We start from the raw sequence: 115,343 nt of genomic DNA on the forward strand, positions 1-115,343 counted from the left end.
AGACGCCAGATATGGCCGTCAAAGAGTTATGGATTTACCTGCTGGCGCACAACCTGATACGGATGCTCATGATGCAATCAGCTCTGTTAGCCGACTGCCTGCCTCGCGAGCTGAGCTTCAAACATAGCCTTCAGCTGTGCCTTGCGTGGAGGCAGTACGAGGCTCAAGAGCAAGAGGACAAAATGCTGAATCTGCTTGAGCTGATTGCCCAGAAGCGTGTCGGTAAGCGTCCAGGCAGGATTGAACCGCGCGCCATAAAACGAAGACCCAAGCCTTACCCCATGCTGATGAAAACACGTCGATCAGCAAGGGCCGAGGTCAGGAAGAATGGACACCCGAAGAAGGTTAAGTAAGTGCCATTCAGGACAGATTTATTTGTCCTCTATGTCTGTCCCGTCCTGAATAAGGTTTACACCATCTGATCTATTTTCAGGAGGGCGTAATGGAGACAGAAGCGAAAAGGGGACGAAGCGAAAAGGGGACAGATTCTGAGGAATCCCCGAACTTTCTTACGAAAAATCAAGAAGTTGGAATATTGAAGATACCTGCATGAGTCGGCAGCTTGTGTTGCACCACACAAAACAAGATCCCGCCCCATGCAGGCCATCCGATTCTTACACAGCGCGCTCGCTCAAGCACTTCCCGGTGTTCACTCTCGTCGCCTGAAAACGTTGATGTGTTGTGTCAGCGCATTGCTACGAGGACGTCGGCTCACTCTGACGGGGCTTGGTCGATTTTTACCGAGCAAAGCCTATCCCAAACACACCATCAAACGAGTGGATCGGCTGCTGGGTAATCGGCATCTGTAAACCGAGCGCCCGCTGTTTTACTGGGTCATGCTGCGAGCCCTGTTGGGCTCGCTCAAGCATCCATTGATCCTGGTTGATTGGTCACCCATTGATGCGGCTGGAGAGTTCTTTTTGTTGCGCGCAGCCATCCCTTTGGCGGGACGCTCATTCCCGATCTACGAGAGCGTTCATGAACGTGAGGGTTGTCCGAAATATCAAAAACGATTGCTACAAACGCTGGCCGAAATGCTTCCCGAAGATTGCGTCCCGGTCCTTGTGGCTGATGCAGGTTTTCGCCGGCCATGGATCAAAGCCGTCGAGGCGCAAGGCTGGTATTACGTGGGACGCGTGCGTAACCGGGATCTCTACCGAGCCGACGCAGACACTTGGCTACCCGTTAAAAACCTCTACGCTCTGGCATCGTCCTCACCGAAGTCATTGGGGCGGATCGAGATGACCCAAAGCGCTCCGCACATCATTCATCTGTACTGCGTTAGGCATTCGGCAAAAGGTCGCAAACACCAGCGTGTCACCGGATCAATCGCCAAAAACAAACTCAGCAGGCAATCGGCCAATCGTGAACGAGAGCCCTGGTTATTGGCTAGCAACCTGCCGGAAGATCAATGGAATCCATCGAAAATCGTGGCCATTTACAAACAGTGCATGCAGATAGAAGAAGGCTTCAGAGATGTAAAAAGTGAGTATTTTGGCGTAGGCGTCACTCGCCATCGGAGTCACTGCCCACGCCGAATCGAAGTACTTTTGCTGATCTCGGCTCTGGCTAATTACATCATTTGTTTAACGGGGTTGCAGGCCCGCGAGGCGGGCATGAGCGCCGTTTTCAAAGCAATAGCCTTAAACGCCGACGAGTGTTATCGCTATGGCGGCTGGGCCTGGAATACTGGCGTAGCGGACGCGGCTCAAACTCTCGAAAAACTTTGGAGAGACTTGAGCACGCGTTGCGAGCAGAGGTACATCAAGAGGCGCAGGCATTGGAATAGATTTGTGGGGATCCCTCAGGGGCAGATTTATTTTATGAGGTCAGAGGGAGTGGGTTTGTTGGCTTACTCGGTGTTTTAAAATAAATCTGTCCCCTTTCTCACTTTCTCGTCCCTTTCTCTACTGAACCGTTGCGATGACGTCACCGATGATGGCCTTCTCGGGCTGTCAAACCTCAGATTGCGATCACTCACGCTGGAACGCGTCGGCGAGCTGACGTCCCGTGGGATGGCGCACTTAAGCAGTCACCCCCTTGAGCAACTGTCCCTCGGCTGGAGCAGCGCAATCCTGAAGGACCCTGCATGGCTCTCCCACTTGAGCGCGTTGCGCTCCCTGAGCCTGGATCAATGTTACGCAACAGACGCCACGCTGCACGCCCTTGCGGGTCTGCCCATCGAACGGCTTTCGCTTCCCTCTTCGTATGTTTGCGAGGACGACCTTGAGATATTGGAAGGCATGCCACTCGCCGACCTGAATCTCAAATCTTCACGTCAAACAATTGAGCGGCTCGATGTGCTGCACGGATTTCCACTCAAGCGCCTGGGGCTCTCCGATGTGCAAGGCATTGATGCAGATACGTTGAGCGATCTGCATGGTTTGGAGTTGGAGTCCCTTGACCTGTCATTGAACGACCTAACTTGGAAGGAACTGAAACAACTCGCCGGCCTGCCACTGAAACGGTTGAATCTCAGCTTCTGTCGCGGTGTCGATGGCAAGCTTCTGCGCAAGCTCGTCGAGTTGGGTTTGCCGTTGGAGCAACTTGAAATAAGCGGCCTGGACCTGCTCGATGCTGACCTGGCCTGCTTGCGTGATCTGCCGCTGCGGCGCCTGGGTTTGTATGACAGCCCTTGGCTCACCGACGCCGGAGTGGCCCACCTTGTTCGGCTGCCGTTGAGTGATCTGACGATCTCGGCAGATCCCGGGGAATCGCGGATTACCTCAGCCGCAGTGCCGGTGTTGGAGCAATTGTCGTTGCAGACACTGTGGTTGCTGAACTGTTCCGGGATCAGTGTCGAGGGTTGGGATCGGTTGGCCAGGTTGCCGGCTCGCGTCAGCGGCCCGGGTATTTGATGCTCGCCGCAGTCTGGCTCTGTAGGTTCAAACCTGTGGGAGCAAGTTGTGCTCCCACAGGTTTACGCCGTTCAATGACTGACCCACATCAGGCCGAGCCCCAATCATGAACGGCCAGCTTTTACCAGTTGTAACTCAACTTCGCGGTCACTTCTCGACCCGGGTTGTAGTAGTTCGCAGTCCCCGAACCAACCACATGTTGCTCATCCAGCAGGTTACTGACGTTAACCGCCAGGTCAGTGCCTTTGAAGAGTTTGTAGTTAAAGGCCGCATCGAAGAGTGTCGTGCCATCGCTGGTGCCGGTGTTGGCCGCGTCGAAGTAGTAAGAGCCCACATAACGCGCGCCCAGGCCAACGCTGACATCGGTGTCGGGGATGTTGTAATAGCTCCACAGTGACGCGGAGTGTTTGGGGGCGGTGGCGAACTCATTTCCTTTGAGTGAACTGCCGTCGTACAAAGTACCGCGTAACACTTCGGACTCCATGTAGGAGTAGCCACCCACCAGGCTCAGATTTGGAGTCAGCTCAGCCTTGGCTTCCAGGTCCAGGCCGCGTACCCGTGATTCGCCAACGGTTTGCTGCTCGATGACACCGCTGGGCAGTACGACGGCGATGCTGACATTTTCCTGGGTCAGGTCGTAGACGGCCGCCGAGAACAGCGCGTCCATACCGATGGGCGCATATTTCACGCCCACTTCGTATTGCGTGCCCGTCTTCGGCACTACACCCACCGTTGGTGGTGAGACCGATTCGACCATGCTGACGTAGGTGGACACTTCGTCGTTGACGATATAGGTCAGCGCGCCGCGATAAGAGGTTTCCGAGAAATCATCCGACTCTTTTACGTTGTTGATATCGGTACTGGACAGATCCAACGAGTCGTTGCGTACACCGGCGGTGACGATAAAGCGCTCATAGAAGGACAGGTTCTGCTGCAGGAACACGGCCTTGGTTTTAGTATCCAGCTTGTTGTTGCTGTAGGGCGCTACTCCGCTGGGTACACCGGTGAACACGGGGTTGGCCAGGTCGATGGAGCCTGTTGTGGCATAGACGGAGCGTTCCTCGGTCGAAGAGTCGCCGTACTCCACGCCCACCAATGTACTGCTGTCGATGTTTTCGAAGCGGGCATCGTATTGCAGCATCAAGTTGCCGTTCAGTTGCTCGGCTTCGCTGTCAGTGCCAAAGATGTAACGCGGGACCGTGGTGCCGGTGCGGGTAGGGGAGTCGCTGAGGAACACATAGCCGAAATCATCGGTCAGTTCGCTGTAGCGCAGGTTGCTGCGCAGCACGAAGCCATTGTCGAAATCATGGCTGAAGGTGCCGCTGATGTTGGTACGTTCGACGTCGTGGAAGTTGTAGCTGGGCTCGCCGTAGAACTTGTCGCGGTCGTATTCCTTGTCCAGCGGGTAACCGCCGCTGTTGGGCGAGCTTTGGGTCTTCAGGTAGTCCACGATCACCGAGGCCGAGGTGAAGTCCGTGGGTGACCAGGTCAGGCCGCCCATCAGGAACTTGTTGTCGTCCCGTGAATGGTCGTATTCGCGATCACTGTCTTGCATCTTTGCCGTGAAGCGACCGGCCACGGTTTTTTCTTCGTTCAGAGAGTCCCCGACATCGATGCCGGTTTCGACATGGTCGAACGAACCGTAGGTGACGTAGCCCTGGCCGAACTTGTCGAAGCGCGGCTTTTTGCTGACAAAGTTCACCGAGCCGCCCGGGTCGGCCGGGCCGAACAGCGTCGAGTTGGCCCCGCGTATTACTTCAACTCGCTCATAGGCGAAAGGCTCTTCGCGCACACCGCGCATCGACCCCAGGGTCAGGCCGTCCCGATAGGTCGTGGCCTGGAAGCCGCGGATCTGGAAATAATCGTTGCGGTCGTCAGTGCCGTAATAGTCGGTAATGACTCCTGGCGTGTATTGCAGCAGCTCTTCGGTGGTGCTCACGCTGCGTTGTTTCATTTCCTTGTCGGTCACCACGGAAACCGAGGCGGGCGTATTGAGGATGCTGGTGGCCACCTTGCCGCCGACCCAGAGTTCCTGGGCCACCACCGAGTTGCTGTCCTCGGTGCCGTCGACCCTGGCCTTGGCGTTGACGAGGATGGGCGCGAGGCGATAGTCCTCAAGGTCGGCGTCCGCCTTGGGTTGCGGCGTCAGCAAGTAAGCGTTCGGGCCTTGCTGCTGTATCGCGATGTCGCTCCCCTGCAACAACGACGACAGGGCATCGGGCGTATCGAGTGTGCCGCTCACGCCCCGGGTATTGCGGTTCGCGACGCTTGAAGCGTCGAAGGAAAGACTGATACCCGCCTCCCGGGCAAAGCGGTCAAGCGCCGGTGCCAGGGGACCGGCGGGAATGTTCCACTGGTGCACCGGGTGGGTCTGCTCAACGGTCGAGGACTGCGCCAGGGTGGGTAGCGCATAGCTGCTGACGAGGACGCCGAAGATCGCACCGTGGATGGCACGATTCAGTAGATGACGCTGGGGAACCGGGGACGCACTCATTAACTCGCTCCGTGGAAAGGGGATCGGCAGATCGGCCTGTAGGTCGGCCTTTCTTACATGCCGAACGAGAATGAGAAATCACCTCATTTTTATTTGATGTTGATATGCGACGAAGAAAACACTTAGCTGGCGGCGTTCAACGTCACCCAATATTGGGTCCGATAATCGATCCGCAGGTGCAGTGACTGCGCAACCAATGCCAATACCTGGTCGGTGTCGGCGAGTTGAAAGGTGCCGGAAACACGTAGGTCCGAGACCTCTTCGGTGCAGCGCAACAGGCCCGGGCGATAACGCGACAAGGCCCCGATGAAATCACCGAGGCGCATGTTGCGTGCGCTGATCACCCCGTCACTCCAGCTCCAGACATCCAGGCCGTTATCCTTGAACTCACGAACGCCATCCGAGGTGAACAGCCGCTGATTGCCGGCCTGGACGGTGTCGTTGACCGCAAGGGTTTGACTGGATCCAGGAAACACCGTGACGGCGCCGCCCTGCACCGCGATGAGCGTCCCGTCGTCACGCTCGTATGCCAGGAACCGGGCATTCAGGGTGCGTATGAGGCCGTCGCGGGTTTGTACCCAGAACGGACGCGGTTGAGCCGAGCCTGCGTCCGGGCCGGTATTGACGATGATTTCGCCGCGCCGCAGAACGATCAGGCGCCGCTGTGCATTGAAATAGCTGTCGACTGCACTGTCGCTGTTGAGCTGGATAAGGCTGCCATCATCGAGTTGGAAGCGCTTCTGCTCGCCGGTCTTGCTGTGCTGCTGGGCCAGCATGGCCGGTAGTGGCGTGTAGTCGCGGCCCAGCCAGGCCGCGCCACCCAAGGTGGCCAATGCACCCAGTAGCTTGAGGCTTTGGCGCCGATGCAGGCCTGAGCGGGCGCCCTTGAGGGTGTGCCGGGCCAAATCAGGTGGCACGCCCGCGAAGTCATCGCCAAGCGCTTCCACGCGCTGCCACGCTAATCGATGTTCCGCACGCTGCTGCAGCCAGTGCTCGAAACTGAGCTGGGTTTGCTCATCGGCAGGATTGAAGCGCAGGCGTACCAGCCAGTGGATCGCCTGGTCGACCACCGCGGGATCCAGCGCTTGCGCTTCACTGTTCGGCATAACGCAAGCGATAGCAGTGTTGCAGGGCCTTGGCCAGGTCGCGTTCAACCGTAGAGCGGGAAACGCAGAGTTTTTCGGCTATTTGCAGGCAGGTCAGGCCGTCGAGCTGGGCGAGTAGAAAAGCCTCGCGAACCCTCGGTTTGAGCAGGTCCAGCAGGCGGTCGATCCGCTCGAGGCTATCAAGAATCAGCAAGCGTTCTTCTTCAGAGGGGGCCGCTTGTGGAGGGAGCAGCGCGAGGCTCTCGAAGTAAGCGCGTTCGAGCTCGCGACGGCGATACCGATCGATCATCAGTCCACGGGCGATACTGCTCAGATAAGCCCGGGGTTCGCGCAAGGGGCTCAATTGACGCGATTTGAGCAGACGTACAAATGTGTCCTGCGCCAGGTCCGCCGCGCTTTCGTGACAGCCGATGCGCCGGCTCAGCCAGCTGTGCAACCAGGAATGGTGGCTGCGATAGAGCAGGGTGAGGTCGGCATTGCCCAGTGTGTCGTTGCTGCGCATCAGCATCCCGGAAACATACATAATTGATAATGACTCGCATTATATTCAGGCGGCTGACGTCAGTGCAAATGTGTGGGAGCCGATGCGCCAGACGGGTCCTGGTATCCGAGCCCTGATAGGAATAGGCAAGGCTGCAAGGCAAACCGGCATAGGTGTCGAGGTTCTGCGTCGCTAGCATGGCCTCGTTCCCACTTTATTGGAGGCTCGCCATGAGCAGCAGAAAAACCCTATTCATCACCGGCGTCAGCAGCGGCCTGGGCAATGCCCTGGCGCGGGAAGCGCTTGCGGCGGGCCATCGGGTGATCGGCACCGTGCGCAGTGAAGCGGCGTTGCAGGCCTTCGAGGCACTGTCCCCGGATCAGGCCCATGGCGTGCTCCTGGATGTCACTGACTTCGAGCGGATCGACAGCGTGGTCGCCGCCACACAAGCCAGCCACGGCCCGGTCGACGTGCTGGTCAACAATGCCGGCTATGGCCATGAGGGCATCTTCGAAGAGTCACCGTTGCAAGAGATGCGTCGCCAGTTCGACGTCAACGTGTTCGGCGCGGTGGCGGTGACCAAGGCCTTCGTGCCTTATTTCCGCGAGCGCCGCGCCGGGCATATCCTCAACATCACCTCCATGGGCGGCACCATCACCATGCCGGGCATTTCCTTCTACTGCGCGAGCAAGTTTGCGCTGGAAGGTATCTCCGATACGCTGAGCAAGGAATTGCTGCCGTTCAACATCTTCGTGACCGCCGTGGCACCGGGCTCGTTTCGCACCGACTGGGCGGGACGTTCGATGCAACGCACTCCGCGAAGCATTGCCGACTACGACGCCAGTTTCGACCCGATACGCAAGGCGCGAGAAGAGAAAAGCGGCAAGCAGCCGGGTAATCCACAGAAGGCGGCCCAAGCGATGTTGCAACTGATCGACAGCCCGACACCGCCGGCCCACTTGCTGCTGGGCAGTGATGCCCTCAGCCTGGTGCGCGACAAGCTGAGCCGCGCGGCCAGGGAGATCGATCAATGGGAAGCGCTGAGCCGTTCGACGGACGATTGAATGGCAAGCAAGAGGCACGTCAATGACCCAGGTTGATGCCTGCACCGCGCGCATGGTGCGGTTGATGGAGAAGCTCGCACCGGTAGAGGGCTACAACCTCAGCGCGCTGGAAGACATCCGTTTTCTGCGTTCGAACCGACCGCTGACGCGCACGCCGGTGTTGTATGAGCCCGGCATCGTGATCCTGTGCCAGGGGCGCAAGCGGGGCTATCTGGGCGACGACGTTTATGTCTATGACGCCCAGCATTACCTGGTGGTGTCTGTCCCGGTTCCCTTCACCATGGAGACCGACGCCAGCGCCGCGGAGCCCATGCTGGCGGTTTACATGCGCCTGGATCTGCAACTGGCCAGCGAGTTGATGTTGCAAGTGGACGAAACCCTGGGCCCCAGCGACGAGCAACCCAAAGGCATGTACGCCTCGCCCATGGACGACTTGCTGCGCACCTCGACGCTGCGTTTTCTGGAAGCCATGAGTCGCCCGGGCGAAGGGCAAATCCTGGGACCTTCGCTGATACGGGAAATCTACTATCGAATCCTGACCGGCGAGCAGGGCGGTTCGATGCGCGCCGCGCTCAGTCGCCAGGGACACTTCGGCAAGATCACCCGGGCGATACGCAAGATCCACAGCTGCTACCACGAGCATCTGGACGTCGAAACACTCGCCCACGAAGCCAACATGAGCATCCCCAATTTTCACCTGCACTTTCGCAGCGTGACGGACTCCACGCCCATGCAGTACTTGAAATCGACACGCCTGCACCAGGCGCGATTATTGATGCTGCGCAACACCATGAGCGCCTCGACGGCGGCGTTCAACGTCGGCTACGAAAGCGCCTCGCAGTTCAGCCGCGAGTTCAAGCGCCTGTTTGGGCGAACGCCTCAGGCAGAGATTGAATGGATGAAGGCGACTTATGCGTTGCCGGCGCCGGTGGGGCCGTCGGTTTATGTGTCGTCGCATTAGGCATCAAAACGGCAACCTCTGTTCGGTGAATCCTCTCGCAGGTCGGACAAGAGCTGGTGGTTTTCAGAAGATTTGTATCAAAAGTTTACTCCGTGCCTGAGACTGCGGTTGCGTCACTTTTCCGGGAACTTTTCTTTCTTGAAAAGTCGGAGTCCTCGGTTATATTGGCTCGCGACAGGACGCCATTACGCCTTGGCGTACCTGGAAACAGCTAGACAAGGAGCAAGTCATGAGCCAGAAGATCCAGCAGGGTGCGACCGCACCCAACCATCAAGACAGCGAAAAAGTACTTTTCAGCAAGGAAGAGTTACAGGTCTTGAGCGACGCCATTCAGAAGTCCAAGACCCGTGTATCCGAAACCAAGGCTGCAAGCTGCGCGTACCACCGTTGAGCTGACCCCGAAAAAGCAAGAAAGTCCTTTCTTGCTTTTTCGCTTTTCGGGTAGTGAGTATCCAGTTGTCATCCAGGGAGGAGGTGGACATGCGGGCGATCTTTATCGGCCATCAAACGTGGCTCGTGGAGCATGGAAGCACCAGAATCCTGATTGACCCGCTATTGTGTGAAGACTTCGGTCTGGTCGACGAGCACCGGATCGAGATCTATCCTCCGCGCACTGTCGATGCCACGGCACTGTCCGATGTAGACCTGATTTTCCTCAGTCACGAACATTCCGATCATTTCGATATCCAGTCGCTGAACCTGTTGCCACGTTCCGCCCGGTTTGTGGTGGGGGCGACCATTGTCGAACCGGTCAAGCAATGCATCCGCGACCTCGGGTTCACCCTTACGCAAGTCAACGACACCGAGCCGATGCGGGTTGGCGACCTGAACCTGCGCTTCTACCCGGCGGATCCGAAGACCGCCTTCTGGGAAAGCCGGGTCACCCAGGTGCATATCGAGGAGGCCGAACAGCCTGGCACTGGCATCTTCATTGCCGTGGACGCGTTGGTGTCCGAAGTGTTCAAGACCGATATCGTCGAAGGACGATTGACACCGCCTAAGCTGGTGATCGTCTCGAACAACTCCAGGGTATCGCCCCCGGGAGCTTTTCAGTCCCTGGAAAACTGGGGTAAGAACGCGAGTGACAGCAACCGTAAGGTCGGTCCGCTGGGGATCGGTGTGCTGAGCGCCGTGCTGACCAGTTACATGGACGATTTTCCGGTGCAGCCCGAGAACATAGCCCTTTGCGGCGGCGGGTTCATCAAACGCCTGGGCGGGTTCGCCGCTTTCCCGTTTTCCGACCAGCCGACATTGAGCCGGTTGGCCAATCGACTCAGCCTGGACACCAATATTGTCGGCCTGCTGCCAGGCGAAGCTTTTGCCCTGGATCCTTATTCCGGGCCGCAGGCGGTTATCGACTGGGTCCAGGTGGACAAGGTGCAGCACAACTTGCTGATCGAGGAGCTGGACCAGTTCATCAAGGCGCGCAAGACCGTCGAGGTGGTCGCTTCGGTGCGCCCGGACGTGCAGGACGCCGAGTCGTATGACGAGCTGCTGCGGCGCGCGGAAGCCGAGCTGCAGCGCCTGGCGAAAAGCCTGATGCTGTTCATCACCGGGCGCAAGGTATTGGCGATGTCTCATTACAAGGGACGCAAGCTCGGGCCGAAAAGAATCGTTTTCAGTTTTGCCTCGCATGCCCTGGGGCGTCAGGACAGCTATGCGCTGAACCTCATCAGCGGCCAGTTCGAGGCTGAGGCGCACAACCAGCTTGAATCGCTGGTGGCGCAGTATCCCTTCGGCGTATGCCTGCCCCTGGTGGACTTCATCGGCATGGTCGAGGGGGATCTGCAGATCTGGGACATCGTGGGCGTTTCGGTCCAATCATGGTTCGAGAACGGCATCTTCGACGGCCTGATCCCGTTCTTCTACAGCTATTACGGCGAGAACGGCAGCCCTGAGCTATTGGCGAAAATCATCGGGCGCAGCATGCGTAACCTGGAGGTGTGCCCATGAAGCTGACGATGATCGGCCACGAAAGCTGGTCGCTGCGGGCTGGCGATAGCCATGTATTGATCGACCCGGTGCTGGGTGGTGGCTTCGGTTCCGATGCCGACCGGCAGTTCACGATAGTCCCGGCGCGCAACGTCGATTTGCAGCGCATGCCGGCGGTGGACGGCATTGTCTTGACCACCGAGCACCTGCAGCATTTTCACCCGGCCTCATTGCGCCGCTTATCATCGGACTACGGATACTTGCTCAAACACAAAGTGGTCTATGTCCCGGAACTGTTTCCCGGCGCGGCCGAGGCGATTGTCCGCGCCTGCGGTTACGAGGTGCGGCGGGTTGATACTCAGGCCGAGTTCTTTATCGGCTCGCTGAGCCTGCGCTTCTACATGCCCTGCACAGAGGTACTGTTTTGGGACAGCCGGGTAGCATCGCTGCATGTCGAGCATCGGGGGCGCGAGGCGGTGTTCATCCAGTCCGATACCCGCATCGCCGACGCTTACTTTGCCGATGTCAATAGTGGAGCCATTGCCTGGCCTCAGGTCATGGTGATGACCAATAATTTTCAGGGCAGTGGGGCGCAAGGGCCGATCGGCCTGGACAACCTATTGCCGGTGCCCGACCAACGCTACACCCGGGTGTCCGGCTTGCGTCTGCTGGACGAAATCGTACACAAGCCGATGCGCCGACTGAACCAGGTGCCGACCTTGATCCTCGCGGGCAATGGTTATCGCGATCCCTTTGGTAAAATGCATCACCCCTGGTCGAACCTCGAACTGGCGCAGATCTGCAGTGAACTGTCGTTGTTGCGGGCGGTGCACTCACTGATGCCCGGCGAAAGCTTCGACGTGGCGGCGGCACGGCCTGGCGAACCGGCGGACTGGATCTGCGCATCCGAGGAACAGGCAGGGTTCCGTCCGGCGAAAGGGCGACGCCGGACGGTCTCGCTCGACACACAGCGGATCAAGGCCCATCTCGATGAAATGGCCAGGACCTGGCTGATTACCCGCTACGGTCAGGTGCTGATGACCCAGAGCAACTACTTGGGGCGCCCCGTTGGCCCGTGCCGTGCGGTGCTGCAATTGACCCGGGACGACGGCATCGGCCAACAATGGCTGCTGGACGTGTCCAGGGTCGAGTTCGTCGAGGTGCCGGACGAAGGCGCGGGGGCGATCAAGCGTTATCCCTACGGCATCCGTGTCGACCATGACGATTTCTGCCAGTTGCTTCTCGGCGAATTGCAGATATGGGAGCTGCTCAATCTGTCGGCATCGCAGTGGTATGTCTGCGATCGCTATGACAGCCCGCTTGCGTTCTGGCTCGAGTATTACAACGAGCAAGTGGACTATGGACGTGCCTTGCGCAGTTATGAAATGTCCCTGGCGACTGCGCCATGAGCGGGCAAATAGCCTTTGACCATGTGCATCTGGAGCTCCTCGGCTCCGCCCAGCTGCAGTTGCAGCAACAGGCGCTCGCCGAGTTGTTGGCCGAGAGTTATCAGGTTCTGCAGGTACTCGGCCAGTCGGTGAAGTCGCTGGTCTGCTCGGGCCTGTGCATGGCCTCGGGCGAGCAGGTGGTGATAAAGCGTTACTTCGACGAGGAGGCCTATGCCGCTGAAGCCAGCGGTTATTTGCTCTTCCGCTCGGGGCCGATCGCAGGCGTGCGATATCAGGATGCGCGGCATCAGGTACTGGTGCTGGAGTTTCTCCAGGGCCGTTTGCCCGGTCCGGCCGATCTACCTGAAGTGATTGCGGCCTACGCAGCGATGCATGCCACGGCCCTGGCGAATATCCAGCGCGTCATGGGGCACCGCAGTACCCCTGAGTTTATCGATCCCTGCCTGTCGTCCCGCTGTCGTTTCCCCTCGTTCGACTTGCAGGGCATCAGCGTCGGTGACTGCAAGCCGGAGCATCTGCTTGTTACCGTGGAGGGCGTGCGTGTCCTCGACCTGGAGACTCATTCCCTGCAACGCAGCGTTTGGTTCGACATCTTGTCCTTGAGCCGTTTCCTGGGGGCGAGCTCGGCATTTTCATGGACTCTGGAGGAATGGGTGGCCCATTACTGCGAATGCCGGGAGATTCCCGCCCACTATTACGATCTGCAGAAAATCCGAGACTGCCTGCAGCGCGTACAGGCCCTGGAGTCGGGTCGGGTGTACTGCGAGGAGGCGCGGCCGTGAACTGGATGTATTGTTTTACCCCGGCATTGCGCTATCGGACGGTCGCTCGTTCCGAAGGGCGAGCCTTCGTCGATGGTTTTTTCGGCCTGGCCTTCAGCCTTGCGCCCTGGGCGGTCAGCGCTTATGTACTTGTGTCGTTGTTGCAATACAGCGTGCCGCTGTTGTTCATCTACAAGCTGAGCACCCTGGTGGCGGCCCAAGGCGCTGCCGATGTCGTGCTGGCGGATACAGCGCTCCTGGCGTTCCTGGCCATCAGTGGGTTCTTGCTGGTGGTGAGCGAGCTCAATCTGGAACGCTACATCTCCCTGAGGTTATGCCGCGAGTTCGAGCGCCTTCTGGTGCGCAAGATGCAGCCCGGGGTAGAGGTGTCGGTGCTGGAACGGGTGGTGTCGCGGGATTTCAGCGTCATTCTCGATGGTATCGGTGCTAGCGTTAACCTGTTGGCTATTCCGGTTTTCCTGCTGCTTTCAATCCTGCTGGCGTTGCTGGTCTTCGGCACGGCAGGGTTCTGGGCGGTTGCGGTGATCGGTATGTTCCTGCCGCTTTCCTATCTGCTGTCCAGGCTCGCGGACCGCAACTACGAGCGAATCATGGATATGACGGCGCAGCGTATCGAACAATGTTCGGCATGGTTGCGCCAAGGACCGTGGCTCAAACAGTTCGCCGACCATACGGCCTTGCAGAGCATCGAGCGGACACTGGTGGACGAACGCTCCCTGCGCAACCTAGATACGCTGCTACGCGGCGCCGACAGCTACATCATCGGTTTCGGCCGCTTGATTCCTTTTGTCTTGCTGGGGCTGTTGGGTACCTCGGAATCGGCCATGGTCTGGGACGGGGCGATTTTCTGGCTAAGCATTCCGTTGCTGGCGGCGGTGCTCGCGCTGCCCCGCTCCTATGTGAGTTACAAGGCCGTCGGCCGCTCCCTGGAAGCACTCAATGGCCTGTATCAGAATTCCTCCAGGCATCCGGTATTGCTACCCGATGTTGCCGATCAGGCGCGCGGCGTGATCGAGTTCGACGCCGACTGGCCGATCTGGCCCGCGACGCTGGTCGAACTGATTCCTGGTCCACTGGAGAGCCAGCGCGAGGACCTGCATGCGTTGCTGGGCGCTTTCCGGCTGGTACCCGAGCTGGGACAGGACCCACAGCAGGTTCTGCAACTGCCTATCGAGCTGGACGCGAGCAACCTATCTGCCGGACAGCGCCTGCGCCTGCAGCTGCTGCGCGGTGTGTTTCTGGCCCGTATCCAGGACGGGACCCTCAGTGTCGACCACGACTTTTCGGCGTTGGACGCCGCCGCCGCGCTGGCAGTGAAAGAGGCCTTGGAACGCCTGTCCTGGGTCAGCTTCAGCCCCTCGGCCGCAAGAGCGATAGCGCAGCGTGAGGCCCTGCCGGCGGAGATCGCTGAGCGGACGGCTTCGACGGTGCCGGCCGGCCCCCCGGCGCTGGACCGCTTCAGTCTCGGCGATCTGTTCAAATATTGTTGCTGGGGGGGACTGATGTTGTTGGTGCCGGCACTGATGATGAGCTATGCGGCCAACCTGACGCTGCCAGAGGCAGGTTTCTCGCCCTGGCAGGTTCTGTTGTATGCCGTGGTCGGGGTAGGGGCAGGAATAGCTGCCGGGCTGTTTATCGAAAATCTGTTGCGCAGCCGCTTTTCCCGCTTGTTCATCGATGGTCTGCGGGACATCCGGGTTACCGGCCTGGCCGATGCGCTGCAGGTGGTTTCTCGCGATGTCACCACGACATTCGAACGCATCGCCTGGTATGCCCACGACATTGCCTGGATTTTCGCGCTGTTGCTGTGCAATGGCGTGGCCTTGTGGATGGGGTTCGGCCTGTTCGGGGTCGCGGTGGCGCTGCTGTTCAGCGGCCTGCTGGCGGTGTTGTACCGGCTTTCGATCAACGAGCTGTATCGGACCCGGGTGGAGAGCGTCAAGGGATTCGACTCCCTACTACGCTCGGCCCATGTGGCATTTTCCATTTCCCGGGCCGGTGGCGTGGGTTTCGAACGCCTGGGTGAATGGCTGGCGCTCACCCAGCGGGGTGCGATAGCCGAGGGGCTGAAGAGTTTCTACACCACCCGCATGCGCAGCGTGATCACTCGCACAGTCACAGCGGCCAGTTGCACCTTGCTCAGTGACCTGGTGATTGTCCTGGTGGTCTTGATGGGCAGTCTCTACCGGACAAGCGATTCGGCTTTTGTGCTCGCGGTCACAGCTTTGCTGCTAGTTCGTTCCGACCTGGCCAATGTATTTCTGGCCATCACGGGGTTCAAATCTCAGTCGGTGTCGGTGGAGCGCCTGCAATATTTTGCCCGGCCCAAAAGTTCGGTAGCAGTGGCTATCGCCGGGCAGAGCCTGAGCATCGCGCCCTTTGTCGCTCAACGTGCCTATCGTGCCCTGACCCTGGAACGGGGCCGGTTGTATTCGCTATCGGGGCACTCCGGCTCCGGCAAGAGCGAGTACCTCAAGGGCGTGGCCGGTATCACCGACGTGACCATTGAAGACGCGGGCGTGACGCAGGCCATGACATCACCCCGTTATTACCTGGACAGCAATGCCCTGGCGCTGCTCGGCGATGAGCTCGGAGCAAGTGATTGGCTGGATACCTGGCTGAGCACCTTGCCAGAGGACCGCCACCATCTGGTGTTGCTGGATGAGCCGTTCAGGGGGTTGCGCGCCGAGCAACTGGCCGAGCGTGTGCAAGCGTTGCGCCGTTACGTCGAGCGTAGCGGCAACACCCTGGTACTGGTGGATCATCGTTGCCGGCTGGAGCATGACATTGAGCTCGGCGAGCTGGCTCGTTGATTATCCGGTGCAAGGAAAGACTCATGCGTGAGCCAGTGCTGTACCTGGGCGACCGGGGGTTTCTCAAGCGTTACGGCAGTCCCTACTCGACGCAACAGGTCGAGGGGATCGCGCGCTGGGTCCTGGCCAGTTCCGGCCTGGGCATGGCCAGTGGCGACTGGCCCACGGCTAAGGCCGTCAGCAGTGCCTTGGCGGGTGGCCTAGGAACACGGCATATCTATCATTCACGGTTTCTGCTGCGAGTGACTGAGCAGGCCACGGGGCAGAGCGTCAGTGTCCGTCAGGTCCAGGCCAACCCGACGTATTACTACACAGCCCCTGGCTATACCTTCGCCGCCGATGCGCAACAGATAGCCGAAGACCTCGATATCGTCCGCTGCTGCCAGCCTGGCTTGGTAACGCTGGGGGGCGACTGGCTGGACATTTTGCTCGCGCAACAGCAGTACGCGTTGCTCGAGGCGATCCTGCGGCAGATGGAGGCGGCCATTCCGGCGGCTTCCCGGATTCTCCTGGGGTTCCATCCCAGTGCCGGCTTCTTGCAGGTGTTGAGAGAGCGATCGTTCGCTGGCGCTGCGGTGCCGGTCAACCTACTGAACATGCAATGCGCGACTTACGCCGATTACTTGCGCCAGATCAAGGCCCGATCGCGTCTTTACGCCGTGCATTGCCTGGCGGGCGGCGATATTCCCTTGGCGCCTGCGCTGGACTACGCCTTTCATCATCGGCAGGTCGACGCTTGTATCGTCGGCGCTACTCGTACTCGGCATATCGAGGCATTGGCGGCCTGCGAGGCTGGCTTCAGGAGTTCGACGAGATGAACGTGATTCTAATGCGTCGTGCGCGGCAGTCTGACGAGGCGTTATTGCAACACCATCTGCAGACGCTGCAGCGTGCGCATAGCGACCTGCTAGTGCTGTCCGGCCGCTCGGCCTGCTATGCCCCGGTCTTGGACCTGGCTGATAGCCTTGGGATCCAGACCCTCGTCCTCGAGCAGGAGTTCTACGATCCGCAGCAGGTTCATGGGGCCCACAAGGCGGAGTGGTTGTTCGATCCCTATTCTGATCGCTACGGCAGCCCGAGCCTCAACACGCTCTATCATGCATTTGCCATCGAACTGGAAGCGATTCTCCGTCGGCACAGCCAAAGAACACTGGTGATCTATCTCGACCAGTTGCTGTTGGAAATCGCTTACGCCGTGCTTGCCGGTCTACCCCTGCAGGCGTTGCAGGGTTTTTCGCTGTACCTCGAAGAACTGAGTATCGCGATCCTCGCCAGGATTCCGTTCAAGGGCGGATTCCAGACCCTGCTGCTGAAATCAAATGTAACGCCGGCGCAAGCGTTCATCGGCAGGCCCGAATTGAAACTGGTGAGGTGACGCCACGAGACTGTTGGCGTGATCGCCGAACCTACGCTGAGTGAAGAGAAAAGGAGTGCTTATGGATCCGCAACGCAAGGACTATCTGGCGACAGAGGCGGTTTACACCAGCGATTCGCTGCGCATCGGCGACGAGTACGTCATGCATGAATGGGAAAGGCCACTGATTCGCAGAATGGTCGAGGACCTCAAGATCGCACCGGACGACCGGCTGTTGGAAATCGGCTTCGGCATGGGCATCTCGGCCAGCATCCTGCAGGAATTCGGCCCGGCGTCCCATACCATTGTCGAGCCCCATCCACAGGTGCTGGACCGGGCCGAGCGCTGGAAGGGCGCGCGCACGAACATTCAGTTACTCCCCGGCTACTGGCAGCAGCTTGATACCGGCCCCCAGCGTTATTCGGCGATATTCTTCGATCCGTTCGCCGATGACATGGCGGCGGTTGACGATGAGAACCTCAGGTTCCTCAAGTTCGCCGCGCAGTCACTGCTCGACGATGGCGGGCGCCTGTCGCTGTTCTGCATCCGGCCCTTGCTGCCGCCGGAGTACCAGCGTGTGATGTTCGAACACTATCGCCGGGTGGAAATCAGCTCAGTGCGGGTTGATCCCAGGGATACCGCCAACCCGACGGCGGACCTGGAAGGACGAATGATTTCAGTTGTGTTGCACAAATAAGAAAAAGCCGAGTCTGCCATCCGGGCCTGCTCGCCGGACGTGTTTGGCTAGACATAAGAAATTAAGCCATCAGTAACAATAAAGGTGATAGCGATGAACAACCTTACGGCGCGTCTTGGCCTGGTCGGCCTCCTGTGGTTTTTTGGCAACCAGGCATGGGCTCAGACCCAGGCCCCGACAGCCCCGGCTCCGGCTCCGGCTGCAACCTCCACCAGCAAGGCCATGACCATCATTTTCGAGCCGCCCAAGGGCCAGGAAGAGGCGTTCCTGAATACCTTCGTCACCTCCCAGGCCAAGTACATGCAGACCTATGCTGGCAAGTCGAAGGAGGGGGTCAAGGTGATCAACCTGATCCCAACCGAGCTGGGCGAGCCGCTGATCCACCTGATGATCTACCGTGACTCGGCGACCTTCGAGCGGGCCAAGCAGATATTTGCTTCGCGCGAGGCCATGAGCGGCTATATCGACGGCCATGTGAAAGCCTATGGCGGTTACCAAATTCCCAAGGAGTACCTGCGTCACACCAAGGTGTACATGAGCAACGTACTCACTGAGTAATCGATGGGATGACTCGGCCGACGCGGTGCGGCGGCCGATACAAGGCACAGGGAGAGTCCAGGCTATGCGCGTGGTTATCGGGTCGTTGTTGATCGGCCTCGTTTTTGCGGTTCCCAGTCTGCAAGCCGGCAGTCGTGGCGACTCCTTCATGTTGAGCAACGGTTGCATCAATTGCCACGGTTTCGAGGGGCAGCGCACGCCGGGGGCGATTCCTTCGCTGGCCGGCCAGTCCGAGGCCTACCTGTACAAAACCCTGGCGGCTTATCGCGACGGTACCCTCAAAGGCACCATCATGAACCGGGCGATGAAAGGGTACGACGACCAGACGCTCAGACAGTTTGCCGAGTATTACAGCCGCCTGCCGAAAAACTCGCTGGGGGCGACCGTGCCCCAGGCACACGAGCAGGGTGAGCAGCTGTATGCGCAACACTGTTCCAGTTGCCATGAAAAGCAGGCGGATACGCCGTATGTGAAAGGCCAGAATGTGCAGTATATGCAAGGAGTGCTGAAGGATATGGCCACAGGCCAACGAACGATGCCAGAGGAAATGGCCAGCGCGATGTCCGCCCTCAAAAGCGAGGAATTGCAACAGCTTCTGGGGTTCCTGCAAGGTTGCGCGCAGGAGGCTCCATGTCGATGAACCCACAACGCAGGCTGTTGCTCAAGTGGCTGGCCACCGGTATCGGAGCTTCTTCGATCCAGGCCCTGGCCAGACCGGTGGTGCCTGTGGCAGCCCGCTCCTATGCCGTGGTGGTGATCGGCGGTGGTTTTGCCGGCGCAACTTTCGCTCGTACTCTCAGGCGTCTGGATGCGAACGTCGGTATCACTCTGGTCGAGCCCAGCCGGCAGTATCACTGCTGTCCGCTGGGGGTCGAGTACCTGGTGGGCAAGCGGGACGAAGAAACCCTGATTTTTGGTTACGAACAGCTACGTGCCGAGGGCATCGAGGTGGTGCATCAGAAGGGGAGCTTGATCGACGCCAAGCGCAAGCAGGTCAGGCTCGCCGACGGTTCGGTACTCGGCTACGACCGCTGCGTAGTGGCGACGGGCATTGGCTACAAGTACGACAGTATCGCTGGTTACAGCGAGGCGGTGGCCAGTCGTGTCCCCCATGCCTGGGGCGGCGGTGAGCAACTGCGTTTGCTTCGTCAGCAACTGGAGGCCATGCCCAACGGCGGCAATGTGCTGATTTCGGTACCGGTGGACGACTACCGCTGCCCGCCCGGGCCATATGAACGGGCCAGCCTGATTGCCGATTATCTCAAGACCCACAAACCCGATTCGCGGGTGATAGTCCTGGATGCCAAGCCGCGATTCGCCAAGCAGGCGCAATTCGAGCAGGCCTGGAAACGTTTATATGGCTATGGCAGCGAGCAGGCCAACATCCAGTGGATTGGTGCCTTGCAGGGTGGGACCGTGTACGGTTTCGACGAAGCCAAGGGGCAGTTGCTGACCGAGGGTGGTCCGGTCAGCGGCCAGGTGATCAACATCATAGCGCCCCAGCAGGCTGATGATTTTTCACGGCACAACGGCTTGGCCGCAGAACATGGCTGGTGTCCGGTCAACACCCAGACCCTGGAATCCCTGCTAGTACCGGATGTGCATGTGATTGGCGACGCGGCCTACGCCGAGAAACTGCCCAAGTCGGCCTTCGCCGCGACCTGCCAGGCCAGGGTCTGTGCCTTGGCCATCCATAGCCAGATGCACGGCCTGGCGCTGCTCAAACCGCAGTACATGAATGTCTGCTACAGCCTGTGTGGCGACAACTACGGTATCTCGGTGCTGCTCCACTACCAGCATGACGCGACCAGCAACGTCATCGAGATCCAGACCTTGCTAGTCACGCCTCTGGACGCCAGCGATGAGGATTACCGTCGTGAGGCACTGTCGGCCTACAGCATGTTCGACAGCCTCGTCAAGGAGGCATTTGGCTAGGCCCGCGGGCGTAAGGAGTGCTACGGGCTAGGGGCTGCATACACCAGATTTCTTCCCGTCGACGATCAGGGCGAAGCTAACGAAGCCGATAAAACATTGCGTTGAGTTTTTCGAAGATTTTCCAATGCGCTCATCACAGATTAGTGAGCGCGTCTCCGTCTCTTCGAGCATCCGGACGTCGAAACATTCGCCCAGAGGAGCGATGGTGGGTCGCGCCAGCGCTGGTGCTGCCCGGATACAAAAAAGGCACTGGCGATAGGCGCCTTCCAACAGGTCGTCTTTACCTATTTTCGCTGCTCCAGAGAAGGCCGGCTTTATCTGGAAGCATCGCCAAAATCCGCAGTCTTTAAAAAAGCCATGAACGCTCGTAATGCTGCCGATTGGTGGCGACGGCTTGGGAAGTAGAGGTAAACAGCCTCCTGAGGACAAGACCATGAGGGGAGGACCTGCGACAACCTTCTCGATTCGAGAAGGCCGGCCACATACGCGGCAGGCGCGTTAACGATCCCCAATCCCCGCAGAGCTAGCTCGATTTGCGATGCCAGATCGTGAACAATCATGCGTGTCGGCGGGACGATTTGTACCACCTCGCCCGCAGATTCCAAGGTCCAGGGGATGATCAAGCCATCGATTTGACTGCGACACATGATCGCGCGGTGATCGAGCAGATCGTCGGGATGCTTCGGTATCACGTGGTCGCGAAGATAAGCTGGGGATGAGACGAGCACGGCTTCCGACTTAGACGCAATGGGCACCGCCACCATATCCTTATCAATGCAATTGCCATAGCGTAAACCCGCGTCATAGCCTTGTTTGACGATGTCGATAAGCCGCGCCTCAACGGCAATTTCGAGCTCAGTATCGGGGTAGCTATTCTGAAACGCCTTCAACGCGGGTGCGATGAATGACTCAAACGGCGCGCGTGGCATCGTGAGCCGCAAAGGGCCGGTGGGTCGTCCTGCCCGACCCGATACCTCTTCCGCGGCTTGCCGCAACTGCGACCGCGCAGGGCCCGTCGCAAGCAAATAGTCGTTCCCAACTCCAACAAAAAAGCATGGTTTTCACTGTTTTCAGCGTCGCGCGGACAGCTGTTGTGGCGCCAAAAATGCATCGTGGAAATAGTTACGAAACGCCTGCATCGCCGGGCTGAATTCGCGCTCGCGATGCCACGCCAGTCCGACACTCATCGGCGTCACCTTATCGGTGACTGTCAGGGTTTCGATGCGTTTTCCTTCCAGTGACCAGGGGCGGTGCACCAGGTCCGAGAGGATTGCCACGCCGCTGCCATTGGCGACCATGCTGCGCACCGCTTCGACTGAACTGGTACGCACCCGCACGTTTGGCTGTTGATGCGCATGTTCCCAATAGCGCATGGCGCTTTGTTCGGCTTCGTCGACGGTCAGCAGGATGTAGGGTTCTTTCGCGACGTCGGCGAGGCTGACCGCCGAGCGTTCGCACAACGGATGGTGGCTGGGCAGCCATAACCGCCGTTCGGAGTTGAAGAGAATCTCTGAAACGATGTCCGGGTGCGTGAGGTTGGCGGTGAGCACCACGGCCATATCGAAACGACCTTCCAACAAGCCTTGCTCAATGGCTTGCCGTTCCTGTTCATGAACTTCAATCGCCACGTCCGGATGCCAGTGTTCCAGGCGCTGCAAATGGTGCGGGAGGAAATAACCGATCACTGTGTAGCTCGCCGCCAAGCGCAACACGCCGCTGGCGCGGATGTCCGGCAACGGGCTGTTCAACGCGTCATCGACGCTGCGCAAAATCACATAGGCTCGATTCAAAAAGTGCCGCCCGGCGTCGGTCAGGCTCATGCCCTGGGCCGAGCGCTGGAACAACAGCGTGCCAAGGATGCCTTCCAGTTCCTTGATCGCCGTGGTCACCGCCGACTGGGAAATATTCAGATGAATCGCGGCTTGAGAGATTTGCCCGATCTCGGCGGTGGCGACGAAATAGCGGACTTGGCGCAGGGTCAAGGACATGAGCACTCCGGGCGACGGTGTATCTGTTTTTCAGAAGATGGCCTATCTGATAATAGATCTTCCCAAGGGGGTAGGGAGGAATCTAACTTGGCCTTCACGAAGTCACAAGCGTCGGGAGCAAGCGTCATGCAGGCAGTAGACTTCAACTCGGACATGGGCGAAGGCTTTGGTCCCTGGACCATCGGCGATGGCGTCGACAATGAGCTGATGGGGTTTATCAGTTCGGCCAACATCGCCACCGGTTTTCATGCCGGCGACCCTGGCACCATGCGCCGCACCGTCGAGCAGGCCAAGCGCCTGGGCGTGGCTATCGGCGCGCATCCGGGGTTTCGCGACCTGGTTGGTTTTGGCCGTCGGCACATCAATGCGCCGGCCCAGGAACTGGTCGACGACATGCTCTATCAGTTGGGCGCCCTGCGTGAACTCGCCCGGGTTCAAGGCATGGCCCTGCAACACATCAAACCCCACGGCGCGCTCTACATGCACCTGGCCCGCGACGAAGAGGCCGCGCGTTTGCTGGTGGAAAACCTCCAGCGCCTGGAGCCGGAATTGCTGTTGTATTGCATGCCCGATTCGGTGATCTGGCGGGTCGCCACGGAACTTGGCCAACCGGTGATCCGCGAATTCTACGCCGATCGCGAATATGACCTCAGCGGCTCCATCGTCTTCACTCGCAACGTGCGGGCCTACGACCCGGCCCATGTCGCCGAGCGAGTGCTGCGTGCTTGCCAACAAGGCGTGGTGCGCACCGTCGAGGGCGAAGACCTGGCGATCGAATTCGATTCCATCTGTTTGCACAGCGACACACCGGGCGCCCTGGCGTTGGTCGAAGCCACCCGTCATGCGCTGGGTGGCGCGGGCATAGAGGTCCGAGCACCGCGCTGAGACCGAACGAAAACACCTGGCACATAGACGCCAGGGTTTGCCCACCGATTCACTTTTTGCCTGCCTTTCTATAACTATTCCAAGAGGAACAGACATGGCTGAACACACTGTAATCACCCCATTGCCGGGAACCTTCTACCGTAAAGCCTCTCCGGAATCGGCGAACTTCGTCGAGGTCGGCGCGCAGGTCAGCGCCGACACGGTCATTGGCCTGATTGAGGTCATGAAGCAGTTCTCCGAACTGACCGCCGGGACGGCTGGTCGCCTCAGTGCCTTCTTGGTGGAAGACGGTGATCCGGTGGAGCCGGGTCAAGTCGTCGCAACACTCGACGACGAGTGAGGGGGCGATCATGACCCAAGCCATTCGTAAACTGCTGGTCGCCAACCGTGGCGAGATTGCCGTGCGGATTATCCGCGCCGCCAAAGAACTGGGCATTCCCACCGTTGCGGCGTGCAGCGAGGCGGACGTCGATTCCCAGGCCGCGCGCATGGCCGATGAGGTGCACATTCTTGGCCCGGCCCGTGCCGACAAAAGTTACCTGAACGTCGAGGCCTTGCTCGGCGCCTTGAAAGCCACGGGCGCCAACGCGGTGCATCCCGGTTACGGCTTTCTGTCGGAGAACGCCGATTTCGCCGAAGCGGTGGTGGCTGCCGGCGCCATATTCGTCGGCCCGAGCGCGGAGACGATCCGGCGCATGGGCGATAAAGCCGAGGCACGGCGTACCGCACAAGCCAATGGCGTACCGGTGGTGCCGGGTTCGCCGGGTGAACTGTTCGACGTCGAGTCTGCGCTGAAGGCTGCTCAATCCGTTGGCTTCCCGTTGTTGATCAAAGCTTCGGCCGGTGGCGGCGGGCGCGGTATTCGGCTGGCGGAAAACGCCGAGCAACTGAGCGAAGAATTTCCCCGTTCCCAGCGCGAAGCCCAAGCGGCGTTTGGCAATGGCGCTGTGTACCTGGAGCGATTTATCAGCCGGGCTCGGCATATTGAAGTGCAGGTGTTGGGCGACGGTCAGCACGCGGTGCATTTGTTTGAGCGCGAGTGTTCGCTGCAACGACGCCGGCAGAAAATCTTTGAAGAAGCGCCGTCGCCAGTCCTCAGCCAGCAGCAACGGGAAATCCTCTGCGAAAGCGCCGTGCGCCTGACCGAATCGTTGGGCTACAAGGGGGCAGGCACCCTGGAATACCTGTATGACGACGCCACTGGCGAATTCTTCTTTATCGAGATGAACACGCGGATCCAGGTGGAGCATCCGGTCAGCGAACTGATCACCGGCATCGACCTGGTCCAGGCCATGTTGCGCATCGCTGGCGGCGAGCCGCTGGGCTTCAAGCAAAGTGACATCCGACTCAACGGCGCCGCCCTGCAAATGCGCCTGAACGCTGAGGACCCGGCGCGGGATTTCTTCCCGAGTCCAGGCCTGGTCGAGGAACTGATCTGGCCGAGCGGCGCGGGCATTCGTGTCGATACGCATCTGTATCAAGGCTACCGTGTGCCGCCGTACTATGACTCGCTGCTGGCCAAACTGATTATTCACGGTGCGGATCGCGCCGAAGCCCTGGCCCGAGCGCGAATGGCGGTGGCGCACACCACGCTCACCGGCATGGCCAACACCTTGGCGTTGCACGGTGAATTGCTGGAGCAACCGTGGCTGCACAGCGCCGACTTTCACACCGGCACTCTGGAAACCTGGTTGGCCGAGCGCCGCAGCGGAGGTGAAGCATGAGTACTCCCATCCGCTACAGCTTTGGCGCCGATGAGCATTTGTTTGCCGAAGTCAGCGACAGCATGTCCCTGGACGCATTCTTCAAAGGCTTGGCCGTCACCCGCGCCGTGGAACAGCAGGCGCTGGATGGCGTGCTCGATATCTGCCTGGCCAACGCGTCATTCCAGATTCGTTTCGACCCGGATCGCATCGCCCCTCACGCCTTGCTCGAAGCGGTAAAAATCGCCGAGGCCGGAGCCGTTGCCGAGCGCACGTTGCAGACACGAATTATCGAGATTCCAGTGCTCTACAACGATCCCTGGACCCACGAAACCCTGATGCGTTTTCGCGACCGCCATCAAGACCCGAGCGCCACGGACCTGGAATACGCCGCCCGAATCAACGGTCTGGCCGACGTCGATGCATTCATCGCGGCCCACAGTGGCGCGCCGTGGTTTGTCTCGATGGTTGGCTTCGTTGCCGGGCTGCCGTTCATGTTCCAGATGGTCGAGCGCGAGCGTCAGTTGCAGGTGCCCAAGTACCTGCGCCCGCGCACCGACACACCAAAATTGACCCTTGGTCACGGCGGTTGCTTTGGTTGCATTTACTCGGTGCGTGGCGCCGGCGGTTATCAGATGTTTGGCGTCACCCCCGCGCCGATCTACGACCCGCAACAGAACCTCGCGTACCTGAAAGAACACATGGTGTTTTTCCGCCCGGGCGACATCGTGCAGTTCAAACCGATGGACCGTGAAGCCTACGACCACGCGGTGGCCGAAGTGGAAGCCGGTTGCTTTGATCTGCGGATTCGGCCAGTGGAGTTTTCGCTGGACGCGTTCCTCGCCGATCCCGTTGGCTATCCCAAGTCGTTGCAGGAGGTGTTGGCATGATCAAGGTCCTCAAACCCGGCCTCGCCACTTCGGTACAAGACCTGGGCCGTGAAGGGTATTACCACTTGGGCATTCCGCCGTCCGGCGCGCTTGATCAATACGCCTTGAGCGCGGCCAATCAATTGGTCGGCAACCCGGCAGGTCTGGCGGCGCTGGAATGCACGCTGCTCGGGCCTGAGTTGGAGTTTCAGCAGGATGCATTGGTGGCGGTCAGCGGCGCGCACATGACGCCACGGGTCGATGGCGTGGAAATGCACCACGACACCGCGTTCACCGTGAAGGCCGGGCAAGTGCTGCGCTTTGACTTTCCCAAGGCGGGTGCCCGCGCTTATGTGGCGGTGGCCGGCGGCATTGATGTGCCGGTGGTGCTCGGCAGTCGCTCCACCTATGCGCTCGGCGCGCTGGGCGGTTTTCAGGGGCGACGCCTGATTGCAGGCGACGAATTGCCGATGGGCATCGCCAGTGGCAAGAGCCGCGCCGGGGTCAGTTTGCCCATGGCGTTACGGCAATCGTTGGGTGGCGAAATCACCCTGCGGGTGGTGCCCGGTTTGTACGACCACCGCTTGACCGAAGCGGCGGCGAAGAGCTTTTTCGCCGAGCCGTGGACGGTCGGTTCGGAGGCCGACCGCATCGGCTATCGCTTCAAGGGCGGCAGCGCGCTGAGCTTTCAGCCCCGGGAGCAGCCGTTTGGCGCCGGTTCCGATCCTTCGAACATCGTCGACAGTTGCTACCCGATCGGCTCGATCCAGGTGCCCGCCGGGCTCGAACCCATCGTGCTGCACCGTGATGCGGTGTCCGGTGGCGGCTACGCGATGATTGGCACGGTGATCAGCGCCGACCTCGATTTGATCGGCCAGATGCAACCCAACCAGAAGGCCCGCTTTGTCGCGGTAACCCTCGAAGAGGCGCTGCAAGCGCGACGTTCCTATAAGAAAAAGCTCAGCTGCCTGAGCAAGCGGTTCCCTTCCTGATTCTGCCCGCCGTCTAGCGCGGGCCATGCCAAACGGTACGCCAACGCCGCACTTCGGTGCGGTGACGGCTGCCCGCGCTTCAACCTTTGATCGGTTTTGGAGTTCACGCATATGGCTGCTTTATCGCAATCGAGTCAAACCGGGCAAGACCCGGCGCATCATCCTGTTCCCACCGAAGCGCGCATGGGTCGACTGTCCTTGACCATGGCCTGGTGGGCGGTGTGCAGTGCGATGTTTTACATCGTGGTGGGCGCTTCATTGGCGTTGTCGTTCGGTGCGCGAAATGCGCTGATCGGCATGGTCCTGTCGGTGATCAGTTATGGACTGGTCAACAGCGTGCTAAGCCGCTTTGCGGTTCGCAGCGGTTTGTCGGTGGCCTTGTTTTCACGGCTGTTGTTCGGCAGCACCGGGGCGTGCCTGGCGACGTTGATTTTCTTCTCGACCGCGATCTATTACGCGGTGTTCGAAGGTTCGGTGATCGCCGTCGCGCTCAATCACCTGTACCCGGAACTGGTCTATCCGCTGGCGGCGTTGGCGGTGGTGCTCTACAGCGTGCCAATGATCCTGGGTAGCGTGCAGCACTGGCTGGACAAGCTCAACGGCGTATTGCTGCCGGTGTACCTCGGTGGTTTGCTGGTGGCGGTGGGCCTATCGATCAGCCGTTATGGCTACCAGCCGCAATGGCTGGAGTTCGGCCCGGCAACGCCTGATGCATTCGGCTGGTGGGATTGTTTTGTCGCCTACATGGGCGTCTGGGTGTTGATGCTGTTCACCTTCGACTATGCGCGTTTCGGCAAACCTGAAGACGCCGAGTACCACGGTCGCTGGAACTTCGGCATGCCGTTCTACGCGGTGACGTTTCTGCTCAACGGCGCGGCGGGCATTTACCTGGTCAGCAGCATCCCCCACGAAGGCGCACTGAACGAAGTCTCGGTGGTGATGGCGATTTTGCAGTTGATGGGCCTGTGGGGATTGCTGTTTGTCTGGGCCACGCAAACCCGGATCAACACCGCCAACTATTACTTGGCGACCCTGAACATGCAGGCGTTCTTCGGTCGATTTGGCCTTCGCGGTTCCTACCTGATGTGGGCAGTGGCGGTGGGGGTGATCGTCTACGGTTTGATGCTCGCGGACGTGTTTGCCTACATCCTCAAGGCGTTGGCCTATCAGGGGATTTTCGTGGTGGCCTGGGTGGGTGTGGCGTTGGCGCAGATTGTCTACGGACGCAGTGACGTGGCAGCGCTCGAGCGGGTGGCCGCGTTTAACCCGGTGGGCTTGACGGCCTGGTTTGGCGCCACCGCATTGGGTCTTGCGTTGATGTTTTCCGGCGCCGGCCCGAGCAGCTTTTCCGCGCCATCTACCGTGATAGTTGCATTTGCCTTGCAAGCAGGCTTGTCCCATCGAAGCCGGTTGCGGATACGGTTGGCAGAGTAGAGTTTTGCGGTCACTCATCTCAGTGCTTGGAAATACGTCTTGGAATACATTTCAAAATGGATCAGCGTGAAGGGCTATGGAGCTTGATGGCGCTGAAACCCCCGTATTTACTGGATTTCAGGCACAAAAAAAGACGTCCTTGGACGTCTTTAGATGATGAGGCCGGGGTAATCTGAATTGATCGGGTATCTAGCTGATTTCACAAGATAAATTCAGTTGGATTGTTTTTGTTGGAATACTTTATGGAATACCTTTGCTCAAGGGGACATCTGTGTAACCAATGATGACTCGAATGGCATTCCTTGTGAAAAACTAGTTTTGTGTCTCCGTAGCCTGAATAGACCTGCGCAACGGCAATTGGGTAACAGAGGGTAAATGGCACAGTCGTCGACGTTCGACTTCGTCCGCTCACGGCCAGAAGCTGCCGGTGGGCAACGGCAGAACTCGGTTAGAGTCAACGCGGTGTAGGCAGCAAAACGAGTCGAACGTAGACAGCGAGCTGGCCAAATAGTAGCTTTCGAGCATAGCCTCGCCATATATGGAATCAAGCTGAGGTTTTTGATCGCTTTCCAATGAGCGGGTATTTTTCGCGTCTCACTTGGGGACTATTGATTGGGTGATGATGCCAAACGACTCGTAGCCACTTATCGGACCGCGCAACAGCAATACCCTAATAATATTGGTAGTGTGAAATATATATGAATTATGGCTAACCATTAGCAATATGAATGCGCGCTTCAAATGCCGCGAACCCTTGGGAACACGAGAAGGAAGTCATGAAAATAAATGCTAAAGATCCAGACATTTCAAGCATATATCAAAGGATCAAGCGAGGAAGCATAGACCTCCGTCCAGATTTTCAGCGCGACATGGTATGGAACAAGGCCAAGAAGCAAGGCCTTATTGATACCATACTTAGAGATTGGAAGTTCCCTCCAGTGTTTTTTGTGGTTACGGGAAATGATCAATTCATGGAGGTGCTCGATGGACAGCAAAGATTAAGCGCTATTGTTGAGTTTCTTGAAAGTGAATTTGCTATTGATGGCAATATTGAGCCTTACGACGAAGAAATCCGAAAGCTAAACGGGTTACGATTCGACCAACTTCCAGATCGCGTACGATTTCAGATTGAGCAGTATTCAATTCGAATACATGAGTTGTATGATTATCAGGAAGGAGAACCTTACGAGTTGTTTTTTAGGCTCAATCAAGGTGTAACATTAACACCTGCGGAAAAACGAAACACGTTCTTTGGGCCCGTTCGCGAACAGATTAAAAACTTCGTCTCCTATATGAGCAGCTTGAATATTGATGGGTCGCGAATAGGTTTCAATAATAATAGATTAGCCTATGATGATGTCATTGCTCGTTTTGTTTACGCAATTCATACCAGAATAATTAGCAAGAAAATCACTGATGTAAATCTTGTTGAGTTCTACAGGGCGGGGGCGCCTGTTTCAAGAGACACTGAGATGCAGGTGATGAGCGCTATCGACGCACTTGCTGCGGCATGTAGCGCTAACTTTCGCACCGGCAGTAAGCTTAAGCTAAATAAGTCTACTTTGCTAACATGGCTTATATATTTCGCGAATGACCGTTCCGATCAGAATATTTCACACCTGCCTAGCTTTGAGCGCATGAGAGAGTCTATCAAGAGCGATAGCGAGGATAATAGTAAACTTGTCTTCCTGTTAGGTATCTACCAAGAGCGCGCCGCATCAAGTGTAAACGACGCCATACCTGTTCAATTGAGACTACTAGTCATTTATCTGATTGGCTGGATGGAAGGCCAAGTCTACGATAGTCGCGTCGGAATAAGCGCGCTGGCGATACTAGATAAAATTTATCAATCGGACAGTTTGACCGAGGAAATGGTCATTTCATTTATGGAAGCTGAGAGCTGGGGCTTACAATGAAAAAGGCCGCTATTGCTGACTACTGGAACAGACTAAAAGATGTCCCTGTTGCTGCTAAAGGTATTATATCTTTGAAGCAATTTATTCCGGGCAGTGCCGACCGCGAATTCGCAACTGGAGGGATTTTTGCCGTCGTGGGCGCAAACGGTGCTGGAAAAAGTAGCTTTTTTTCTTATCTTACAGATCTAAGCTACAATAGAATTGAGTTCTATAGGCATGAAGTGTTGCTACATAACGGGGAGATCATTAACTTTCCTGGTGGCGCACTGCCAGCGATCGTCACGGAACCACTTTCCGACCTCCGTACAGCCAATGCTACCCTTGTAAATTTCAAAAGTACTTTTGGTCAAGGGGGTATAGCTGAGTTGCCAGATAAAGAACTCAGCTTGGTAAATTACGTGTTAGGTAGCAGTTACGACTCTATTTGTATTGAAGAAGTTGTGACAGGAGACGACGAAAGCTGCCCTCGTTTTGTCTTTATAAAAAATGGACATGAGCATGATAACTTCACAGCTTCAATGGGTGAGCAACTTGTATTGTTTATTTACTGGATATTATCAAAAAAATACAATCGTCCAGGGGTGTTTTTTTTAGAAGAGCCCGAAACAGGCCTTACTCCAGCAGCACAAGATCGCATAGTAGACTTATTGGCTTATCTCTCTTCGGATAGGAAAAAGCAACTTTTCCTAGCGACTCACTCACCTTTCATAGTTTCTAAGCTCGGAGCTGAGCGCGTAATAGTTATGAAGCGGCCTGAGGTTGCTCATTGGGGGGCAGCATTAAACGATAATTACCTTAACGAGCTAGGGGTGGCCCCAGTTAGAAAAGGCGTTTTTTTCCTTGAAGATAATAAAGCCAAAGTATTTTTTGAAAAGCTTCTGGATATGTACGGAAGTAATATCAGAAAAACTCATGAGATAATATTTTTAAATGGCGAATCACACGTATACGAAGTGGTTATTAGATATGCTAAGCAAAGTGAAAATTTCGCGATAAAAGGTATTATTGATGCGGATCAAAAAGGAGTGGTAAAATATACTGAAAATGTATTTGATTTTCTTCCTGGGAGCCTCGCCCCTGAAGAAGAGTTAATGTCTGCCGTTCAATCCGATATGAATGGATTCGCCAGAAAACTAGGTGTTCGACCAGACAAGGTCGCTGATGCTATTCGACTCTGTCAAGGATATGAGTTGCACGATAAATTCGAAGAAATTTCGAAAAAAATTTATGGGGTAGTAAAAACGATAGTATATGAAACCGCGTTCCTCCTCTGGTTTGAGCAGTATCAAGCCAAACAAGAAATTCACGATTTCATGAGGACTATTGACCCTGAACTTACCGCCGATGATATAGAGGTGGTGCGTAGCCAGTATCCATAGCTAAGGGCGACGACAGGGAGCCGTTCGTAGCTGAATGTACTTATTACCCAAACTCCTCAATGATAGTGGGCTTAAAGACGTGGGTTTTTGGCTGTTATTCGCGTGGTTCAGTAGGTGAGTCAGTCGATAATCTGTTTGACTGACTGCTGCTGGTTGGTACGGTCGCCTACTCGGAGAGCCCTCCCCTGCTCGTCATCGATTGCAGTGAGGCGTTTTCAGTTGGTCTTGACGACAGAAGTCGGCCGTTAGCGAACGAAAAGTTGAGTCCACAGCCGATAGCTGACACTACGAAGAAACGGCATGTGTCCGCATGGCGTGTTAAGCACAGATCACACGGCTTAACGGATCCTTCCGGGTAGGCGGTGCAGGTGGGAGGGGGACGATCCGCGATCTCGGAAACTGCGGCAAGCTGTCTAATACACCGTTGCTGAATCACCATGTGCTGATTGAATAGCCACAGGCCCTAAGCTCAGCAACTAATTTAAACTTCCATGCGCCGTGCTGGTCATGAATGACGTAGGCCATCCCGCTAATGTCATTCGGCGTCTCAATGTCGCCTTTCACCAAAGCGCAGACATTTTCTCTACCAAGCTTGGCCATGAGATAGCCATGCTCAAAGACAACATTCTGTCGCGCGCGGTCCTTTGGACGAGCGTTTCCTTCGTGATATCCACGGCCTTGATCGCAGGGCGTATAGAGGACAATTGCAAAATCGGCATCGTTGGTATATCGCTCTATTTTTTCGATGATCGTCATGCCTGCGTTAGCTTGCTCGTGCAGTATGATCGCTTCAAGACCGAGGCTTTCGATAAACCGACTAACCTCAACTCTCGCGAGATCATCTCTTCCGTGAACGATGAATACTTTCCGCTTGTTTCTGGCAACAACCGGCGCCGGATTGACAAGTGGAGCTGCAGTTGAAGGGCTACTACTGTTCGGTTGTATGAACTGGGGAGCGGGAGTCGGACGCGAGAGCGGAGGGAATTCCAACGAATCTAAGAGCGGGGTGAATTGCTCTGAAAGGTACGTTCTTCGCTCAGCGTACGTTTGGTGTTTCCCCTTTATCCAAGTCCAAAAAGTATCAAGGGAGCCATGTTGCCTCACGAATGCTGGGAGTAATGCGCTCATTGCAGGGTCACTCAGCAGCTCACGTCGAAGATAGAAATACTCATTCGGATCCGCAGCATTACCCGTAGCTCGGGCCACCAAGAGATTTTGTAGGTAGCTTACCTTGTCAAATGTGTTAACCAGGAATTCTATGGACACGGAGGAGTCCCTATATCTTACAGAGTGTCATGAGGTAACGCGGATTGAGGCTGAGATTGTTCAGCCCATAACCTTGTTCCAGTCGATTGCATAGCCCGCCTGTTTTAACTCACGTGCCAGCGCGGTTTTCCACTCGCCGGACATCTCTGTCCAAACTACCCCGGCAAAGTCGGTAGGTATTTCCACTTTTCCAGATCTCAGCGCGCAGACTTTGTCACGACCCAGCGCACCAATAAAGTAACCAAGCTCCAGTAGCACATTCTGCCTCACGCGAGGCTCCACCTGGCCCCCCGCTTTGCAGCCCACATCGTCGGGCGTTAGCAACACCACGGCCATTCCCACATCAGAATTGTGCTCGATTTTCTCAATGATCGTGCGCCCACTATTGGCCTGCTCGTGGAGGATTATCACCTGAAGGCCGAGCTTCTCTAGGAAGCGTGCGACGGTTTCACGGACAGCTTCATCGTGCCCATGGACGAGAAAAACTCGAGAGACGCCCGCTGATGAACTAGCTTTCACTGCTGGCGCAAGAAGGCTAGATCCAAGGTCTTCAAGGTCCGCTTTCAAGGCAAGTATCGCTTGGCCTAGCAGCGCTTTCGCCGCTTCTATATTTGTTTTCGTGAGTGCCTTGTAGTTGGGCTCTGGCATCCCAGATACCCAAACCATCTGATGGTAATGCAGATCTTGCGCCGCTTTATAACGATTGGCTGCGGTAGTGTTTACCCCGAAATAGCGTTCCAACGTATCTTCAATACTGCGCTCTAGAGCTTGAAGTTCGGGTGATGTCCCACTCTCCAATGTGTTGAGATCAAACGCATTAAGATCCGCGATTCTTTGCTCAAGCCGGTCAATTCCTTTCTGCAGCTGATCTGCCGTCAAGTGAACCTTTGGTTGAACAACCGGGGATGAGGCTGACTTCCGAGCCATAGCTACTCCTTGGTATGTGGCTATGTCCCATCATGCCACTTCACGGGGTGGAGCAAAACTGCAAAAGACTCAACAGCCTCGATACCGTTTTCGGCAGCGCGAATCTCAGCGTCTCCGGCGCCGGCATCTTGAAGTTGTAGTCCGGTTATTCAGTACCAGGCTATGTCCCATTCCGGAGATGGAGCGTGTCCGCTTCTGGCCGACTTCGGCCGGCCGAGAGCTGCTATTGCGAGAAATCATAAGGGCCGCTGGCGGCGACTCTAGCCTTTGTCCATCCGCGGCCCCCAGCGGCGGGGGCCAGGCCGACTTCCTTCCTTTAGCCTGGTCAATCCCTGGTTGATGCTGCCCGCCTTTTCACCACATGTACCCATATACCGCTGAAGAAGTCGCAAAAAAACCACCTATCGAATGACAGGTGGTTTTGATGGTTCCAGTAATCGCTGAGGAAAACTATAAGAAGACTTTCATCGCCCCGATCAAGATGCCAATTGTGACTGCGAGCATGGAAGCCATACGAATGGACAACTTGAGATCAGATTTAGCGATCTCTACAGTAAGCCGATGATTAGTATTAGCAATTTCAGCGGTCGCCTTGCCGATTTCAGCAGTTAACCGTTGGTCAAGACTTGTGAGATCACTTTTCGTAGCGAGTAATGTGAGCATGTCAGATTCCAATGCTTGGATAACGGCTTCAGCTTTGAGCTCAGGCACGTCGATTGCGCGCAGTGCCTGATACATCGCCAGTTCCATTTTCATTAAGGCCTCCTGAAACAAAAAAAGGCCTTCCCCACGACGGGAAAGGCCCGTCGTGGGTGGGAAAGTCATGCTTCCATCGACATCAAGTCGACTGTCCGCGCTGCCGGAAGCTATGCGGTCATATGATGGATCCTGCGGAGAACCGCAGCGCCGTCTTGAAGATCCTGGCGGCTGGTGCTGAGCGAATCAGCGAGATGCATAGCAAAAATGCCGCTGAGGGCGTTTGCTGTCAATCAGGAAACCGGTTAACGAGTGTTTCCTAATGTTGTGTGAGGCTTCTCGCTGCCTGGCGTCACCACCTTCAGATTCGGGTTGTTGAGGGACGAGTCGCTTATCAAGCCATAGTGCTTTTTCAAGAGATAGCCGTGTAAAAAACGTGTTCTGCGTGCACTGCTGAGCTCGCATGTCCAGATGCAACGACCGTTCGCTTGTATGCGGTGCAGTTTCATTTTTCCAAAGCGCTTTTGAACCCATTCCCAGTCAGGCTGCCCCTGTTTTTTCGAGATGGAGGCGGGATGAGGGAATGCTTTCGCGTAGCGTTGGAATATTCCAGGAGTGACTAAGAAGAGAGTGTCTTCGACGGAGTGCACCAGCGCTTGGTCTTCATTCATGATGATCTCGTGAGTGCGTACGCCTTCGATCAGCCACTCCATGAAGTGTTCGCCGCTTGGCTTCGCATGCTTGTCTGGCTCGGACGGTTCTTCTACTGAGAGGGCTGATTCGGTGATAGGTCCGGAGTCGGAATCTTCAGGCCACTTGGGAGGCTCGCCGATTCGATTCGTTAATGAGTCGAAATAGTCGGTTGATGGTGTATCTGGCAGTGACGGATCTGATTGTGTGGCGATGATTGCTGGCTTATCGCTCTCAGCTGCCGTGGTGGTCTGTGCAGGGGCTTTAGCTACTAAAGCTTGTTCGGCTTGAATAATGATCGCGCCGAGTGCGCCGGTATGTTCGCTATGGCCAGACCAACGGGCCATGAGCGAGGCCCAAAGTTCAGGGAAAGCGGAAAGCCAGTCCAGGATTTCGCTGCTTAATAGCTGGTGGATCATCAGGCTGGATGCGGGGCCGCGCAGTCGATAATCGAGGTCTTTTCGGTATCGTACTCGGTAAGGTCGAGTCAGCGGTCCGTGCCATGGGTGCCAGGCGCAGCCATCCAAATATTCGACCTGGAGATCAATCGCAATCTTGCCAAGGTTTTCACTCAGGATGGCGTATGCCAGTGCGGCATTCCACGCTTCGGTTTGGATGATCTGAACTTCTGGTGGAGCTCCTGGGGGCAGTAATCGTGATCGGCGAATTTTTAGAGCGTATGTAACTACTTCCAGGCCATGGTCCAGCATCCCACCGGAGTAAGCGTGGTGCTGATTTTCAGATGCTGGAAAAAGTTGAACCAGTTCGGCGTATCGTCTAATTGGGGCGAGATAAAGTTCATCGAATTGAGGGCGGGACATGGCGGTGCACTGCCAGATCTGCCTCAGCAATTTTTGTCTGCGGGGAGTGGCCAAGAGTGATTCCGCAGATTGGGGAGTGGTCAGGCCGGCGGGTGATGTTGGGCTAGCTGCAGCCGTGGGGTCGAGTGCACGCCGAAGCTTGCGATGGAACAGCGAGAACATAATTGCTCCTGTCGAGAGGGAAGGGAGGTATTCGCTTGGCGACGACATGAAGCAGCGCTCATGAATATGGATGAGTGCTTGGCTTCGAAGCGCCGATACAGACCTGTCAGCGGGCAAAGCATGAGGCGGGCGAGCCGGATAAGTTGGCATTCCCTAGGGGCAGCGGGCGGCTTCTTGCGACGCCCTCAGTTATCCAAGCTTGCAGGGTTGTTCAGGTGACCGAAGCCGGGAATGCTCGCCGAGCAGGCATTCGATGCCTCGTGTCCATAGGACACGCAACCGGCAAGCGTAGAAAGATTAAATGCGTCACTACGCATATCCGTATTGGCTGGAAATACGCTTGGTCAAGTCGAGGCGCCAACGAGGCGCGAAGCGGGCGCGCACTCTTACGGCTCATTGACGTCGAAAGCCTTGAGCTATCGTCCGAGGTAGGTCGCAGTAATTTGTGTTCTCTCATGCCCGAGTTCACGGCTGATAATTTGTCGAGCAATACGGTCTTGAGAACGCTGCACTGGGGTCAATTCCCTGGAAAAGATTCCCCCTGCCGCCGGAGCCTTCCACCCTGTCAAAGCTAAGTAACGGATTTGTGCATAATGATGACGTAGCCCATGCATGTGGCTCAGGCCTGCTGCCTTGCACTGACCATCGTAGGTGTTTCTCTGCTGGATATACGTTTTCTGAGCCGGGATTAGTGATCCGGCTCCCGCTAGCTGATGTGCCGCATTCAGCACCTCGCGCTGTAGCGAAGTAGTGATCGGCACAGAACGATCACGCCCACCCTTCGTCCATGAGCCCTTGAGGAGAATGTGATCTCCTTGATCCGCATACTTGGGCTGAAACTTGATCGCTTCCTCACGGCGTAGTCCAAACGCCGACTGAAGCTGGAGGCTCATGTGCACATGGGCATCGGTGATCTTGCCAAGGTCTGTTCCCAGTTCCTGGGCTTTGCTGACGTTAGTGACGAAGCGCCGGTCGGCCACACCCAGCTGCGTGTTGTCCGCGGGGAGAATGCCAGCCTTGCCGATTTTTTCAGCCCACCATCGAAGGTGCGCCAGCCGATTTTTGATGGTGCCAGGTGACAGGCCTTCCCCTTGCCAGCGATCCAGCAGTGCCAGTACGTGTTTGCCCTTGAGCGAGGGGGCTTTCATCTGCCGGAAACCAGACTCGCGCAGTTGGCGGGCGATCAGCCCCAGTGAGCGGATACGGTCGGCCTGAGTGTTGTGACTGCCATCGCGATTGCGTCGGCAAAGCTGCCGCAGGGTGTAGGTTAAATCGTCCATATACGATCCAAGCTCACAGGCTTCGAATTGTGTTGTTGTTCTGTCCTGAAAATCATTGGTAAGTGTTGGTGCCAACTCGCTAGGCGAGATCCCCGAAGGGCAGGGGCATGGTGTTCAGGAAACACCGATGTCTCGACTGAGACTTCCGTCTTGCTTCCTGCTGGAAGATCGGACGGAGATGTAGCGGGATGAGCTGGTTTTTAGTGTTGTTGAGTACTCCAAGGAAATGGATGGGATTGTTAAGTGGGAGCAGTCGGCATTGCTCAAAGACCCGCTGCCTGGTCGGTGCAGTAGTGGCACATGACGGAATAAATTCCGATAGACAAAGGCGGCTCCGCCCACGGGTATGGGTCGGTATGCTTTTGGAACCTTGCATACCTGGCTAACTCCATCCTGCTGGATCAGCGCTTGCAGGAGTCTTGCGCTGTTGGGATGACGACGTTCGAACCTGTCGTCTTAGGTTTTGCTTGGCCAATGTAAGGGGGCATCATCATGTATGCCACATTCTTTAGGGTTCAGGATTCGCCCGTGATGTTGGCGCGTCGGATGGGCCGTCACTGCGACTTGCAGTGACGGCCCAGTTCATGACTTGCGCGCTTCCGGGCAGAGATGTGTTCTGCGGCAGGTGCATATTTATCCATTGCCTTTGGCACTGACGCGGCCCTCGGCCTTGTCGGCTCCCTGCGCAGGTGCGGCATGGCCCCCATGCCACGCCTGCGCAGGGAGCTTGTGTAAAAAGCGGAGCAGGGAACTACATCGTCCATGCACGCCATGTGAGTGGCACAGTATGTCGCTCGTTACCGAGCCGTATCGACTATGTCGGGTCCAGTTGGTCCTGCGCGCGGTTCAGCGCCAACTCGCACAGCATGATGACCTGCGCAATACCCGGCAGGGTGTGCGATTGATGCCCTCCAACTGATCTACCAAGTCCAATGCATGATATTAGCCAATGCCAGCGGCTCGCAGGCATGGGCGAGCAGGTCGGCGACATTGGTATCTGGGGCGACCGAGAGCTTTCTGTCGGAGGTCCGAAGTGGCTGATAATTAGCACCGCAATGGGGCGGTTACGTTCCATTGCAACGAGCAGCAGTTGATCTGTATCTGACGTTTGCCAAAAGGCAAAAAACGGTAAGCGTCCAGCCAACACGCATTCCGAATTCGCACATTCGACCGGTGGCACCCACATAGGCACCTAACGGGCGATATGGCCGGGCAACGTTTCTGTTATCGATCAGGCTGCCATTGTGAGTGTCTGGGAAGATCTTCCCCATCCAGCCACGCTACATCCTGTTTCGTCCAGATGTGATACTTGGGCCTAGAGTTGGGCTCATCGTCCAATGTCGCTACGCGCACGATCATTGCAGCTGATCCGTGACGCTCAGCTGCAAGGTGAGATCCACAGTGAGAGCAGAAGTGTCGGAGTTTCCCTGGAGATGACTCGAAAGCTTTCAATGCGTCCAAGCCTTGAGTCCATTTGAAATGCTCTCTAAGCACCCCTGCTGTGGTGACATAAGCAGCGGCATGGGTTTTCCGGCAGGTACTACAATGGCAATGGCTAATTGGCAATCAATGCTGGCCATCTCATAACCTACAGCCCCACAAGCGCAGCTTCCTTTCATTTCATCCTCCGGTTTCGACACAGTGCGAAGATTATGGTCGCCATCGTAAACCGACTGTTCGAAAAGCCGTTGAGAGGCTAAGTACGACTCAAATGCTGATCATGCAAATTCCTGCCTATATCCTATAGTTCCTCTGGTCTCGTCCGTTCGATTGGCTTCCCTTGGCCAAGACGAAGTGTGCGGAGCGAACAACAGGAGGGTCATGGAATGAAACTGCTTCGAACGCCCGCAGATATTGGTGCTACGGATTTTTCTCAGGCACAGAACAACAGCTTAGAGCAGCTCGCCAATGGCTGGAGCACGGCCCGCGATGGGAATCTCAATGGCTATACAAGTTCATAAGGCGAACGGGTTTTGGGAGCTTGTGAAATCAGTCCCAACTATTTCGATCCGCGCAAAGTTAAGGCTGACGCTACGGCACCTATACCGTGGAATGGCTTTCCGCGTGCACTCGATCGCTGGCACAAGGTGTTGAGCAATCCTACGCCCGATAAGCAAGCGGAGGCTGAGGCGACTGCTGACGTAGTCATCGAGAATTTCTTCTGGTGGGAGAACGGCAAGGACGGAAAGCCAGCGCTGCGAACCGTCAAGGCACACCTCGCCCATCTCCTGGATCCGACGCGAAAGCGTCTCGCGCGCCGAGCGCGGCTCGGTTCGGGATCGGGTACGGAAGTGCCGATCTGCTATCGCCAACAGGACGAATATGTCGAGTGGCATGCAGACAGGGACGATACGGGTAAATTAATCCGCCTCTCATTTACTGCTGAGCCACCCGAGTATTGGACGTACATCGCCGAGAAAGAGCCCGAACTCGTGCTAAAACGTTACCAAGAGCTGGTTGGGCCCCAGGTGGAACGAGATGACTTGTTTTTCCCTGAACCCTTGATGGTCTACGGGGAAGACAAGAAGGGCGTCGGCTCGTGGCTTCAACTCTACAAGAAAGGCCGCTACAACGGCTTTAACAAGTGGAACTCGACCGATGGGGTGGTTCACCTCACCCACTGGGCGAATACGCTCGGCGCTGAGATCAATCTGGCCGCAGTTGCGTCACGGGTGTGTCAGGCCGATATAGATGGGCCGGATCCCGCCTATGACGATGATCCGGCGCTGACTAGAATCGCCTGCGCCGGCTATGGCGCAATCAATCGAAGCAGCGACCCAAGCATAGGCGAGCAGGTCGGTATCCAAATTTCCGCAGGCAATCGAGTATCACTCACGGATCCGATCGGGCTTTACATAGGGCGGGTCGATCTTTCGACACTTGAACGAGAAACCCCCGCTGGGAGAGTAAGTGTTGCGGAAAAAGAGGTGTTGACTCTTACCCGTGGCACCAACCAAGAGAACCAACCGCGCAAGCTCCATATAAAGCTCGAAGCCCCTGTCGGTGCCAACTGGGCCCTGGGCGACTGCTTCCTCGATAATCGTCCACTTAAGCGTGGCGGGCAGGTAGCACGTAAAATCACCATGGTGCTCTATGCCGATGTGAAGAACGGCGGCGCGGATCAGACTGTCACTGGCTGCCGCGAAGGCCTTATCTGTCGCAATCCGGATAGTCCGGGTTTCTTTGGCACGTTCGAGGGTGGTGATGGACGCGGTTGCTCCGATCTCACCAAAGATGACTGGTCGGACGAGATTCCGAATGTCGGGACTTCGATATTCTTGAAAGCGAAGCTCACGACCTTCGGTGTCAAGGTGGACAAGCTCAATGGCATTCTCGAGGAACTGCTTCCTGCTCAGACGGAAACCGCCCCTGTCGGAGATGATCTTCTGATCGCGCCGGATATTCCTTCGAATCGGGCCAAGATGCCATGAGTGTCGAAGAGCCGCTTCTTGAAGTCGACGACATTCAGGGCCACCTTCTGACAGGGTTCGGACGGGCATACGAAATGCTTCTCGGCATTCGTTTCAAACCCGAAGACGTGGTGAATGCGAAAGCTGCACTAAGGATAGTAGCCGCCGATGTCACGCCAGGAAGAGCGTCTGCTGCTGATAAAGCGCGTCGTCGCATGGTTGCGCTTGCTGGCGGCGTGCCGACGGCTGAAGCTCAGCTCAGCGTCGCGATGGCCTTCTCCAAGGCAGGCATTGCCAAGCTGGGAGAGGATCCGTCGAGGATAGTTGACCCAATCTTCCAAATGGGGGCCGCGCGCAGTGCCGCCGCAATCGGTGATGAAATTGATGCTAATGGAATGCCCGCAAGCTGGCAGTTTGGTAGTACGCCTGAAACTGAACCCGATGTTCTCCTGATCATTGCATCAGCAGACCAAGCGGAAGTGATTTCCACCACCGGCCATTACGTGGCGATGCTTGGAGAGAGTTGCACGATCGTGCTGCGAGAATGTGGACGCAGAATCGAACGCGATGCGGAGCACTTCGGTTTTGTCGACGGTGTTTCCCAGCCGGGTATTCGTGGTCGCGTGGATCCCGACACCTATCTAACGCCGCGTGCCTACCCGGCCGGCCATCCACAGGCGCGTATGTGGGCGCGGCCGGGGCAATTGTTGACTTGGCCCGGTCAGTTCATATTCGGTTATCCGGGGCTCGATCCGGACGCGCAGCAACAGCCCGGTGCCATTGTGGGTGAAGGTGAGTCGCTGCTCATGAATGGATCGTTGCTAGTGATTCGGCGCTTGAGCCAAGACGTGGGATTGTTCTGGCGTGCGATGGCGAACCTCGCCAATCAGCTGACCGCAAGCACCGGAACGGAGTGGACAAGTGAGCGGGCGGCGTCGCGCTGTGTAGGTCGATGGCGTGACGGCACACCTGTCTCCCTTTCGCCAGACAAGGAGGTTGATGAGATATCAGGAAAATTCTACAGGTTGAATGGATTCAGGTTCTTGACTCCAATTGCGGCAGTCACGCTGAACGACAAAAACGGAGATTATGAATTTCCGGGAGCTGGCGCGGATCCGACAGGGAAAAATTTGCCCGTTTTTTGGACACATCCGCAAGGTCAATCCGCGCGACCAGAGCCATGACTTCGGCGGCGTCGGAAGCACGCTCCGCAGCCAAATGCTGCGGCGGGGCATTCCATTCGGGCCGGATTGGCACGGCGTAGAAGACGGTGCCGATCGCGGGTTAATGTTCATGAGTTACCAGACATCTATTCAGCATGGATTCTTTCGGCTTATGAACGAGTGGGTAGGCGATCCGACGCGGCCTATTGCCGGAGGAATCGATCCGATCATCGGTCGCGCACCACCGGGTGGTCGGCAACTGCAGATGACAGTGGACGGCAAGCAAGTTTCGGTGACTCTAGCAGGCGACTTTGTGCTCGCGACCGGTGCGGGGTATTTCTTTACACCCGGCATTCGTTGCATAAGTAGATTACTCACTTGATGCCGAGCGAGCGGTGTCCACCAGCCTTTGGTGAAGAGGATTAGAACGACATTCCTTCCATTGCCTGAACAATAAGCGCCTCCACTTGGCGCAATCCAGACGTGGTTGAAAACATCTCAACGGGGCTCCTACCCGAGAGGCGAGACTTTGGTTTGGACAACCAGCGTATGGTCTTTTCAGTGTCCCCAAAAAAGTACTCGGCCAACGCAATCGTGTGTGCGATCCGAAAGAGGTAATCGCTTTCTCCAGCGGTCAAACGCTCGCCGATGGCTAGCTTGGACTTGAGTGCCTTAGCAGGGATAATTCTGTCCTGAGTTTCAAGGCTTAAAAGTCCCATATCGCGCAATGCCGAAATAGTGCTTGCCATCAGGCCGGAATCGATCATTTCGTGAATTTGCTGAACGGTGGCTTCCTCGGGTATACCGCAAGCGCGCGGCGTCTCGCATTGCACGATTAAACCGGATGCCATCTATGCGGCAGCAACTGATCGATTTCACTCGCCGGCTGCGTCGGCAGGCGCGTGAGAACATCCTTCAAATACACATATGGATCATGACCATTCAGTCGCGCAGACTGGATCAGACTCATGATCGCCGCTGCCCGTTTACCGCTGCGTAGCGACCCAGCGAAAAGCCAGTTTTTACGTCCAAGAGCCCAAGGGCGGATCTGGTTCTCACACCAGTTGTTATCTATGGGTAAGGCCCCGTCATCAAGGTAGCGCGACAGCGCTGCCCAGCGTTTCAGGCTGTAATCAAGTGCTCTGCTGATGGCCGAGCCTTCGTGCACGAGGTCACGCTGGGCGATCATCCAGGCATGCAGCATATTCATCACTGGGACTGCTTTTTCTTGCCGTATTCGGCGCCGTAAATCCGGCTCCAGGTCTCGGACTTCTCTTTCGATTTCGTACAACAACTGGATATAGCGCAGGGCTTGCTCGGCGAGCGTGCTTTTATTCGTAGCGTGCAGTTCGAAGAACTTGCGCCGTGCATGGGCCATGCAGCCGATCTCGGTCACGCCGAGTTCAAAGCTGGCCTTATAGCCGCCAAAGTCGTCGCAGACCAGCTTGCCCCTCCAGTCTTGCAGGAAGTTACGAGCATGCTCTCCGGCGCGGCTGGGGCTGAAGTCGTAAACCACCGCTGCCACGTCCGAGAACTGGCTGGTGGCATAGGCCCACACATAGGAACGGTGAGTCTTCTTCGTTCCCGGCATAAGCATTTGCACGGGTGTTTCATCGGCATGAATAACCTGCTGCCCGAGTACCACGTCGCGCAGCGCATCGACCAGCGGCTGTAACTGAACCCCAGTCACGCCAACCCATTGAGCCAGGGTTGAGCGTGGAATCGCCAGGCCCGCTCGATCGAAGATCGACTCTTGACGGTAAAGCGGCAGGTGGTCGGCAAACTTGGCGATCATCACGTGGGCCAGCAACCCGGCGGTTGGGATGCCCTTATCAATAATCTGTGCCGGAACCGGCGCCTGAATCAGCGTTTCGCAGTCATCGCAAACCCATTTGCCACGGACATGGCGTTCGACGGTGGACACGCCGGGCGTGTAGTCCAGCTTCTCGCTAACGTCCTCACCGATGCGCTTGAGGGCGCAGCCGCATGGGCAGTGTGTATTGTCCGGTTCGTGATGGATCAGTGTGCGTGGAAACTCGGCCGGTAATGCAGTGCGCTTGGGTTTCTGCTTTTTCTCGGTCGCCACTGGCACTGTCTGCAAGGCCAGAAGCTCTGCTTCAATCGCTGCGATATCGGTATCGATCAGGTCATCGAGCAAACTGGCCTGCTCCGGATTCATCTGCTCGCTGCGCTTGGCAAACTTCAAACGCTTGAGCTGGGCGATCTCGTGGGTCAGCTTCTCGATCACTGTCTGATCGCGGTTGATCTTCTTGCCCATCGTCGCAACGGTTTTACTCATCGTATCTACCGTCTTGCCCAGCGTGTCGACCTGGTGGTCGAGCGTTTCGACACGCTGCATCAACTGCGCCGCCAAGGCGCGCAGTTGTTCAGGGGGCAGGTGATCGAGATTGGGTAGTGATGTCATGGGGCCGATTTTGCCAGAGCAGACAATTCGCGACGATAGATCGATAGGCTAATGGTAGCCGTTAAAGCAGTGTGATCGAGCCTCCAGAACCTGCGCGTTGCCATGGCAGCCCCAGCACCAAGGCTAGAAGTTGCTCGGCATCCAGTTCCATCTCAGAACCATGGCGAATGCCAGGCCAGTGGAACTTGCCTTGGTTTAACCGGCGCGCCGCCAGCCATATTCCGAAGCCGTCATGCACCAGCACTTTCATGCGATTGGCGCGGCGGTTGGCGAACAGATAAGCGCAGTGCGGCTGCGCCGCACCGAACACCGCGATTACCTTGGCTAGCGCCGTTTCGGTGCCTGCGCGCATGTCCATCGGCTCGGTGGCGAGCCAGATGGAGTCGATGCGAATCATCGCAAAAGGTCTCGAAGAAAAGTCGCACAGGCGGCAGCACTTTCAGTTGGCCAGTTCACTTTGATGGTGCCGCGCGGGTGCTGTATTTCAACGCAGATATTCGATGATGCTGGATGGGAGTTTGCCCTGGCCAGCGGCATGGCTAACGGAATAAATGCAGGTGAGAGCGACGGGCTTTTTTGCGCTTGCAGCCGAATCCATTTGTGGACGAGGTTTGCGTTGATGCTATGGCCGAGCGCGACGCTGGCAATCGAAGCGCCGGGCTGTGCACACTCTTGAATGACCTGGGCCTTGAAGGACTTGGAATAGGAACGGCGTTTTGGCTGCATGAAATACCCGCTTAAAAGGCTAGAACTGGTGCCCACTTAATTTAAGTGCACACCATGTCTTGGCTTTGCGGGGCTGGGTAGATGACTTGGCCGGACGGTTACAAAAAACGGCCAAAGCAGCCTCTTAAACGTGTCTACGAAACCCGCGGCGATTCAAATGGTAGGCTCACGTTGGGGATAAGATCTGAAGCGGTTCTAAAGATTCGGCTTCGAGGTATAGGGGCTTAGGGATAATCTTTTGCATGACTACTTCAATAAGAGATATGGAGTTGGCTTGCGCCGCTACTGCTGGCCAGTATGTTGGCTGGCCAGGTAGGCTCGTTGGCTTAGGTAGGTTCCCCCAATTCTGCACATCGGGAGCGTCAAAGCTGGCGGCGAGCGCCCGCTGAAGCCAATAGCCTTCAAAGTAAGTGGCGTTGCTCTGAGTACCTGCAGCCCAAGTGAGCACTACTGCTTTTACGTCAACTTGTTCGCGCGCCGCCCACTGGAACAAGGCAAAAGAACCGCGTCCCTCCCGTTGCCGATGAAGGTGATCGCGAAACCGCTTGCGCAGATCGGCAGCCTGCCCCACATAACATGCTTTGCGTTCGCCATCATCGCTATGGGCGGTCAGAGCGTAAATCCAGAACCCTGTTGTTACCTTGCTAGGTCTGGGTCCCTTCGCTCTGTGTTCTTTTGGTGGGAGATCATTGAAATTGAAACGGACCCGCAGCCGCTTTCCGTTTTCACACTTGAAACCCGCGTAGTCGATGCCGTTCCTCGTGCCGATCAAACCATGGCAGGCTGCAACTTCCATCAATTGCTCGCGGCTCTTGATTTCTCCTGAGTCGATTGCTGCCTGCATTGAATTTTTCAACGTCAGTATGTTTTCGATTGCTTCCCGATTCATTCCAGCTCCTTGACCTACTCCAACTACGTAAGAGATCGCACTGACTTGAGCAGTCGTTGCATTGGATTTGACCGTCAGGCTTCGTTGTCCTGACCTGTCGAGATCGACCAAAAACAGATCATCAAGGCGATGACACCGAAGCGCACTGTGGTAGTTCGGCTTAGTCAATCAGTCCCTCGGTAGCCAATCTTTATGGTGTCGCCGTCCGATCTGCGCTTTGAAGGGACGAATCGCGCTCTCGGTATCTCCGATGATATGCACCATGGCTTGGGCAGCCACTTTGGAATTGAGCTCCAAGACAGTAGCAGGATGCTAGCCACACCGTGGAGTCAGGCCATCAGCCCACCTCTTGATAGTTCCTCCTTGATCTTATGAGCTCAGACTCATCAGGCTAGCAGCGGTATGGGGCCAACACCCTGATGGAGTTTTGCCGCATGGTTTTGGCTCGATATAGTTCGTCCGCTATGATTCGATACCTACGTGCCGGGTGGCATGACTACTACAGGGAACAAAAAAGTGGATGAGAGAGGGAAACTAGCGCTGAGTGCTCTGGGGCTCATGATGCTGTTTGGATCGATTTCATGCGCCAGCTCCACAGTCACCCTGATCTTGCACACCTGGGGTATGGCCGTTGAGTTCGGCGTGAGAGAAGTACTCGGCTACATAGTGGCCACTGGCATTGTGGGCATCCTGTCCCTAGTAGCAGTGCCGGTGCTCTTTTCGATTGGTGCTGTTATCGCTGTCGGGCCATGGACGGAGGAACGGAGTAACTAACGTGGCTGCGTGGGTGCACACATTAGTTGTGCGCCCACGCCTACTGACAATCAGAGCAGTGCTTGTGGTTAAGCCCATAGGGCCAAGCAGTGCGCCCCCAGACAGATGCCACGGGCCTAGAATCGGGCGAATCTATCTGGAATAAACATCTGCAATGGTCCTATGACTGAGCCGTCCCGGAGCATACTCAGCCCACTGTAGACATCCCTGAGCGGTTCGATTTCTGGCAGGTCACCCAGCGGGCGGTTGTTGCGGGCCGCATCTACTAGACGCTTGAAGACTGACAGGTCTAACCCCACGAATGTTCCCGAGTGCACCCCTAGCCGGAACGGATCCGAACTGCGCCGGGAAATATGTCCATCTTTGAAGTCGATCAAAGGCTGCGCCGTATCGCGTGCGTAGTAGCCCCCTACGAACTCGTGCTCAAAGTCTCCGAATGCAAACCTCCAGATAGTCACTGGGATACCGAGCAGGTCATCCAAACGGATTGATCTCCGGATGGCATGAGCCAAAAGCGGCTGATCGAGCTTCACAAGTACATCCGCATAATGACTGGCTGCAACATGTCTGGAGAGAAGAGCTGCGGTGTCCATCGAGATCGGCTCTTGACCTTCCGTACTGGGGTCTTCCGCATACAGCTTGGTCTGAATAGCAGACTGATACTCGGTAGCAAATCTAGTGGCCACGATATGACCCTTTACCCTGACCGGTTTTTTCCGAGCGTCCAAAACCCTGACTCGAGTGAATTGCTGTCGCCAACTCGAGAACTCCTTGCTCTTGAAGCTCACCGACGTATAGCGACCTTTTGCCTCCGCGAGCACTACAGTACCCGCCCCGTCACTGCACAGGTAATCAGGCATATCTCCTGGTGCGGCACGCTCCACGGTATAGCCATGTAGATCCGAGCGGCTTGCTCCAACCATGCTATCCATGTGCGCGAAGTATTTGAGCCCTAGATGCTCATACAGAAACCAACGACAGAATGCTTGCCCCAACTCACTAGACCTGTTCCGCTTCGCGTTGGTCGAGGCACCCAGACCATTTGCCTGAAATCGAAACTCTACGCCCGGCATCAAAAAGCTCGTGTGTTCAAACAGAGCAGGATTAGGATCCGGTGGAGCGGTCTCGTAGGAGTCCTGATAGTAGTGATGGTAGAGGCTAGCGACGTCTAACTCGATGACCTGCTTTGCCTCTTCAGCGTTAGCTCCTTGGAGCGAAAGCGGAATGGGCTCGTATTGGCTTAGTGCCAAATGCAACGTTTTTTTCATGAAGTTCTCTCGAATCAGCTTTCGTGCTCTACCGCGCGAAGATGAGCGCTAAGCGCAGGCGGCCCACCCGGTAGTCGCACTGTCAAAAAACACAACGTCTATGTCGCCGAGGTGATCTCTGAGAGTACGGCACGCGGCCTCGCAGAACTGTTGGTTGCCCCGATAGACCGAACACGCAACCCGATCCACATCCGATTTCGAAAGCCGTTGAAGTAAATGCGCTTCCTGCTCGCCCATTCCCCAACCGAAGATGGTGAGAGTCCCCTCCAATGAGGGAATAACCTCCCGGTACACAGTGGATAGGTAGTAGCTGTTCTGGATCGCCGACAGCTTCTGTGCCGAAGTACCTTCGCTCACAAACAGGGGAATAAACTCGCCGGTGCTCCAAGCATGCAAAATTGCCCCTAGAAGCCCTTTGCCCTGGTCATGAATCTTGCCTTCGTTGTCCAGCAAGTCTCGACACAGAGCCAAGTTACCGTGGGGGTAAAAGACCAGTGTATTTGTCTGCTCCCGGGTACGCCGCCTAAAGCGCTTCCAGTCGTCATCGAAGTTCCCATCCAGGAAGCAGTCCTTGAACTGATGCCGGTCCTGCACGTCTAGCCCGTAGGTCATCGTCCAGTACACAAGCAGGTCGTAATTCAGCGACAGGACCGTACTGAACTGCTTCAGGAAGCGGTACATACGGGGAACGCGAGCAGCTACATCGGCGTGTGCAGGGTGCACAGCGCGTACGGTTTCAATAAGCGCACGGCGAATGTCCTGGTACACCTGACGAGTGAGGCCATCAGGAATCCGGAGCGCAGAGTTGACCATGGTCGCATGCCAAACCAGCCGCAGCGCCAACTCAAAATCATTCGTCTCGAATGACCTGAAAAGCTCTTCTACCTCAGCTGTAAGCAGGCCCCGCCTACGTGCTTCTTGCAAAAGCGCCTCATACCCGAAGCTCCTATCGACCGCGATACTTGCTCCGTTACCGATCAGAGCGGTACCCCGCTCGAAGTAACCGGCAATCTCTTCCCAACCAAGAATTTGGTGTGGCATAGGCCCTTCCCTGGCTTCTAAACACTCAGCCCTGATCTCAAGGCCAATCTTCACGCATAGCTTTAACACATACCTGCACACGCATAAATGGCATCTGGCTAGCACATGATTGGATGGCGCGATTGCCCTCGGTCAGAAGGCCGACTCTGACGCAAAAAATGTGAAGAAATCTGCAAATAAACATGCAGAATCCGCGTCAAAAAGCTCCGAAAGATAGCGCTACTGCTGGCGTAATGGCTGAAAAGATATGTGCAAAAAATGTGCAGAACAAGCCCTGGCTTTTGGCCCTCGGCTCGCGTTGGGGACCCTGTGATTCACGGAAGAGACGGCCCGGAGAGCATTCACCTCGTCTGCGCTACCAGTCCCGCCATGCCGCAACAAATAATCCTTGGCGGCAGCGCGCTCCTGCTTTGACGACGCAAGCTCCTGATCGAACAGCTCGGTCTGAATCGCCACATGCAGCCAATAGGGAACCGTATGTCGATAGTCGATTAAGTAGAAGGCGCCTGCCGGAAAGAAGGGCTACCGCAGGAACTGACACCTTATCTTCTCGTGAGCCTGCCGGTGGTGAATGTCCGCTATCGGCCGATTCTGTTGAAAAAGTCGGTCATGGTTTCCACGGCAGAAAAGTACGCGCTTGAAATTGAAATCTTTACTTTTGAACCGAGGGTTCCGGGCTCAGATTTCGCGTAGCGGCGCGCAAAAAGGCGTTTACAGCGGCCAGTATGCTGGCATTCTGGAAGGACCGATTTTTTCAACAAAATCGGCCCAAAGCGGCCATTGGTGACGTCCACTGTTAAGAATAACAAAGCACCCTAGGTCGAAGCAGCATCCTGCTAAGAGGGGTACTGGCCTATAGAAAATATACGCGCGGTGGCTTCATGTTGTGGACGCTGTCGCGCACTCCCGCAGAGGCTGACCATCAGTCATCGTAAAACACGATCAAAGGGTAGTGACAGGCTCTACCGGGTGATATTAAATTGCCACTCGCTGATAGAATCCAAGGATGAATCATGGAGCAAGCCAATTTCCAGGTCGATGCGCGCTTGGCGACATTGCTGGGGCAGGGGTATTCGTCGACAGAGAAAGCTCTCAAAGAACTAGTGGACAACGCGTGGGATGCCGATGCAGAAGAAGTTGTCATCGTTCTACCGGAGCCCTTGAGCGATCACCCCATCGTTGTCAGCGACAATGGCAATGGCATGACTGTGATCGAGCTGAAATCTCAGTACATGAAGATTGCATCCGACTGCCGCCTCAGGCGAGGAGAGCGGACTCTCGGAAAGCAGAGGGTCATTAAAGGTCGAAAGGGCATCGGCAAATTTGCGGGCCTGATGGCTGCGTCGGTAATGACCTTGAGTACTCGGGCTCGTGGCCAGTCCGCGTCATTTACGCTGAGTGTCGACAATCTCCAGCAGGCTGCTGACATTGAGCACCTTCCAATCGAGATAGCTTTGTCCAACTGCTGTGAAGGAGAGCACGGTACCTCGATTCAGCTCACACATCTCCGGCAAGATCTGAGCTACCCGAATCCTATCCAACTCCGGCAAGAGCTGATCAAGGAATATGGCCGGCAGTCTGGATTCACAATCATTATCAATGGAAAGCCACTGGGCATCGACGATCTCGAGGGCACCTATAAGGAAGAATCCGAGACGTTGCCATCCGCGGGCGACGTAGCGCTACGGTTTTCCATCAGCAACAAAAAGACTGGCTTACGACAGCCCGGCATTACGCTGCTCGTCGATGGTAAGGCCATTGGTAAACCTGGCTTCTTTGGGCTGGATGGGTGTGATGACGTTCCACCTAAGCTGCTGCGCAAACTTTATGGTGAGATCAGTGCTGATGGGTTGAGGGACTACATCACAGCTGGCTGGGATTCTGTGATCGAGAACAGTGAGAGCTACCAGCGGGTCGCCGAATACGTCCAGCAGACGGTGAAGGAGGCGCTCCATCAATCTCATGCCCAGGAAATGCAGCTCGCGCATGCCAGGTTGAAGAAGGCGTTGAACCTGAGTATGTCGAAACTCCCTGAGCACAAGCGTCAGTTTGCTGAGGAGGCCATTAAGAAGGTCTTGGACAAGTACTATGATGAGCCTGAGCATAAGGTCGAGGCAATCGCATTCGTGGTGCTCCAGGCCATTGAGCGCTCGGACTATGCAGCAGTCATCGAACATCTCGCTGAAGCCAAGAAAGCAGATGTCGCTGCGGTTGCTGAGGCGCTGGAGCAGTTTGGCCTGGCGGATATGGCAATCTTGGTGGAACAGGCAAAAGCTCGGCTAGCGTTCCTGGATTGGTTGGAGAACCTGGTAAAAAACAAGGCCTGCCTTGAGGCTACGGTTCACCGCGCTATCGAGAAGGCTCTCTGGGTCATTGGGGCTGAATACACCGCATTCAGCTCCAACGAAGGGCTTAAGAAACAGGTCGAGGAGTATTTGGGTGTGAAGTATCAGGGGAAGTCTGGGGCTGATCGACCAGACCTCCTGCTCAACGAGAATTTGAATGGTGAGTACTTGCTCATAGAGTTCAAGAGGCCTTCTCATGGCCTGAACCATGAGGATTACCAGCAAGCTACAAGGTATCGGCATGAGTTCGCAAAGTACACGGCAAAGCCGATAACTGTATTGGTGCTCGGGGGCCGTCGGTCCACTGATTTCCCCCTGCAATATATCGAACCGAATGTGAAGACTCTTTTATTCTTAGATATCATCGCGACAGCGCGCCGTCAGGTTAAGTGGCAGTTAGAAAAGGTGTAGCGCTGAATGTTAGCTTGATGAGTAAAGGATAGAACTTGGAAAAGAATACGCTTGAAATAATAAAGCCTGCAGTATTTGTAGATATGAATTCTTATTGGGCAATGCATTTTTGCTCAATTTTAGAGACTTTGTATGATCAGAAAACAATAGAGCATGGGTTTCAGAAAAGCTATATGGGCGATGTTTTTCCCTCTTTGCGGAATTTGACTTCGCGTGCAGGCTTTGCTTTCTTTAATAGTATTAAAATGTCTGTTCAGAACTTTGGGCTCCAAAGTCTGCTGTGTCACTATTTGACAAGCGCTGAAGGATGGCCTGTATTCAGCAATATAATGGTAAATATATCGAATAATTATAATTATGACTTTATGGGGTTGTCGACTCAGTACGGAGTCTTTATTAGTGGGAAGGACTTTCAAAGCGGCTCGAAATTCATTTCTGATAATAATCCGGAGCTTCTGGGGTATAACTCGATGACACATGCCGAAGCAGCTGAAAAGGTAGCTTATGCCGACCTGTGTTTTTTACTAAGGGGAGAGGAAAGAAATTTTGCTGTGTTGGGGGAGGTTGAGGGGAATCATGGGCAACAGCTTGTCAGTGGCGGGTACTGGGAAAAGAAAAATGGTCTATATTATTCATTTGGAATTGGTGTAAGAAGGAGAAACCAAGATCTCTCACAAGCCTTGAGTGGTCAACAAAAAAATCCACCAGTCATCACTGGTGGATGGGTAAATACCAGTGTCGGTAATAAATACGTTGTTATGATAGATAGCGATCACTCAGTGGTGCAGGATTTTTATAATGCAGTAGGAACCATCCAGCTATTCATGACTATGGGCGCCGATCAGCGAGCGAATTATGATCCTGTGCTTTATCCGATTTTAAACGTTATAAAGCAAAATTGGGATGGTCATATACTTGATCTTCTGCAATATCTTAGGGGTATGCTGAAGTCCAATGAGGCAGCCACGCTTGGTGTAAATCCTTTGCCGGCAAAAGTTGTTCCATCGATAATGGTCTAATTAAAATTAAAGGTGGGGTAATGTTCATTCTGGATACGTCGGTGCTTCGGGGTATTTCAAGGAGCGATCTCGTTTCGGTCTGCCAGAGATTTGATGTTGCTATCTCTACCTTAACCGTTTTGGAATTAGCTAGCCATTTGGGTGATGATTCTAGCGGTAGCGGGTACTTGCGAATGCGTGGAAATTTTCTCAAGTGTAAACACCCTCGGATCCTAGATGATCCCTTTTGGAGTCTAGCTTCCACGACAAATTTGAAACCAAATCCTACGCGTGGCGAGGATCGCTTAATCTTAGCTCAATTAATTGATGCTGTAGAGCAGTCAGAAACTTTAACTGAGCTTAGTTCTAGAAAAATTACTTATCCCGATGGGCAGGCAGTCTCGTGTAATGATTTGGGTGTGAGGGTGTCTGCCATCCTGCAAGATGAAGAAATGCGATATGTGGAGGGGATTGAATCGCTAGGCGCTAGAACTGATGGTCGCTTAATTACTGCTAATGTTCTTTGTGAAGAAATATTGTATGTGGCGAATAAGTTAGTGAGTCCTGACGATGCTGAGAGTAAAGGATATGCTTTTTTGGCTATGGCGCCATACATAGGGTATATGCTATCTCGTCTGAGTTATTATGAAAGCCTTCGCGCTTCAGATGATCAAATAATGCGAGTGGATCGTAACGATTGTGAGGACGCTTACATAGCTTTGCATCTTGATTTTGCAAAAAATAATACTCTTGTGACAAACGATAAGGGAACGATTAGGGCGTTAACTGAAGTTCGTGCGCTGTTGAGTGAGTACTTGTCTGTTGAAATCGGCCAGGGTTACATAATGACAGGGGATGAGTTCAAACAATATGTGGCATCGAACTGAAAGTCATTCCGTAATAGTGATTTGTTTTCAGGTTGTTTGGGGTTTTGTGGTCTGTGTTTAATGTGGGTTGGTATATGTATTGGCGAGCTGGAAAAGGGTTGCAAAAAGAAGTGCAGTAGGAAGGCTATACGAATTTAGCGCCAAGCAAGTACCCGAGATTGATGAGCTTTTTTGGCCGATTGTCACTCGTGTCACATTGGATCAATTGCGTGTTATTTGTCCAAGGTGACTGAGGCACTTTAATTGGCCAATCTTTTCAGTGTGATTTGAATCGCCTCGCATTTTACAGATGCTTTTGAAAGTCATTATTTTGCAGCTAACCTTCTCTAGACTGAGCGTCTGCTTCTGACCGATTCTGTTGAAAAAGTAGCTCCCCTGTCTGGCCTGCGGCAGAATCTTCGCATCGGTCAGCAGGGACGTACGCAGCATGATGGGACAGTTATCGAGTGGGCAGGAACGGCTGTTTTACTCGTTCAATCTCGAAGATCACATCCCTACCAATCACCTACTGCGCAGCATTGATCAGTGTCTCGATCTGAGCGACTTGCGCCATTACCTCGCCGATTTCTACAGCCCGATTGGGCGTCGGATCGATTGATCCCGAACTGATGATTCGCATGCTGATCGTGGGTTATTGCTACGGCATTCGCTCAGAGCGGCGGTTGTGCGAAGAAGCCCATTTGAACCTGGCGTATTGCTGGTTTTGCCGGTTGAGTCTTGAAGATGAAGTCCCTAATCACTCAATCTTTTCCAAGAGTCGACACGGACGTTTCCGGGACAGCGATCTGTTTCGCTGGTTGTTCAATGAAGTGCTGCGTCGCTGCATGGACGCCGGCCTGGTCAAGGGCGAAGGCTTTGTCGTGGACGCCAGCATCATCAAGGCGGATGCCAGCCGGTAGCGCGGTGCACCGGGTGATGAACAGGTCAACTGGAGCGATCCAGCCCTGAGCACTCGCGCTGTGCGCGAGTACCTTGAAGCCCTCGATGAAGAGGCTCTGGCCGAAACGCTACCGAAGCGCCTATCGCTGACTGATCCTCAAGTCCGCTGGACCGCAGCTCCAGGTGGCCCTGCGTTCTACGCTTACTCCACGAATTATCTGATCAATACCGAGCACGGCGTGATCATGGATGTGGAACCCACACCGGCTCATCGAACCGCAGAAGCCGAGAGCACCAAGACGATGATCGAACGGGTCGAAGCGCAGTTCGACATCAAGCCGGAACGCCTGATTGGCGACACCGCTTACGGTACCGCGCCGATGCTGGCCTGGATGGTGGAGGAAAAGAACATCGAGCCACATGTACCGGTGTGGGACAAAACCGAACGCAAGAACGACAATTTTTCGAGCAACGATTTCCGCTGGAACGAAGAGACTGAGGAATACTGCTGCCCGGCTGGCGATGCATTACGTAGCGAATGGCGAGCCTTCAAGAACGAGCGTTCGCACGTCACCAAAGTCAACACCATCATCTTCCGATCCAGGCAGACCGACTGCGTTGGCTGTCCGATGAAAGCCAAGTGCTGCCCAAACACTGCGTTCCGCAAGATCGCCCGCAGCGTCCATGAAGCCGCGCGCGATGTGGCGCGACGAATCGCAACGACACCTGCGTACCTGCGCTCTCGCCACGAACGTGAGAAGGTCGAAATGTTGTTTGCCCACCTTAAGCGCATCCTGAAATTGGATCGCTTGCGACTACGTGGCATGAGTGGCGGGACGGATGAATTCACGCTAGCCGCTACCGTACAGAACCTGCGACGGCGGGCTAAATTTGCCTCTCAAGGTCAACCTGCTACGGGATAGGTGCGCCTGCACTCCGCAAAAAACCTCAAATTAACCCACTAACTGAGCCGCAACGGCCAACGAAGGGCTGAGAAACCACTCAGTGTGGTGATTCGGTTCCTTAGGCGATGGTCGTGCCTGAGTTCAGGCGAGCGGTAAATCCGACTTTTTCAACAGAATCGGCCAAGAGCAGCCACTCACTGGCAGTAGAGTTAGTTTGGACTTCCCCGTCATCATCAATATCGTGGTCTACTCCGATTACTCCCGATCAACATCGCAGGGGCTGCAGCCTTTGCAGGGCCGGCGGCGCTTGTGTCCGCCTACAGTGCAGGATTCGATCGGTGCTTTGCTAAGCGATTGAGCCGTATCTTCACCACCAAGCCACGGGAGCGCACAATGCTCCAGCTCGATTGGGCAGGCTAAAATAACGAGCTACGGCTAAACGGGGTACGTTATTCGTGCATATTTCAAAGTTACAACTCGTCAACTACCGGAATTTCGAATGCGCGAATGTAGTCTTCAACAAGGGCGTTAACACGATCATAGGCGAGAACGGGTCAGGCAAGACAAACCTGTTCCGGGCGTTGCGTCTTTTGCTAGACGACACGCTGCTGCGCGCGGCCTATAGGCTCGACGAGAAGGACTTCCACCGGGGCCTTGGCGACTGGCGCGGTCACTGGATAGTCATTAGCCTCGAGTTCGACGAGGTATCCCAAGACGAGGCGATTCAGTCCCTCTTTCTTCATGGGACCGGTAACATCGCCGACGGTGCGATCGGCAAGGCGACCTACAACCTTATTTTCCGCCCCAAGGCGGCAGTCCGGCGGACCCTGGCGGACCTTGCCGCCGGTGATACGGTAGGACTCGCTGAGGCACGTTCGAAGATCACCATTTCGGATTATGAAACGATCTTTACCGGCAAGAGCACCGCAAACTTCCTCGATCCCGAAACCTATAGGCAACTGGCTGGCGACTTCGACGCGGTAATATTTCCCCAAGAACAGACGAACCCCGCTATCGGGGGCGTCATCCCGGGCATGCTCTCGATCTCGCGCGAAGTGTGCTTCACCTTCGTGCAAGCACTGCGCGATGTGGTCTCCGACTTTCAGAACAACCGCACCAACCCGCTCCTAACTCTGCTCAAGTGTCGAAGCGGTGAGATCGATCCGCAGAGCTTCGAGCCAATCACCGCGCTCGTCAAAGGGCTCAATGATGCAATCGAGGGCCTACCAGATGTAGGAACCATCCGCACCGATATCCGCGACACCATTACCGATGCGGCAGGCGAGACCTACTCCCCGCGATCACTTTCGATCCGCTCGGATCTGTCCGACGAGGCCGACCGCCTGTTCCAGTCGCTCAAGCTGTTTGTGGGCGAGAGCGAGGAAGAATATGAGGGCGCGATTCACGAGCTGAGCCTGGGCGGTGCAAACCTCATCTACCTGACGTTGAGGCTGCTCGAGTTCAAATATCAGAAGCAGAAAGAGTCCTTCGCCAATTTCCTCGTGATCGAGGAGCCGGAGGCGCACATCCACACCCATATCCAGAAAACGCTGTTCGACCGGCTGAACTTTGATGACACCCAGATCATCTATTCGACCCATTCGACCCACATATCCGAAGTGAACAACGTCGTGAACATCAACATCCTCGGCCGGCAGAACGGACGATGCGAGGTGTTTCAGCCATCTGCGGGACTTGACGCCGTCCAGATTGGCAATATCCAGCGCTACCTCGATGCGGTCCGCAGCAATTTGCTCTTCGCCAAGAGCGTGGTCTTGGTCGAGGGCGACGCCGAGGAGATCCTCATCCCGATCCTCGTTAAAAAAGTGTTCGGGCTCAGCCTGGACGAGCTGGGGATCAGCTTGATCAACATCCGTAGCACCGGCTTCGAGAATGTTGCGGTGCTTTTCCATAACGAGCGCATCCGCAAGCGCTGCGCGATCATCACCGACCTTGACCGAGCGTTTATCGATACGACCAAGGACATACTCGACAGTGACGATAAGGCGGCCGCAAAGAAGAAGGCACTGGGGTCACAGATCGCTGGACTCCAGCGCGAGGCAGTGCTCAAGGAGTTGTGTGACGGGAATCCTTGGCTGACGGCGCACTTCGCCGACCACACTTTCGAGGTCGATTTCGTTTCCGCCGGCAATGTCGGCACTGTCGTTTCGGTGCTGGGCGACGTCTATAAGGATAGCGGCACCATCGCGACGTCTAAAATGGAGCTGGAATCGGGCGACATCGCACGTTTCGGGACGCGCGTGCTGACGATGGCACGTTACGCAGGAAAGGGGTGGTTCGCCATCATCCTGGGGCGAATGATCACGCCAGAAACTGTCATTCCGGATTACATCCTCGACGCCATCTTCCAAGCACATCTCCCGGTATCCATCCAGACATGGGCGCGTGTGCTGGATTATCGGGTCTCGGTCCTTGCGGAGTCACAACTACACGCGGCAGTGGACATCGACGCGATGCGCGCGCAAATCAGACGCTACTATAGCGGCGAGATCGACTTTGCAGGGGTCCGCGCCGAAATGCTACAGGCCTTTCCGGCCGACGGGATCAACACGATCCTGGCGAGCTTCTAGATGTTTGTCTGGGACAGGAAAGATCTGAACGACGCCCAAGTCGCAGCCATCGAGCATCCAGGCAGCGTCTTCCTCGTTGCCTGCCCGGGGAGCGGTAAAACGAGAACCCTTACCTACAAGATCGCCCGCCTGTTGTCGGAGCTTAAGTCGGACAAAAAACGCGTCGTCGCGATCACCTACACGCACCGGGCTGCGGATGAGATTCACGAACGGATCGAGCAGCTTGGTGTTGATACGAGCCAGCTTTGGATTGGCACGATCCACTCCTTCTGTCTCGAATGGATCTTAAAGCCCTACGGAATCTATCACTCGGCGCTCGAGCACGGTTTCCGGGTGATCAATGCTCATGACACCGAACGAATGCACGAGGAACTCTGCAGCGCGGTGCAGGGCACTAAGCTCAGCAGCTTCGACTGCGCATATTATTTCAAGCCGGACGGCTATGTCCTGACATGCAACAAGACCGACAAACATGAAGCAATTAGGGAAGTTTTGCAGGCATATTGGAAGGCGCTTCGTACCGAGCGGCAGGTCGATTTTGAACTGATCCTTTTCTACGCCTATCAACTCATCGAGAATAATCCGTCGATCAGCGTGCTGCTGGGTTCGATCTTCGAATGCGTACTCCTCGATGAATTTCAGGATACGCGGGAAATCCAATATGCGATCCTCGCGTCGATCCTGAAAGCGTCGAAACGCGGTGCGTCCGCCTTCGTGGTAGGCGATCCTAATCAGGCAATCTATGGCTCGCTTGGCGGCTATGCGATTACGGCGGCGGACTTTGGGGCGCAGTGCGGTATCACCTTCAATGAAATGGAGCTGTCAGACAATTACCGGTCGTCATCGCGCATTGTGAGCTATTTCGGCAATTACAACGTCTGGCCTTCGAAGATCGAGGCGGTGGGGAGGGACAAAGACTACGCGAGCGTGGTGTCCTTCGATCACCAGACGCACCGCGACGCGCTGGAGGAAGAGCTTGTAAGGCTCATCAAATTCAACGTCGAAACGCTCGGGATCGCTCAGCATGAGGTCTGTATCGTTGCGCCTTGGTGGGTCCATCTCGCAAGCATGACACGCAGGCTGGTCGCGGCGCTTCCGGCTTATTCGTTCGACGGCCCGGGCATGGTGCCCTTTGCGCGCGACGTCGACAATTTCTGGTACAAGCTAGCTCGGATCATTCTGACGGAGGCGTCCCCACAGCTCTATGTACGCCGGATGCGATGGGCGGGAGAGATAATCGCTGACCTCAGCGAGGCCGGCGTCGAGGTTCCAGGTTTGGACCGCAAGACACTGCTGCGCGCCTGCAACGCCATCACCATCACCGAAACCGATGGCCTGGTCTTCCTCCGGGTGTTCTTCGACCAGCTATGTTCCACTTTTGGAATCGATCGCCACACCTGCGCGGCACTCCAGGAGCATCACGACGCTTTCTTTGAATGCTCGCAGAAGCGCATTGACAAGCTCATCAAGGAAGGCGCTGAGGCGATCGCTGAATTGGCGATGTTCAGGAAGGTCTTTGCGGACCGGACTGGAATCACCGTATCGACGATCCACGGGGTCAAGGGCGCTGAGTATGACGCAGTGATCGCCTATGGCCTGCTAGAAGGGATGGTTCCCCATTTCAGCGATCCGAACCAGGCCGAGACAGCTAAGAAGCTCATGTATGTGGTGTCGTCGCGGGCCAGAAAGAACCTACATCTGATCTCTGAGCGCGGTCGCAGTCGAGGCTGGAGCGGAGATTATCAACCAACCCACGTACTTACTGGATGTGCATTCCGGTACGACCAGCTTTCTTGACGGGTAAGAATCTGGTCGCAAATGACCGCTCCTGGCCGATAGGCGCCTTCAGCAAGATTATCCAGCCTGCTTGGATGTTATTTTCTGCGCCGATCTGGAGTACTCATGCATCAGCTCCAAGGCCTGGATGACGCTTCTCGCGCCAAAGTTACAAAGCTTTTGGGTGCGGGTGAGCTGGTTCCAGTGATGAATAACACCAAAGGGGTTGAGCTGATCAACTCGATGCTCAATTCCCCGGAGATGGAGCCTCAGTTTAGGCTACGGAGCGTGTTGGCTCCTCCAAGCCATGTTCTGGAATGGGACGCCGATTGGCACTTCCACATCCATCCGGTCGCTGAAATCGAGTGGCTGGAGCTCAAGGCGTTGTCGTCAGTGTGGTTGGAGACGACGCTTCGCAAGTGCGGTATCAGATATTCAATTAAGGAGGGTACGCTCCGTATATGGGGTTACATGAAGCGTGATTCCATAACCTGATTGGCGTTGAGAGGCCCTTCCCTCGGTATTCTGACAATGACAGCTATCGACCGATTCTGTTGAAAAAGTCGGACGTGATTCTCAGGGCAGAAAAGTAAGTGCATGAGATTGAAATCTTAAATGGCCGCACAGCCCTTCGGACACAGATTTCACGTAGCCGCGCGAAAAACAGGCTCCTTCACCGTTCAGCTTCCGGGCAATTCGAGAGAACCGACTTTTTCAACAGAATTGACCCAAAGCTGACATTCCCGTCTGCCGTAGTTTCGACTCGAAAGGCGATCTACCACCAGAGTTTCACTTGGCGTGAGCTATTCATTCCATCGATATCAGTCCAAAGAGGCGCTTCCGCTGGAAAGACATCAAACGAGAAAGACCGCACGGGCTCCATAACGACCCGCTGTGTGCTTTTGGCCATCGATTTGAACTACTCCTCTGTGGAAGGGGCTCGAATTCATGGTTGCTGACCATCAAATTAGTTTGGTCGGCACTAGATTGGATGATATCAATTAGCTATTATTGCTATTCGGGATCGAACATATGTTAAGCGCAAGCTCAATAAATACAGACTGTCATATGGAGGAAATAGAATGGCGAACATACCGGGCCAACAACCGGACATCCAGTTTTGTCCTATTTGCCGAGGTGGCCTCCGAAATATTCCAAGAAATGAAATGCGCTCACCCGGTCATGTTCGGGCTGACGGTACAGTGTCAGAACATACCCACACCTATGAGTGTACCGAGTGCCACACCCGATTTGAGATAAATCAAGCCAGGTAATTATAGTGAATTTTTATATTTTGACCCCCACAAAAGCTATCTGCCCTAGAGGCGAAGGATGTCAATTTAGACTTAACTAGCACTGCTGTTTTTAATGAGATATTCATGAGCACTTCTGCATACATGCCCTACAAAAGCATCTCCCCTAATATTCTTGTGTACAAAGGGCTTGAGTCGTACCCAGGGCTTAATGGCACCGGCTTTTTCGTAACCTTCCCACCATTCGATCCGGTATTTTACGTTACCGCAAGACATTGCATTAAAGATATTTTGCCAGATAACTCCGAAACCAGTTTGATGGTCCCAGTTATCCCTGGCGGGAACAAGTCCGTATTATTTAGCCATGTCTTACAGACAGCTGTTGACGATGGCTGTGATAACGACATCGAAGACGTCGCCATATACGTAGTTTCTGAAGAAAGTAGCGCTGAAGAATATGTAGCGTTACGTGAGCGCGCGTTGCCATTACAACACCAAGATGACGTGGATAATCTATTAAAGTTAGCGCTTGCTCGCGGTAGTAATTTGCGCACTGTCGGATACCCAATTCACAATCATCCGAACTGTGCAACAGAAGTTGACTATGATGCCGGGCAAATACGAATCCAACCAAGAGGGTTTTATGGAAAGCTCTCTGCCGATGGACTATTTCCGAATCAATACTGCCTGACCGAAGTGAATTGGAAGGAGCACGACTATCGAGGCTTCAGCGGATCACCTGTCGTTGAATTGGCCGAAAATATAAGCGTTAAGGGAGAGGTACATCCTCTAATTGTCGGTGTTGTGCTGATGGCGACCCAACATGTGGTTCGGTTCATTTCCATAAATGTCGTATGCAACACGATAGCCGCCTACCTAGTCTATAAAGGATATGGAGAGCACTAAGAAAGCGTTGCATAAACAGCCAGCCGCCCCCACCCTTGGCACACTGGTCCCCTTGAATCAGCCATCCTTTTCGTGAGCTTCGTTATGCGATATGCAGAACACTGAATCGCTCCGTATTTTGTAGTCAGCGTAGGACCGCTTCTGGCCGATTTCTGCCTGTCGCGAGGGGCAGAAAACGACCCGAAGGAGACTTTGATTGACCCAGCGGCGCCTCTAGGCACTATTCTTCGGTATATGAACTGCTAAATTTTGAACATGAATAGAGGGATATGAGGGATGGAGAACGGGGCATTTAGTATCTGGACGCCGTACGAGGCGTTCTACATTCAATCGATGCTCTTCAATACGACCTCTGCACTCCAGTCGTGCAGCATTGCAGAAAAAATCATCGAGAAGATCTCAATTCGGGAGATTGATCCGCAAGAAAAGAAGGACTTATTACTGGACTGCTTGCATAACGTCGTCAACCAGTCTGGAGCTATATCGCGATATTTCTTCCCGTCGCGTGATGGTGTAAAGGGAACGGACAAGAAGACCATTCACAGGGATCGCGGACAGTACCTGTCGAAGGTCTTTGGTGTAAAAGACGACAGCCCGCTGATGAATAGGGCGTTAAGAAACTCGATCGAGCACTTTGACGAGCGGCTTGATCTTTATCTTCAAGAGGGGATAGTCGGATACATTTTTCCTAGCCTTATTCTTTCTGAGCCTGAAGACTCGGACGTACCGCATCACATCTTCAGGGCTTACTACTTGAAGGAAGGTATATTTCAAGTTTTAGGTGAGCGATACGAGATTCAGCCAATTGTTGATGAGGTAGGCAGAATTCATGATCTCTTAGTCAAATTTGACGGCAGTGGCGGAGTCTTCCGCTCGTAAAAAATGGGCTTTATGCTTGTGCTGGCGCAAAGATCTTATCCAAGAAAAAGTTCGCGACCTTGACGGTCTATAGACCCTCTGACGAGTGCCACTTTTGGCCGATAGGTGCCCTTGGCCAAATGTCTTTACGGTCTGTGCAATCAAGTGACTTGCACCCAAGAAAAAACCACCTGTTCTAGAACAGGTGGCTCCTGATACCAGCGAAAAAGGTGGTCTCGTTAATGAGTAAACGCGACCGCGGCGAAGAGAATCGCCGTCGCGACGGAGAGCATCACGCCGATATTCATCAGGAGACTTACCCCAAACCGGGATAGCTCTGCCCGAAACTGCGCTGCGTCGGGATCGGATTTACCTGCAGAGGATAAATGCACATCAGAGTCCATGGCTTGGATAACTGCTTCGATTTGCTGCTCAGGCACGTTGATAGCCTTCAGGGCTCTATACATTGCCAGTCGATTTTTCATTAAGGCCTCCAAAAACAAAGAAAGGCCTGCCCCAGGACGGGGGAGGCCCGTCGTGGGTGGGATGGGATAGCTTGCTTCCTTCGACACTCAAGTCGACTGTCCGCGCTGCCGGAAGCGATGCGGTCATTGGGCGGATCCTGCGGAAAACCGCAGCGCCGTCTTGATGATCCTGACGGCTGATATGCACTCGTGAAAGTGCTCCCACGAACATTTGCTGTCAATCCAAAAACTGGCTATCGAGTGTTACCAGATATTGGGTAGTAGCACCGGGGATCATGAGTTTACAGGCGTTGAAGTCCGCCCTATGCAGGACACGCCTGCCACCCTTTGTCTTTCATCACCTGTGCCGCCAAGTCTCCAGCGCCCCTAGGACCGGCCAGGATTTCTCGCATGTTGGCAATGTGTGGCCGGCCAATTTCGCGCCATGCCGAGCGCTCTGGTGGCTTCTTGAGCGCTTCTGTGCGAACGCGGGGTGCGGGCGGCATTGCAACTGGGTCGCCAGCTTGATTCTGTTTTTTGCGGCCGGCCCACAAGTGAAACTCGCCGGCCAACACACGCTTCGCTAGGGCGAAGAAATAGGCGACGACATTGCGTACTGTGCCGCTTTGGCTGCGTGCCTGTAGTTCGTCCAGCACGTCCTGGCGATGGTGTGACGGCAACCGTTTCAAGGCCGCCAGCACGTCTCGTTGCTGGTCTGCTTTGGCGCTGGCCAGGCATGGCGGCAACGCCAAGAGCGCTGATGGTGAATCGCTTTCCTCACGCGTATGCGCGCGGTACGTACGTTCTTTTTTGTATAAATACGTCTTATACGTACGGTGTTGCTCTTGAGGTATCTGGCGGGTCTGTTTGGTCTGCTGTGTAACGGTCGATCTGTTTGCGGAAGCAGTAGGTGCGGATGTTCGGTTGAACCTAGAACGCTTTCGCGATGGCGCGGAGGGCGGTGGTTCATCGTCTTTGTTCCGTTGCTCCCGAATGGCAATGGGGGGATGTTCAGGCGTCTGCTCAGAAGTCGCCAGAACGTGCTCGGCAAGATGCTTGATTTGTTTGTTTTCATGGCCGATGCAGGTAGCCATAAGCTCCTCCAGGCTGTCGTCGAGAGCACAAGCTTCATGGAAGCTTAGGGCGCGCTCGTTGACTCGATACAGCACGCTTTGAACATTGCCAGTCAGGAGATCGCAATGTTGCCTTACGAAGCTGATCCATCCTGTAAGCCGCAGTACCGCTAAAGCGCGCCAAGCCGTGGCAGCGCCCGCTCGCTGCCCGCAGGGAGTACACGTGAGGTAGCGGCGCAGCTGCCCCATGTTCACGAGCGGACTGAGGCCATCAGCGGTGCGAAGCATGCGCAGGACCTGCCAGCCATTGCGCTCCAACGGGGTAAGGCGCTGATCGAGCATGAGCGCCGTCAAGGTAGCGCTCAGAGCATCTTGGTCTTGTGAGTTCTGGTGAGTGCGTAGGTCTGCCATGAGATGACTCCGAGGTATGGGCCACGACGGCCCGTTCCTCTGCATCTCATCGCGGATCAACCTTCGTGTAACTCGACAATACGATTTGCATCACCACCGGATTTATCGCTGTTCCATATCGCCGATGACAGTCCTTCATCAGCGTATGGCGACGACTTTCCGATCACTGCTTTCGATGGTTGCTGATACCGAGAGATTGCCGGTAGCTGCTCCCTGGATGTGTTCACTCCACCACTGCATCATCGGCCGTCTGCGCTCAATGTAGTCCGCTCGGTTATAGGCGCTACGTACCTCGTCCTTATCGACGTGGGCAAGCGCAACTTCGATTAGCTCTGGGTCCCAACCCTTTTCATTGAGGATGGTGCTCGCCATCGAGCGCATTCCATGACTGACCAGGCGCCCTTCGAAGCCCATCCGTTTCAACGCCATGTTCGCGGTCTGGCTGTTGCAATGGGTGCGAGGATTACGGTCGGCGGGAAACACGTACTCCCGGTGTCCGCTGTAGGGCTTGATGGCCTCCAGGAGCGCCAAAGATTGCTCCGTGAGCGGGATGATGTGTGTGCGACGTTTCTTCATGCGCTCCGCTGGGATCGTCCAGATCTTCTTCTTGAAGTCGATGTCAGCCCATCGGGTGGTCGCAGCTTCTGCTGGCCGAGTCATCGTGTGGAGTTGCCACTCGATGAGACACCGGGTGGTTCTTTTGATGCTGGCGTTGGCAATCGCCACCATGAGTTCATTGAGCTCATCGGGGGGCAATGCCGGCATGTTTTTCTTCTTTGGTTTTTTGAAGACTGATCGAATTCCGCTCAGGGGGTTGGCATGAATGAGTCCGTAGTTCACCCCGTAAGTCATGATTTCGTTGAGGCGTTGGGTCAGGCGCTTGACCGTTTCCAAGCTGCCTTTGGTCTCAAGTGGCTTAAGCAGCTTGATGACCTGGGGAGCGCTGATTTCGGAAATTGGGTTCGCGTGTAAATCCGGGAAGATGTGCAGCGTGAGCGAGCGCCAAATGTCTTCAGCGTAGGCGGTTGTTACGGAATCTTTCTTCAGTTCAAACCAGGCCGTCGCCACGTTTTGAAAGGTGTGCTCTGTCGCGGCTTTCTTCGCTTGGCGATCTGCATCGCGCTGCTCTTTCGGGTCCAATCCCTGGGCGACCAATTCCCTGGCTTCAACGGTGCGTTTTCGCGCTTGAGCCAGGCTGAGCTCAGGGAATGTTCCCAGTCCCATGTTGATCCGTTTTTTCGTCACGGGATGGACGTAGTTGAAATTCCATAGCCTCGAACCATTGGTACGGACTCGCAGTTGGAGGCCGTTGCCGTCGGTCAGTATGTAGTCCTTGGCTTTGGGTTTGGTGGCTCTGATTTTCAGGTCTGAAAGGCGTGTGGCTTGGGCGCCCATGGGTACTCCAACGCTGTTCGTGTATTCCAAAATTTACCAGCCATGGGCTTGGAATACGCCTTGGAATACATTTCAAAATGGATCAGCGTGAAGTGCTATGGAGCCCAGTGGCGCTGAAACCCCCGTATTTACTGGGTTTCAGGCACAAAAAAAGACGTCCGTGGACGTCTTTAGATGATGAAGTGGTGGAGCCGGGGGGATTTGAACCCCCGTCCGCCAGTACTCTGCTGTCGGTACTACATGCGTAGCCGTGTCTATTAAGTTAACCCTCAGCGACCCGACGGGCAGGGTGCTTTGGGCGAGTTGTGTAAGTTTTAGCCGCTTCGTCCACAACGTACTGCACGGCGATTCCGTTCTATATGACAATCACTTTGGGTTTACGGACATCCCCTAATGATTGCTGGACCCGAAGGTACCAGAAGCTCAGGATCTAAGGCTGCTTACGCAGCGATAGCGAATTCCTGGCCGTAGTTTTCGTCATTGGCAACTATAGAAGTTGCAACAGTGGATTTACGAGTTCTGTTACCAACTCGGCATGCACCTAAAGTTTCGCAACCGGCGTCGAATCCTAAACGGCCCCGAACCTGTCGCTCCATGAAGCTGTTGGAGCGGCAGGCATGTGCAGTGTACGCCAATCCGGGTCTTAGGCCAACCCGAAGGTTGGCCAACTGCGGTGTTACTGGCCGCCTTTGGTGTTGTTCTGTAGCTTCTGGATGGCCTGATTGGTCAACGAGATGCAATTTTCGGTGCCTTCTTTGGTGCCTTTGGCATGCTCAGCCTTGGCTTGTCCAACGGTGGCGTCGATGTCGGTCTTCAGACCTTCGCTCATTTGCTCGGTGCTGACTTTGGCGTCGCTGATCTTCTGCAGATTGATTTTGCAAAGGTCATCCTGGCTTCCTGCAAACACCGGAGAGGCCAACATCGCAGCGGAAATGAACAAGCCAGCAAGTGCGGTGCGCTTCATGTGTATCTCCTTAAACGTATGGTCTCGGTGCCGCTGGACAGTCGCGGCCGGGCCGAGTCGGTAGATGGCCCAGCGGAACCGGGCCTATTCAAGTGACTACAACGAAGCGCAGGAATTCGATTTTTTAACCTGATGCCGGAAGAGCCCCTTCCTTGGTGGCGGCTTTGGGGTGGGTCACCCGGTCCACCAGATACACCAATCCGTGGTAGTCGATTTTGCCATGACGCGCCAGACCGATCTCACACGTACGGCTGGTGGAAATGCCCTCGGTGCAGTATTGAACCGCGTCCTTGAGGGTTCGCAGTGAGTGGGCGTTGAGCTCCGGCGTGGTGAAGCCCTTGTCGCCGGCGAAACCGCAACAATGGATGCCTTCGGGGATGACCACGTTTTTACTGCACTTGCGCGCCAGGTCGATCAGCGCCTGGCTTTCGCCGAGGTGCTGCGTGCTGCAGGTGACGTGCACGGCGATGGGCGCCTCCTGGGGGATGAAGTCGAGACGCTCCATCAAATGGGTACGGATGAAGCGTACCGGGTCGTACAGATCCAGGCGCACGTCACCAAGGTCCTGGACCAACCGTAGTGTGCAGGGGCTGGTGTCGCAGTAGATGGGGTCGAGCCCGCCGCGACTGGCATGCAGCAAGGCACCGATCAGTTCCTGGCGCTTGTGCTCGGCCTGTTCTGTGTAGCCTTTGGAGGCAAAGGGCTGGCCGCAGCAGAGGCTGTCCACATTGTCTGGAAAAACCACCTGGTAGCCGGCCTTTTCCAGCAGGCCGCGGGTCTTGTCGTACAGCGACATCTGCTCCTTGTCCGCCGCCGTCGGGCCCATGACCCGCGACACGCAAGCCGCCAGGTACACCACTCTCGGGCGTTCGTCCGGCACGGTGGGGCTGAAACGGATGGCCTTTTCCGGCTGCGGCATGGCGCTGGTCCATTGCGGCACCTGGCCCATGGACAGGCGCGTCAACGAGGCCGACAGTTTTGCCAGGCGGGGGGCGCCCAGCAGCATGCGCGCACCGTTGGCGACGTGCAGGGCAAAGCGTGCGCCTTGCAGCGTGGTGGCGAAATTTCCCTCAATCCAGTTAGCGGTTTTCGTCTTCGTTGCGTCACGGCTGCGCAGTTTTTTCACCAGCTCGCCAGTATTGATGCCTACCGGGCAACGTTGCGCACACAGGCCCGTGGCGGCGCAGGTGTCGATGCCCTGGTATTGGTAGGCACGCTCCAGTTCGGTGGTGTTCGTGCCGGCGCGTTTTTTCGCCTGGATATCCCGCCAGATGACGATGCGTTGGCGCGGGCTCAAGGTCAGGTCTTTGGACGGGCACACTGGCTCGCAGAAGCCGCATTCGATGCACTTGTCCACGATCTCATCGGCGGCCGGCAGGGGCTTGAGGTGCTTGAGGTGGATCTGCGGATCTTCGCTGAGCACCACGTCCGGGTTGAGGATGCCATTGGGGTCGAGCAGCCGTTTGAGCTGCCACATCAACTGGTAGGCATCACTGCCCCATTCCAGCTCGACGAACGGCGCCATGTTGCGCCCGGTGCCGTGTTCGGCTTTCAGCGAGCCGCCGAACTCCACTGCTACCAAGTGCGCCACGTCATCCATGAACGCCTGGTAGCGTGCGACTTCTTCGGCGCTGTTGAAGCCCTGGGTGAAGACGAAGTGCAGATTGCCTTCCAGCGCGTGTCCGAAAAGGATCGCTTCGTCGTAGTGATGTTTGTCGAACAACTCGATCAGGCGGTTCACGCCGAGGGCCAGTTGTTCCACCGGAAAGGTCACGTCTTCGATGATCACCGTAGTCCCGGTTTTGCGTACCGCCCCCACGGCTGGAAAGGTGTCTTTGCGGATCGCCCAGAGCCGGGCGTTTTCCCGTGGGTCTTCGGTAAAGTCGACCTGTTTTTCCACCGGGAAGCCGGCCAGGGAGGTCATGATCCGGGCCAGCTGTTCCTGTAGTAACGACGAAGAAGCCGCGCGGGATTCGATCAGCAAGGCGCAGGCATTAATCGACAGATGCTGTACGAAATCCGGCATGCCCGGTTTGTCCTGCACCGAGCGCAGGCTGCGGCGATCCAGCAGTTCCACGGCCGATACCGGCTGGCTTTTCAGCACGGTGACGGCGTTGCAGCAGGTTTCCACATCCGGGAATACGATCAGCGCCGAAGCCTTGTTCGGATGGTCGATGACGGTGTTGTAGGTCACCGCACTGATGAAGCCGAGGGTGCCTTCGGAGCCCACCAACAGGTGGCTCAAGATATCCACAGGCTCGTCGAAATCCACCAGGGCATTGAGTGACAGGCCGGTGGTATTTTTCAGACGGTATTTGTGGCGAATTCGAGCGGCCAATTCGGTGTTGGCGCGGGTTTCGCGACCGAGGGTGGCCAGGCGTTCCAGCAGTTCTCCATGGCTTGTACGAAAAGCCGCCACGCTGTTGTCGTCTTCTGTGTCCAGGCGTGTGCCATCGGCCAGTACCAGGCGGATACCGGCCAGGGTGTGATAGGTGTTCTGCGCGGTGCCGCAGCACATGCCGCTGGCGTTGTTGGCGACGATGCCGCCGATCTTGCAGGCGTTGATCGACGCCGGGTCTGGGCCGATCTTGCGCCCGAACGGAGCCAGCCAGGCGTTGGCCTGGGCGCCGATCACGCCGGGTTGCAAACGAATCTGCGTGCCTTGCTCGCGAATCTCGCGACCGTTCCAGTTATCCCCCAGCACAATCAGTACCGAGTCGCTGATGGCTTGGCCGGACAGGCTGGTGCCGGCGGCGCGGAACGTGACCGGGACCTGGTCCCGTTGGGCCAGTTTCAGCAGGGCAATCACTTCATCTTCGGACTCGACGCGTACCACCAGTTTCGGAATCAGCCGATAGAAACTGGCGTCGGTGCCGAAGGCCAAGGTCGACAAGGGGTCGTCGAAACGACGTTTTTGTGGGATCAGCTGTTGGACGTCACGCAGGAAAGGGGCTGGAAGGGTCATTGGTCCTCCAGAATCAAGACCACCAGATCCTTCGGACCATGGGCGCCATAAGCCAGGACTTGTTCGATGTCGGCGGTTTTCGACGGGCCGGACACCAGCAGGGCATTGGTGGGCATGCCTTGGGCCCATTCGAACTCCTGTTGCACTTCATAAAAGTTGTCGCGGATCTCGCTGGCCTTGAGCAGGGCGAAATGCACCGGCGGTACCAGGCTCATCAGTCGCGGCTCTTCCCGCGTTGGCCAGAGAATCAGACTGCCGGTGGCGGCGATGGCGCCGAGGGTTCCGGTGAGGCTGGCCGGGGTGTCGTTGAACAACTCGGCTTTCCATTCCTCAATGGGGCGGTCGTAAGCCTTGAGGGTTGGCAGGTCCGGATTGTTCGCCCAGAACTGTGCGATTTTTTTCCCGTGTGCGGTGGTCGGGGCGATGAGCAGGCTCGGCAATTGACGGTCGCGCAGTAATTGCGCGAGCAGGGCCGGCCAGCCGTCCTCGGACGTCAGATGGATTTCCGTGTGGACCGCTTCCATCAGCTTGCGCAACTGGGGAATGCGTTCCTCCGGCGCGTAGCGATAGGTTTGCGTCACCAGTTCGACATCGAAGTTGTCGGTAACGGGTGTGGCGCCCGTCAGGCTTTTACGCAGCTTGGCGAGGATATTGTTCTTGGCGCTCATCGGCGGTCTCCCTGCTGGTTCAGGTGTTCGCGGGCCAGGTCATGCAATGAGCGGGCGGCGGGTTGGGGGGCGCTGTGGTTCTGGGTCCATGGGCCGACGTTTTTGGGTGTCAGGGCGCGCAGGCGCGTGGCGAGGAACCCGAACAGTCGGTACAGCCGCGGCGAGCTGTTGAGCCAGGCCCAGGCATTCCAGATGAAACGCTCCTTGGGCGAGTATTTGCTGCCCTGGCCGCGCATCACCGGGTTCGGGCTGTCCGGCGCCTTGACGTTTTCTTCCCGCAGCCGCCGCAGCAGCGCGGGGATCGGAATCTTCACCGGACACACTTCACCGCAGGCCCCGCACAGCGAAGAGGCGCTCGGGTGGTCCGGCACCTTGGCCAGGCCGACCATGTGCGGCGTGATGATTTTTCCGATAGGTCCCGGGTACACCTCGCCGTAGGCATGGCCGCCGATTCGGGTATAGACCGGGCAATGATTCATACAGGCGCCGCAGCGAATGCAGTTCAGCGTCTGGCGCAGTTCGCTGTCGGCAAACGCCTGGCTGCGACCGTTATCGAGCAGGACCAGGTGGACCTCCTGGGGACCGTCCAGCTCATCGGCCTTGCGTGGCCCGGAGATCATGTTGACGTAGGTCGTGATGGGCTGGCCGAGGGCCGAGCGAGTCAGCAGCGAGAGCAGTGGCACGACATCGCGCAGGTTCTCCACCACTTTTTCGATGCCGGTCACGGCGATGTGCACCGGCGGCACGGTGGTGGACATCCGCCCATTGCCTTCGTTTTCCACCAGCAGCAGCGTGCCGGTTTCGGCAACGGCGAAGTTGACGCCGGAGACGCCGATGTCGGCTTCGAAGAATTTCTGCCGCAATACCTTGCGGCCGATCTGAATGAGTTGGTCGACGTCCTTGGTGTACTCCACGCCGAGTTTGTCGTGGAACAAGGACGCGACCTGACCGGCATTCTTGTGGATCGCCGGCATAATGATGTGTGAAGGCTTCTCGTGGTCGAGCTGGACGATGTATTCCCCCATGTCGGATTCGAGACATTCAATGTCCCGAGCCTCGAGGAAATGGTTCATCTCCATCTCTTCGCTGACCATCGATTTGCCCTTGATCACTTGCCGCGCCTCGTGAGCGCGGATGATCGAGAGGACGATGCCATTGGCTTCGTCCACCGTTTCCGCCCAATGCACGTTCACACCGTTGCGGGTCAGGTTGGTTTCCAGTCGCTCGAGCAGGTCGGGCAGCTTGGATAACGCACGGGCGCGGACCGCATTGCCCAGCACCCGCAGGTGTTCTCTTTCGTGGGCATCGCTGAAGGACGCTGCCCGCTTGGTCATCAGTGAATCCATCGCGCTGCGGAAGTTGTTTCGCAGTTGCGTGTCGTCCAGGGCCTTGTGGGCTCGGGCACGAAAATCTCCCTGCGCCTCAACCGGTACTTCAACGGTCGGGATCAGCGTTGGCGTGCTCATGCGGCACCTCCGGTACGCTGCCAGAGGAAGCTTGCCAGATGCTTGCCGCGCAACGCCTCCTGCTGTTTTTCCAATGCGCCGTTGATGTTCATCAAGCAACCGCAGTCGGCGCTGACGACCTGATGTGCGCCGGATTCCTTCAGCGCCCGGGTCTTGTCGGCCACCATCGCGCCGGAAATATCCGGCATGCGTACGCTGAATGTCCCACCAAACCCACAGCACTCGCTTTCGTGGCTGTGTTCGACTCGCTCCACGTTACGCAACTGCGCCAACAACGCGCGGCCGTGCAAGTGGGTATTCATCTCACGCCGTGCCGAGCAAGACGTATGCAGCGCGACCTTCATCGGCTCGCCGCCGTCGTTCAACTGCACCTTGCAGACCAACAACAGGAACTCGGCCAGTTCATAGGTCCGGGCCGCCAGGGCCTGCACCTGTTTGAGGGTTTCCGGCTCGTCCTTGAACAGGTCGGCGTAATGCTCGCGCAGCATGCCGGCGCAGGAACCCGAGGGCACCACCACCGGATAGTCTTCGGCGAACAGGGCCAGTTGCGCCCGTGCCACCGTCCGTGCCTGCTCGGTGTACCCCGAGGTGTAGGCCGGTTGTCCGCAGCAACTTTGCCCTTGCGGGTAATCCACCCGGATCCCTTCGCGCTCCAGCAGATGAATCGCATCCATCCCGGCTTCGGGATAGAACAGGTCCACCACGCACGTGCCGAACAGGTAGACCCGACGCGGCTTCTCGCTGGGGTACTGCCGAGGTTCGGGCAAGGGCGGGGCGACACGGGTCGCGTTCGGTACGGCGTTGTAAAAAAGCTCGCTCATCAGGCGTGTCTCCGGGTGGTCCCGGTTATCCGTCCGCTGAGGCTGCTGAATATAGCCAGGAAATCTTTCAGCAGCCTTGCAGACCCGGTTGTGAATAGCAGACGCCGAAATCACGGTTCGGCGTCGGTTTTTCCAGTATTGCGTGTAGGACTTAATGAACCAGCATGCCGGTAAACCAGTAGGCTTGGGCCAACGTGATCAGACCGACAATCGTTGCAAAGAATAGGCTGTGTTTGAGGGTGAAACGGAACAGATCCGATTCCTTGCCTACCAGCCCGGTCGCCGCGCAGGCCACCGCGATCGATTGTGGCGAAATCATCTTGCCGGTCACGCCGCCACTGGTGTTGGCCGCGACGAGCAGGGTGTCGTTGACGCCGATCTGGTGCGCGGTGGTAGCTTGCAGCGAGCTGAACAGCGCGTTGGATGAGGTATCGGAACCGGTCAGGAACACGCCCAGCCAACCCAGGAATGGCGAGAAGAACGGGAACGCTGCGCCCGTGCCGGCCAGCACCAGGGCCATGGTCGACGACATGCCCGAGTAGTTGGTGACAAAGGCGAAGGCCAGGACCATGCCGATGGACAGGATCGGCCAGCGCAGCTCGAAAAGCGTCTCTTTAAAAGTGGTAAGACCAGTCTTGAGGTTGATTTTCAGTACCAGCATCGAGATCAACGCGGAGAAGAAAATCGCCGTGCCGGTGGCGGAAATCGGATCAAGCTTGAACACCGCAGGGATGGCGGTGGGGTTGATCACGATGGGCGCGACCTTGATCACCATCTGGTCCAGGTGCGGGATGGCGAAGTTGAACACCCAGCCGTACATCGAGCCGCCCGCGGCGAACATGGCCTTGAACGGCTTGAGGGTCCAGATCGTCACCAGCACGGTCAGGATCAGGAACGGCGACCAGGCCTTGATGATTTCCCCCAGGCTGTAGGGCGAAGCCACGGTGCTGCGCGGCTGGCCGAAACCGCCGACGCTGGCGGTGACCGTTGCGCTGGAAGTCGCGCCGGCAATCTGGGCGCCAGCGGTGCGCTTGGGCTGCCAGACTTTCAGGAACAGGGTCAGGGAAATCAGGCTGGCCAGGGCCGAGGTGATGTCCGGCAGTTCCGGGCCGATGAAGTTGGAGGTGAAGTACTGGGTGATGGCGAAACTCAAGCCGGCTACCAGCGCTGCTGGCCAGGTTTCCCGCACGCCGCGCAGGCCGTCCATCATGAACACCAGCCAGAACGGCACGAACAGCGACAACAGGGGCAGTTGGCGACCGGTCATGGCGCCAATCTTGAAGGCATCGATCCCAGTGACCTGGCCGGCCACGATGATCGGAATGCCCAGGGCGCCGAACGCCACCGGGGCGGTGTTGGCGATCAGGCACAGGCCCGCGGCGTACAGGGGGTTGAAGCCCAGGCCGACCAGTAGCGCGGCGGTGATCGCCACCGGTGCACCGAAGCCGGCGGCACCTTCCAGGAACGCGCCGAAGCAGAAACCGATCAGCAGCACTTGCAGGCGTTGGTCATCGGTAATCGACAGCACCGAGCTGCGAATCACCTCGAACTGGCCGCTCTTGACGGTCAGTTTGTAGAGAAACACCGCGGCGACGATGATCCAGGCGATGGGCCACAGGCCGTAGGCAAAGCCATAGCCGGCGGCGGCGAAGGCCATGTCTGCGGGCATGTTGAACGCGAAAATCGCCACGGCAATCGCCAGGGCCAAGGTGATGCTGCCGGCCACATGCCCCTTGAGGCGAAACACCGCCAGGGCCAGGAAGAAAAATACGATGGGAATAACGGCCGCGAGTGCGGACAAGCCGAGGCTGCCGAGCGGGCTGTAGAGCTGTTGCCAGGTTTGCATCATGGGTGGGCCCCTAATTGTTGTTGGTCAGGCACTGATCAGCGGACATGGTTAATTGGTAATACCAATTTACAAGCGCTGTTGGCTAGGGTAAAAGCCTTGGTTGTCGTGTGTCAATTTGCCGCCCTGAAACTTTCGTCGAATAAGTGGTGGCAGACGGCATCTGATCCGTTCGGACAAATGGTTTTTGGTGGGTGTGGGCACGGCCCGGATGGGCCAGAATAGAGAGCCCGGCGAGCTGTCGGGATCGTGGAGAATTGAGTTATGGGGTTTGATCAGATTCGTCAGCGCCGTTTGTCTGACGATATTGTCGAGCGGCTTGAAGGCATGATCCTTGAGGGCACGCTGAAGTCCGGCGAGCGCCTGCCGGCCGAACGGACCCTGGCCGAACAGTTCGGCGTGTCACGTCCTTCGTTGCGCGAGGCGATCCAGAAACTGGCCGCCAAGGGCTTGCTCGTCAGTCGCCAGGGCGGTGGTAACTATGTCGTCGAGTCACTGGGCTCGACATTCAGCGATCCGCTGCTGCAACTGCTGGAAAGCAATCCTGAAGCGCAACGTGACTTGCTGGAGTTCCGCCACACCCTGGAGGCGTCCTGTGCGTATTACGCGGCACAACGGGCCACGGATGTGGATCGCGAGCGGCTGACGGCAGCCTTCGACGAGCTGCAGGATTGTTATTCGCGCCACGATGAGGTCAGCCGGGCGGAGGAGGGCGCGGCAGATGCCCGGTTCCATCTGGCGATCGCCGAGGCCAGTCATAACGCAGTCTTGCTGCATACCATTCGCGGCTTGTTCGATCTGCTCAAGCGCAACGTCGTCACCAACATCGGCGGCATGTACAAGCAGCGCAGTGAAACCCGCGACATGCTGATCAGCCAGCACCGGGAATTGTACCAAGCCATTATGGACGGGCATGCCGAGCAGGCGCGGGAAGTGTCCAGCCGACATATCTTGTATGTGCAGGAAGTCTTGGAAGAGGTGCGTCAGGAAGTGCAGCGGGTGGCGCGGGCGGAGCGGCGTAAAGGGATATAGGTCGCGAGTTCGGTGGTGATTGGGCTTCTGCATTCGCGAGCAAGCCCGCTCCCACACCGGATCACTGCTGTGCACATATTCTGTGTTCGCAAAAAATCCAATGTGGGAGCGGGCTTGCTCGCGAATGCGCTCTCAACGGCGAAAGAATCAGTCTTCCTTGCCCTTGTTGCGCACCGCGCGCTGCAGCTCGCGGCCGGCGTCGCGTTCGCGCTCGGTATCGCGCTTGTCGTACTCCTTCTTGCCCTTGCCCAGGGCAATTTCGCACTTGATCAGGTGCTTGCTCCAGTACAACGACGTGCAGACGCAGGTGTAGCCCTTCTGCTGCACGGAGGCGAAGAGCTTTTCCAGCTCGCGCTTGTTGAGCAGCAGCTTGCGCGAGCGCACCGGGTCGGCAATCACGTGGGTGCTGGCGGTGGTCAGCGGCGTGATATGACTGCCCAGCAGCCAGGCCTCGCCGTCCTTGAGCAGTACATAGCTGTCGACCAACTGTGCCTTGCCGGCACGCAAGCTCTTTACTTCCCAGCCGGCCAGGACCATGCCAGCCTCGAAACGCTGTTCGATGAAGTAATCGTGTCGCGCCTTTTTATTTTGCGCGATGGTCCCTGTGGGGTGTTTCTTCTGTTTAGCCATAGGGGCGGCATTATAGGCAGTTGCGAGCGTGTCGGCTACGGTGAACCTGCGTGCTTGAGCGCGTTGAGTGAATCCCGGACAATGCGCCCTCTTTTTGAACGCTTGGGCGTGATCACGATGTCGACAGACAAGGTTTCTGTCCACGGCAGTTGGGCTAGCCGCTGGGTCTTCATACTCGCGGCGACCGGTTCTGCCGTGGGTCTGGGTAGTATCTGGAAGTTTCCGTACATGGTCGGCGTCTACGGTGGCGGTGCCTTCGTATTGATGTTCCTGGCGTGCATCGCGCTGATCGGCGCACCGGTGATGCTGGCCGAGACGCTGATCGGGCGTCGGGCCCGGCAAAGCCCGGCCAATGCCCTGAAGGTGCTGGCGGTGGAAGCGGGACACTCGACCAGGTGGTCGTGGGGCGCCTTCGCCGGGATGATCACGGCGCTGTTGATCCTGTCTTTCTATAGCGTGGTCGGTGGCTGGTCCCTGGACTACATCATCGACATGGGGCGTGGGGATTTCCAAGGGGCCACGCCGGATCAGGTGGGCGCCTACTTCGGCAATGTGATCGCCGATCCCTGGAGGCTGACCCTTTGGCACACGATCTTCATGGTCCTCTCGGCAGTGGTGATTGCCCGGGGCGTGGTGGCCGGGCTTGAGCGCAGCCTGCGGATCATGATGCCGTTGCTGTTCGTGATGATCCTGGTGCTGCTGGGCTACAGCATGACCACCGGGCATTTCATGGAGGGCGTGCATTTCATGTTCGACTTCCAGCCGGAGAAAGTCCTGGACGGCCTGCTGCCGGCCATGGGGCATGCGTTTTTCTCCCTGAGCGTCGGGGTCGGCTCGATCATGATCTACGGCGCCTACATGCCCAAGAACGCCTCGCTGACGCGCACCGTCGTTGGCGTTGCGCTGCTGGACACTTTCGTGTCGCTGCTGGCGGGTGTGGCATTGTTTCCGATTGTGTTCGCCGCAGGTCTGAACCCCAGCGAGGGGCCGGGGCTGATGTTTGTCAGCCTGCCCTTCGCCTTCGGCAGCATGGCTTTCGGCCAAGTGATGGGCGTGGTGTTTTTTGTGCTGGTGGCCATCGCGGCTTGGAGTTCGGCCATTTCCCTGTTGGAGCCCATGGTGGCTTACCTGGTTGAGCGGACCCGCATCAGCCGCGCCTGGGTGACTTTCTGGCTGGCTTTCACTTGCTGGTTTGTCGGCCTGGGTACGGTGTTTTCCTTCAATATATGGAAGCAGGCGAAGTTTTTCGTGAACGAAGGTGGGCTGTTCCATCTCTATCAGTGGGGAGCGACCGGAGGGCTGGATTTCTTCGGCGTGATTGATTTCTTCACATCACGGATCATGCTGCCATTGGGTGGTTTGTGTTTCGTGGTGTTTGCAGGATGGGTCATGGGGCGTGAAGCGGTGCGTGATGAACTGTCGCTGCGCAGCCCGGTATTGTTTGCCTTGAGCCTGTTCTTGATGCGCTATGTGGCGCCCATCGGCATTCTCGTAGTGTTTGCCGCCCAGCTCTGGAAGTGACGCTTACATGACGACACATATTCAACGCTCGGCCTTGCTGCCTTACCCGGCGCAGGCGCTGTATGACCTGGTCAACGATGTGGCGAGCTACCCGGAGTTCTTGCCGTGGTGCTCATCCGCCGAGGTGCTGGAAAGCTCCGAAACCCAGATGCGCGCCAGCCTCAACATTGCCAAGAGTGGCTTGAGCCAGCGCTTCGTCACGCGTAATACGCTGGTGCCGGGGCAGTCCATCGAAATGAACCTGGAAGAGGGGCCCTTCAATCAGCTCCACGGCGTCTGGGTGTTCAAGCCTTTGGGTGAAAAAGCCTGCAAGATCAGCCTGGACCTGTCGTTCGACTACGCCGGTCCGCTGGTGCGGGCGACGTTGGGGCCGCTGTTCAATCAAGCCGCCAATACGCTGGTTGACGCGTTCTGCCAGCGGGCCAAGCAGAATGCAGAGCTCAAGCGTTGATTGAGATAGAAGTGGTGTATGCCGCGGTGGACCGTCAGGTCCTGCGCACGTGCGTGGTGCAGGAAGGTACCAGTGTTCGCGCGGCACTGCTGGGCTCGGGGATTGCCGATGCATTCCCGGAGCTGGACCTGGCGACGTGCCCGGTGGGGATTTTTGGCAAGGTGGTTGCCGATCCGGCTAATCAAGTGGTGCAAGCGGCGGATCGATTGGAGATTTATCGACCGTTGTTGGCTGATCCGAAGGAAATTCGTCGCCTGCGCGCGGCCAAGGCTGCCCTTGCGCGACAATCGGAGCAATGACTTGGTCTGAATCGCAGGCAATAAAAAACCCGGCATGCCGGGTTTTTTCATGTCGCAATTTATTGCGGCGAGGTGTCCAGAGGCTCTGGTGTCGGGACCGGTACGGTCTCGACTTTGTCCACGTCCTTCTGGATCTGGTCCAGCAACGAACCTGGCTTGGCCGGTTTTTCCGGTTTCGGCTGTTCGGCATTCTGGGTCGGATCGGTCACGGTGGTGCCGCTTTCCTTGCCCATGATGGCCTCGTCGCGGCTCACCCCAGGCATGAAGTCGCCCGACAAGCTGACAAGTTGGTCGTCAGGGTTGAAGATAACGCTGATGCGTTCCTGTTGGCGCTCACCGCCACCTGGCTGCAAGCTGTACAGATAATCCCAGCGATCGGCATGGAACGTGTCGGTCAGCAGAGGGTTACCCATGATAAACCGTACTTGCCGGCGGGTCATTCCCGGGCGTAACTGGTCTATCATGTCCTGCGTGACGACATTGCCCTGCTGGATGTCGATTTTGTAAACCCCGGGGAATGAACAACCGGCGAGTGCGAGCAGTCCCACAAAGGTGAAACTGGTTAGCAAGAGCTTGGTGTTTTGCATCGGTGGGCGACTTCCACTATCTTGGCTGGGACAACGTAAACGCCGATCATACCCGCATTAAGAGAAGCTGCGAAGCAGCATCGCGAGAAAGCTGACCATGGTTGAAAATAGCGAACTACGCAAAGCCGGCCTCAAAGTGACCCTGCCACGGGTCAAGATTCTACAAATGCTCGATTCCGCAGAGCAGCGCCACATGAGTGCCGAGGATGTCTACAAGGCGCTTATGGAGGCTGGCGAGGACGTCGGTCTGGCCACGGTTTACCGTGTTCTGACCCAGTTCGAGGCAGCTGGCCTTGTGGTGCGACACAACTTCGACGGAGGCCATGCGGTCTTCGAACTGGACGATGGCAAGCATCACGACCATATGGTCAACGTCGAGACCAGTGAAGTCATCGAATTCTTCGACGAAGAAATCGAGCGGCTGCAGAAAGCAATCGTCGAGAAGTACGGTTTCGAGATGGTTGATCACAATCTTGTACTGTACGTACGCAAGAAAAAGTAAGCATGTCGCGCGGATTTAAGGTTCGCGAAACGAACGAAGGCGACCCCAGGGTCGCCTTCGTGCTTTCTGTCGCTCTCAGATTTTTGCAGTAACGACCATTTTTTTCGCGTGGGCCAGGGATTCCTTGGTGAGGTCGATACCCCCGAGCATTCGCGCCACTTCTTCCACCCGCTCGTTTTTGTTGAGCTTGGACACGGCGGTGCGAGTCGCGTCCTCGCCACGCACTTTGTGCACGAATAAGTGCTGGTGTCCCTGGGCGGCGACCTGGGGCAGGTGAGTGACGGTCAGCACCTGGCCGCGTTCCCCTAGTCGGCGCAGCAACTGGCCGACAATTTCCGCGGTTGGGCCACCGATGCCCACGTCCACTTCGTCGAATACCAGTGTTGGCACCCGAGAGGTTTGCGCGGTGATGACCTGGATGGCCAGGCTGATTCGCGACAACTCACCGCCGGAGGCGACTTTGGCCAGGCCCTTGAGCGGTTGTCCGGGGTTGGCGCTGACCAGCAGTTCCACCTGTTCCAGCCCATTGGGTTGGAGCTCGTCACCGGCGTTGGGGCGCAATTCGATGGTGAAGCGTCCGCCCGGCATGCCCAGGCGCTGGATCTCCTGCTCCACGGCACTGGCCAGCCCTGTCGCGGCCTGGCGCCGCAGTTCACTGAGTTCCTTGGCCTTTTCCTGGTAATGACGGGCATAAGAAGCCAGTTCGTCCCCCAGGCGCTCGATGGATTCATCGTTGGCGTTCAGGGTTTCCAGCTCTTCCAGCAGGCGCTGTTGGAGTTCGGCAACGTCGGTTGGCTGGATGCGGTGCTTGCGCGCCAGTGTATAGATGGTGTCCAGGCGCTCTTCCAGGTACTGCAGGCGGGCCGGGTCGGCATCGAAATGATCAAGGAAGCGGTTCAGTTCCCCAACGGCCTCCTCGACCTGGATCTGCGCGCTCGTCAGCAGGTTGGTCGCTTCGTTCAGGGCGCCCACCGAATTGTTCACGCTGGAGAGGCGGTTCAGGCTGGCTGTCAGGGCATTGAGCACATTGCCCGAATCGCTCTCGCTGCATTGTTCGACCACCTGTCGGCAGATGCCCAGCAGGGTTTCGGCGTTGGTCAGGTTCTTGTGTTCCTGTTCCAGTTCTTCCAGTTCATTTTCACCCAGGGACAGGTTCTCCAGTTCTTCGAGCTGGTAGCTCAATAGCTGGTGACGGGCACGCTGTTCGTCGCCGGAGTTGGAAAGGCGATCGAGCTCCTGTCGGGTCTGGCGCCAGCGTTGGGCGGCCAGTTGGACTTGCCGGGCCAGGTCGGTGGCGCCGGCGTACTCATCCAGCAGGCGACGATGGGTATCGGTCTTGAGCAGGGATTGGTGTTCATGCTGGCTGTGGATGTCGATCAACAGTTCGCCGAGGGCTTTGAGATCGCCCAGGGGGCAGGGCGTGCCGTTGATGTAGCCTCGGGAGCGGCCTTCGGCGGTGATGACCCGGCGCAGGATGCACAGGCCGTCGGTGTCCAGGTCGCGTTCGGCCAGCCAGGCGCTGGCCTCGGGGATGTCGACCAGGTCGAACGTCGCCAGGATGTCGGCCTTGTCCGCTCCGGGGCGCACCACGCCGCTGTCGGCGCGGTCGCCCAGCGTCAGGCCCAGGGCGTCGAGCATGATCGACTTGCCCGCGCCGGTTTCACCGGTGATCACGCTCATGCCTCGATCGAGTTCGAGGTCGAGATGTTCGACGATGGCGTAGTTGTGTACGGACAGGTGCACCAGCATAAGGCCGCTCCCAGGCTTTAGGTCTGGTTATTTATACAGTGTTTTGTTTCGGCCTGACAATGCCCGCGCTTAGCTCGATTTGCTTGGGAAAGTGATTTTCTTAGCGCCGTGAGGAATGATTATGCAGCTGCTTTTTGTAAGGTTAATTCGTCAGTTGGCCCTTGAAGCTGGAAAACCCGGCCCCATATACCGGGGCAGAAGCGCGAGTCGAGCTCGCGGACGAAGTTGAAAGGAGAAATCTCTATGGCTGACGAACAGACGCAGGACACGCAAAATCTAGACGCCAATCAGGCTTCCCAGGATTCCGGTGAAGACCTGGCGGCACGTGTACAAGTGCTTGAGGAGCAGCTGGCCGGTGCGCAGGATCAGGCGTTGCGTGTAGCCGCCGACCTGCAGAATGTCCGCCGTCGCGCCGAGCAAGATGTAGAAAAGGCCCATAAATTCGCCCTGGAGCGTTTTGCCGGCGACCTGCTGCCGATTATCGACAGCCTGGAGCGCGGCCTGGAGTTGTCCAACCCGGACGACGAGAACATCCGTCCGATGCGTGAAGGCATCGAGCTGACCCTGAAAATGTTCCAGGACACCCTCAAGCGTTATCAGCTCGAAGCCCTTGATCCCCATGGCGAGCCCTTCAACGCCGAGCATCACCAGGCCATGGCGATGCAGGAAAGTGCCGACGTCGAGCCAAACAGTGTTCTGAAGGTTTTCCAGAAGGGCTATCTGCTTAATGGCCGTCTGCTGCGCCCGGCCATGGTCGTGGTCAGCAAGGCACCGGCACCGGTTTCGCCTTCTATTGATGAGCAGGCTTGAAATCGGGCGCAGCGGCCCCATCTATAAGTCAAGCGTTTAAGTGCTACCGCAGTTAGCCACCACTGCTGCGGCAACCAAATCCAAGTTCCGGGAGAGTTAACATGGGCAAGATTATCGGCATCGACCTGGGGACCACCAACTCGTGCGTCTCCGTGCTGGAAAACGGCAAGGCCAAGGTTATTGAGAACGCTGAAGGCGCGCGTACCACGCCGTCGATCATCGCGTACGCCAATGATGGCGAAATTCTGGTTGGCCAGTCGGCCAAGCGTCAGGCAGTGACCAATCCGCATAACACCCTGTACGCGGTGAAGCGTCTGATCGGTCGCAAGTTCGACGAAGAAGTCGTTCAGAAAGACATCAAGATGGTGCCTTACAAAATCGCCAAGGCTGACAACGGCGACGCCTGGGTTGAAGTGAACGGCCAGAAAATGGCACCGCCACAGATCTCGGCTGAAATCCTCAAGAAAATGAAGAAAACCGCCGAAGACTACCTCGGCGAAGCGGTGACCGAGGCGGTCATCACGGTTCCAGCCTATTTCAACGACAGCCAGCGCCAGGCGACCAAAGACGCCGGCCGCATCGCGGGCCTGGACGTAAAACGTATCATCAACGAACCGACCGCGGCCGCTCTGGCCTACGGTATGGACAAGGCCAAGGGCGACCACACCGTGATCGTCTACGACCTGGGTGGCGGTACCTTCGACGTCTCCGTGATCGAGATCGCTGAAGTCGACGGCGAGCACCAGTTCGAAGTACTGGCAACCAACGGTGACACGTTCCTCGGTGGTGAAGACTTCGACATCCGCCTGATCGACTACCTCGTCGACGAGTTCAAGAAAGAAAGCGGCATGAACCTCAAGGGTGACCCGCTGGCCATGCAGCGCCTGAAAGAAGCCGCTGAGAAAGCCAAGATCGAACTGTCCTCGAGCCAGTCGACCGACGTGAACCTGCCGTACATCACCGCAGACGCCACCGGTCCTAAGCACCTGAACGTAAAAATCTCCCGCGCCAAGCTCGAAGCGCTGGTGGAAGACCTGGTTCAGCGCACCATCGAACCTTGCCGTATCGCCATGAAAGACGCCGGTATCGACGTTGGTTCGATCAACGACGTGATCCTGGTGGGCGGCCAGACCCGTATGCCGCTGGTTCAGAAGCTGGTCACCGACTTCTTCGGCAAAGAAGCTCGCAAGGACGTGAACCCGGACGAAGCCGTTGCCATGGGCGCTGCCATCCAGGGCGCTGTTCTGGCCGGTGACGTGAAGGACGTTCTGCTGCTCGACGTCAGCCCGCTGACCCTGGGTATCGAAACCATGGGCGGCGTGATGACCGCGCTGATCGAGAAAAACACCACGATTCCTACCAAGAAATCCCAGGTGTTCTCGACGGCCGACGACAACCAGGGTGCCGTGACCATCCACGTGCTGCAGGGTGAGCGCAAGCAGGCTGCCCAGAACAAATCCCTGGGCAAGTTCGACCTGGCCGAGATTCCACCAGCGCCACGTGGCGTGCCACAAATCGAAGTGACCTTCGACATCGACGCCAACGGCATCCTGCACGTCGGCGCCAAAGACAAGGCCACTGGCAAGACTCAGTCGATCGTGATCAAGGCCAACTCCGGCCTGTCCGAGGAAGAAATTCAGCAGATGGTTCGCGATGCTGAAGTCAACGCCGAGGAAGACCGCAAGTTCGAAGAGCTGGCCAGCGCCCGTAACCAGGGCGATGCCTTGGTGCACTCGACCCGCAAGATGATCGCTGATGCTGGCGAGAAAGTGACCGCGGAAGAGAAAACCGCCATCGAAGCGGCCGTGGTTGCCCTGGAAGCCGCTGTGAAAGGCGACGACAAGGCGGCCATCGAGGCGAAGATCGAAGAGCTGTCCAAGGTCTCCGCGCCAGTGGCTCAGAAGATGTACGCCGAGCAGGCTCAGCCCGCTGAAGGCGCGGCTGCCCAGGGCGAATCGGCCGAAAAAGCCGACGACGTCGTGGATGCCGAGTTCGAAGAAGTGAAAGACCACAAGTAATCGCTTGTTGGTCGGCCGGTTGACTGCACTTGTGCGGTGGCTGGTAGGATGTCGCCGCGCGGGGGCTTGCTCCCGCGTTGGCGTGTCTGGAGCTAGGGAATTTTTACAGCATGCGACAGTGTTCGGATGTTGGCGGTGCGTTCGGGAATGCTCCTGCTTTCCGGCAATGAGCACTGCGTTTTGGCCGGGGCCCTGGCTGAAATATTTAAAGACCAGGATCGTTGAATTGACGTGAGTTGGGTCCGGGCCTGTATTGGGGCTCAACGAGTTTGGCAAGGTTCAGGAGAGGTTTGCCGGACGTCCTATAAGAGTGCAAAGACTAATGGCGAAGCGTGATTTTTACGAAGTATTGGGTGTCGAGCGGGGGGCCAGCGAGGCAGAGCTGAAAAAGGCCTACCGTCGCCTGGCGATGAAGCACCACCCGGACCGTAATCCCGGCGATAAAGCGTCGGAAGAGATGTTCAAGGAAGCCAACGAGGCTTACGAAGTTCTGTCCGATTCCAGCAAGCGCGCGGCCTACGACCAGTACGGGCATGCCGGTGTCGACCCAAGCATGGGCGGCGGCGGTGCCGGTTTCGGCGGCCAGAACTTCTCCGATATTTTCGGCGACGTGTTCAGCGATTTCTTCGGTGGCGGTCGCGGCGGTGCCCGTGGTGGCGCCCAGCGTGGCAGCGACTTGCGCTACACGTTGGAGCTGAACCTGGAAGAAGCGGTGCGCGGTACCACCGTCAATATCCGTGTGCCGACATTGGTCAACTGCAAGCCGTGTGATGGCTCGGGTGCAAAGAAGGGCTCCTCGCCCGTGACCTGCCCGACTTGCGGCGGCATCGGCCAGGTTCGGATGCAGCAGGGCTTCTTCTCGGTCCAGCAGACCTGCCCGCGTTGCCATGGTCAAGGCAAGATCATTTCCGACCCGTGCGATTCCTGCCATGGCGAAGGGCGTGTCGAAGAGTACAAGACGCTGTCGGTCAAAGTGCCGGCCGGTGTCGACACCGGTGACCGCATTCGCCTGTCCGGCGAAGGCGAAGCGGGTGCCCAGGGAGGCCCGACTGGCGACCTGTATGTGGTCATCAACGTGCGCGAGCATGCGATTTTCCAGCGCGACGGCAAGCACCTGTTCTGCGAAGTGCCAATCAGCTTCGTCGATGCGGCCTTGGGTGGCGAGCTCGAGATCCCGACCCTCGACGGTCGCGTCAAGCTGAAAATTCCCGAGGGCACGCAGACCGGCAAACAGTTCCGGATTCGTGGCAAAGGCGTCGCGCCAGTGCGTGGCGGTGGTGCGGGCGACCTGATGTGCCGTGTTGCAGTGGAGACACCGGTCAACCTGAGTCGGCGTCAGCGTGAACTCTTGGAAGAGTTCCGCAGCACGCTGGCGGATGACAACAGTCACTCCCCGAAAACCACCGGTTGGTTCGAAGGCGTGAAGCGCTTCTTCGGCGACCTGTAAGGAGTTCGCATGCGACGTATAGCTGTGATGGGCGCTGCGGGGCGCATGGGCAAGGCGTTGGTCGAAGCGGTGCAGCAGCGCTCGCCGCTCTCGGGCCTGACAGCGGCCATCGTGCGGCCCGACAGTACGCTGGTGGGTGCCGATGCTGGCGAGCTGGCTTCACTGGGGCGTATCGGCGTGCCGATGTCCGGCGGCCTGGAGAAGGTGCTGGACGAGTTCGATGTACTGATCGACTTCACCCTGCCGGACGTGATGCTGAAAAACCTCGCGATCTGCCGCAAGCATGGCAAGGCCATGGTGATTGGCACCACGGGGCTGGATGCTGCGCAGAAGCAACTGCTGGCCGAGGCGGGCAACGACATCGCAATCGTGTTCGCGGCGAACTTCAGCGTGGGTGTGAACCTGTCGCTGAAGCTGCTGGACATGGCGGCCCGGGTCTTGGGTGACGATGCCGATATCGAAATCATCGAGGCGCATCACCGGCACAAGATCGACGCGCCTTCGGGAACGGCCTTGCGCATGGGTGAAGTGATTGCCGATGCGCTGGGGCGTGATCTGCAGAAAGTCGCCGTGTATGGGCGTGAAGGGCATACCGGTGCCCGTGAGCGCGATACCATCGGTTTCGCCACTGTGCGCGGTGGTGATGTGGTAGGTGATCACACGGTGTTGTTCGCCACTGAAGGCGAGCGCCTGGAGATTACCCACAAGGCCTCCAGCCGGATGACCTTCGCCAAGGGTGCCGTGCGTGCCGCGTTGTGGCTGGACGGCCGCGAGCCTGGTTTGTACGACATGCAGGACGTTCTCGACCTGCGTTGATGTCATTGAAGGCGGGGTTCAGGTTATACTGCGCCCCGTTTTACACCGCTTCGCGACGGCCTGTCGCATTCCCCTGCCTTTAAGGCTCATTAGCGGTGGACCAAAAAAGCCTTTTTCTGTAAGCTACAGCTTTAGTGTGTCCACTAAAAGCGCGCAGAATAATTCAGTGAACAAGCGGGGTGACGTGTCCATACGTCACTCCGCTTTTTTACAACCTGCGATCGCCCTTTCAGGCTTTATTTACGGGAGGTCTTCTTGACTAAGCCAGCCATACTCGCCCTTGCTGATGGCAGCATTTTTCGCGGCGAAGCCATTGGAGCCGACGGTCAGACCGTTGGTGAGGTGGTGTTTAACACCGCAATGACCGGCTATCAGGAAATTCTTACCGATCCTTCCTACGCCCAGCAAATCGTTACCCTGACTTACCCGCACATCGGCAACACCGGCACCACGCCGGAAGACGCCGAGTCCGATCGTGTCTGGTCCGCCGGCCTGGTCATCCGTGACTTGCCGCTGGTAGCGAGCAACTGGCGTAACACGATGTCCCTGTCCGATTACCTGAAAGCCAACAACGTCGTGGCGATCGCCGGTATCGACACGCGCCGCCTGACCCGCATCCTTCGGGAAAAAGGCGCGCAGAACGGCTGCATCATGGCCGGCGACAACATTTCCGAAGAAGCCGCCATTGCCGCTGCCCAGGGCTTCCCTGGCCTCAAGGGCATGGACCTGGCGAAAGTCGTCAGCACCCAGAAACAATACGAATGGCGCTCCACGGTCTGGGACCTGAAGACCGACAGTCACGCGACGATCGAGGCTTCCGAACTGCCCTACCACGTGGTGGCGTACGACTACGGCGTCAAGCTGAACATCCTGCGCATGCTGGTCGAGCGTGGCTGCCGCGTCACCGTGGTACCGGCCCAGACCCCGGCCGCCGATGTCCTGGCCCTCAAGCCCGACGGCGTGTTCCTGTCTAACGGCCCGGGTGACCCGGAGCCTTGCGACTACGCGATCCAGGCGATCAAGGACGTGCTGGAAACCGAGATCCCGGTGTTCGGTATCTGCCTCGGTCACCAGTTGCTGGCCCTCGCTTCGGGCGCCAAGACCTTGAAAATGGGCCACGGCCACCACGGTGCCAACCACCCGGTGCAGGACCTGGATACCGGCGTGGTGATGATCACCAGCCAGAACCACGGTTTTGCGGTGGATGAGGCGACCCTGCCGGCCAACGTGCGTGCGATTCACAAGTCGCTGTTCGACGGCACGCTGCAAGGTATCGAGCGTACCGACAAGAGCGCGTTCAGCTTCCAGGGCCACCCTGAAGCGAGCCCGGGCCCGAACGATGTGGCGCCGCTGTTCGATCGCTTCATCAACGAGATGGCCAAGCGACGCTGACCGCGTGAAGCCCGAGGGCGGCCCCGAGTACGGCGGCCCCTTCGGGCGCTTCAAAGATTGTTCGACGGCCTAGCCGACTGACCTGCGGATTTGAGTGACAAACCCATGCCAAAACGTACAGACATAAAAAGCATCCTGATTCTCGGCGCTGGCCCGATCGTGATCGGCCAGGCCTGCGAATTCGACTACTCCGGCGCCCAGGCCTGTAAAGCCCTGCGCGAAGAGGGCTACCGCGTCATCCTGGTGAACTCCAACCCGGCCACCATCATGACCGACCCGGCCATGGCCGACGCCACCTACATCGAGCCGATCAAGTGGCAGACCGTTGCCAAGATCATCGAGAAGGAGCGCCCGGACGCGCTGCTGCCGACCATGGGCGGCCAGACCGCGCTCAACTGCGCCCTGGACCTGGAGCGCGAAGGCGTCCTGGAGAAGTTCGGTGTGGAAATGATCGGCGCCAACGCCGACACCATCGACAAGGCCGAAGACCGTTCGCGCTTCGACAAGGCGATGAAATCCATCGGCCTGGACTGCCCGCGCTCGGGCATCGCCCATAGCATGGAAGAGGCCAACGCCGTCCTGGAACGCCTTGGCTTCCCGTGCATCATCCGTCCGTCCTTCACCATGGGCGGTACCGGTGGTGGCATCGCCTACAACCGTGAAGAATTCGAAGAAATCTGCGCCCGTGGTCTCGACTTGTCGCCGACCAAGGAACTGCTGATCGACGAATCCCTGATCGGCTGGAAAGAATACGAAATGGAAGTTGTCCGCGACAAAAAGGACAACTGCATCATCGTCTGCTCCATCGAGAACTTCGACCCGATGGGCGTGCACACCGGCGACTCGATCACCGTCGCACCGGCCCAGACCCTGACCGACAAGGAATACCAGATCCTGCGTAACGCCTCCCTGGCGGTACTGCGCGAGATCGGCGTGGAAACCGGCGGCTCCAACGTCCAGTTCGGCATCTGCCCGAACACCGGTCGCATGGTGGTCATCGAGATGAACCCGCGGGTCTCCCGTTCGTCGGCCCTGGCGTCCAAGGCCACCGGTTTCCCGATTGCCAAGGTCGCGGCCAAGCTCGCCGTGGGCTACACCTTGGACGAACTGTCGAACGACATCACCGGTGGCAAGACCCCGGCGTCCTTCGAACCGTCCATCGACTACGTCGTGACCAAGCTGCCACGCTTCGCCTTCGAGAAGTTCGCCAAGGCCGATGCCCGCCTGACGACTCAAATGAAGTCGGTCGGTGAAGTCATGGCCATCGGCCGGACCTTCCAGGAATCCTTGCAGAAAGCCCTTCGCGGCCTGGAAGTGGGCGTTTGCGGTCTTGATCCGAAGCTGGACCTGGCCGACCCGGAAAGCATGAGCGTGCTCAAGCGCGAGCTGACCGTGCCGGGCGCCGAGCGTATCTGGTACGTGGCCGATGCCTTCCGCGCCGGCATGACCGTCGAGCAGATCTTCGGCATGAACATGATCGACCCTTGGTTCCTGGTGCAGATCGAAGATCTGATCAAGGAAGAAGAGAAGGTCAAGACCCTGGGCATGTCCAGCATCGACCGCGACACCATGTTCCGCCTCAAGCGCAAAGGCTTCTCAGACATGCGCCTGGCCAAGTTGCTGGGTGTGACCGAGAAGAGCCTGCGCGCGCATCGCCACAAGCTGGAAGTGTTCCCGGTCTACAAGCGCGTCGACACCTGCGCGGCCGAGTTCGCCACCGATACCGCCTACCTGTACTCCACGTACGAAGAAGAGTGCGAAGCCGCACCATCGACCCGGGACAAGATCATGATCCTGGGGGGCGGTCCTAACCGGATCGGCCAGGGCATCGAGTTCGACTACTGCTGCGTACACGCGGCACTGGCCCTGCGCGACGACGGTTACGAGACCATCATGGTCAACTGCAACCCGGAAACCGTGTCCACCGACTACGACACCTCCGATCGCCTGTACTTCGAGCCAGTGACCCTGGAAGACGTGCTGGAAATCGTCCGCGTCGAGAAGCCAAAAGGCGTGATCGTCCAGTACGGCGGCCAGACCCCGCTGAAGCTGGCCCGTGCCCTGGAAGCCGCCGGCGTGCCGATCATCGGTACCAGCCCGGATGCGATCGATCGCGCCGAAGATCGTGAGCGCTTCCAGCAGATGGTCGAGCGCCTGAACTTGCGTCAGCCGCCAAACGCCACCGTGCGCAGCGAAGACGAAGCGATTCGTGCCGCCGCCAAGATCGGTTACCCGCTGGTGGTGCGTCCGTCCTATGTACTGGGCGGCCGTGCGATGGAAATCGTCTATCAGGAAGACGAACTCAAGCGCTACCTGCGCGAAGCGGTCCAGGTCTCCAATGACAGCCCCGTGCTGCTGGACCACTTCCTCAACTGCGCCATCGAAATGGACGTGGACGCGGTCAGCGACGGCAAGGACGTGGTGATCGGCGCGATCATGCAGCACATCGAGCAGGCCGGTGTTCACTCCGGTGACTCCGCCTGTTCGCTGCCGCCTTACTCGTTGCCAGCGCACATCCAGGACGAGATGCGTGAGCAGGTCAAGAAAATGGCCCTGGAGCTGGGCGTCGTCGGCCTGATGAACGTGCAACTGGCCCTGCAGGGCGAAGATATCTACGTCATCGAAGTCAACCCGCGCGCTTCCCGGACCGTGCCGTTCGTCTCCAAGTGCATCGGTGTTTCCCTGGCGATGATCGCGGCGCGAGTCATGGCCGGCAAGACCCTGAAAGAGCTGAACTTCACCAAAGAAATCATTCCGAATTTCTACAGCGTGAAAGAGGCGGTGTTCCCGTTCGCCAAGTTCCCAGGCGTGGATCCGATCCTCGGCCCGGAAATGAAGTCCACCGGTGAAGTGATGGGCGTGGGCGATACCTTCGGTGAGGCGTTTGCCAAGGCCCAGATGGGCGCCAGCGAGGTGTTGCCGACTGGTGGCACGGCGTTTATCAGCGTGCGTGATGACGACAAGCCACTGGTTGCAGGCGTAGCCCGCGATCTGATCAACTTGGGCTTCGAAGTGGTCGCCACTGCCGGTACTGCCAGGCTGATCGAAGCCGCAGGCCTGAAAGTGCGCCGCGTGAACAAGGTGACCGAGGGGCGTCCGCACGTGGTCGACATGATCAAGAATGACGAAGTCACGCTGATCATCAACACCACCGAAGGTCGTCAATCGATCGCTGACTCCTACTCCATTCGTCGCAATGCGCTGCAGCACAAGATCTACTGCACCACGACCATTGCGGCAGGCGAAGCGATCTGCGAAGCGCTCAAGTTCGGTCCCGAGAAGACCGTGCGTCGCTTGCAGGATCTACATGCAGGATTGAAGGCATGAGCATAACCAAGTACCCGATGACTGTTCAGGGCGCGAAGGCCCTGGAAGAAGAACACGCTTTCCTGACCAAGGTCGAGCGCCCGCGCTTGAGCCAGGCTATTGGTGAAGCGCGTGAGCTGGGCGATCTCAAGGAAAACGCCGAATACCACGCTGCCCGAGAGGAGCAGGGGATGGTCGAGGCGCGTGTCCGTGACATCGAAGGCCGCATGCAGAATGCGGTGATCATCGATGTCACGACGATTCCACATACCGGCAAAGTGATTTTCGGCACCACGGTGGAAATCGCCAACGTCGAGACTGATGAAAGCGTGACTTACCAGATCGTTGGCGAGGACGAGGCAGACATCAAGCTCGGCAAGATTTCCGTTGGTTCACCCATTGCTCGCGCCTTGATTGCCAAGGAAGAGGGCGATGTGGTGGCGGTGAAGACACCGGGTGGTGTCATCGAGTATGAGATTGTCGAAGTCCGTCACATCTGAACGAAGGCGCCCGCTGCGAGCGGGCGCCATGATCTGGCAGCTCACCCAGATGTTGTGGGTGGGCGGCGTCTGGTTGCTGCACATCGGTTTGCTGCCGGTGCTGGGTCGAGTGGGCCTGGCACCGCTGCTCATTGATGAGATCGCAGGCATGCTGACGGCGCTGCTGGTGGGTTTTTCCGCGGCGTGCGTGATGTTTCAGGCGTTGGTGCTGGTTCAGGTCGAAGGCCTTGCCAGTCTATGGCGCGACATTCGTGGGCAATTGCTGCTCATGTCGTTGTATGCGTGCGGGATGTTCTTTGCCGTGCATCTCGGCTGGCCGGATGCGAGCCAGTGGCAGGTATTCAGTTACCTGGTGCTGGGTTTTTCCGGTCTGGTACTGGTCTTGCAGCCGGTTCCGGGGTGGAGCGGCAGGGTGTGCGAAGCACACCCTTGACCCTTTGGCATCACTTGAAGCGGTGAACGTTCGACAGTTGCTTGTTGACGCTGAAATTCTTGCGATAAATCAGCGCCATCTTGCCGATGACCTGCACCAGGTCTGCCTTGCCGGTCTTGCACAGTTCGGCAACGGCAGCCAGGCGGGCTTCGCGATCGAGGATGTTGAGCTTGATCTTGATCAGCTCGTGATCGCCCAGGGCGCGCTCCAGTTCGGCGAGTACACCTTCAGTCAAACCGTTGTCAGCCACAGTCAAAACCGGTTTCAGATGGTGGCCAATGGATTTGTATTGTTTCTTCTGCTCTTGAGTGAGCGGCATAATCTGACCCCTGCGTCTGATCTTGTAAAAAGCGGCGGCCAGTTTACCCGAGCAAGTCCGGGACCGCCCACTTAATCACGACCCGTTTTATTTTTAGAGGTGGCCCGTGGCCCGTTCCAAGACTAGCCAGAACTGGCTCAGAGAGCATTTCAACGATCCGTACGTCAAAATGGCGCAAAAAGACGGCTATCGCTCTCGTGCCAGCTATAAATTGCTGGAGATCCAGGAAAAGGATCGCCTGATTCGTCCAGGCATGACCGTGATCGACCTCGGCGCGGCGCCGGGCGGCTGGTCCCAGGTTACCAGTCGTCTGATTGGTGGTCAGGGCCGCTTGATCGCTTCCGACATCCTGGAAATGGACAGCATCCCTGATGTGACCTTTATCCAGGGCGATTTCACGGAAGACGCGGTACTGGCGAAAATCCTGGAAGCCGTCGGAAATACGCAAGTTGACCTTGTGATTTCCGATATGGCCCCCAATATGAGTGGATTAGCGGCTGTCGACATGCCTCGTGCCATGTTCCTCAGCGAGCTGGCCCTGGATCTTGCCGGGCGGGTTCTGCGTCCAGGCGGTGATTTTCTGATCAAGGTCTTCCAGGGTGAAGGCTTCGACGAGTACCACAAGGGCATCCGCAAGTTGTTCGACAAGGTGCAGATGCGCAAGCCATTGTCGTCCCGTGACCGTTCTCGCGAGCAGTATCTGCTGGCGCGGGGTTTTCGCGGTGTCGAAGGCGCGGCCAGTGATGAGCGTCTTTGAGCAGGGCGATAGTTTTTTTTGTCTCGCATTGAAAAAGCCGCGTAACCAAAATTATGCGGTCAAAGTTTCACAAAGGGTTACAGACGGCGCCTGCCAGAGTCGTAGGTAATGTAGTAAGTTAGGCCGGTGAATATCATGCGAAGCGCGCGCCAGTAGCGGAGCTTGCTTCAGAGGGTAGTTAATTGAACGATATGGCAAAGAATCTGATCCTGTGGTTGATCATCGCCGCTGTCCTGGTGACCGTGATGAACAACTTCTCCAGCCCTAACGAGCCGCAGACCCTCAACTATTCCGACTTCATCCAGCAGGTCAAGGATGGCAAGGTCGAGCGCGTAGCCGTTGATGGCTATGTGATTACCGGCAAGCGCACCGACGGCGACAGTTTCAAGACCATTCGTCCGGCAATCCAGGACAATGGCCTGATTGGCGACCTGGTGGACAACCATGTCGTGGTCGAAGGCAAGCAGCCTGAACAGCAAAGCATCTGGACCCAGCTCCTGGTGGCCAGCTTCCCGATCCTGGTGATCATCGCCGTGTTCATGTTCTTCATGCGGCAGATGCAGGGCGGTGGCGGTGGCAAAGGCGGGCCGATGAGCTTTGGCAAGAGCAAGGCCCGGCTACTTTCCGAAGACCAGGTGAAAACCACCCTGGCCGACGTCGCAGGCTGCGACGAAGCCAAGGAAGAAGTAGGCGAACTGGTCGAGTTCCTGCGCGATCCGGGCAAGTTCCAGCGCCTGGGCGGTCGTATTCCACGCGGCGTGCTGATGGTCGGCCCTCCAGGTACCGGTAAAACCTTGCTGGCCAAGGCGATTGCCGGTGAAGCCAAGGTGCCGTTCTTCACGATTTCCGGTTCCGACTTCGTTGAGATGTTCGTCGGCGTGGGCGCCAGTCGTGTTCGCGACATGTTCGAACAGGCCAAGAAGCACGCGCCTTGCATCATCTTCATCGACGAAATCGACGCCGTTGGTCGCCATCGTGGCGCCGGCATGGGTGGCGGTCACGACGAGCGCGAACAGACCCTCAACCAGTTGCTGGTCGAGATGGACGGTTTCGAAATGAACGACGGCATCATCGTGATCGCCGCCACCAACCGTCCTGACGTGCTCGACCCTGCGCTGTTGCGTCCAGGTCGTTTCGACCGCCAGGTCGTGGTGGGGCTGCCGGATATTCGTGGTCGCGAGCAGATCCTCAAGGTCCATATGCGCAAGGTGCCGATGGGCGACGACGTCGCTCCGGCCGTCATCGCGCGTGGTACGCCGGGCTTTTCCGGTGCCGACCTGGCGAACCTGGTCAACGAAGCGTCGCTGTTCGCCGCTCGTACCGGCAAGCGCGTCGTGGAAATGAAGGAATTCGAACTGGCCAAGGACAAGATCATGATGGGCGCGGAGCGCAAATCCATGGTCATGTCGGAGAAAGAAAAGCAGAACACCGCGTATCACGAGGCGGGTCACGCGATCGTTGGTCGTGTCGTGCCCGAGCATGATCCGGTCTACAAGGTCTCGATCATCCCGCGCGGTCGCGCCCTGGGCGTGACGATGTTCCTGCCGGAAGAGGATCGCTACAGCCTGTCCAAGCGTGCATTGATCAGTCAGATCTGTTCGTTGTACGGCGGTCGTATCGCTGAAGAGATGACGTTGGGCTTCGACGGTGTGACCACCGGGGCATCCAACGACATCATGCGCGCCAGTCAGATCGCTCGGAACATGGTCACCAAGTGGGGCCTGTCCGAGAAGCTGGGGCCGCTGATGTACGCCGAAGAAGAAGGGGAAGTGTTCCTCGGTCGTGGTGGCGGTGGCCAGCATGCAAGCTTCTCCGGCGAAACGGCCAAGCTGATCGATTCCGAAGTGCGCAGCATCATCGACCAGTGCTACGGCACTGCCCGGCAGATCCTCACGGACAACCGTGACAAGCTCGATGCCATGGCCGATGCCCTGATGAAGTACGAAACCATCGATGCCGAGCAGATCGACGACATCATGGCGGGTCGCGAGCCTCGCGAGCCTCGTGACTGGTCGGGTGGTGGTACCGGTACTTCCGGTACACCTCCGGCGGTACAGGGTGAGCGTCCGGAAACACCGATTGGCGGTCCGGCCGCTGATGTCTAAGGCTTGAAATGACTTCTGTTCAGTCCTCGACCCGGTTGCCTTGCGGCAACCGGGTTCTTGATTTGGCCCATGCACATGTCATGGGCATTCTCAATGTCACGCCTGATTCCTTTTCCGATGGTGGTCGATTCAGCCAGCTCGATGCTGCGCTGCGGCATGCCGAGGCCATGGTGGCCGCTGGCGCGACACTGATCGATGTTGGGGGGGAATCGACCCGGCCGGGTGCGCGCGCGGTTTCGCCCATCGAAGAGCTGGAGCGGGTGGCGCCGATTGTCGAGCGCATCCATCGCGAACTCGATGTCATTATCTCGGTCGATACGTCCACGCCTGCGGTCATGCGCGAGACTGCGCGACTGGGGGCGGGCCTGATCAATGATGTTCGGTCCTTGCAACGCGATGGTGCCCTGGATGCCGCGGCGGCCACCGGTTTGCCGGTTTGCCTGATGCATATGCTCGGCGAACCGGGGACCATGCAGAACGACCCGCACTATGATGATGTGACCAGGGAGGTAGGTGAGTTCCTGGTGGCGCGTCTGGACCAATGTGCTGCCGTGGGCATTCCCGCCGAGCGGATCATCCTTGATCCCGGGTTCGGCTTTGCCAAGACATTGGCGCACAATCTGAGCCTGTTCAAACATATGGAAGCCTTGCACGCCCTGGGGCGGCCCCTGTTGGTTGGGGTCTCGCGAAAGAGCATGATAGGCAATGCCCTGGGGCGGCCGGTGGGAGAGCGCCTGTATGGTGGTCTCGCCCTTGCGGCCTTGGCCCTCGCCAAAGGTGCGCGCATATTGCGCGTGCACGATGTAGCCGAAACGATGGATGTCGTGCGGATGATCGCAGCTGTGGATTCAGCCGAATAAGAATGACGGAGCACTTATGAGCAAGAAATACTTTGGCACCGACGGTATTCGTGGTCGGGTCGGCGAATACCCTATTACCCCTGATTTCATGCTCAAGCTCGGCTGGGCGGCAGGCATGGCATTCCGCAAGATGGGCGCCTGCAAGGTGCTGGTCGGCAAGGACACGCGAATTTCCGGCTACATGTTCGAATCGGCGCTCGAGGCCGGCCTGACGTCGGCGGGCGCCGATGTGATGCTGCTGGGCCCGATGCCGACGCCGGCCATCGCCTACCTGACCCGTACGTTCCAGGCCCAGGCGGGCATCGTGATCAGTGCCTCGCACAACCCCCATGATGACAACGGCATCAAGTTCTTCTCCGGCCAGGGGACCAAGCTGCCGGATGACATCGAGCTGATGATCGAAGAATTGCTGGACGCGCCGATGACCGTGGTCGAGTCGAGCAAGATCGGCAAGGTGTCGCGGATCAACGATGCATCGGGTCGCTACATCGAGTTCTGCAAAGGCAGCGTGCCGACCGGTACCAGCTTTTCCGGCCTGAAAATTGTTGTCGATTGTGCTCATGGCGCCACCTATAAAGTCGCGCCGAGCGTGTTTCGCGAGCTGGGTGCCGACGTGGTGGTGCTTTCCGCCCAGCCCAATGGCCTGAACATCAACCACAACTGTGGTTCCACCCATACCGAGGCGTTGCAGGCGGCAGTGCTGGCCGAGCAGGCCGATCTCGGTATTGCCTTCGATGGCGACGGTGATCGGGTCCTGATGGTCGATCACACCGGTACGGTCGTCGATGGTGACGAACTGCTGTTCATTATTGCTCGTGACCTGCATGGGCGCGGCAAGCTGCAGGGCGGTGTGGTCGGTACCCTGATGAGCAACCTCGGGCTTGAGCTGGCCCTGGCGGACCTGGATATCCCGTTCGTGCGGGCCAATGTGGGCGACCGCTACGTGATTTCGGAGTTGCTGGAGCGTAACTGGGTGATCGGGGGCGAGAACTCCGGCCACATCGTGTGCTTCGACCATACCACCACCGGTGATGCGATCATTGCGGCCCTGCAGGTGCTGATGGCGCTCAAGGCGCGCAACGAAGGGCTCGCACAGTCGCGCCAGGCATTGCGTAAATGCCCGCAAGTGTTGATCAACGTACGTTTCGGTGGTGGTGTGAACCCTCTCGAACATGCGCAGGTCAAGCAGGCCAGCGAGCGCGTGACAGAGGCGATGGCGGGGCGTGGGCGCGTGTTGTTGCGCAAGTCCGGTACAGAGCCTTTGGTGCGTGTCATGGTCGAAGGCGAGGACGAAGCGCAAGTTCGCGGTTATGCCGAAGAGCTGGCAAAACTGGTTACTGAAGTTTCTGCCTGAATTCGGCTTGCCAGTCATGAATCGGTTGGGTAACATCTGCGCCCACTTTGACCGACGAGGTACAGCATGCGTCGCCCTATGGTAGCTGGTAACTGGAAGATGCACGGTACCCGCGCCAGCGTCGCTGAGCTGATCAATGGTCTTCGTCATCTGGCCTTGCCAAGCGGTGTTGATGTCGCGGTATTCCCGCCTTGCTTGTATATCAATCAGGTGATTGATGGCTTGAAAGGCAAGTCGATTTCGGTCGGCGCGCAGAACTCTGCGGTGGAATCCATGCAAGGTGCGTTGACCGGTGAGATTGCACCGAGTCAGTTGGTGGATGCAGGTTGCTCCCTGGTCCTGGTTGGACATTCCGAGCGTCGCCAGATCATGGGCGAGCAGGACAAGACCTTGATCCGCAAGTTTGCTGCAGCCCAGGCCTGTGGTCTGATTCCGGTGTTGTGCGTAGGGGAAACCCTCGCGCAGCGTGAAGCCGGCAAGACCCTTGAGGTTGTCGGGCGTCAGCTCGGCAGCATCATCGAAGACCTGGGTGTCGGTGCTTTTGCAAAGGCAGTCATTGCCTACGAGCCAGTCTGGGCCATTGGTACCGGGCTGACGGCTTCGCCGCAACAGGCGCAGGATGTGCACGCAGCCATCCGCGCGCAGTTGGCGGAAGAGAATTCTGAAGTGGCACGAGGTGTGCGGCTTCTATACGGCGGCAGCGTGAAGGCGGCCAATGCGGCCGAACTGTTCGGCATGCCGGATATCGATGGGGGGCTCATTGGTGGAGCGTCCCTGAATGCAGATGAGTTCGGTGCGATCTGTCGCGCCGCGGGAAACTGAAAAAATGCTGGAAACAGTCGTAGTCGTTTTTCATCTGCTGGGTGCACTGGGCGTAGTTGCTCTCGTATTGCTGCAGCAGGGTAAAGGTGCGGATGCTGGTGCGTCTTTCGGTGCAGGTGCTTCAAATACTGTGTTCGGAAGCCAAGGTTCCTCTACCTTTCTTAGTAAGTTTACTGCTATACTTGCCGCCGGTTTCTTCATGACCAGCTTAGGGTTAGGTTACTTTGCTAAAGAGAAAGCTCACGAGCTGACTCAAGTAGGTTTGCCAAACCCAGCGGTACTGGAAGCGCCTAAGCAACAACCGGCTTCTGATGATGTCCCGGTGCTTCAAGAGCAAAAGTCGGCCAACCCGGCGACTGACGTGCCTCCAGCTCAAGAGCAGAAGTAAGAAGGTTTCAAACGCTGTATTGCCGAGGTGGTGGAATTGGTAGACACGCAACCTTGAGGTGGTTGTGCCCATAGGGTGTAGGGGTTCGAGTCCCCTTCTCGGTACCAATTATCAGGAGAGCCCGCGATTGCGGGCTTTCTTGTAGGTGGAAGGGTTACATTGACCCTGTAAGGGATCGGTCGTATACTTCCGCCCCAGCTTTGTCGCGGGATGGAGCAGTCTGGTAGCTCGTCGGGCTCATAACCCGAAGGTCGTCGGTTCAAATCCGGCTCCCGCAACCAGTTTCAGGGGCCCCTTCCAAGGGGCTTTTTGTTAGCTGGACACTTTATAACGCCGCTATTCGACGGCGTTTCAGGGATGGGCGATTCGCCCATTTTTTTTTATTTGCACAGCATGCACAAACATGCACGAGGGGGTTCAGGTGTCGAGCAAGCTAGAACAGTTGCAGGCCTTGTTGGCCCCGGTGGTCGTGGCCCTTGGCTATGAATGCTGGGGTATTGAGTTTTCGGCTCAAGGTCGCCACTCACTGTTGCGCGTTTATATCGATAAGGAAGGCGGCGTGTTGGTGGACGATTGCGCCATCGTCAGCCGTCAGATCAGCGGTGTACTGGATGTCGAAGATCCAATCACCTCCGAATACACCCTTGAAGTTTCCTCGCCTGGCATGGAGCGCCCCCTGTTCACACTCGAACAGTTCGCTTTGTTTGCCGGTGAACAAGTGAAGATCAAGCTGCGCTCGCCTTTCGAGGGTCGACGCAACTTCCAAGGCCTTCTGCGCGGTGTAGAAGAGCAGGACGTCGTGGTGCAGGTAGATGACCATGAGTTCCTGTTGCCGATCGATATGATCGACAAGGCCAACATTATTCCCAGTTTTGACTGATACGTGCCAGATACTGCGGATCCCGCGGATCCAATGGCTTGCGAAAGGCGAGGCGTACGATGAGCAAAGAAGTACTGCTGGTTGTTGAGTCGGTATCCAATGAAAAGGGCGTACCGGCTAACGTTATTTTTGAAGCGCTGGAGCTGGCTCTGGCCACTGCTACCAAGAAGCGGTTCGAAGACGAAGTTGATTTGCGTGTGGAGATCAATCGCCACACGGGTGCCTACGAGACTTTCCGTCGCTGGACGGTCGTCGAGGAAGCCGACCTGGACGATCCGGCTATCGAAACCTGGCCGAGCAAGGTTGCGGAAACGCATCCGGGCGCCAAGGTGGGTGATGTCGTCGAAGAAAAAATCGAATCCATTGAGTTCGGTCGCATCGCTGCACAGACGGCCAAGCAGGTCATCGTGCAGAAAGTTCGCGAAGCCGAGCGTGCGCAAGTGGTCGACGCTTATCGCGAGCGCCTGGGGGAAATCATCTCCGGCACCGTGAAAAAAGTGACCCGCGACAACGTGATCGTCGACCTGGGCAACAACGCCGAAGCGTTGCTGGCTCGCGAAGACATCATCTCTCGCGAAACTTTCCGGGTTGGCGTGCGTTTGCGTGCGCTGCTCAAGGAAATCCGCACCGAGAACCGGGGCCCGCAGCTGATCCTGTCGCGTACAGCGCCGGAAATGCTGATCGAGTTGTTCCGCATCGAAGTGCCGGAAATTGCTGAAGGCCTGATCGAAGTCATGGCCGCCTCCCGTGATCCGGGTTCGCGTGCCAAGATCGCGGTCCGCTCCAAGGACAAGCGCATCGACCCGCAAGGTGCCTGCATCGGCATGCGTGGTTCGCGTGTCCAGGCCGTATCCGGCGAGTTGGGCGGCGAGCGCGTGGACATCGTCCTGTGGGACGACAACCCGGCTCAGTTCGTGATCAATGCCATGTCGCCTGCTGAAGTGGCGGCAATTATCGTCGACGAAGATGCCCACGCCATGGACATCGCCGTTGGCGCAGACAATCTGGCTCAGGCCATCGGTCGCGGTGGTCAGAACGTGCGTCTGGCCAGCCAATTGACTGGCTGGACCCTGAACGTGATGACCGAATCGGACATCCAGGCTAAACAGCAAGCTGAAACCGGCGACATCCTGCGCAACTTCATCGAAGAGCTTGAAGTCGATGAAGAGCTGGCGCAGGTGCTGGTGGATGAAGGCTTTACCAGCCTGGAAGAGATTGCCTACGTACCGGTGGAGGAAATGCTCAACATCGACGGCTTTGACGAGGAAATCGTCAACGAGCTTCGCGCTCGGGCCAAGGATCGTTTGTTGACCAAAGCCATCGCTACTGAGGAAAAGCTGGCAGACGCCCATCCGGCCGAAGACCTGCTCTCGCTTGAGGGCATGGACAAGGATTTGGCGATGGAACTGGCGGTGCGCGGCGTAATTACCCGCGAAGACCTGGCCGAGCAGTCTATTGACGATCTGCTCGACATCGACGGCATTGACGATGATCGTGCCGGCAAGTTGATCATGGCCGCCCGAGCCCACTGGTTCGAGTAATTAGGCGCGGCCTGAGGAGAGAAGTGCATGACGCAAGTCACGGTGAAACAACTGGCCGATGAGGTCAAAACACCGGTAGAGCGCCTGTTGCAGCAGATGCGTGAGGCAGGTCTGCCGCACACCGCCGCCGAGGAACATGTGACCGACAGTGAGAAGCAGTCCCTGCTGACTCACTTGAAGAGCAGTCACAAGGCTAAAGTGGAAGAACCGCGCAAGATCACTCTGCAGCGTAAAACCACCAGCACCCTGCGTGTTGCCGGTAGCAAAAGCATCAGCGTTGAAGTACGCAAGAAGAAAGTCTTCGTACAGCGCAGCCCGGAAGAAATCGAAGCCGAGCGCAAACGCGAACAGGAAGAACGTCGCGCAGTGGAAAATGCTGCTCGTCAGAAGGCTGAAGAAGAAGCCAAGCGTCGCGCCGAAGAAGAAGCGCGCCGTCAGCCTGCTGCTGCGCAAACCGCTCCGGTAGAAGCCGTCGAGGCTGTTGCCCCGGTCGCCGAACCTGTGCGCGAAGCCGCACCAGTCGTGGCACCGGCGCCGGCTCCAGCCGATACTCGCAAGCGCGATGAACAGCGTCGTCCGGACAAACCGCGTGCCGACGACAACCGTCGTGGCAGTGGCGATGGCGAGCGCAAGAACGCGCCTCATCGCGCATCGGTCAAGGAAAAGGCTCCAGCACCTCGTGTTGCGCCACGTACCACCGACGAGGAAAGCGATGGCTTCCGTCGCGGCGGTCGCGGCAAGGCCAAGCTGAAGAAACGCAACGCCCACGGTTTCCAGAGCCCTACCGGCCCTGTCGTGCGTGAAGTGAAGATCGGCGAGACCATCACTGTGGGCGATCTGGCCCAGCAGATGTCGGTCAAGGCTGCTGAAATCATCAAGTTCATGTTCAAGCTGGGTACGCCAGCCACCATCAACCAGGTACTGGACCAGGAAACTGCCCAACTGGTTGCTGAAGAGCTGGGCCACAAAGTGACCCTGGTCAGCGACACCGCCCTGGAAGATTCCCTGGCCGAGTCCCTGAAGTTTGAAGGTGAGGCGGTTTCCCGTGCACCGGTCGTGACCGTCATGGGCCACGTTGACCACGGTAAAACCTCCCTGCTCGACTATATCCGTCGTGCGAAGGTAGCAGCAGGTGAGGCTGGCGGTATTACCCAGCACATCGGCGCCTACCACGTTGAAACCGACCGCGGCATGGTGACGTTCCTCGACACCCCGGGTCACGCCGCGTTTACCGCAATGCGTGCCCGTGGTGCCAAGGCGACCGACATCGTGATCCTGGTGGTTGCAGCGGACGACGGCGTCATGCCGCAAACCATCGAGGCCGTTCAGCATGCCCAGGCAGCTGGCGTGCCGCTGGTGGTTGCAGTGAACAAGATCGACAAGCCGGGCGCCGATCTCGATCGCATCCGCAGCGAACTGTCGGTCCACGGCGTGACCTCCGAAGAGTGGGGTGGCGACACTCCATTCGTTCCGGTCTCGGCGAAGATGGGTACCGGCGTTGACGAACTGCTCGAAGCCGTTCTGTTGCAAGCCGAGGTTCTGGAACTGACCGCTACGCCTTCGGCTCCTGGCCGTGGTGTGGTTGTTGAATCGCGCCTCGACAAGGGCCGTGGCCCGGTGGCGACCGTCCTGGTCCAGGACGGTACCCTGCGCCAAGGCGACATGGTGCTGGTTGGTTCGAACTACGGCCGTGTACGTGCCATGCTCGACGAGAACGGCAAGTCCATCAAGGAAGCCGGTCCGGCTATTCCGGTCGAGATCCTCGGCCTGGACGGCACCCCGGATGCTGGCGACGAGATGAGCGTTGTGGCTGACGAGAAGAAAGCCCGTGAAGTGGCTCTGTTCCGTCAAGGCAAGTTCCGCGAAGTCAAACTGGCTCGTGCACACGCCGGCAAGCTGGAAAACATCTTCGAGAACATGGGCCAGGAAGAGAAGAAGACGCTCAACATCGTCCTCAAATCCGACGTCCGTGGTTCGCTCGAAGCGTTGAACGGCGCCTTGAATGGCCTGGGTAACGACGAAGTGCAAGTGCGTGTGGTCGGCGGCGGTGTCGGTGGTATCACCGAATCCGATGCCAACCTGGCACTGGCCTCCAACGCTGTACTGTTCGGTTTCAACGTGCGTGCCGATGCCGGCGCTCGCAAGATCGTCGAGCAGGAAGGCCTGGATATGCGTTACTACAACGTGATCTACGACATCATCGAAGACGTCAAGAAAGCGTTGACCGGTATGCTGGGCAGCGACGTGCGGGAGAACATCCTGGGCGTGGCCGAAGTTCGCGACGTGTTCCGTTCGCCGAAGTTTGGCGCCATCGCCGGTTGCATGGTGATCGAGGGTGTCGTTCACCGTAACCGTCCGATCCGTGTACTGCGTGAAGACATCGTGATCTTCGAAGGCGAGCTGGAATCCCTGCGCCGCTTCAAGGATGACGCTTCCGAAGTACGTGCCGGCATGGAGTGCGGTATTGGCGTCAAGAGCTACAACGACGTCAAGGTTGGCGACAAGATCGAAGTCTTCGAGAAGGTCCAGGTTGCTCGCAGCCTCTAACTCGCGCACTTCAAGAGCCGCACCGGGCAGTCGCATGAACATGCACTGCCTGGCTGTCGGACTCTAAACGCAACGCCCGGTCTGGCTTTTGCCAGGCCGGGCGTTTGCCGCTTTCAGACCTCGCGGGTTTCACCGTGGGGCAGTAACAGGTAACAAGACATGGCAAAAGAATACAGCCGTACCCAACGAATCGGCGATCAGATGCAGCGCGAGCTGGCCCAACTGATCCGTCGCGAAGTCAAAGACCCGCGCGTCGGCCTGGTCACCATCACCGCAGTGGAAGTCAGCCGTGACGTCGGTCACGCCAAGATCTTCATCACCGTGATGGGGCAGGACAGCGCCGAAGAAATCGCCCAGAGCATCAAGGTGCTCAACTCGGCCGCCGGCTTCCTGCGTATGCAGCTGGCCCGGGAGATGAAGCTGCGCAGCGTCCCACAGTTGCACTTCCACTACGACGAAAGCGTCGCACGGGGTGCGCATCTGTCGGCACTGATCGAGCGCGCCGTGGCGCAAGACAGCCAGCACTCGGTTGCGGCTGACCCCGAAGACACCAAGGAGTAATCGGTGGCTCAGGTCAAACGTATCCGTCGTAACGTCAGCGGTATCATCCTGCTCGACAAGCCGCTGGGGTTCACCTCCAACGCGGCGTTGCAGAAGGTTCGCTGGCTGCTCAATGCTGAAAAGGCCGGGCACACCGGTAGCCTCGATCCCCTGGCCACTGGCGTGCTGCCGCTGTGCTTTGGCGAGGCGACCAAGTTCTCCCAGTACCTGCTCGATTCCGACAAGGGTTACGAAACCCTGGCGCAACTGGGCAAGACCACCACCACGGCGGATGCCGAAGGTGAGGTTTTGCTGGAGCGCCCGGTGACCGTTGGTCAGGCGGATATCGAAGCGGTCTTGCCGGGTTTTCGCGGGCAAATCAGCCAGATACCGCCGATGTACTCCGCTTTGAAGCGTGATGGGCAGCCGTTGTATAAACTGGCCCGTGCAGGCGAAGTAGTGGAGCGCGAACCGCGTTCTGTTACTATTGCGCGCTTGGAATTGCTGGCCTTTGACGGTAATACTGCACGGCTGGCCGTGGATTGCAGCAAGGGCACCTATATCCGGACCCTGGTGGAGGATATCGGTGAGCAGCTCGGCTGTGGCGCGTACGTGGCAGAATTGCGACGGACCCAGGCCGGACCTTTCACGTTGGCCCAGACGGTCACGCTGGAAGAGCTCGAAGCGGTGCATGCCGAAGGCGGCAACGAAGCGGTCGACCGTTTCCTGATGCCATCGGACAGCGGGCTGCTGGATTGGCCGCTCTTGCAGTTCTCGGAACACAGTGCGTTCTACTGGCTCAACGGCCAGCCGGTACGCGCCCCGGATGCGCCGAAGTTCGGCATGGTCCGGGTACAGGATCACAACGGTCGTTTCATCGGTATCGGTGAAGTGAGCGAAGACGGGCGCATTGCGCCGCGTCGACTGATTCGGTCGGAATGACCGGAACCAGCCTGCGTAACAGCAGGTTGGCGAGTGTGGCTGTTAACAGGCACGGTCACTACTCATTTATAGATACAGGGATTTGTCCCTGGCCTGTTGAAGCTGTTTCCTCGGAACAGTTTCCTGACTAAAAGGATTGCCTCATGGCTCTCGACGTTCAAGAAAAAGCTCAAATCGTAGCTGACTACCAGCAAGCTGTTGGTGACACTGGTTCGCCAGAAGTGCAAGTTGCACTGCTGACCGCCAACATCAACAAACTGCAAGGTCACTTCAAGGCCAACGGTAAGGATCACCACTCCCGTCGTGGTCTGATCCGCATGGTAAACCAGCGTCGTAAGCTGCTGGACTACCTGAAAGGCAAGGACGTGAGCCGTTACAGCGCTCTGATCGCTCGCCTGGGTCTGCGTCGCTAACAAGCGATTGCGCTAGAGGTTGGTGGTCTGTCGGGCGTCAGTGGGTTTCCCGCTGGCGCATGGCAGGCTCCCAGCCTCAAGTTTTATCTGGATTACACGTTTTACCCTGGACAGGCGTCGGGCCGATTCCCGTCATTGCCCAAGAATTTCGCAAGAAGACAAGTTCCCCAAGAGCCACAAAGAAGGTAGGACACCGTGAACCCGGTAATCAAAAAATTCCAGTTCGGTCAGTCGACCGTTACCCTCGAGACTGGCCGTATCGCCCGTCAGGCCTCCGGCGCAGTGCTGGTCACCGTTGACGACGACGTCAGCGTATTGGTGACCGTTGTCGGTGCCAAGCAAGCCGATCCAGGCAAGGGTTTCTTCCCTCTGTCTGTCCACTACCAGGAAAAGACTTACGCTGCCGGTAAGATCCCTGGCGGTTTCTTCAAGCGCGAAGGCCGTCCTTCCGAGAAAGAAACCCTGACTTCCCGACTGATCGACCGTCCGATCCGTCCGCTGTTCCCAGAAGGCTTCATGAACGAAGTGCAGGTTGTCTGCACCGTCGTGTCCACCAGCAAGAAAACCGATCCGGACATCGCTGCGATGATCGGTACCTCGGCTGCCCTGGCCATCTCCGGCATTCCTTTCGATGGCCCGATCGGCGCTGCCCGCGTCGCGTTCCACGAAAGCACCGGCTACCTGCTGAACCCGACCTACGAGCAGTTGAAGGCTTCGAGCCTGGACATGGTCGTGGCCGGTACTTCCGAAGCGGTGCTGATGGTTGAATCCGAAGCCAAAGAGCTGACCGAAGACCAGATGCTGGGCGCCGTGCTGTTCGCCCACGACGAGTTCCAGGTGGTGATCAACGCCGTCAAGGAACTGGCCGCCGAAGCCGCCAAGCCAACCTGGACCTGGGCTCCACAAGCCGAAGCCACCGAACTGCTGGGCGCGATCCGTGCCGAGTTCGGCGAAGCGATCTCCCAGGCCTACACCATCACCGTCAAGGCCGACCGTTATGCGCGTCTGGGCGAGCTGAAAGACCAGGTCGTTGCCAAGTTGTCCGGCGAAGAAGGCCAGCCATCGGCCGCTGAAGTGAAAGCTGCTTTCGGTGAAATCGAATACCGCACCGTTCGCGAAAACATCGTCAACGGCAAGCCGCGTATCGACGGTCGCGACACCCGTACCGTACGTCCGCTGAACATTGAAGTCGGCGTCCTGCCCAAGACCCACGGCTCGGCACTGTTCACCCGTGGCGAGACCCAGGCCCTGGTCGTCGCGACACTGGGCACCGCCCGTGACGCGCAACTGCTGGACACCCTGGAAGGCGAAAAGAAAGACCCGTTCATGCTGCACTACAACTTCCCGCCGTTCTCGGTGGGCGAGTGTGGTCGCATGGGTGGCGCCGGTCGTCGCGAAATCGGTCACGGCCGTCTGGCCCGTCGTTCGGTCCAGGCCATGCTGCCAGCCGCAGACGTGTTCCCGTACACCATTCGCGTGGTATCGGAAATCACCGAGTCCAACGGTTCCAGCTCCATGGCTTCGGTCTGCGGCGCTTCCCTGGCCCTGATGGACGCTGGTGTGCCGATGAAGGCACCGGTTGCCGGTATCGCCATGGGTCTGGTGAAAGAAGGCGAGAAATTCGCCGTCCTGACCGACATCCTGGGTGACGAAGACCACCTGGGCGATATGGACTTCAAAGTGGCCGGTACCGCCAAGGGCGTCACCGCACTGCAGATGGACATCAAGATCAAGGGCATCACCGAAGAGATCATGGAAATCGCCCTGGGCCAGGCCCTGGAAGCGCGCCTGAACATCCTCGGCCAGATGAACCAGATCATCGGTCAGTCCCGTACCGAGCTGTCGGAAAATGCTCCGACCATGATCGCGATGAAAATCGACACCGACAAAATCCGTGATGTCATCGGTAAAGGCGGCGCGACCATCCGTGCGATCTGTGAAGAAACCAAGGCTTCGATCGACATCGAAGACGACGGTTCGATCAAGATCTTCGGCGAAACCAAGGAAGCGGCAGAAGCAGCACGCCAGCGCGTCCTGGGGATCACCGCGGAAGCCGAGATCGGCAAGATCTACGTCGGCAAGGTTGAACGCATCGTCGACTTCGGCGCGTTCGTCAACATCCTGCCGGGCAAGGACGGTCTGGTTCACATCTCCATGCTGAGCGATGCTCGCGTCGAGAAAGTGACCGACATCCTCAAAGAAGGCCAGGAAGTGGAAGTGCTGGTACTGGACGTGGACAACCGCGGCCGTATCAAACTGTCCATCAAGGACGTCGCAGCAGCCAAGGCATCGGGCGTTTAATCACCCCGTCGCCTGACCGCTGAACAAGCAAACGCCCCGACTGGTTCGGGGCGTTTTGCTGTGTGACGAAAATCCCGGCCAGGCAGGTTGCCTGGCCACCTGAGACGGTGCTAGTTTTAGCCACCGCCCGTGTAGCTCAGTCGGTAGAGCAGCGCACTCGTAACGCGAAGGTCGCAGGTTCGATTCCTGTCTCGGGCAAGATTTCCCCCTCGTTATTTCACCTTCCTGCTCAGTTCCTCGACCGTGCGTTTGAGCTGGTCCATCTCTCTATCCTGATCGCTGAGTTCCCGTTTCAGGGACGAAATCTCGCTGTTGCTCGAACTTGAACTGGAGCCGCTATTGCGCTTGAGTTCTTCCACTTGCTTGCCAAGGTCGTTCAGGTCGCGTTCCTGTTCCTTGATGGTGCGCTTGAGCTCGTCAATCTCCTTGCTGCTGGATGAGGAGCTGGACCCGCTGTTGCGCTTGAGTTCTTCGATCTGACCAGCCTGTTCGCTGAGGGCGCGCTTCTGGTTTTCCAGTTCGTCGGTGTTGTTCTTCACGCTTTTCGGCAGGCTTTCCAGGACGCTGGCGCTGACATCGGTCTTGACGAGCTTGTACTTATCGGATTGGTCGTAATGAAGGGCGGGAATAAAGTCGTGATAAGACGGCCCATCGGAGGAGACCTCAACCGCCGCTTGAGCAACGTCAGTCAAGGTCAGGCTGCCAAGCAGCAAAGTCGCGGTGGCAAGTTGGATCGACGAGCGTTTCGAAAAGCTGCGCATCACTGGGGTTCCTTGTGAAGTGCCGGTGTGGCACATGGCTATGACTGGTTATTTTGACAGATGTTCCACAGCGCGCAGCGCTTCTTCGACCCAGGTTTTTTTGTGAGATAGATGTAAAGAACCGTGTAAATCGTCGGCAAAACGTCCTATATTCGTTGCCTGCATGCGCATCGCCCAGCAGTTTTCAGATGATCCCCGAATGGTTCTGAAGGCCAGATAAACCGGGCTTCACACGGTTTTTTGCGTCAGAGAGATCCTTGATGATCCAGATCCATCTTCCATTCCCCCGATCAACGAGAACGCCATGACTGTTAAAGAATTGACCCAGGAAGCCAGGCACGAAGAAGCGCTGAAGAAGTACGTGCTGGATGCGCCCCAGTTGCTGGAAGAGATCAAGGACTTGTCCGCCGACGATCAGAAAGACCAGATCCAATGGGCTTTCGAGGACGAGGCCGAAGCCCAGGGGCTGCAACCCTGGGAGTTGACGCTCAAGTACACCAGCACGCCTGAAGAGTTCGAGGCGCAGCGCCTTGCGTTGCACAAGGAAGCGGCCGAGGTGCTGGGTGTGGAATGGGATGAGTACTGCGAGATGAACAATCTGGTGGTTTAACGGCAGCTACAAGCTACAAGCTACAAGACAAGCGCGGAACAGCTTGAAGCTTGTAGCTTGCGGCTCGAAGCTGCTCAGATACTGAGACGCATCGACAGATCCACCGCCTTCACATCCTTGGTCATCGCGCCGATCGAGATGTAGTCCACCCCGGTCTCGGCAATCGGGCGCAACGTGCTTTCGTTGATCCCGCCGCTGGCCTCCAGCTTTGCCTTGCCGCCATTGAGGCGCACGGCTTCACGCATGTCGTCCAGGCTCAGTTCGTCAAGCATGATGATGTCGGCATCGGCCGCCAGTGCTTCGTTCAATTCCGCGAGGCTTTCCACTTCGATTTCCACCGGTTTGCCCGGTGCGATCTTGTGGGCGGCCGCGATGGCCTGGGCGATTCCGCCGCAGGCGGCGATGTGGTTTTCCTTGATCAGGAACGCATCGTACAGGCCGATGCGGTGGTTATGACAGCCACCGCAGGTGACCGCGTACTTCTGGGCCAGGCGCAGCCCGGGCAGGGTCTTGCGGGTGTCCAGCAGCTTGACCTGGGTCCCGGCGACAAAGTCGGCCAGGTAGCGGGCTCGCGTGGCGACGCCCGAGAGCATTTGCAGGAAGTTCAGGGCGCTGCGTTCGCCGGTCAGCAGCGAGCGGGCAGGGCCCTCCAGGTGGAACAGCGCCTGATCGGGGCTGACCCGGTCGCCGTCGTGCACTTGCCAATGCACCGCGACACGCGGATCCAGTTGCCGGAACACGGCATCGACCCAGGCCGTGCCGCTGATGATCGCCGCGTCGCGGGTGATGATGGTGGCCTTGGCCAGGCGTTCGGCGGGGATCAGTTGCGCGGTGATGTCGCCGCTGCCGATGTCTTCCAGCAACGCACGGCGCACGTTGGCTTCGATTTCGGCGGTCAGATCGGCGAGGCGTAGATTCGGCATAACGGGCTCCACAAACAAAGTGGCCCGATTATAGGGTGTCGAAACCTGCATTTGGTCGCGTCCTCGCAACATTTCCTCATTTTCCCGGTCACTTATTGCGCCGTATTTCGAGCTGGATCACAGAGTCTGCTGGTGCGACAGGGTTGTTTTGCCCGATAATCCGCCTTTCGATTGACGCCATAGCTTTGACGTCGCGAGCCGAAAACCGTTTCAGGAGGCCAGGATGCACAACGACGGGAATGTAGTGCCTTTACACAAGGTGCCTACCGATCAGGCGAGTCGTTCGCCGCTCGCCCGCCTGCCTGTGATTCTGCTTCAGGTTCGCGACAAGGCCGCCCAACAGTTGCGCCTGGGCTTGCAGGGGCTGTTCGATAACGCCGACGACACCTTGTTTGAAATGGCTGACCGGGCGCGCGACGACGTCGAGCAGAACCTGTACTTCGAGGCCATGCGGGACCTGCGCCTGAAGCGCAAAAGCATCGAGCGGGAGTTCATCGAGCAGTTTTTCGAGACCTTCGTCAGCCTGGCCCAGTACGACCTGACCCACGCCAGCCTGGCGCCCGCCCTGGCACCGGACGGCCAGACCCAGCGTTCCCACGATGAGCTGGAACGTCATCTGGCGGTCGAGGCCATGGTCACTCGGGTGCTCAGGCGCGATGGCGTGTCGCTGGAGCAACTGACGGCCCGGCTCGGTGTGCTGTTGGATCGACCGCTGGCCAACCAGTACAACCCCCTGAGCCCGGCACTGCTGTGCGAAAAGTTCCTGCAGGCCGGGCGTAACCTGGGCGTGGGCATCAAGGTCAAGCTGATCCTGCTCAAGCTCTTCGAGCGTTATGTGCTCAGCGAGTGCGACCAACTCTATACCGAGGCCAACCAGTTGCTGGCCGCTACGGGCATCTTGCCGGAGCTCAAGGTGACCCCGGCTCGCCGGGCGTCGGATCGCTCCGAGGATGCCCCCAGGCCCAACGCCGAAATCGCTGCCAAGCCCAGCGATGCCGAGGTCGATGACAGCGTGCAGGAAGTGTTCGCCGCCTTGCAGAAGCTGTTGATGCAAGTGCGTGGCAGTGTGGCGCCGACCCTGGAAGCCAGCGCGCCGCCTCAACCGATCTCGACCCGTGACCTGCTGCGGCTGCTCTCGCACTTGCAGCAGTACGTGCCAGCGCCTGCCGTGCAGGACGAATTCGACCTGCGTAGCCAACTCGAACAACTGTTGACCCGGGTCAGCGTCAGGAGTGGCAAGTCCCGGGTGGTCGAAGGCGCCGATGAAGACGTGATCAACCTGATCTCGATGATGTTCGAATTCATCCTCGACGACCATAACCTCCCGGACTCCTTCAAGGCCCTGATCGGCCGCCTGCAGATCCCGATGCTCAAGGTCGCGGTGCAGGACAAGAGTTTCTTCAGCCGCGGCAATCATCCGGCCCGGCGGCTGCTGAACGAAATCGCCGCCGCCGCCATGGGCTGGGGCGATTGCGACGATCATCAGCGCGATAGCCTGTATTTGCGCATCGAACAGGTCGTGCAGCGCCTGCTGAATGATTTCGTCGATGACCCGGCGATTTTCTCCGAGCTGCTGGCCGATTTCCTGGCCTTCACCAGTGACGAGCGGCGCCGCAGCGAGTTGCTTGAGCAACGTATCCGTGACGCCGAAGAGGGCCGGGCCAAGGCCGAATTGGCGCGCCAGCGCGTCGAAGGGGCGCTGAACCAGGTGATGCTGGGCAAGGTCTTGCCGCAAGCTGTGGTGGAGTTCGTGCAACACGCCTGGAGCCAGGTGTTGTTGTTGACCTGTTTCAAGCACGGCAAGTATTCCGCCGAGTGGCAGGCCGACGTCCTGACCCTGGAGCATTTGATCTGGAGCGTCCAGCCCCATGACGAGCCCGACGCGGGCCTGCGTTTGCTGGCGATGGTGCCGGAGCTGCTCAAGGCCCTGCGTGAAGGCCTGAGCCGTTCGGCGTTCGACCCGTTCGCCACCAGCGAGTTTTTCAGTGAACTGGAAGTCCTGCATGTGCAGGCGCTCGAACGCACGGGCCAGGCAACGGATCAGGACCAGCCGTTCGATTCGCCGGCCATGGTCGAGGTGCTGGAAAAAATCGTCCTGCGCCCTCCGCAAAAAACGGCGGGGGAGAGCGTGGCGGTGCATTTGCCGGCGGATGATGTCGGCTTGCTGCAGGTCGATCAGTTACACCTGGGGAGCTGGGTCGAGTTCCAGGAGGACGATGACAATACCCTGCGTTGCAAACTGGCGGCGATCATCGAGGCCACCGGCAAATACGTCTTCGTCAATCGCACCGGCCTCAAGGTGCTGGAGCACAGCCGCACCAGCCTGGCCCTGGAGTTTCGGCGCGGCGCGGCGCGGCTGTTGGACGACACCCTGTTGTTCGACCGGGCGCTGGAGTCGGTGTTGGGCAATCTGCGCCAGCTCAATCGCGGCAAGTGATCGCGCAGCCCGGTCCGATCACGGCATACTGGCGGCATTCACCGTCGTCATCGAAGGAACCTGTATGCAGTTGGACTCCGCGAGCGGTTGGTGCGAAGGGGTGCGTCATTGCCCGTCGCCCAACTTCAATGCGCGCCCCGAGGGCGAAATCTCCCTGCTGGTGATCCACAACATCAGCCTGCCCCCGGCACAATTCGCCACCGGCAAGGTGCAGGAATTCTTCCAGAATCGTCTGGATGTCACGGAACATCCCTACTTTGCCGGTATCGCCGACCTGCGGGTGTCTGCGCATTTTCTGATCGAGCGTGACGGCGCCGTGACCCAATTTGTCTCTTGTCTGGATCGTGCGTGGCATGCGGGCGTCTCGTGCTTCGAGGGGCGTGAGACCTGTAACGATTTTTCCCTGGGCATCGAGCTTGAGGGCACGGATGATCTGCCATTCACCGACGCGCAATATGTCGCATTGGTGGACCTGACCCGGCAGTTGCAAGCGGCGTTCAGGGCGATCACTGTGCAGCGTATCTGCGGGCACAGCGACATCGCACCGGGGCGCAAGACCGATCCGGGACCGGCATTCGACTGGGCGCGCTATCGCGCGGCCCTGACAGAAGGGGAAGGACAATGAGTTTTCTGGTGTTGCTGCTGGCCGTCTGGATCGAGAAATTCTCGGCCTTGCGCCAGCGGGTCCAGCGCGACGGCGGCTGGCTGCGCGAGCTGAACAAGCTCGAGGCGAGCCCACGGTGGGTCAACCGACCTTGGCTGGTGCTGACAGTGATGGTCCTGCTGCCCGTGGCCCTGCTGGCGCTGCTTTTGTGGGTGCTGGAGCCGGTGGCTTATGGTTTGCTGGCGCTGCCGGTGCATTTGCTGGTGGTGATTTACAGCCTGGGGCGCGGTGATCTGCTGGCCGCCCTCGGACCGTTTCGCGACGCCTGGCGTCGGGAGGACCTGCAAGCGGCGGCCCATGTGGCCAAGCGCGACCTGGACATTGAGGCCGATGACGGTGAGCAATTGCTGGAACGGGTCCAGGGGCATTTGTTGTGGCAGGCCTACCAGAGCTTTTTCGCAGTGATTTTCTGGTACTTCGTGTTGGGTCCGGTCGCGGCCTTGAGCTATCGACTGCTGGCGCTGGCCGCCGAGCACAGCCAGAACCCCGGCGTGGCCGAGCGGGCCGCACAAATGCGCCATGCCTTCGATTGGGTGCCGGTGCGGTTGCTGGCGGCAAGCTTCGCCCTGGTGGGCAATTTCGTCGCGGTCAGCCGGGTCATGCTGCATGAGCTGTTGAACTGGAACATCAGCGCCGCCGACCTCATCGACAAGGTCGGCCTGGTGGCTGGCGAAATCCCCAGGCCCGTCGCCGGGCCGGATGGCATCAATAGCCTGGACCGCCTGTGGGAGTTGCTGCTGCGTGCGGCGGTGCTCTGGTATGCCGGGTTTGCGTTGTGGACGGTGTTGGCATAGGAACAGCAAGGTCACGCCGTTGTGGCGAGGGTGGCGAGGGGATTTATCCCCGCTGGGGCGCAGAGCGGCCCCTGGCAATTCTAAGCCTTGAATCAATGGGTCTGCTTCGCAGCCCAGCGGGGATAAATCCCCTCGCCACAAAGGGCAGGTCGCTCGTTAACCTTAAGTTACAAATCTCCCCGCCGATTTAGGCTATACAGGGACAGCGCCCGAATAGTGGCTTTCTGCTGTCTCCGTGCGCGAGCTCATAACAATAAGAACACTACCGGGAGGCTTCCTTGTGAAGAGTTTGCTCTGGCCCGCCGTCGCGCTGATGAACCGCCTGAGCTTCGGCATGAAGTTCAGCCTGATCAGCGTGCTGTTCCTGCTACCTATGCTGGTAACCAACTTCTTTCTGGTGCGTGATTCCTATCGGGAATTCCAGGGCACCCACGTGGAGCTGCAAAGCCTCGACCTGCTGGGCAGCAGCCTGGCCCTGCGCCGGGACCTGGAAACCCTCAACGACCTGGTGCAGATCAACGCCAGCCTGGGCCAGTCCGGCAAGGCAGGTGATGTCGAAGCGAAGATCGGCAGCCTGGAACAACAGGTTCTTGCGCGCCTGCAAGGCATGACCGCCATGGCCATCGAGCCTGAGCAGGTCGGTTCCTTCGAGGCCAAGCGCGATGAAATGATCGGTGCTTTCAAGGCCCAGCAGGCGGAAAACTCCCTGCAGAGCAAAAGTGCGCTGATCGGCAAGTTGCTCAACAGCGCCCAGATGTTCAGCCAGATCATCGCCAGCCAGGCGGGGCTGAGCCGCGACAACCAGAGCGACATCCGCCAACTCAGCGAATTGATCATCGGCACCACCCCCAAGGTCACTCAG

At 57.5% G+C, this 115,343-nt stretch carries 98 protein-coding genes, 3 tRNA genes, 1 other RNA gene and 3 pseudogenes (1 of these 105 running past the window's edge); 71 read left to right on the forward strand and 34 right to left on the reverse strand.

Going from position 1 to position 115,343, the window contains the following annotated elements:
- The 3 genes and pseudogenes from BM317_RS15440 to BM317_RS15450 form a co-directional block, all read left to right on the forward strand.
- A pseudogene (locus BM317_RS15440) lies at positions 1-353 on the forward strand (IS4 family transposase); the annotation flags it as partial.
- Between the two features lie 483 nt (positions 354-836).
- Entirely contained in the window at positions 837-1,868 is a 1,032-nt protein-coding gene (locus tag BM317_RS15445; RefSeq protein WP_256574151.1) for an IS4 family transposase, read from the forward strand.
- A 42-nt stretch (positions 1,869-1,910) separates the two neighbouring features.
- Positions 1,911-2,858, forward strand: a pseudogene (locus BM317_RS15450) (leucine-rich repeat domain-containing protein); the annotation flags it as partial.
- Between the two features lie 121 nt (positions 2,859-2,979).
- Here the strand turns inward: BM317_RS15450 and BM317_RS15455 are convergent.
- The 3 genes from BM317_RS15455 to BM317_RS15465 all read right to left on the reverse strand — a co-directional run bounded on the left by BM317_RS15455 (position 2,980) and on the right by BM317_RS15465 (position 6,960).
- Positions 2,980-5,352 carry a TonB-dependent siderophore receptor gene (locus BM317_RS15455; RefSeq protein WP_092474903.1) on the reverse strand — a complete coding sequence of 791 codons (2,373 nt, stop codon included), beginning with the start codon at positions 5,350-5,352 and terminating at the stop codon, positions 2,980-2,982.
- 122 nt (positions 5,353-5,474) lie between these two features.
- Complete coding sequence (locus tag BM317_RS15460; RefSeq protein ID WP_092474906.1) at positions 5,475-6,458, reverse strand: DUF4880 domain-containing protein; 984 nt, start codon at positions 6,456-6,458, stop codon at positions 5,475-5,477.
- On the reverse strand, positions 6,445-6,960 hold the full coding sequence (locus BM317_RS15465) for a sigma-70 family RNA polymerase sigma factor (protein WP_060743083.1): 516 nt from the start codon (positions 6,958-6,960) through the stop codon (positions 6,445-6,447). The genes BM317_RS15460 and BM317_RS15465 overlap by 14 nt, the downstream gene beginning before the upstream one ends.
- Before the next feature lie 209 nt (positions 6,961-7,169).
- On the opposite strand from BM317_RS15465, the gene BM317_RS15470 reads away from it, so the two are divergent.
- The 13 genes from BM317_RS15470 (at position 7,170) to BM317_RS15525 (ending at position 20,444) form a co-directional block, all read left to right on the forward strand.
- On the forward strand, positions 7,170-8,003 hold the full coding sequence (locus BM317_RS15470; protein WP_092474908.1) for an oxidoreductase: 834 nt from the start codon (positions 7,170-7,172) through the stop codon (positions 8,001-8,003).
- A 22-nt stretch (positions 8,004-8,025) separates the two neighbouring features.
- The gene (locus BM317_RS15475) at positions 8,026-8,964 is read left to right on the forward strand and encodes an AraC family transcriptional regulator (RefSeq protein WP_092173190.1); all 939 of its coding nucleotides are present in this window, start codon (positions 8,026-8,028) and stop codon (positions 8,962-8,964) included.
- 229 nt (positions 8,965-9,193) lie between these two features.
- Positions 9,194-9,355, forward strand: coding sequence for a hypothetical protein (locus BM317_RS30720; protein WP_170842363.1), 162 nt, complete (start codon positions 9,194-9,196; stop codon positions 9,353-9,355).
- A gap of 89 nt (positions 9,356-9,444) precedes the next feature.
- The gene (locus tag BM317_RS15480; RefSeq protein WP_092474910.1) at positions 9,445-10,917 is read left to right on the forward strand and encodes an MBL fold metallo-hydrolase; all 1,473 of its coding nucleotides are present in this window, start codon (positions 9,445-9,447) and stop codon (positions 10,915-10,917) included.
- Positions 10,914-12,305: an MBL fold metallo-hydrolase gene (locus BM317_RS15485; RefSeq protein WP_092173197.1), complete on the forward strand. Its 1,392-nt coding sequence runs from the start codon at positions 10,914-10,916 to the stop codon at positions 12,303-12,305. The genes BM317_RS15480 and BM317_RS15485 overlap by 4 nt, the downstream gene beginning before the upstream one ends.
- Complete coding sequence (locus BM317_RS15490) at positions 12,302-13,087, forward strand: hypothetical protein (RefSeq protein WP_092474912.1); 786 nt, start codon at positions 12,302-12,304, stop codon at positions 13,085-13,087. The genes BM317_RS15485 and BM317_RS15490 overlap by 4 nt, the downstream gene beginning before the upstream one ends.
- Positions 13,084-15,900 carry an ATP-binding cassette domain-containing protein gene (locus tag BM317_RS15495; protein WP_092173203.1) on the forward strand — a complete coding sequence of 939 codons (2,817 nt, stop codon included), beginning with the start codon at positions 13,084-13,086 and terminating at the stop codon, positions 15,898-15,900. Before BM317_RS15490 ends, BM317_RS15495 begins: the two co-directional genes overlap by 4 nt.
- A gap of 23 nt (positions 15,901-15,923) precedes the next feature.
- Complete coding sequence (locus tag BM317_RS15500) at positions 15,924-16,718, forward strand: hypothetical protein (RefSeq protein ID WP_092173205.1); 795 nt, start codon at positions 15,924-15,926, stop codon at positions 16,716-16,718.
- The gene (locus tag BM317_RS15505) at positions 16,715-17,275 is read left to right on the forward strand and encodes a hypothetical protein (protein ID WP_092474915.1); all 561 of its coding nucleotides are present in this window, start codon (positions 16,715-16,717) and stop codon (positions 17,273-17,275) included. Before BM317_RS15500 ends, BM317_RS15505 begins: the two co-directional genes overlap by 4 nt.
- A 61-nt stretch (positions 17,276-17,336) precedes the next feature.
- On the forward strand, positions 17,337-17,951 hold the full coding sequence (locus tag BM317_RS15510) for a class I SAM-dependent methyltransferase (protein ID WP_092173211.1): 615 nt from the start codon (positions 17,337-17,339) through the stop codon (positions 17,949-17,951).
- A 93-nt stretch (positions 17,952-18,044) separates the two neighbouring features.
- On the forward strand, positions 18,045-18,509 hold the full coding sequence (locus BM317_RS15515) for a hypothetical protein (RefSeq protein ID WP_092474919.1): 465 nt from the start codon (positions 18,045-18,047) through the stop codon (positions 18,507-18,509).
- A 64-nt stretch (positions 18,510-18,573) separates the two neighbouring features.
- Entirely contained in the window at positions 18,574-19,149 is a 576-nt protein-coding gene (locus tag BM317_RS15520) for a c-type cytochrome (RefSeq protein ID WP_092173217.1), read from the forward strand.
- On the forward strand, positions 19,140-20,444 hold the full coding sequence (locus BM317_RS15525) for an FAD-dependent oxidoreductase (RefSeq protein WP_092474922.1): 1,305 nt from the start codon (positions 19,140-19,142) through the stop codon (positions 20,442-20,444). Before BM317_RS15520 ends, BM317_RS15525 begins: the two co-directional genes overlap by 10 nt.
- Positions 20,445-20,758: 314 nt before the next feature.
- On the opposite strand, the gene BM317_RS15530 is transcribed toward BM317_RS15525, so the two are convergent.
- Both BM317_RS15530 and BM317_RS15535 read right to left on the reverse strand, forming a co-directional pair.
- Complete coding sequence (locus tag BM317_RS15530; RefSeq protein WP_368665050.1) at positions 20,759-21,469, reverse strand: LysR substrate-binding domain-containing protein; 711 nt, start codon at positions 21,467-21,469, stop codon at positions 20,759-20,761.
- A 45-nt stretch (positions 21,470-21,514) separates the two neighbouring features.
- Positions 21,515-22,432, reverse strand: coding sequence for a LysR family transcriptional regulator (locus BM317_RS15535; protein WP_047882404.1), 918 nt, complete (start codon positions 22,430-22,432; stop codon positions 21,515-21,517).
- Positions 22,433-22,558: 126 nt separating this feature from the next.
- On the opposite strand from BM317_RS15535, the gene BM317_RS15540 reads away from it, so the two are divergent.
- The 8 genes from BM317_RS15540 (at position 22,559) to BM317_RS15575 (ending at position 31,610) form a co-directional block, all read left to right on the forward strand.
- Positions 22,559-23,317, forward strand: a complete 759-nt coding sequence (locus tag BM317_RS15540) for a 5-oxoprolinase subunit PxpA (RefSeq protein ID WP_092474927.1) — start codon at positions 22,559-22,561, stop codon at positions 23,315-23,317.
- Between the two features lie 94 nt (positions 23,318-23,411).
- Entirely contained in the window at positions 23,412-23,657 is a 246-nt protein-coding gene (locus tag BM317_RS15545) for an acetyl-CoA carboxylase (RefSeq protein ID WP_092474930.1), read from the forward strand.
- Between the two features lie 10 nt (positions 23,658-23,667).
- Complete coding sequence (locus BM317_RS15550) at positions 23,668-25,041, forward strand: acetyl-CoA carboxylase biotin carboxylase subunit (RefSeq protein ID WP_092173232.1); 1,374 nt, start codon at positions 23,668-23,670, stop codon at positions 25,039-25,041.
- The gene (locus BM317_RS15555) at positions 25,038-25,910 is read left to right on the forward strand and encodes a 5-oxoprolinase subunit B family protein (RefSeq protein WP_092173235.1); all 873 of its coding nucleotides are present in this window, start codon (positions 25,038-25,040) and stop codon (positions 25,908-25,910) included. The genes BM317_RS15550 and BM317_RS15555 overlap by 4 nt, the downstream gene beginning before the upstream one ends.
- Positions 25,907-26,881 (forward strand): 5-oxoprolinase subunit C family protein, encoded by a 975-nt coding sequence (locus BM317_RS15560; protein ID WP_092474932.1) that lies wholly within the window; start codon positions 25,907-25,909, stop codon positions 26,879-26,881. Before BM317_RS15555 ends, BM317_RS15560 begins: the two co-directional genes overlap by 4 nt.
- 111 nt (positions 26,882-26,992) lie before the next feature.
- Positions 26,993-28,315 (forward strand): purine-cytosine permease family protein, encoded by a 1,323-nt coding sequence (locus BM317_RS15565; RefSeq protein WP_092173241.1) that lies wholly within the window; start codon positions 26,993-26,995, stop codon positions 28,313-28,315.
- A 776-nt stretch (positions 28,316-29,091) separates the two neighbouring features.
- A complete protein-coding gene (locus BM317_RS15570) occupies positions 29,092-30,231 on the forward strand; it encodes a DUF262 domain-containing protein (RefSeq protein WP_170866261.1) in 1,140 nt (379 codons plus the stop codon).
- Positions 30,228-31,610, forward strand: coding sequence for an ATP-dependent nuclease (locus tag BM317_RS15575; protein ID WP_092474938.1), 1,383 nt, complete (start codon positions 30,228-30,230; stop codon positions 31,608-31,610). Before BM317_RS15570 ends, BM317_RS15575 begins: the two co-directional genes overlap by 4 nt.
- 432 nt (positions 31,611-32,042) lie before the next feature.
- On the opposite strand, the gene BM317_RS15580 is transcribed toward BM317_RS15575, so the two are convergent.
- From BM317_RS15580 to BM317_RS15605, 6 genes are all read right to left on the reverse strand, one after another.
- Positions 32,043-32,876 (reverse strand): TIR domain-containing protein, encoded by an 834-nt coding sequence (locus BM317_RS15580; protein WP_092474942.1) that lies wholly within the window; start codon positions 32,874-32,876, stop codon positions 32,043-32,045.
- Positions 32,877-32,936: 60 nt separating this feature from the next.
- Complete coding sequence (locus BM317_RS31140) at positions 32,937-33,803, reverse strand: TIR domain-containing protein (RefSeq protein ID WP_092474945.1); 867 nt, start codon at positions 33,801-33,803, stop codon at positions 32,937-32,939.
- Positions 33,804-34,253: 450 nt separating this feature from the next.
- Positions 34,254-34,559 carry a hypothetical protein gene (locus BM317_RS15590; RefSeq protein ID WP_092474948.1) on the reverse strand — a complete coding sequence of 102 codons (306 nt, stop codon included), beginning with the start codon at positions 34,557-34,559 and terminating at the stop codon, positions 34,254-34,256.
- 245 nt (positions 34,560-34,804) lie between these two features.
- Positions 34,805-36,172 (reverse strand): MobH family relaxase, encoded by a 1,368-nt coding sequence (gene mobH / locus BM317_RS15595; RefSeq protein WP_092474951.1) that lies wholly within the window; start codon positions 36,170-36,172, stop codon positions 34,805-34,807.
- Between the two features lie 416 nt (positions 36,173-36,588).
- A complete protein-coding gene (locus BM317_RS15600) occupies positions 36,589-37,452 on the reverse strand; it encodes an integrase domain-containing protein (protein WP_092474954.1) in 864 nt (287 codons plus the stop codon).
- Between the two features lie 1,224 nt (positions 37,453-38,676).
- Complete coding sequence (locus BM317_RS15605) at positions 38,677-38,946, reverse strand: GFA family protein (protein ID WP_256574156.1); 270 nt, start codon at positions 38,944-38,946, stop codon at positions 38,677-38,679.
- Positions 38,947-39,278: 332 nt separating this feature from the next.
- Here BM317_RS15605 and BM317_RS31145 point away from each other — a divergent pair, with 332 nt between their 5' ends.
- The 4 genes from BM317_RS31145 to BM317_RS31395 are packed head-to-tail and all read left to right on the forward strand — an operon-like array spanning position 39,279 to position 42,407.
- Positions 39,279-39,413, forward strand: a complete 135-nt coding sequence (locus BM317_RS31145; protein WP_256574153.1) for a hypothetical protein — start codon at positions 39,279-39,281, stop codon at positions 39,411-39,413.
- A gap of 12 nt (positions 39,414-39,425) precedes the next feature.
- Positions 39,426-40,883, forward strand: coding sequence for a hypothetical protein (locus tag BM317_RS15610; RefSeq protein ID WP_139236034.1), 1,458 nt, complete (start codon positions 39,426-39,428; stop codon positions 40,881-40,883).
- The gene (locus BM317_RS15615; protein ID WP_092474960.1) at positions 40,880-42,046 is read left to right on the forward strand and encodes a hypothetical protein; all 1,167 of its coding nucleotides are present in this window, start codon (positions 40,880-40,882) and stop codon (positions 42,044-42,046) included. Before BM317_RS15610 ends, BM317_RS15615 begins: the two co-directional genes overlap by 4 nt.
- A 34-nt stretch (positions 42,047-42,080) precedes the next feature.
- Positions 42,081-42,407 (forward strand): hypothetical protein, encoded by a 327-nt coding sequence (locus BM317_RS31395; protein WP_368665052.1) that lies wholly within the window; start codon positions 42,081-42,083, stop codon positions 42,405-42,407.
- Between the two features lie 40 nt (positions 42,408-42,447).
- Here BM317_RS31395 and BM317_RS15620 read toward each other — a convergent pair whose 3' ends face one another.
- The 7 genes from BM317_RS15620 to BM317_RS15655 form a co-directional block, all read right to left on the reverse strand.
- A complete protein-coding gene (locus BM317_RS15620; RefSeq protein ID WP_170866262.1) occupies positions 42,448-42,792 on the reverse strand; it encodes an antitoxin Xre/MbcA/ParS toxin-binding domain-containing protein in 345 nt (114 codons plus the stop codon).
- 68 nt (positions 42,793-42,860) lie between these two features.
- Positions 42,861-44,450, reverse strand: a complete 1,590-nt coding sequence (locus BM317_RS15625; protein ID WP_092474965.1) for an IS66 family transposase — start codon at positions 44,448-44,450, stop codon at positions 42,861-42,863.
- A gap of 61 nt (positions 44,451-44,511) precedes the next feature.
- Entirely contained in the window at positions 44,512-44,847 is a 336-nt protein-coding gene (tnpB, locus tag BM317_RS31150; protein WP_139236035.1) for an IS66 family insertion sequence element accessory protein TnpB, read from the reverse strand.
- Complete coding sequence (locus tag BM317_RS15635; RefSeq protein ID WP_092474969.1) at positions 44,844-45,176, reverse strand: IS66-like element accessory protein TnpA; 333 nt, start codon at positions 45,174-45,176, stop codon at positions 44,844-44,846. The genes tnpB and BM317_RS15635 overlap by 4 nt, the downstream gene beginning before the upstream one ends.
- Positions 45,177-45,342: 166 nt before the next feature.
- Entirely contained in the window at positions 45,343-46,233 is an 891-nt protein-coding gene (locus BM317_RS15640; RefSeq protein ID WP_256574154.1) for a GIY-YIG nuclease family protein, read from the reverse strand.
- A gap of 722 nt (positions 46,234-46,955) precedes the next feature.
- The gene (locus BM317_RS15650; RefSeq protein WP_092474977.1) at positions 46,956-48,107 is read right to left on the reverse strand and encodes a hypothetical protein; all 1,152 of its coding nucleotides are present in this window, start codon (positions 48,105-48,107) and stop codon (positions 46,956-46,958) included.
- A 48-nt stretch (positions 48,108-48,155) separates the two neighbouring features.
- A complete protein-coding gene (locus BM317_RS15655; protein WP_092474980.1) occupies positions 48,156-49,148 on the reverse strand; it encodes a DUF4917 family protein in 993 nt (330 codons plus the stop codon).
- A 1,013-nt stretch (positions 49,149-50,161) separates the two neighbouring features.
- Here BM317_RS15655 and BM317_RS15660 point away from each other — a divergent pair.
- From BM317_RS15660 to BM317_RS15705, 9 genes and pseudogenes are all read left to right on the forward strand, one after another.
- Entirely contained in the window at positions 50,162-51,904 is a 1,743-nt protein-coding gene (locus BM317_RS15660; RefSeq protein ID WP_092474983.1) for an ATP-binding protein, read from the forward strand.
- 35 nt (positions 51,905-51,939) lie between these two features.
- A complete protein-coding gene (locus BM317_RS15665) occupies positions 51,940-52,923 on the forward strand; it encodes a hypothetical protein (RefSeq protein WP_092474986.1) in 984 nt (327 codons plus the stop codon).
- A 20-nt stretch (positions 52,924-52,943) separates the two neighbouring features.
- Positions 52,944-53,789 (forward strand): hypothetical protein, encoded by an 846-nt coding sequence (locus tag BM317_RS30140; protein ID WP_139236036.1) that lies wholly within the window; start codon positions 52,944-52,946, stop codon positions 53,787-53,789.
- Positions 53,790-54,216: 427 nt separating this feature from the next.
- Positions 54,217-55,591 (forward strand): annotated as a pseudogene (locus BM317_RS15680) (IS1182 family transposase).
- A 437-nt stretch (positions 55,592-56,028) separates the two neighbouring features.
- Positions 56,029-58,164 carry an ATP-dependent nuclease gene (locus BM317_RS15685; RefSeq protein WP_092474995.1) on the forward strand — a complete coding sequence of 712 codons (2,136 nt, stop codon included), beginning with the start codon at positions 56,029-56,031 and terminating at the stop codon, positions 58,162-58,164.
- Positions 58,165-59,961, forward strand: a complete 1,797-nt coding sequence (locus BM317_RS15690) for a UvrD-helicase domain-containing protein (RefSeq protein WP_092346856.1) — start codon at positions 58,165-58,167, stop codon at positions 59,959-59,961. It abuts the gene before it with no gap.
- 105 nt (positions 59,962-60,066) lie between these two features.
- Positions 60,067-60,435: a DUF6678 family protein gene (locus BM317_RS15695; protein ID WP_092474999.1), complete on the forward strand. Its 369-nt coding sequence runs from the start codon at positions 60,067-60,069 to the stop codon at positions 60,433-60,435.
- Positions 60,436-61,319: 884 nt separating this feature from the next.
- Complete coding sequence (locus tag BM317_RS15700) at positions 61,320-62,099, forward strand: hypothetical protein (protein ID WP_092475002.1); 780 nt, start codon at positions 61,320-61,322, stop codon at positions 62,097-62,099.
- A 276-nt stretch (positions 62,100-62,375) separates the two neighbouring features.
- Positions 62,376-62,978, forward strand: a complete 603-nt coding sequence (locus BM317_RS15705) for a hypothetical protein (protein ID WP_092346838.1) — start codon at positions 62,376-62,378, stop codon at positions 62,976-62,978.
- Between the two features lie 218 nt (positions 62,979-63,196).
- Here BM317_RS15705 and BM317_RS15710 read toward each other — a convergent pair whose 3' ends face one another.
- The 10 genes from BM317_RS15710 to BM317_RS15755 all read right to left on the reverse strand — a co-directional run bounded on the left by BM317_RS15710 (position 63,197) and on the right by BM317_RS15755 (position 75,030).
- Positions 63,197-63,442 (reverse strand): hypothetical protein, encoded by a 246-nt coding sequence (locus BM317_RS15710; RefSeq protein WP_092475006.1) that lies wholly within the window; start codon positions 63,440-63,442, stop codon positions 63,197-63,199.
- A 302-nt stretch (positions 63,443-63,744) separates the two neighbouring features.
- Positions 63,745-64,905, reverse strand: coding sequence for an STY4528 family pathogenicity island replication protein (locus BM317_RS15715; protein ID WP_092475010.1), 1,161 nt, complete (start codon positions 64,903-64,905; stop codon positions 63,745-63,747).
- Positions 64,906-65,043: 138 nt separating this feature from the next.
- Positions 65,044-66,300, reverse strand: a complete 1,257-nt coding sequence (locus BM317_RS15720) for an integrase domain-containing protein (protein ID WP_092475013.1) — start codon at positions 66,298-66,300, stop codon at positions 65,044-65,046.
- A 183-nt stretch (positions 66,301-66,483) separates the two neighbouring features.
- Positions 66,484-66,880, reverse strand: a transfer-messenger RNA (tmRNA) gene (gene ssrA, locus BM317_RS15725).
- Between the two features lie 96 nt (positions 66,881-66,976).
- Positions 66,977-67,264: a hypothetical protein gene (locus BM317_RS15730; protein WP_060739237.1), complete on the reverse strand. Its 288-nt coding sequence runs from the start codon at positions 67,262-67,264 to the stop codon at positions 66,977-66,979.
- Between the two features lie 124 nt (positions 67,265-67,388).
- Positions 67,389-70,229 carry an FAD-binding and (Fe-S)-binding domain-containing protein gene (locus BM317_RS15735; RefSeq protein WP_092475017.1) on the reverse strand — a complete coding sequence of 947 codons (2,841 nt, stop codon included), beginning with the start codon at positions 70,227-70,229 and terminating at the stop codon, positions 67,389-67,391.
- Positions 70,226-70,897 (reverse strand): LutC/YkgG family protein, encoded by a 672-nt coding sequence (locus BM317_RS15740; protein ID WP_092475020.1) that lies wholly within the window; start codon positions 70,895-70,897, stop codon positions 70,226-70,228. The genes BM317_RS15735 and BM317_RS15740 overlap by 4 nt, the downstream gene beginning before the upstream one ends.
- Positions 70,894-72,363 carry a LutB/LldF family L-lactate oxidation iron-sulfur protein gene (locus tag BM317_RS15745; protein WP_092173250.1) on the reverse strand — a complete coding sequence of 490 codons (1,470 nt, stop codon included), beginning with the start codon at positions 72,361-72,363 and terminating at the stop codon, positions 70,894-70,896. The genes BM317_RS15740 and BM317_RS15745 overlap by 4 nt, the downstream gene beginning before the upstream one ends.
- The gene (locus BM317_RS15750; RefSeq protein WP_092173253.1) at positions 72,360-73,184 is read right to left on the reverse strand and encodes a (Fe-S)-binding protein; all 825 of its coding nucleotides are present in this window, start codon (positions 73,182-73,184) and stop codon (positions 72,360-72,362) included. The genes BM317_RS15745 and BM317_RS15750 overlap by 4 nt, the downstream gene beginning before the upstream one ends.
- A 151-nt stretch (positions 73,185-73,335) precedes the next feature.
- Positions 73,336-75,030, reverse strand: coding sequence for a lactate permease LctP family transporter (locus BM317_RS15755; protein ID WP_053118326.1), 1,695 nt, complete (start codon positions 75,028-75,030; stop codon positions 73,336-73,338).
- A 264-nt stretch (positions 75,031-75,294) separates the two neighbouring features.
- On the opposite strand from BM317_RS15755, the gene BM317_RS15760 reads away from it, so the two are divergent.
- Positions 75,295-76,062 (forward strand): FCD domain-containing protein, encoded by a 768-nt coding sequence (locus BM317_RS15760; RefSeq protein ID WP_092173256.1) that lies wholly within the window; start codon positions 75,295-75,297, stop codon positions 76,060-76,062.
- A 147-nt stretch (positions 76,063-76,209) separates the two neighbouring features.
- Here the strand turns inward: BM317_RS15760 and smpB are convergent, their stop codons facing one another.
- The gene (gene smpB / locus BM317_RS15765) at positions 76,210-76,692 is read right to left on the reverse strand and encodes an SsrA-binding protein SmpB (RefSeq protein ID WP_042730880.1); all 483 of its coding nucleotides are present in this window, start codon (positions 76,690-76,692) and stop codon (positions 76,210-76,212) included.
- 117 nt (positions 76,693-76,809) lie between these two features.
- Here smpB and BM317_RS15770 point away from each other — a divergent pair, with 117 nt between their 5' ends.
- Genes BM317_RS15770 through BM317_RS15780 form a run of 3 tightly spaced genes read left to right on the forward strand, consistent with a single transcriptional unit; the run spans position 76,810 to position 78,963 of the window.
- The gene (locus BM317_RS15770; protein ID WP_092173336.1) at positions 76,810-78,213 is read left to right on the forward strand and encodes a sodium-dependent transporter; all 1,404 of its coding nucleotides are present in this window, start codon (positions 76,810-76,812) and stop codon (positions 78,211-78,213) included.
- A gap of 7 nt (positions 78,214-78,220) precedes the next feature.
- Entirely contained in the window at positions 78,221-78,664 is a 444-nt protein-coding gene (locus BM317_RS15775) for a type II toxin-antitoxin system RatA family toxin (RefSeq protein ID WP_060739231.1), read from the forward strand.
- On the forward strand, positions 78,661-78,963 hold the full coding sequence (locus BM317_RS15780; RefSeq protein WP_092173262.1) for an RnfH family protein: 303 nt from the start codon (positions 78,661-78,663) through the stop codon (positions 78,961-78,963). Before BM317_RS15775 ends, BM317_RS15780 begins: the two co-directional genes overlap by 4 nt.
- Before the next feature lie 59 nt (positions 78,964-79,022).
- Here BM317_RS15780 and BM317_RS15785 read toward each other — a convergent pair whose 3' ends face one another.
- The gene (locus BM317_RS15785) at positions 79,023-79,550 is read right to left on the reverse strand and encodes an outer membrane protein assembly factor BamE (RefSeq protein ID WP_092475025.1); all 528 of its coding nucleotides are present in this window, start codon (positions 79,548-79,550) and stop codon (positions 79,023-79,025) included.
- 97 nt (positions 79,551-79,647) lie between these two features.
- On the opposite strand from BM317_RS15785, the gene fur reads away from it, so the two are divergent.
- Entirely contained in the window at positions 79,648-80,052 is a 405-nt protein-coding gene (gene fur, locus BM317_RS15790; protein ID WP_026013299.1) for a ferric iron uptake transcriptional regulator, read from the forward strand.
- A gap of 75 nt (positions 80,053-80,127) precedes the next feature.
- Here the strand turns inward: fur and recN are convergent, their stop codons facing one another.
- Entirely contained in the window at positions 80,128-81,801 is a 1,674-nt protein-coding gene (gene recN, locus BM317_RS15795; protein WP_072411328.1) for a DNA repair protein RecN, read from the reverse strand.
- A gap of 243 nt (positions 81,802-82,044) precedes the next feature.
- On the opposite strand from recN, the gene grpE reads away from it, so the two are divergent.
- The 8 genes from grpE (at position 82,045) to BM317_RS15835 (ending at position 92,523) form a co-directional block, all read left to right on the forward strand.
- Positions 82,045-82,611, forward strand: coding sequence for a nucleotide exchange factor GrpE (gene grpE, locus BM317_RS15800; protein ID WP_060739227.1), 567 nt, complete (start codon positions 82,045-82,047; stop codon positions 82,609-82,611).
- A gap of 65 nt (positions 82,612-82,676) precedes the next feature.
- Positions 82,677-84,629 carry a molecular chaperone DnaK gene (gene dnaK, locus BM317_RS15805; protein WP_256211756.1) on the forward strand — a complete coding sequence of 651 codons (1,953 nt, stop codon included), beginning with the start codon at positions 82,677-82,679 and terminating at the stop codon, positions 84,627-84,629.
- Between the two features lie 322 nt (positions 84,630-84,951).
- Entirely contained in the window at positions 84,952-86,076 is a 1,125-nt protein-coding gene (dnaJ, locus tag BM317_RS15810; RefSeq protein WP_092173268.1) for a molecular chaperone DnaJ, read from the forward strand.
- Positions 86,077-86,085: 9 nt separating this feature from the next.
- Positions 86,086-86,892, forward strand: coding sequence for a 4-hydroxy-tetrahydrodipicolinate reductase (gene dapB / locus BM317_RS15815; RefSeq protein WP_060739225.1), 807 nt, complete (start codon positions 86,086-86,088; stop codon positions 86,890-86,892).
- A gap of 255 nt (positions 86,893-87,147) precedes the next feature.
- Positions 87,148-88,284, forward strand: a complete 1,137-nt coding sequence (gene carA / locus BM317_RS15820) for a glutamine-hydrolyzing carbamoyl-phosphate synthase small subunit (RefSeq protein WP_053118343.1) — start codon at positions 87,148-87,150, stop codon at positions 88,282-88,284.
- A gap of 105 nt (positions 88,285-88,389) precedes the next feature.
- Positions 88,390-91,611: a carbamoyl-phosphate synthase large subunit gene (gene carB / locus BM317_RS15825; RefSeq protein ID WP_063322988.1), complete on the forward strand. Its 3,222-nt coding sequence runs from the start codon at positions 88,390-88,392 to the stop codon at positions 91,609-91,611.
- 2 nt (positions 91,612-91,613) lie between these two features.
- A complete protein-coding gene (greA, locus tag BM317_RS15830) occupies positions 91,614-92,090 on the forward strand; it encodes a transcription elongation factor GreA (protein ID WP_030139783.1) in 477 nt (158 codons plus the stop codon).
- Positions 92,091-92,118: 28 nt separating this feature from the next.
- Positions 92,119-92,523 (forward strand): MFS transporter, encoded by a 405-nt coding sequence (locus tag BM317_RS15835; RefSeq protein ID WP_092475028.1) that lies wholly within the window; start codon positions 92,119-92,121, stop codon positions 92,521-92,523.
- Positions 92,524-92,533: 10 nt separating this feature from the next.
- Here BM317_RS15835 and BM317_RS15840 read toward each other — a convergent pair whose 3' ends face one another.
- Positions 92,534-92,842 (reverse strand): YhbY family RNA-binding protein, encoded by a 309-nt coding sequence (locus tag BM317_RS15840; protein ID WP_003177852.1) that lies wholly within the window; start codon positions 92,840-92,842, stop codon positions 92,534-92,536.
- Positions 92,843-92,948: 106 nt separating this feature from the next.
- Here BM317_RS15840 and rlmE point away from each other — a divergent pair, with 106 nt between their 5' ends.
- The 16 genes from rlmE (at position 92,949) to BM317_RS15920 (ending at position 108,490) form a co-directional block, all read left to right on the forward strand.
- On the forward strand, positions 92,949-93,599 hold the full coding sequence (gene rlmE, locus BM317_RS15845) for a 23S rRNA (uridine(2552)-2'-O)-methyltransferase RlmE (RefSeq protein WP_060739222.1): 651 nt from the start codon (positions 92,949-92,951) through the stop codon (positions 93,597-93,599).
- A gap of 191 nt (positions 93,600-93,790) precedes the next feature.
- Complete coding sequence (gene ftsH / locus BM317_RS15850) at positions 93,791-95,704, forward strand: ATP-dependent zinc metalloprotease FtsH (protein ID WP_053118351.1); 1,914 nt, start codon at positions 93,791-93,793, stop codon at positions 95,702-95,704.
- A gap of 8 nt (positions 95,705-95,712) precedes the next feature.
- Entirely contained in the window at positions 95,713-96,564 is an 852-nt protein-coding gene (folP, locus tag BM317_RS15855; RefSeq protein WP_092173275.1) for a dihydropteroate synthase, read from the forward strand.
- Between the two features lie 16 nt (positions 96,565-96,580).
- Positions 96,581-97,918 (forward strand): phosphoglucosamine mutase, encoded by a 1,338-nt coding sequence (glmM, locus tag BM317_RS15860; RefSeq protein WP_092475032.1) that lies wholly within the window; start codon positions 96,581-96,583, stop codon positions 97,916-97,918.
- A gap of 66 nt (positions 97,919-97,984) precedes the next feature.
- A complete protein-coding gene (tpiA, locus tag BM317_RS15865; RefSeq protein ID WP_060739219.1) occupies positions 97,985-98,740 on the forward strand; it encodes a triose-phosphate isomerase in 756 nt (251 codons plus the stop codon).
- Positions 98,741-98,744: 4 nt separating this feature from the next.
- The gene (gene secG, locus BM317_RS15870) at positions 98,745-99,128 is read left to right on the forward strand and encodes a preprotein translocase subunit SecG (RefSeq protein ID WP_003197714.1); all 384 of its coding nucleotides are present in this window, start codon (positions 98,745-98,747) and stop codon (positions 99,126-99,128) included.
- A 21-nt stretch (positions 99,129-99,149) separates the two neighbouring features.
- A tRNA-Leu gene (locus BM317_RS15875) sits at positions 99,150-99,235 on the forward strand.
- A gap of 97 nt (positions 99,236-99,332) precedes the next feature.
- Positions 99,333-99,409, forward strand: a tRNA-Met gene (locus BM317_RS15880).
- A gap of 140 nt (positions 99,410-99,549) precedes the next feature.
- Complete coding sequence (gene rimP, locus BM317_RS15885) at positions 99,550-100,008, forward strand: ribosome maturation factor RimP (protein WP_053118762.1); 459 nt, start codon at positions 99,550-99,552, stop codon at positions 100,006-100,008.
- Positions 100,009-100,067: 59 nt separating this feature from the next.
- Complete coding sequence (gene nusA / locus BM317_RS15890) at positions 100,068-101,549, forward strand: transcription termination factor NusA (protein WP_003177868.1); 1,482 nt, start codon at positions 100,068-100,070, stop codon at positions 101,547-101,549.
- 27 nt (positions 101,550-101,576) lie between these two features.
- Positions 101,577-104,096, forward strand: a complete 2,520-nt coding sequence (infB, locus tag BM317_RS15895) for a translation initiation factor IF-2 (protein WP_060739218.1) — start codon at positions 101,577-101,579, stop codon at positions 104,094-104,096.
- A gap of 159 nt (positions 104,097-104,255) precedes the next feature.
- The gene (gene rbfA / locus BM317_RS15900; protein ID WP_092173287.1) at positions 104,256-104,657 is read left to right on the forward strand and encodes a 30S ribosome-binding factor RbfA; all 402 of its coding nucleotides are present in this window, start codon (positions 104,256-104,258) and stop codon (positions 104,655-104,657) included.
- A gap of 3 nt (positions 104,658-104,660) precedes the next feature.
- Positions 104,661-105,578, forward strand: a complete 918-nt coding sequence (gene truB / locus BM317_RS15905) for a tRNA pseudouridine(55) synthase TruB (protein ID WP_060739216.1) — start codon at positions 104,661-104,663, stop codon at positions 105,576-105,578.
- A 143-nt stretch (positions 105,579-105,721) separates the two neighbouring features.
- The gene (rpsO, locus tag BM317_RS15910) at positions 105,722-105,991 is read left to right on the forward strand and encodes a 30S ribosomal protein S15 (protein ID WP_011332409.1); all 270 of its coding nucleotides are present in this window, start codon (positions 105,722-105,724) and stop codon (positions 105,989-105,991) included.
- Between the two features lie 195 nt (positions 105,992-106,186).
- On the forward strand, positions 106,187-108,292 hold the full coding sequence (pnp, locus tag BM317_RS15915) for a polyribonucleotide nucleotidyltransferase (RefSeq protein ID WP_072411314.1): 2,106 nt from the start codon (positions 106,187-106,189) through the stop codon (positions 108,290-108,292).
- Between the two features lie 125 nt (positions 108,293-108,417).
- Positions 108,418-108,490 (forward strand) — tRNA-Thr (locus BM317_RS15920).
- A 14-nt stretch (positions 108,491-108,504) separates the two neighbouring features.
- Here BM317_RS15920 and BM317_RS15925 read toward each other — a convergent pair.
- Entirely contained in the window at positions 108,505-109,053 is a 549-nt protein-coding gene (locus BM317_RS15925) for a hypothetical protein (protein ID WP_092475035.1), read from the reverse strand.
- 304 nt (positions 109,054-109,357) lie between these two features.
- Between BM317_RS15925 and BM317_RS15930 the strand changes: the two genes are divergently transcribed.
- Positions 109,358-109,663, forward strand: a complete 306-nt coding sequence (locus BM317_RS15930; RefSeq protein WP_053181942.1) for a DUF6388 family protein — start codon at positions 109,358-109,360, stop codon at positions 109,661-109,663.
- Between the two features lie 74 nt (positions 109,664-109,737).
- Here BM317_RS15930 and nadC read toward each other — a convergent pair whose 3' ends face one another.
- Positions 109,738-110,586 carry a carboxylating nicotinate-nucleotide diphosphorylase gene (gene nadC / locus BM317_RS15935; RefSeq protein ID WP_092173293.1) on the reverse strand — a complete coding sequence of 283 codons (849 nt, stop codon included), beginning with the start codon at positions 110,584-110,586 and terminating at the stop codon, positions 109,738-109,740.
- 223 nt (positions 110,587-110,809) lie between these two features.
- On the opposite strand from nadC, the gene BM317_RS15940 reads away from it, so the two are divergent.
- From BM317_RS15940 to BM317_RS15955, 4 genes are all read left to right on the forward strand, one after another.
- The gene (locus BM317_RS15940; RefSeq protein ID WP_092173296.1) at positions 110,810-113,023 is read left to right on the forward strand and encodes a DUF1631 domain-containing protein; all 2,214 of its coding nucleotides are present in this window, start codon (positions 110,810-110,812) and stop codon (positions 113,021-113,023) included.
- 64 nt (positions 113,024-113,087) lie between these two features.
- Positions 113,088-113,648 carry a 1,6-anhydro-N-acetylmuramyl-L-alanine amidase AmpD gene (ampD, locus tag BM317_RS15945; RefSeq protein WP_092173299.1) on the forward strand — a complete coding sequence of 187 codons (561 nt, stop codon included), beginning with the start codon at positions 113,088-113,090 and terminating at the stop codon, positions 113,646-113,648.
- Positions 113,645-114,481 (forward strand): regulatory signaling modulator protein AmpE, encoded by an 837-nt coding sequence (gene ampE, locus BM317_RS15950; protein ID WP_092475038.1) that lies wholly within the window; start codon positions 113,645-113,647, stop codon positions 114,479-114,481. The genes ampD and ampE overlap by 4 nt, the downstream gene beginning before the upstream one ends.
- A 280-nt stretch (positions 114,482-114,761) precedes the next feature.
- Positions 114,762-115,343: the start of a methyl-accepting chemotaxis protein gene (locus tag BM317_RS15955; RefSeq protein ID WP_092475041.1), read on the forward strand. The gene runs 1,449 nt beyond the window's last position; the window shows 582 of its 2,031 coding nt (coding positions 1-582); the start codon lies at positions 114,762-114,764; its stop codon lies beyond the right edge, outside the window.

The organism is Pseudomonas sp. NFACC24-1, from assembly GCF_900115235.1.
Taxonomy (GTDB): domain Bacteria; phylum Pseudomonadota; class Gammaproteobacteria; order Pseudomonadales; family Pseudomonadaceae; genus Aquipseudomonas; species Aquipseudomonas fluorescens_AA.

What these genes read in the sequence shown, in the direction of transcription:
- BM317_RS15445 (WP_256574151.1), top strand. Translation starts at nt 837, where the DNA reads ATGCTGCGAGCCCTGTTGGGCTCGCTCAAGCATCCATTGATCCTGGTT.
- BM317_RS15455 (WP_092474903.1), bottom strand. Translation starts at nt 5,352, where the DNA reads ATGAGTGCGTCCCCGGTTCCCCAGCGTCATCTACTGAATCGTGCCATC.
- BM317_RS15460 (WP_092474906.1), bottom strand. Translation starts at nt 6,458, where the DNA reads ATGCCGAACAGTGAAGCGCAAGCGCTGGATCCCGCGGTGGTCGACCAG.
- BM317_RS15465 (WP_060743083.1), bottom strand. Translation starts at nt 6,960, where the DNA reads ATGCGCAGCAACGACACACTGGGCAATGCCGACCTCACCCTGCTCTAT.
- BM317_RS15470 (WP_092474908.1), top strand. Translation starts at nt 7,170, where the DNA reads ATGAGCAGCAGAAAAACCCTATTCATCACCGGCGTCAGCAGCGGCCTG.
- BM317_RS15475 (WP_092173190.1), top strand. Translation starts at nt 8,026, where the DNA reads ATGACCCAGGTTGATGCCTGCACCGCGCGCATGGTGCGGTTGATGGAG.
- BM317_RS30720 (WP_170842363.1), top strand. Translation starts at nt 9,194, where the DNA reads ATGAGCCAGAAGATCCAGCAGGGTGCGACCGCACCCAACCATCAAGAC.
- BM317_RS15480 (WP_092474910.1), top strand. Translation starts at nt 9,445, where the DNA reads ATGCGGGCGATCTTTATCGGCCATCAAACGTGGCTCGTGGAGCATGGA.
- BM317_RS15485 (WP_092173197.1), top strand. Translation starts at nt 10,914, where the DNA reads ATGAAGCTGACGATGATCGGCCACGAAAGCTGGTCGCTGCGGGCTGGC.
- BM317_RS15490 (WP_092474912.1), top strand. Translation starts at nt 12,302, where the DNA reads ATGAGCGGGCAAATAGCCTTTGACCATGTGCATCTGGAGCTCCTCGGC.
- BM317_RS15500 (WP_092173205.1), top strand. Translation starts at nt 15,924, where the DNA reads ATGCGTGAGCCAGTGCTGTACCTGGGCGACCGGGGGTTTCTCAAGCGT.
- BM317_RS15505 (WP_092474915.1), top strand. Translation starts at nt 16,715, where the DNA reads ATGAACGTGATTCTAATGCGTCGTGCGCGGCAGTCTGACGAGGCGTTA.
- BM317_RS15510 (WP_092173211.1), top strand. Translation starts at nt 17,337, where the DNA reads ATGGATCCGCAACGCAAGGACTATCTGGCGACAGAGGCGGTTTACACC.
- BM317_RS15515 (WP_092474919.1), top strand. Translation starts at nt 18,045, where the DNA reads ATGAACAACCTTACGGCGCGTCTTGGCCTGGTCGGCCTCCTGTGGTTT.
- BM317_RS15520 (WP_092173217.1), top strand. Translation starts at nt 18,574, where the DNA reads ATGCGCGTGGTTATCGGGTCGTTGTTGATCGGCCTCGTTTTTGCGGTT.
- BM317_RS15525 (WP_092474922.1), top strand. Translation starts at nt 19,140, where the DNA reads ATGTCGATGAACCCACAACGCAGGCTGTTGCTCAAGTGGCTGGCCACC.
- BM317_RS15535 (WP_047882404.1), bottom strand. Translation starts at nt 22,432, where the DNA reads ATGTCCTTGACCCTGCGCCAAGTCCGCTATTTCGTCGCCACCGCCGAG.
- BM317_RS15540 (WP_092474927.1), top strand. Translation starts at nt 22,559, where the DNA reads ATGCAGGCAGTAGACTTCAACTCGGACATGGGCGAAGGCTTTGGTCCC.
- BM317_RS15545 (WP_092474930.1), top strand. Translation starts at nt 23,412, where the DNA reads ATGGCTGAACACACTGTAATCACCCCATTGCCGGGAACCTTCTACCGT.
- BM317_RS15550 (WP_092173232.1), top strand. Translation starts at nt 23,668, where the DNA reads ATGACCCAAGCCATTCGTAAACTGCTGGTCGCCAACCGTGGCGAGATT.
- BM317_RS15555 (WP_092173235.1), top strand. Translation starts at nt 25,038, where the DNA reads ATGAGTACTCCCATCCGCTACAGCTTTGGCGCCGATGAGCATTTGTTT.
- BM317_RS15560 (WP_092474932.1), top strand. Translation starts at nt 25,907, where the DNA reads ATGATCAAGGTCCTCAAACCCGGCCTCGCCACTTCGGTACAAGACCTG.
- BM317_RS15565 (WP_092173241.1), top strand. Translation starts at nt 26,993, where the DNA reads ATGGCTGCTTTATCGCAATCGAGTCAAACCGGGCAAGACCCGGCGCAT.
- BM317_RS15570 (WP_170866261.1), top strand. Translation starts at nt 29,092, where the DNA reads ATGAAAATAAATGCTAAAGATCCAGACATTTCAAGCATATATCAAAGG.
- BM317_RS15575 (WP_092474938.1), top strand. Translation starts at nt 30,228, where the DNA reads ATGAAAAAGGCCGCTATTGCTGACTACTGGAACAGACTAAAAGATGTC.
- BM317_RS31140 (WP_092474945.1), bottom strand. Translation starts at nt 33,803, where the DNA reads ATGGCTCGGAAGTCAGCCTCATCCCCGGTTGTTCAACCAAAGGTTCAC.
- BM317_RS15590 (WP_092474948.1), bottom strand. Translation starts at nt 34,559, where the DNA reads ATGAAAATGGAACTGGCGATGTATCAGGCACTGCGCGCAATCGACGTG.
- mobH (WP_092474951.1), bottom strand. Translation starts at nt 36,172, where the DNA reads ATGTTCTCGCTGTTCCATCGCAAGCTTCGGCGTGCACTCGACCCCACG.
- BM317_RS15600 (WP_092474954.1), bottom strand. Translation starts at nt 37,452, where the DNA reads ATGGACGATTTAACCTACACCCTGCGGCAGCTTTGCCGACGCAATCGC.
- BM317_RS31145 (WP_256574153.1), top strand. Translation starts at nt 39,279, where the DNA reads ATGAAACTGCTTCGAACGCCCGCAGATATTGGTGCTACGGATTTTTCT.
- BM317_RS15615 (WP_092474960.1), top strand. Translation starts at nt 40,880, where the DNA reads ATGAGTGTCGAAGAGCCGCTTCTTGAAGTCGACGACATTCAGGGCCAC.
- BM317_RS31395 (WP_368665052.1), top strand. Translation starts at nt 42,081, where the DNA reads ATGCTGCGGCGGGGCATTCCATTCGGGCCGGATTGGCACGGCGTAGAA.
- BM317_RS15620 (WP_170866262.1), bottom strand. Translation starts at nt 42,792, where the DNA reads ATGATCGATTCCGGCCTGATGGCAAGCACTATTTCGGCATTGCGCGAT.
- BM317_RS15625 (WP_092474965.1), bottom strand. Translation starts at nt 44,450, where the DNA reads ATGACATCACTACCCAATCTCGATCACCTGCCCCCTGAACAACTGCGC.
- tnpB (WP_139236035.1), bottom strand. Translation starts at nt 44,847, where the DNA reads ATGATTCGCATCGACTCCATCTGGCTCGCCACCGAGCCGATGGACATG.
- BM317_RS15635 (WP_092474969.1), bottom strand. Translation starts at nt 45,176, where the DNA reads ATGCAGCCAAAACGCCGTTCCTATTCCAAGTCCTTCAAGGCCCAGGTC.
- BM317_RS15650 (WP_092474977.1), bottom strand. Translation starts at nt 48,107, where the DNA reads ATGAAAAAAACGTTGCATTTGGCACTAAGCCAATACGAGCCCATTCCG.
- BM317_RS15655 (WP_092474980.1), bottom strand. Translation starts at nt 49,148, where the DNA reads ATGCCACACCAAATTCTTGGTTGGGAAGAGATTGCCGGTTACTTCGAG.
- BM317_RS15660 (WP_092474983.1), top strand. Translation starts at nt 50,162, where the DNA reads ATGGAGCAAGCCAATTTCCAGGTCGATGCGCGCTTGGCGACATTGCTG.
- BM317_RS30140 (WP_139236036.1), top strand. Translation starts at nt 52,944, where the DNA reads ATGTTCATTCTGGATACGTCGGTGCTTCGGGGTATTTCAAGGAGCGAT.
- BM317_RS15690 (WP_092346856.1), top strand. Translation starts at nt 58,165, where the DNA reads ATGTTTGTCTGGGACAGGAAAGATCTGAACGACGCCCAAGTCGCAGCC.
- BM317_RS15695 (WP_092474999.1), top strand. Translation starts at nt 60,067, where the DNA reads ATGCATCAGCTCCAAGGCCTGGATGACGCTTCTCGCGCCAAAGTTACA.
- BM317_RS15700 (WP_092475002.1), top strand. Translation starts at nt 61,320, where the DNA reads ATGAGCACTTCTGCATACATGCCCTACAAAAGCATCTCCCCTAATATT.
- BM317_RS15705 (WP_092346838.1), top strand. Translation starts at nt 62,376, where the DNA reads ATGGAGAACGGGGCATTTAGTATCTGGACGCCGTACGAGGCGTTCTAC.
- BM317_RS15710 (WP_092475006.1), bottom strand. Translation starts at nt 63,442, where the DNA reads ATGAAAAATCGACTGGCAATGTATAGAGCCCTGAAGGCTATCAACGTG.
- BM317_RS15715 (WP_092475010.1), bottom strand. Translation starts at nt 64,905, where the DNA reads ATGGCAGACCTACGCACTCACCAGAACTCACAAGACCAAGATGCTCTG.
- BM317_RS15720 (WP_092475013.1), bottom strand. Translation starts at nt 66,300, where the DNA reads ATGGGCGCCCAAGCCACACGCCTTTCAGACCTGAAAATCAGAGCCACC.
- BM317_RS15730 (WP_060739237.1), bottom strand. Translation starts at nt 67,264, where the DNA reads ATGAAGCGCACCGCACTTGCTGGCTTGTTCATTTCCGCTGCGATGTTG.
- BM317_RS15735 (WP_092475017.1), bottom strand. Translation starts at nt 70,229, where the DNA reads ATGACCCTTCCAGCCCCTTTCCTGCGTGACGTCCAACAGCTGATCCCA.
- BM317_RS15740 (WP_092475020.1), bottom strand. Translation starts at nt 70,897, where the DNA reads ATGAGCGCCAAGAACAATATCCTCGCCAAGCTGCGTAAAAGCCTGACG.
- BM317_RS15745 (WP_092173250.1), bottom strand. Translation starts at nt 72,363, where the DNA reads ATGAGCACGCCAACGCTGATCCCGACCGTTGAAGTACCGGTTGAGGCG.
- BM317_RS15750 (WP_092173253.1), bottom strand. Translation starts at nt 73,184, where the DNA reads ATGAGCGAGCTTTTTTACAACGCCGTACCGAACGCGACCCGTGTCGCC.
- BM317_RS15755 (WP_053118326.1), bottom strand. Translation starts at nt 75,030, where the DNA reads ATGCAAACCTGGCAACAGCTCTACAGCCCGCTCGGCAGCCTCGGCTTG.
- BM317_RS15760 (WP_092173256.1), top strand. Translation starts at nt 75,295, where the DNA reads ATGGGGTTTGATCAGATTCGTCAGCGCCGTTTGTCTGACGATATTGTC.
- smpB (WP_042730880.1), bottom strand. Translation starts at nt 76,692, where the DNA reads ATGGCTAAACAGAAGAAACACCCCACAGGGACCATCGCGCAAAATAAA.
- BM317_RS15770 (WP_092173336.1), top strand. Translation starts at nt 76,810, where the DNA reads ATGTCGACAGACAAGGTTTCTGTCCACGGCAGTTGGGCTAGCCGCTGG.
- BM317_RS15775 (WP_060739231.1), top strand. Translation starts at nt 78,221, where the DNA reads ATGACGACACATATTCAACGCTCGGCCTTGCTGCCTTACCCGGCGCAG.
- BM317_RS15785 (WP_092475025.1), bottom strand. Translation starts at nt 79,550, where the DNA reads ATGCAAAACACCAAGCTCTTGCTAACCAGTTTCACCTTTGTGGGACTG.
- fur (WP_026013299.1), top strand. Translation starts at nt 79,648, where the DNA reads ATGGTTGAAAATAGCGAACTACGCAAAGCCGGCCTCAAAGTGACCCTG.
- recN (WP_072411328.1), bottom strand. Translation starts at nt 81,801, where the DNA reads ATGCTGGTGCACCTGTCCGTACACAACTACGCCATCGTCGAACATCTC.
- grpE (WP_060739227.1), top strand. Translation starts at nt 82,045, where the DNA reads ATGGCTGACGAACAGACGCAGGACACGCAAAATCTAGACGCCAATCAG.
- dnaJ (WP_092173268.1), top strand. Translation starts at nt 84,952, where the DNA reads ATGGCGAAGCGTGATTTTTACGAAGTATTGGGTGTCGAGCGGGGGGCC.
- dapB (WP_060739225.1), top strand. Translation starts at nt 86,086, where the DNA reads ATGCGACGTATAGCTGTGATGGGCGCTGCGGGGCGCATGGGCAAGGCG.
- carB (WP_063322988.1), top strand. Translation starts at nt 88,390, where the DNA reads ATGCCAAAACGTACAGACATAAAAAGCATCCTGATTCTCGGCGCTGGC.
- BM317_RS15835 (WP_092475028.1), top strand. Translation starts at nt 92,119, where the DNA reads ATGATCTGGCAGCTCACCCAGATGTTGTGGGTGGGCGGCGTCTGGTTG.
- BM317_RS15840 (WP_003177852.1), bottom strand. Translation starts at nt 92,842, where the DNA reads ATGCCGCTCACTCAAGAGCAGAAGAAACAATACAAATCCATTGGCCAC.
- ftsH (WP_053118351.1), top strand. Translation starts at nt 93,791, where the DNA reads ATGGCAAAGAATCTGATCCTGTGGTTGATCATCGCCGCTGTCCTGGTG.
- folP (WP_092173275.1), top strand. Translation starts at nt 95,713, where the DNA reads ATGACTTCTGTTCAGTCCTCGACCCGGTTGCCTTGCGGCAACCGGGTT.
- glmM (WP_092475032.1), top strand. Translation starts at nt 96,581, where the DNA reads ATGAGCAAGAAATACTTTGGCACCGACGGTATTCGTGGTCGGGTCGGC.
- tpiA (WP_060739219.1), top strand. Translation starts at nt 97,985, where the DNA reads ATGCGTCGCCCTATGGTAGCTGGTAACTGGAAGATGCACGGTACCCGC.
- secG (WP_003197714.1), top strand. Translation starts at nt 98,745, where the DNA reads ATGCTGGAAACAGTCGTAGTCGTTTTTCATCTGCTGGGTGCACTGGGC.
- nusA (WP_003177868.1), top strand. Translation starts at nt 100,068, where the DNA reads ATGAGCAAAGAAGTACTGCTGGTTGTTGAGTCGGTATCCAATGAAAAG.
- infB (WP_060739218.1), top strand. Translation starts at nt 101,577, where the DNA reads ATGACGCAAGTCACGGTGAAACAACTGGCCGATGAGGTCAAAACACCG.
- rbfA (WP_092173287.1), top strand. Translation starts at nt 104,256, where the DNA reads ATGGCAAAAGAATACAGCCGTACCCAACGAATCGGCGATCAGATGCAG.
- rpsO (WP_011332409.1), top strand. Translation starts at nt 105,722, where the DNA reads ATGGCTCTCGACGTTCAAGAAAAAGCTCAAATCGTAGCTGACTACCAG.
- BM317_RS15925 (WP_092475035.1), bottom strand. Translation starts at nt 109,053, where the DNA reads ATGCGCAGCTTTTCGAAACGCTCGTCGATCCAACTTGCCACCGCGACT.
- BM317_RS15930 (WP_053181942.1), top strand. Translation starts at nt 109,358, where the DNA reads ATGACTGTTAAAGAATTGACCCAGGAAGCCAGGCACGAAGAAGCGCTG.
- nadC (WP_092173293.1), bottom strand. Translation starts at nt 110,586, where the DNA reads ATGCCGAATCTACGCCTCGCCGATCTGACCGCCGAAATCGAAGCCAAC.
- BM317_RS15940 (WP_092173296.1), top strand. Translation starts at nt 110,810, where the DNA reads ATGCACAACGACGGGAATGTAGTGCCTTTACACAAGGTGCCTACCGAT.
- ampD (WP_092173299.1), top strand. Translation starts at nt 113,088, where the DNA reads ATGCAGTTGGACTCCGCGAGCGGTTGGTGCGAAGGGGTGCGTCATTGC.
- ampE (WP_092475038.1), top strand. Translation starts at nt 113,645, where the DNA reads ATGAGTTTTCTGGTGTTGCTGCTGGCCGTCTGGATCGAGAAATTCTCG.